This window comes from Arthrobacter sp. zg.Y820 (assembly GCF_030125555.1).
GTDB lineage: Bacteria > Actinomycetota > Actinomycetes > Actinomycetales > Micrococcaceae > Arthrobacter_B.
Genome location: NZ_JASKLX010000012.1, coordinates 57,672 through 173,014, shown reverse-complemented (window position 1 = coordinate 173,014; position 115,343 = coordinate 57,672). Strand labels below are relative to the sequence as shown.

89 protein-coding genes (2 of these 89 cut by a window edge) are annotated in these 115,343 nt (G+C 65.3%); 42 read left to right on the top strand and 47 right to left on the bottom strand.

The window, feature by feature from the left end:
- The 3 genes from QNN99_RS14585 to QNN99_RS14575 form a co-directional block, all read right to left on the bottom strand.
- A protein-coding gene (locus QNN99_RS14585) for a hypothetical protein (RefSeq protein WP_229967351.1) crosses the window boundary here: on the bottom strand, positions 1-71 show its 5' end (the start). 814 nt of this gene lie to the left of the window's left edge; 71 of the gene's 885 nt are visible here — the first part of the coding sequence; its start codon is at positions 69-71; its stop codon lies beyond the left edge, outside the window.
- A gap of 176 nt (positions 72-247) precedes the next feature.
- Complete coding sequence (locus QNN99_RS14580) at positions 248-553, bottom strand: pore-forming ESAT-6 family protein (protein ID WP_229967349.1); 306 nt, start codon at positions 551-553, stop codon at positions 248-250.
- Between the two features lie 84 nt (positions 554-637).
- Positions 638-973 carry a hypothetical protein gene (locus QNN99_RS14575; protein WP_229967570.1) on the bottom strand — a complete coding sequence of 112 codons (336 nt, stop codon included), beginning with the start codon at positions 971-973 and terminating at the stop codon, positions 638-640.
- A 367-nt stretch (positions 974-1,340) separates the two neighbouring features.
- Between QNN99_RS14575 and QNN99_RS14570 the strand changes: the two genes are divergently transcribed.
- Positions 1,341-3,683: an FdhF/YdeP family oxidoreductase gene (locus tag QNN99_RS14570; RefSeq protein ID WP_229967347.1), complete on the top strand. Its 2,343-nt coding sequence runs from the start codon at positions 1,341-1,343 to the stop codon at positions 3,681-3,683.
- Between the two features lie 48 nt (positions 3,684-3,731).
- Here QNN99_RS14570 and QNN99_RS14565 read toward each other — a convergent pair whose 3' ends face one another.
- Positions 3,732-4,049, bottom strand: a complete 318-nt coding sequence (locus tag QNN99_RS14565; RefSeq protein WP_229967345.1) for a DUF6457 domain-containing protein — start codon at positions 4,047-4,049, stop codon at positions 3,732-3,734.
- 163 nt (positions 4,050-4,212) lie between these two features.
- Here QNN99_RS14565 and QNN99_RS14560 point away from each other — a divergent pair, with 163 nt between their 5' ends.
- The 4 genes from QNN99_RS14560 to eccCa are packed head-to-tail and all read left to right on the top strand — an operon-like array spanning position 4,213 to position 11,140.
- On the top strand, positions 4,213-4,590 hold the full coding sequence (locus tag QNN99_RS14560) for a hypothetical protein (RefSeq protein WP_229967344.1): 378 nt from the start codon (positions 4,213-4,215) through the stop codon (positions 4,588-4,590).
- Positions 4,591-4,593: 3 nt separating this feature from the next.
- Entirely contained in the window at positions 4,594-5,931 is a 1,338-nt protein-coding gene (eccD, locus tag QNN99_RS14555; protein WP_229967342.1) for a type VII secretion integral membrane protein EccD, read from the top strand.
- Positions 5,931-7,091, top strand: a complete 1,161-nt coding sequence (locus QNN99_RS14550; RefSeq protein WP_229967340.1) for a CpaE/TadZ family protein — start codon at positions 5,931-5,933, stop codon at positions 7,089-7,091. The genes eccD and QNN99_RS14550 overlap by 1 nt, the downstream gene beginning before the upstream one ends.
- Positions 7,088-11,140, top strand: coding sequence for a type VII secretion protein EccCa (eccCa, locus tag QNN99_RS14545; protein WP_229967338.1), 4,053 nt, complete (start codon positions 7,088-7,090; stop codon positions 11,138-11,140). The genes QNN99_RS14550 and eccCa overlap by 4 nt, the downstream gene beginning before the upstream one ends.
- A 48-nt stretch (positions 11,141-11,188) precedes the next feature.
- On the opposite strand, the gene QNN99_RS14540 is transcribed toward eccCa, so the two are convergent.
- From QNN99_RS14540 to QNN99_RS14515, 6 genes are all read right to left on the bottom strand, one after another.
- The gene (locus QNN99_RS14540; RefSeq protein ID WP_229967336.1) at positions 11,189-11,671 is read right to left on the bottom strand and encodes an RDD family protein; all 483 of its coding nucleotides are present in this window, start codon (positions 11,669-11,671) and stop codon (positions 11,189-11,191) included.
- A 61-nt stretch (positions 11,672-11,732) separates the two neighbouring features.
- Positions 11,733-12,566, bottom strand: a complete 834-nt coding sequence (locus tag QNN99_RS14535; protein ID WP_229967334.1) for a PP2C family protein-serine/threonine phosphatase — start codon at positions 12,564-12,566, stop codon at positions 11,733-11,735.
- Between the two features lie 158 nt (positions 12,567-12,724).
- Positions 12,725-13,951 carry an adenylate/guanylate cyclase domain-containing protein gene (locus QNN99_RS14530; RefSeq protein ID WP_229967332.1) on the bottom strand — a complete coding sequence of 409 codons (1,227 nt, stop codon included), beginning with the start codon at positions 13,949-13,951 and terminating at the stop codon, positions 12,725-12,727.
- Complete coding sequence (locus QNN99_RS14525) at positions 13,944-14,519, bottom strand: PH domain-containing protein (protein ID WP_229967330.1); 576 nt, start codon at positions 14,517-14,519, stop codon at positions 13,944-13,946. Before QNN99_RS14525 ends, QNN99_RS14530 begins: the two co-directional genes overlap by 8 nt.
- Positions 14,516-15,400 (bottom strand): biotin--[acetyl-CoA-carboxylase] ligase, encoded by an 885-nt coding sequence (locus QNN99_RS14520; RefSeq protein ID WP_229967328.1) that lies wholly within the window; start codon positions 15,398-15,400, stop codon positions 14,516-14,518. The genes QNN99_RS14525 and QNN99_RS14520 overlap by 4 nt, the downstream gene beginning before the upstream one ends.
- A 90-nt stretch (positions 15,401-15,490) precedes the next feature.
- Positions 15,491-16,339: an SDR family oxidoreductase gene (locus QNN99_RS14515; protein ID WP_229967326.1), complete on the bottom strand. Its 849-nt coding sequence runs from the start codon at positions 16,337-16,339 to the stop codon at positions 15,491-15,493.
- A gap of 539 nt (positions 16,340-16,878) precedes the next feature.
- Between QNN99_RS14515 and QNN99_RS14510 the strand changes: the two genes are divergently transcribed.
- From QNN99_RS14510 to QNN99_RS14490, 5 genes are all read left to right on the top strand, one after another.
- Positions 16,879-18,474 (top strand): acyl-CoA carboxylase subunit beta, encoded by a 1,596-nt coding sequence (locus tag QNN99_RS14510; RefSeq protein WP_229967324.1) that lies wholly within the window; start codon positions 16,879-16,881, stop codon positions 18,472-18,474.
- Positions 18,471-18,731: an acyl-CoA carboxylase subunit epsilon gene (locus tag QNN99_RS14505; RefSeq protein WP_229967322.1), complete on the top strand. Its 261-nt coding sequence runs from the start codon at positions 18,471-18,473 to the stop codon at positions 18,729-18,731. Before QNN99_RS14510 ends, QNN99_RS14505 begins: the two co-directional genes overlap by 4 nt.
- A gap of 165 nt (positions 18,732-18,896) precedes the next feature.
- Positions 18,897-20,591: a DUF885 domain-containing protein gene (locus QNN99_RS14500; protein ID WP_229967568.1), complete on the top strand. Its 1,695-nt coding sequence runs from the start codon at positions 18,897-18,899 to the stop codon at positions 20,589-20,591.
- 180 nt (positions 20,592-20,771) lie between these two features.
- Positions 20,772-22,313, top strand: coding sequence for a dicarboxylate/amino acid:cation symporter (locus tag QNN99_RS14495; RefSeq protein WP_229967320.1), 1,542 nt, complete (start codon positions 20,772-20,774; stop codon positions 22,311-22,313).
- Positions 22,314-22,471: 158 nt separating this feature from the next.
- On the top strand, positions 22,472-23,107 hold the full coding sequence (locus QNN99_RS14490) for a Maf family protein (RefSeq protein ID WP_229967318.1): 636 nt from the start codon (positions 22,472-22,474) through the stop codon (positions 23,105-23,107).
- Positions 23,108-23,590: 483 nt separating this feature from the next.
- Here QNN99_RS14490 and QNN99_RS14485 read toward each other — a convergent pair whose 3' ends face one another.
- Positions 23,591-24,523: a PDDEXK family nuclease gene (locus QNN99_RS14485; RefSeq protein WP_229967316.1), complete on the bottom strand. Its 933-nt coding sequence runs from the start codon at positions 24,521-24,523 to the stop codon at positions 23,591-23,593.
- A 285-nt stretch (positions 24,524-24,808) separates the two neighbouring features.
- Between QNN99_RS14485 and QNN99_RS14480 the strand changes: the two genes are divergently transcribed.
- Positions 24,809-26,647 carry an acetyl/propionyl/methylcrotonyl-CoA carboxylase subunit alpha gene (locus QNN99_RS14480; protein WP_229967314.1) on the top strand — a complete coding sequence of 613 codons (1,839 nt, stop codon included), beginning with the start codon at positions 24,809-24,811 and terminating at the stop codon, positions 26,645-26,647.
- A gap of 70 nt (positions 26,648-26,717) precedes the next feature.
- On the opposite strand, the gene QNN99_RS14475 is transcribed toward QNN99_RS14480, so the two are convergent.
- Together QNN99_RS14475 and QNN99_RS14470 are read right to left on the bottom strand one after the other, a co-directional pair.
- Positions 26,718-28,133, bottom strand: a complete 1,416-nt coding sequence (locus tag QNN99_RS14475) for an MFS transporter (RefSeq protein ID WP_229967312.1) — start codon at positions 28,131-28,133, stop codon at positions 26,718-26,720.
- A gap of 1,253 nt (positions 28,134-29,386) precedes the next feature.
- The gene (locus tag QNN99_RS14470; protein ID WP_229967310.1) at positions 29,387-30,790 is read right to left on the bottom strand and encodes an NAD(P)H-quinone dehydrogenase; all 1,404 of its coding nucleotides are present in this window, start codon (positions 30,788-30,790) and stop codon (positions 29,387-29,389) included.
- Between the two features lie 131 nt (positions 30,791-30,921).
- Between QNN99_RS14470 and QNN99_RS14465 the strand changes: the two genes are divergently transcribed.
- Together QNN99_RS14465 and QNN99_RS14460 are read left to right on the top strand one after the other, a co-directional pair.
- Positions 30,922-31,722 (top strand): purine-nucleoside phosphorylase, encoded by an 801-nt coding sequence (locus QNN99_RS14465; protein ID WP_229967308.1) that lies wholly within the window; start codon positions 30,922-30,924, stop codon positions 31,720-31,722.
- 42 nt (positions 31,723-31,764) lie between these two features.
- Positions 31,765-33,525 carry a phospho-sugar mutase gene (locus QNN99_RS14460; RefSeq protein ID WP_229967307.1) on the top strand — a complete coding sequence of 587 codons (1,761 nt, stop codon included), beginning with the start codon at positions 31,765-31,767 and terminating at the stop codon, positions 33,523-33,525.
- Between the two features lie 94 nt (positions 33,526-33,619).
- Here QNN99_RS14460 and QNN99_RS14455 read toward each other — a convergent pair whose 3' ends face one another.
- The 3 genes from QNN99_RS14455 to QNN99_RS14445 form a co-directional block, all read right to left on the bottom strand.
- Positions 33,620-35,272 (bottom strand): putative bifunctional diguanylate cyclase/phosphodiesterase, encoded by a 1,653-nt coding sequence (locus QNN99_RS14455; RefSeq protein ID WP_331461789.1) that lies wholly within the window; start codon positions 35,270-35,272, stop codon positions 33,620-33,622.
- 22 nt (positions 35,273-35,294) lie between these two features.
- Positions 35,295-35,759 carry a SpoIIAA family protein gene (locus tag QNN99_RS14450; protein WP_229967305.1) on the bottom strand — a complete coding sequence of 155 codons (465 nt, stop codon included), beginning with the start codon at positions 35,757-35,759 and terminating at the stop codon, positions 35,295-35,297.
- Between the two features lie 119 nt (positions 35,760-35,878).
- On the bottom strand, positions 35,879-36,904 hold the full coding sequence (locus QNN99_RS14445) for a hypothetical protein (RefSeq protein WP_229967303.1): 1,026 nt from the start codon (positions 36,902-36,904) through the stop codon (positions 35,879-35,881).
- Between the two features lie 236 nt (positions 36,905-37,140).
- Between QNN99_RS14445 and QNN99_RS14440 the strand changes: the two genes are divergently transcribed.
- The 4 genes from QNN99_RS14440 (at position 37,141) to QNN99_RS14425 (ending at position 38,639) form a co-directional block, all read left to right on the top strand.
- Positions 37,141-37,278, top strand: a complete 138-nt coding sequence (locus QNN99_RS14440) for a hypothetical protein (protein ID WP_229967301.1) — start codon at positions 37,141-37,143, stop codon at positions 37,276-37,278.
- 111 nt (positions 37,279-37,389) lie between these two features.
- Entirely contained in the window at positions 37,390-38,064 is a 675-nt protein-coding gene (deoC, locus tag QNN99_RS14435; protein ID WP_229967299.1) for a deoxyribose-phosphate aldolase, read from the top strand.
- Positions 38,065-38,102: 38 nt separating this feature from the next.
- Positions 38,103-38,354 carry a hypothetical protein gene (locus QNN99_RS14430; RefSeq protein WP_229967297.1) on the top strand — a complete coding sequence of 84 codons (252 nt, stop codon included), beginning with the start codon at positions 38,103-38,105 and terminating at the stop codon, positions 38,352-38,354.
- 138 nt (positions 38,355-38,492) lie between these two features.
- Positions 38,493-38,639: a hypothetical protein gene (locus tag QNN99_RS14425; protein ID WP_229967295.1), complete on the top strand. Its 147-nt coding sequence runs from the start codon at positions 38,493-38,495 to the stop codon at positions 38,637-38,639.
- Positions 38,640-38,705: 66 nt separating this feature from the next.
- Here the strand turns inward: QNN99_RS14425 and mfd are convergent, their stop codons facing one another.
- Entirely contained in the window at positions 38,706-42,323 is a 3,618-nt protein-coding gene (mfd, locus tag QNN99_RS14420; RefSeq protein ID WP_229967293.1) for a transcription-repair coupling factor, read from the bottom strand.
- A gap of 1,130 nt (positions 42,324-43,453) precedes the next feature.
- Positions 43,454-45,157 (bottom strand): M28 family metallopeptidase, encoded by a 1,704-nt coding sequence (locus QNN99_RS14415; protein ID WP_229967291.1) that lies wholly within the window; start codon positions 45,155-45,157, stop codon positions 43,454-43,456.
- A gap of 308 nt (positions 45,158-45,465) precedes the next feature.
- Between QNN99_RS14415 and QNN99_RS14410 the strand changes: the two genes are divergently transcribed.
- The 4 genes from QNN99_RS14410 (at position 45,466) to nhaA (ending at position 48,540) form a co-directional block, all read left to right on the top strand.
- Positions 45,466-46,194 (top strand): hypothetical protein, encoded by a 729-nt coding sequence (locus QNN99_RS14410; RefSeq protein ID WP_229967289.1) that lies wholly within the window; start codon positions 45,466-45,468, stop codon positions 46,192-46,194.
- A gap of 156 nt (positions 46,195-46,350) precedes the next feature.
- Complete coding sequence (locus QNN99_RS14405) at positions 46,351-46,854, top strand: DUF2505 domain-containing protein (RefSeq protein WP_229967287.1); 504 nt, start codon at positions 46,351-46,353, stop codon at positions 46,852-46,854.
- A gap of 3 nt (positions 46,855-46,857) precedes the next feature.
- Positions 46,858-47,091: an SCO4848 family membrane protein gene (locus QNN99_RS14400; protein ID WP_229967285.1), complete on the top strand. Its 234-nt coding sequence runs from the start codon at positions 46,858-46,860 to the stop codon at positions 47,089-47,091.
- Positions 47,092-47,145: 54 nt separating this feature from the next.
- Entirely contained in the window at positions 47,146-48,540 is a 1,395-nt protein-coding gene (nhaA, locus tag QNN99_RS14395; RefSeq protein WP_229967283.1) for a Na+/H+ antiporter NhaA, read from the top strand.
- 88 nt (positions 48,541-48,628) lie between these two features.
- Here the strand turns inward: nhaA and QNN99_RS14390 are convergent, their stop codons facing one another.
- The 5 genes from QNN99_RS14390 to QNN99_RS14370 form a co-directional block, all read right to left on the bottom strand.
- A complete protein-coding gene (locus QNN99_RS14390) occupies positions 48,629-49,222 on the bottom strand; it encodes a hypothetical protein (RefSeq protein WP_229967281.1) in 594 nt (197 codons plus the stop codon).
- The gene (locus tag QNN99_RS14385) at positions 49,219-50,088 is read right to left on the bottom strand and encodes a hypothetical protein (protein WP_229967280.1); all 870 of its coding nucleotides are present in this window, start codon (positions 50,086-50,088) and stop codon (positions 49,219-49,221) included. Before QNN99_RS14385 ends, QNN99_RS14390 begins: the two co-directional genes overlap by 4 nt.
- A 38-nt stretch (positions 50,089-50,126) precedes the next feature.
- Complete coding sequence (locus QNN99_RS14380; protein WP_229967278.1) at positions 50,127-50,891, bottom strand: signal peptidase I; 765 nt, start codon at positions 50,889-50,891, stop codon at positions 50,127-50,129.
- A gap of 41 nt (positions 50,892-50,932) precedes the next feature.
- The gene (locus QNN99_RS14375) at positions 50,933-51,481 is read right to left on the bottom strand and encodes a hypothetical protein (protein ID WP_229967275.1); all 549 of its coding nucleotides are present in this window, start codon (positions 51,479-51,481) and stop codon (positions 50,933-50,935) included.
- Positions 51,482-51,569: 88 nt separating this feature from the next.
- Positions 51,570-52,145 (bottom strand): alternate-type signal peptide domain-containing protein, encoded by a 576-nt coding sequence (locus QNN99_RS14370; protein ID WP_229967273.1) that lies wholly within the window; start codon positions 52,143-52,145, stop codon positions 51,570-51,572.
- A gap of 294 nt (positions 52,146-52,439) precedes the next feature.
- On the opposite strand from QNN99_RS14370, the gene QNN99_RS14365 reads away from it, so the two are divergent.
- From QNN99_RS14365 to QNN99_RS14340, 6 genes are all read left to right on the top strand, one after another.
- Positions 52,440-53,015, top strand: coding sequence for an arsenate reductase/protein-tyrosine-phosphatase family protein (locus QNN99_RS14365; RefSeq protein ID WP_229967271.1), 576 nt, complete (start codon positions 52,440-52,442; stop codon positions 53,013-53,015).
- Complete coding sequence (locus QNN99_RS14360) at positions 53,012-53,566, top strand: VanZ family protein (RefSeq protein ID WP_229967269.1); 555 nt, start codon at positions 53,012-53,014, stop codon at positions 53,564-53,566. Before QNN99_RS14365 ends, QNN99_RS14360 begins: the two co-directional genes overlap by 4 nt.
- A 245-nt stretch (positions 53,567-53,811) precedes the next feature.
- Positions 53,812-54,174 (top strand): hypothetical protein, encoded by a 363-nt coding sequence (locus tag QNN99_RS14355; protein WP_229967267.1) that lies wholly within the window; start codon positions 53,812-53,814, stop codon positions 54,172-54,174.
- 66 nt (positions 54,175-54,240) lie between these two features.
- Positions 54,241-55,971 carry a sensor histidine kinase gene (locus QNN99_RS14350; protein ID WP_229967265.1) on the top strand — a complete coding sequence of 577 codons (1,731 nt, stop codon included), beginning with the start codon at positions 54,241-54,243 and terminating at the stop codon, positions 55,969-55,971.
- 46 nt (positions 55,972-56,017) lie between these two features.
- Positions 56,018-56,425 carry a YciI family protein gene (locus QNN99_RS14345; RefSeq protein WP_229967263.1) on the top strand — a complete coding sequence of 136 codons (408 nt, stop codon included), beginning with the start codon at positions 56,018-56,020 and terminating at the stop codon, positions 56,423-56,425.
- A gap of 7 nt (positions 56,426-56,432) precedes the next feature.
- Positions 56,433-57,599, top strand: a complete 1,167-nt coding sequence (locus tag QNN99_RS14340; protein WP_229967261.1) for an RNA polymerase sigma factor — start codon at positions 56,433-56,435, stop codon at positions 57,597-57,599.
- Positions 57,600-57,609: 10 nt separating this feature from the next.
- Here QNN99_RS14340 and QNN99_RS14335 read toward each other — a convergent pair whose 3' ends face one another.
- Positions 57,610-58,335 (bottom strand): MBL fold metallo-hydrolase, encoded by a 726-nt coding sequence (locus tag QNN99_RS14335; RefSeq protein ID WP_229967259.1) that lies wholly within the window; start codon positions 58,333-58,335, stop codon positions 57,610-57,612.
- Positions 58,336-58,417: 82 nt separating this feature from the next.
- Complete coding sequence (locus QNN99_RS14330) at positions 58,418-59,257, bottom strand: response regulator transcription factor (protein ID WP_229967257.1); 840 nt, start codon at positions 59,255-59,257, stop codon at positions 58,418-58,420.
- Between the two features lie 118 nt (positions 59,258-59,375).
- On the opposite strand from QNN99_RS14330, the gene QNN99_RS14325 reads away from it, so the two are divergent.
- A complete protein-coding gene (locus QNN99_RS14325; RefSeq protein ID WP_229967255.1) occupies positions 59,376-61,049 on the top strand; it encodes a sensor histidine kinase in 1,674 nt (557 codons plus the stop codon).
- Between the two features lie 64 nt (positions 61,050-61,113).
- Here the strand turns inward: QNN99_RS14325 and QNN99_RS14320 are convergent, their stop codons facing one another.
- Entirely contained in the window at positions 61,114-61,854 is a 741-nt protein-coding gene (locus QNN99_RS14320; protein ID WP_229967253.1) for a 7-cyano-7-deazaguanine synthase, read from the bottom strand.
- A 361-nt stretch (positions 61,855-62,215) separates the two neighbouring features.
- Between QNN99_RS14320 and QNN99_RS14315 the strand changes: the two genes are divergently transcribed.
- The 3 genes from QNN99_RS14315 to QNN99_RS14305 are packed head-to-tail and all read left to right on the top strand — an operon-like array spanning position 62,216 to position 65,323.
- On the top strand, positions 62,216-63,211 hold the full coding sequence (locus QNN99_RS14315) for a glycosyltransferase family 4 protein (RefSeq protein WP_229967251.1): 996 nt from the start codon (positions 62,216-62,218) through the stop codon (positions 63,209-63,211).
- The gene (locus QNN99_RS14310; protein ID WP_229967249.1) at positions 63,198-64,469 is read left to right on the top strand and encodes a lipopolysaccharide biosynthesis protein; all 1,272 of its coding nucleotides are present in this window, start codon (positions 63,198-63,200) and stop codon (positions 64,467-64,469) included. Before QNN99_RS14315 ends, QNN99_RS14310 begins: the two co-directional genes overlap by 14 nt.
- Positions 64,466-65,323 carry an ATP-grasp fold amidoligase family protein gene (locus QNN99_RS14305; RefSeq protein WP_229967247.1) on the top strand — a complete coding sequence of 286 codons (858 nt, stop codon included), beginning with the start codon at positions 64,466-64,468 and terminating at the stop codon, positions 65,321-65,323. Before QNN99_RS14310 ends, QNN99_RS14305 begins: the two co-directional genes overlap by 4 nt.
- A gap of 749 nt (positions 65,324-66,072) precedes the next feature.
- On the opposite strand, the gene QNN99_RS14300 is transcribed toward QNN99_RS14305, so the two are convergent.
- The 3 genes from QNN99_RS14300 to QNN99_RS14290 all read right to left on the bottom strand — a co-directional run bounded on the left by QNN99_RS14300 (position 66,073) and on the right by QNN99_RS14290 (position 70,712).
- Positions 66,073-68,232, bottom strand: a complete 2,160-nt coding sequence (locus QNN99_RS14300; RefSeq protein WP_269439229.1) for an acyltransferase family protein — start codon at positions 68,230-68,232, stop codon at positions 66,073-66,075.
- A 197-nt stretch (positions 68,233-68,429) separates the two neighbouring features.
- On the bottom strand, positions 68,430-69,665 hold the full coding sequence (locus QNN99_RS14295; RefSeq protein WP_229967244.1) for an O-antigen ligase family protein: 1,236 nt from the start codon (positions 69,663-69,665) through the stop codon (positions 68,430-68,432).
- A gap of 96 nt (positions 69,666-69,761) precedes the next feature.
- On the bottom strand, positions 69,762-70,712 hold the full coding sequence (locus tag QNN99_RS14290) for a glycosyltransferase (protein ID WP_229967243.1): 951 nt from the start codon (positions 70,710-70,712) through the stop codon (positions 69,762-69,764).
- Positions 70,713-71,011: 299 nt separating this feature from the next.
- Between QNN99_RS14290 and QNN99_RS14285 the strand changes: the two genes are divergently transcribed.
- The 5 genes from QNN99_RS14285 to QNN99_RS14265 all read left to right on the top strand — a co-directional run bounded on the left by QNN99_RS14285 (position 71,012) and on the right by QNN99_RS14265 (position 78,418).
- Positions 71,012-72,493 carry a tyrosine-protein kinase domain-containing protein gene (locus tag QNN99_RS14285; RefSeq protein ID WP_229967242.1) on the top strand — a complete coding sequence of 494 codons (1,482 nt, stop codon included), beginning with the start codon at positions 71,012-71,014 and terminating at the stop codon, positions 72,491-72,493.
- Between the two features lie 26 nt (positions 72,494-72,519).
- Positions 72,520-73,965 (top strand): sugar transferase, encoded by a 1,446-nt coding sequence (locus tag QNN99_RS14280; protein ID WP_331461788.1) that lies wholly within the window; start codon positions 72,520-72,522, stop codon positions 73,963-73,965.
- Positions 73,966-74,174: 209 nt separating this feature from the next.
- Positions 74,175-75,896 carry a DUF4012 domain-containing protein gene (locus QNN99_RS14275; protein ID WP_229967241.1) on the top strand — a complete coding sequence of 574 codons (1,722 nt, stop codon included), beginning with the start codon at positions 74,175-74,177 and terminating at the stop codon, positions 75,894-75,896.
- Between the two features lie 236 nt (positions 75,897-76,132).
- Positions 76,133-76,729 (top strand): LPXTG cell wall anchor domain-containing protein, encoded by a 597-nt coding sequence (locus QNN99_RS14270; protein ID WP_229967240.1) that lies wholly within the window; start codon positions 76,133-76,135, stop codon positions 76,727-76,729.
- A 375-nt stretch (positions 76,730-77,104) separates the two neighbouring features.
- Positions 77,105-78,418, top strand: coding sequence for a UDP-glucose dehydrogenase family protein (locus QNN99_RS14265; RefSeq protein ID WP_229967239.1), 1,314 nt, complete (start codon positions 77,105-77,107; stop codon positions 78,416-78,418).
- Between the two features lie 501 nt (positions 78,419-78,919).
- On the opposite strand, the gene QNN99_RS14260 is transcribed toward QNN99_RS14265, so the two are convergent.
- The 3 genes from QNN99_RS14260 to QNN99_RS14250 form a co-directional block, all read right to left on the bottom strand.
- The gene (locus QNN99_RS14260; protein ID WP_229967238.1) at positions 78,920-79,819 is read right to left on the bottom strand and encodes a hypothetical protein; all 900 of its coding nucleotides are present in this window, start codon (positions 79,817-79,819) and stop codon (positions 78,920-78,922) included.
- 368 nt (positions 79,820-80,187) lie between these two features.
- Complete coding sequence (sufU, locus tag QNN99_RS14255) at positions 80,188-80,682, bottom strand: Fe-S cluster assembly sulfur transfer protein SufU (RefSeq protein WP_229967237.1); 495 nt, start codon at positions 80,680-80,682, stop codon at positions 80,188-80,190.
- Positions 80,683-81,999, bottom strand: a complete 1,317-nt coding sequence (locus QNN99_RS14250; protein ID WP_229967236.1) for a cysteine desulfurase — start codon at positions 81,997-81,999, stop codon at positions 80,683-80,685. It abuts the gene before it with no gap.
- Between the two features lie 278 nt (positions 82,000-82,277).
- Between QNN99_RS14250 and QNN99_RS14245 the strand changes: the two genes are divergently transcribed.
- Positions 82,278-84,527 carry a LamG-like jellyroll fold domain-containing protein gene (locus tag QNN99_RS14245; RefSeq protein ID WP_229967235.1) on the top strand — a complete coding sequence of 750 codons (2,250 nt, stop codon included), beginning with the start codon at positions 82,278-82,280 and terminating at the stop codon, positions 84,525-84,527.
- Positions 84,528-85,028, top strand: coding sequence for a VanZ family protein (locus QNN99_RS14240; RefSeq protein WP_229967234.1), 501 nt, complete (start codon positions 84,528-84,530; stop codon positions 85,026-85,028).
- A gap of 46 nt (positions 85,029-85,074) precedes the next feature.
- On the opposite strand, the gene QNN99_RS14235 is transcribed toward QNN99_RS14240, so the two are convergent.
- Together QNN99_RS14235 and QNN99_RS14230 are read right to left on the bottom strand one after the other, a co-directional pair.
- Positions 85,075-86,556, bottom strand: coding sequence for a glycerophosphodiester phosphodiesterase (locus QNN99_RS14235; protein WP_229967233.1), 1,482 nt, complete (start codon positions 86,554-86,556; stop codon positions 85,075-85,077).
- Positions 86,553-87,005: an FAD synthase family protein gene (locus tag QNN99_RS14230; RefSeq protein ID WP_229967232.1), complete on the bottom strand. Its 453-nt coding sequence runs from the start codon at positions 87,003-87,005 to the stop codon at positions 86,553-86,555. The genes QNN99_RS14235 and QNN99_RS14230 overlap by 4 nt, the downstream gene beginning before the upstream one ends.
- Positions 87,006-87,252: 247 nt before the next feature.
- On the opposite strand from QNN99_RS14230, the gene QNN99_RS14225 reads away from it, so the two are divergent.
- From QNN99_RS14225 to QNN99_RS14215, 3 genes are all read left to right on the top strand, one after another.
- Entirely contained in the window at positions 87,253-90,336 is a 3,084-nt protein-coding gene (locus QNN99_RS14225; protein ID WP_229967231.1) for a CBM96 family carbohydrate-binding protein, read from the top strand.
- 63 nt (positions 90,337-90,399) lie between these two features.
- A complete protein-coding gene (locus QNN99_RS14220; protein WP_229967230.1) occupies positions 90,400-91,149 on the top strand; it encodes a hypothetical protein in 750 nt (249 codons plus the stop codon).
- A gap of 62 nt (positions 91,150-91,211) precedes the next feature.
- Positions 91,212-92,669, top strand: a complete 1,458-nt coding sequence (locus tag QNN99_RS14215; protein ID WP_331461787.1) for a tyrosine-protein kinase domain-containing protein — start codon at positions 91,212-91,214, stop codon at positions 92,667-92,669.
- A 105-nt stretch (positions 92,670-92,774) separates the two neighbouring features.
- Here the strand turns inward: QNN99_RS14215 and QNN99_RS14210 are convergent, their stop codons facing one another.
- From QNN99_RS14210 to QNN99_RS14190, 5 genes are read right to left on the bottom strand one after another with little or no spacing between them, the layout of a single operon-like run.
- The gene (locus QNN99_RS14210) at positions 92,775-94,010 is read right to left on the bottom strand and encodes an MATE family efflux transporter (protein WP_229967229.1); all 1,236 of its coding nucleotides are present in this window, start codon (positions 94,008-94,010) and stop codon (positions 92,775-92,777) included.
- The gene (locus QNN99_RS14205; RefSeq protein ID WP_229967227.1) at positions 94,011-94,835 is read right to left on the bottom strand and encodes a CDP-alcohol phosphatidyltransferase family protein; all 825 of its coding nucleotides are present in this window, start codon (positions 94,833-94,835) and stop codon (positions 94,011-94,013) included.
- Positions 94,832-96,301: an O-antigen polymerase gene (locus tag QNN99_RS14200; RefSeq protein ID WP_229967224.1), complete on the bottom strand. Its 1,470-nt coding sequence runs from the start codon at positions 96,299-96,301 to the stop codon at positions 94,832-94,834. Before QNN99_RS14200 ends, QNN99_RS14205 begins: the two co-directional genes overlap by 4 nt.
- Complete coding sequence (locus QNN99_RS14195) at positions 96,298-97,515, bottom strand: glycosyltransferase family 4 protein (protein ID WP_229967221.1); 1,218 nt, start codon at positions 97,513-97,515, stop codon at positions 96,298-96,300. The genes QNN99_RS14200 and QNN99_RS14195 overlap by 4 nt, the downstream gene beginning before the upstream one ends.
- A complete protein-coding gene (locus tag QNN99_RS14190) occupies positions 97,508-98,344 on the bottom strand; it encodes a glycosyltransferase family 2 protein (protein WP_229967220.1) in 837 nt (278 codons plus the stop codon). Before QNN99_RS14190 ends, QNN99_RS14195 begins: the two co-directional genes overlap by 8 nt.
- A 102-nt stretch (positions 98,345-98,446) precedes the next feature.
- On the opposite strand from QNN99_RS14190, the gene QNN99_RS14185 reads away from it, so the two are divergent.
- Positions 98,447-99,226, top strand: coding sequence for an SGNH/GDSL hydrolase family protein (locus QNN99_RS14185; protein ID WP_229967218.1), 780 nt, complete (start codon positions 98,447-98,449; stop codon positions 99,224-99,226).
- A 20-nt stretch (positions 99,227-99,246) separates the two neighbouring features.
- Here the strand turns inward: QNN99_RS14185 and QNN99_RS14180 are convergent, their stop codons facing one another.
- From QNN99_RS14180 to QNN99_RS14145, 8 genes are all read right to left on the bottom strand, one after another.
- Positions 99,247-99,921 (bottom strand): LbetaH domain-containing protein, encoded by a 675-nt coding sequence (locus tag QNN99_RS14180; protein ID WP_229967216.1) that lies wholly within the window; start codon positions 99,919-99,921, stop codon positions 99,247-99,249.
- Entirely contained in the window at positions 99,921-101,219 is a 1,299-nt protein-coding gene (locus QNN99_RS14175; RefSeq protein ID WP_229967215.1) for a glycosyltransferase family 4 protein, read from the bottom strand. The genes QNN99_RS14180 and QNN99_RS14175 overlap by 1 nt, the downstream gene beginning before the upstream one ends.
- 2 nt (positions 101,220-101,221) lie before the next feature.
- Positions 101,222-102,193 carry an NAD-dependent epimerase/dehydratase family protein gene (locus QNN99_RS14170; protein ID WP_229967213.1) on the bottom strand — a complete coding sequence of 324 codons (972 nt, stop codon included), beginning with the start codon at positions 102,191-102,193 and terminating at the stop codon, positions 101,222-101,224.
- Positions 102,194-102,242: 49 nt separating this feature from the next.
- Positions 102,243-103,778 (bottom strand): sugar transferase, encoded by a 1,536-nt coding sequence (locus tag QNN99_RS14165; protein ID WP_229967211.1) that lies wholly within the window; start codon positions 103,776-103,778, stop codon positions 102,243-102,245.
- A gap of 470 nt (positions 103,779-104,248) precedes the next feature.
- Positions 104,249-107,017, bottom strand: a complete 2,769-nt coding sequence (locus QNN99_RS14160; RefSeq protein ID WP_229967209.1) for a LuxR family transcriptional regulator — start codon at positions 107,015-107,017, stop codon at positions 104,249-104,251.
- Entirely contained in the window at positions 107,014-109,869 is a 2,856-nt protein-coding gene (locus QNN99_RS14155; RefSeq protein WP_229967207.1) for a helix-turn-helix transcriptional regulator, read from the bottom strand. The genes QNN99_RS14160 and QNN99_RS14155 overlap by 4 nt, the downstream gene beginning before the upstream one ends.
- A gap of 369 nt (positions 109,870-110,238) precedes the next feature.
- Positions 110,239-112,959, bottom strand: a complete 2,721-nt coding sequence (locus QNN99_RS14150) for an AAA family ATPase (protein ID WP_229967205.1) — start codon at positions 112,957-112,959, stop codon at positions 110,239-110,241.
- A gap of 340 nt (positions 112,960-113,299) precedes the next feature.
- A protein-coding gene (locus tag QNN99_RS14145) for a LuxR C-terminal-related transcriptional regulator (protein WP_229967203.1) crosses the window boundary here: on the bottom strand, positions 113,300-115,343 show its 3' portion. 653 nt of this gene lie beyond the right edge of the window; 2,044 of the gene's 2,697 nt are visible here — the last part of the coding sequence; the start codon falls outside the window, past its right edge; the stop codon is at positions 113,300-113,302.

Sequence of the window (115,343 nt, the reverse complement as noted above, 5' to 3'; positions counted from 1 at the left end):
ACAGTGTCCCGATTGCCCTCCACAAGCAGCTTGACCTGCTCGGGACTCAACGCCTTTTGTAAAACTGTCATGCTCGCCCTCCCAACGCCGCGAATACAAAGTCCCGCGGCGAGACATCTTCTTTGCGCAATCCACCGGGAAACTGTTGTCCCTGAATATGTCGAGACTAGTCCAGACTCCCTGGTCCCCCTTTCAGAGGGCTGGGAAACAGTGCTCCCGGTGACTCGCCAACTCGGCGTCTCCGGAGTCAGCCGATGTTCTGCACCGCGCCCCTGGCCCGGGCGCCGGCGCTGGACGCCGTCTGGTCGTTCAGGTTCAAGGTTTGCTTCACCAGCGCGATGATGTTCCGGGTCTCATTGGCGGCGTTGCGGAAGCGGTTTTCCACGGCCTGGTAATCCTCCGACACCCCGTCGGCCTGAAAATCGGACATGGCGGCATTCACCGACTTTTCCCGCTCGCCGATCAGCGACTCAAGACGACCCACAATGGACTGGATATCGCCCTGCACTGCTGAAGAAATGTCGGTGTCGTAGCTCAAACGGTCCTGGGACATGGTTGAACCTTTCAAAGTTGGTCAGAAATCAGAAGTAACGGAGAGCAACAAAAAGCGGAAGAAATGCAGGGAATCCGGCGACGATCAGCGCGAGGAACCGAAGCGGGCAGCATCAAAACTTGCGGCTCCCTGCTGCTGCTGGGCATTGTCGGCACTTTCCTGGTCACCCATGTGGAAGGAGCGGTCCATTTCGGCCTGTCCCATCAGGATGGCCGCCAGGGATCCGTTCAGTTCATTGGCCACCTCGTCGGTGCGGGCCTTGAACTCGTCGAACTTCACCCGGCCGGAACCGTTGAACTTGCCCTCGAGCGGAGCCACGGCTTCCACCAGTGCACGCACCAACTGGCCCAGGTCCTGATTGGAGGACCCCGTTTGCTGCGTCAGCGTTCCCAGCGTCTGTGAACCCATATCAAATTTCATCACTGCCCACCTTCAGCGCGTGCGCGCCCTCGTCCGGCTTGGTCTTCGGCGCCGTAGGGTGCTTCCCTGCGGGGCTCCCTGCGGAGGCCCGCCCGGCTGCCGATGGCCCCATCCAACGCGGCCGGTCCGGGAAACGCCATGCGGGGCACGACACTTGTGGATAACTGCAGTGCGGCCCCGTCCGGACGGGCCCGGAGGAGGGCCGGCCGGTGCCGGCCTGCCGGACCGGCAGCGCCTTTCACGGCGCGCGGCGTGAACCTTGCTATGAGGTGCGTCACCTGCTAGGCCTGTTCCTACGGGTGTGGCAGCCGGTCCGGGACGCTCCGGGCGCCCGGGCGGCCGACGGCGGAGCGAAGGGAAGTGCGCAGTGGTACGGAAGGAACCCCGCGTTGAAAACGTGGATGAAAAGGACATAGAGGTCAAGCCGCCCAAGGAGTGGGCTGCGGGTTTGCCCGGCGTCTACAACTCCCTGAAGCCGGCGATTCAGCACATGGGCGTCAAACGGACGCTGGAAGCCACCTTTAAGATGAACCAGAAGGACGGCTTTGACTGTCCCAGCTGCGCCTGGCCGGATCCGAACCACCGCAGCAAATTCGAGTACTGCGAAGAAGGCGTCAAGGCGGTCACCTGGGAGGCCGCGCCCGTGGTCATCTCCTCGGAGTTCTGGGCCGAGCACAGTGTCAGCGAACTTCGCGACCGCACCGAATACTGGCTGGGCATGCAGGGCCGACTGACCGAACCGGTCTACAAACCGGCCGGAGCAGACCACTACCATCCGGTCAGCTGGGACGAGGCCTTCCGCATCGTCGCGGACAAGCTCAACAGCCTGGACTCTCCGCATGAGGCCGCGTTCTACACCAGCGGCCGCACCTCCAACGAGGCTGCCTTCCTCTACCAGCTCATGGTGCGCGGCTTCGGCACCAACAACCTGCCGGACTGCTCCAACATGTGCCATGAGTCCTCGGGCTGGGCCATGGGCCAGACCATCGGCATTGGGAAGGCCACAGTCACCTATGACGACTTCGGCAAAGCGGACCTCATCATCCTGATGGGCCAGAACCCGGGGACAAACCATCCACGGATGCTGACCGCCCTTGAGGGCTGCAAGCGCAACGGCGGCAGCATCGTCGCCGTCAATCCGCTCCCCGAAGCCGGCATGCGGCGGTATAAAAACCCGCAAAAGGTCCGCGGCGTCGCCGGCAAGGGAACCGAGCTCGCCGACCAGTTCCTGCAGATCCGCCTCGGGGGCGACATGGCCCTGCTGCAGGCCATTTCCAAGCGCGTCCTGGAGGCCGAGGACCGGAACCCCGGCACCGTCCTGGACCATGACTTCTTGGAGAAGCACTGCGAGGGCCTGGACGACCTCAGAGAGCACCTGGTCCACCTCGATGACCAGACGGTGGTGGAGGCCACCGGCCTGCCCATTGAGGAAATCAACGAGCTCGCCGACCGGTACCTGCAGGCCGACAAGGTCATCATCTGCTGGGCCATGGGCATCACCCAGCAGAAGAAGGCAGTTCCCACGATCAAGGAAATGATCAACCTGCTGCTGCTGCGCGGAAACATCGGCAAGCCGGGTGCCGGCGCGGCGCCCATCCGCGGGCACAGCAACGTCCAGGGCGACCGGACCATGGGCATCTGGGAACAAATGCCCCCGGCCTTCCTCGATGCCCTCGGCAAGGAATTCAGTTTCGATCCGCCCCGCGATCACGGCACCGACGCCGTCGAAACCTTCTACGGCATGCAGGACGGGCGCATCAAGGTCTTCGTGGCACTCGGCGGAAACCTCATCTCGGCGATCTCCGACACCCAGTTCGCCGAGGCGGCGATGCAGAAGACCGAGATGACGGTACAGATTTCGATCAAGCTCAACCGCTCCCATCTCATCACCGGGCAGGAGGCGCTGATCCTGCCCACCAAGGGCCGCACGGAGATCGACGTCCAGGAGAGCGGACCGCAGTTTGTCTCGGTCGAGGACACGGTCTGCGTGGTTCATCCCTCGCGCGGAAATCTGGAGCCGGTGGGCGAGAACCTGCTCTCCGAGCCGGCCATTGTCTCGCGGCTCGGCGCACTCATCGTCGGGAACAAAATCGATGCCGATTGGGCGGAATACGAGAAAAACTACGACCTCATCCGCGACCACATCGGCCGCGTCGTCGAGGGGTGCGACAACTACAACGAGCGGATCCGGCAGGACGGCGGCTTTGTGCTGCCCAACGGCCCCCGGGACTCGCGCACCTTCCGCACGCCGACCGGCAAAGCGATCCTCACGGTCAACGATCTGGAGGCCGTGGAGCGCCCCGAGGGCACCCTGATCCTGCAGTCGCTGCGCTCCCACGACCAGTGGAACACCACTATTTACGGGCACAACGACCGCTATCGGGGCATCCGCGGCGGCCGGCACGTGCTGTTCATGAACGCTGAAGACATCACGGAACTGGGCCTCAAGGACGGCCAGTACGTGGACATTCACGGCGTGCACCACGACAACGCGGAGCGGATCCTGCGGAAGTTCCGCGTGGTCTCCTATCCAACGCCGCGGGGCTGTGTTGCCGCGTACTATCCCGAGGCCAACGTCCTGGTGCCGATGGACCACACCGCAGAGGGCAGCAACACCCCGGTGTCCAAAACGGTACTGGTGCGGGTGGAACCCAACAGCGCCCCGGCCCAGGACCAGGCCGAGGACTTCAAGTCGCGCACCCGCGCCTAACCCTGCGGGACTGCCGGGGCTTCCCGAGCCCCGGCAGTCCGGCTTCCCCTACTGGCCTGAATCCTTCCAGCCCGGCGTGTCCGGACCGTCCAGGCCGGTGGCGGCAACCCGAAAAGCCGTGTCCGCAGCACCGCGGACCGCCTCCTCCGCCTCTTTCCGCCCGCTCGTCTTGGACAGTCCCGCCGCGTACCCCACCACAAACGTGCTGATCAGACCGGCGTTGGGTCCCACCGTCTTGGAGGACTGCTCCGCCAGTTCCACCAGCATCTTGTGGTCCACTTCCAAGTCGAGGATCTGCAGCGCCTGGGTCAGGCGGCGGCTCCAATCGCTCAGAGTGCGCTCTTCGGCGTCAGGGTTGGAACTCATGGCATCTCCTTCGGTGCGGACTGGTGCATCAAGGATTAGCACCGGCCGCTGTTTTGCACAACGCCCCGCCTCCGCTCGCCGCGGCACATGGATTGGCGAAGTTATCCCCAGACCGGAAATACCCGCTGCCGGACGATGCCCGCGGTGCAAGGATGTACGCAACGTGTCCAAGGGCGAGGGGACCTCAATGGCCAGCGACTACGACAATCAACTCATCGAGTCCGTCACCGTGCGCCGGCACCGGCTGCTCACGGCGCTGCTCTTCGGAGACAATCCCAACGAGCGCCGCTGGCTGGACAGCCTGCGGTGGTTCATCCTCAGCGTTGCCGCCGCCGCCGTGATTGCCGCCGTCTGCGTGGGCTACTCCTTCGTCACCAACCTGCTGGCGGAGAACCGCGCCAAGCAGGAACAACAGACCGGTCAGTTACGGCAGATCCTTCCGGCGGACAGACAGCAGGGCTCCTGGCCCGGGCCCGATGCGCGCTGGCCTGATGCGTCCGGGGCCGGGAGCAGTACGCCCCACTACGGGACAGGTGCCTGAGCCATGGCGCACGCCTTCACCCGGGTCACTCTCGTCGGCTCACGGAAGCACGTTGACCTGCTCCTGCCCTCCGACCAGCCCGTTGGTCTGCTCCTCCCGCAGGTCCTGAACCTGCTTGATGACCCGCCGGCCGAGGCGGTTGCGGCGAAGGTGCTGGTGGCGCCCGACGGCACTGAGCTGAATGCCGAAACGTCGCTGAGCCAGGCCCGGGTCCTGGACGGGTCCTCCCTGCTGCTGTGCAACGCCTCCGAAGCCCCTCCCTCCGCCGTCGTGTACGACGTCACGGACCTGGTGGTCAGCGAAAGCGGAGCCGTGGCCGGCCGGTGGAACCGCCGCTGCAAGGATCTCACCGCGGGCCTCTTTGCCGCGGCAGGCCTTTGGGCCGGGTCCGAAATCCTGCTGACCTCGCTGGCACCGGATGCGGCCTGGTGGATGCTCCTTGCCCTGTCCCTGCTCGGGCTGGCCGCCGGAGCCGCCGCCGGGCGTCCGCCCCGCCGCACGGCACTCGGACCGGCGCTGCTCGGCGCGGGCTGGCTCAGCGGGCTGGGCGGAGTTTTCCACCTGTACGACGGCGTACCGGAGCGGCTGCCGACCGCGGCGCTGGTCCTGGCCGGGCTGTCGGTTCTGGCGCTGGCCGCCGTCGGAACCGGGGCTGCCCAGCGGCGGGCCTGGTTCAGCGGAGCCGCAACGCTCGCCCTGGCCGCCGGACTGTGGACTGCCGCCGGCGCCGTCACGGGCGACGCCGTGGGCACCGCTGCCCTGGCGACGCTGGCGAGCATCCTGCTGCTGGGCCTGCTGCCCAAGCTCGCCCTCGGCTCGTCCGGTCTTGCCACGCTGGATGATCAGCGGGCCAAGGGCGGCTCGATCACCCGCACCGACGCCGTGGCTGCCGTGGCCGCTGCCCACCGGAGCCTGACCCTGGGAACAGCCATCACGGCGCTGTCCATTGCGCCTGGGCTGTGGCTGCTCGGCACTGATCCCAACCGCCAGCACTGGACGCTTCCCCTGCTGCTGGCACTGACGCTGGCCGTGTTCCTGCGCACCCGGTCCTTTCCGCTCGCGCCGCAGCGGACAGCGCTTTACCTGGCCGTCGCCGTCGGCCTCTGCGCGGGGGCGCTGGCCGCGCTGCGTTTTGTCCCCGATCAGCCGTGGGCAGTGGGACTGGGGGTTCTGGGCACCGCGGCCGCCGCCGCCGTATCGCTGACCGCCACGTTTCCCGACCATACGCAGGCCCGTTTCCGCCTGCTGGCCAAGCGCGCGGAGACGGGGGCCATCCTGGTTTCGGTGCCGCTGGCTGCCGGACTTTTCGGTGTGTTCGGCCAGCTGCTGGGAAGCTTCTGATGAACGGCATCTTCGAACCCCAACCGCAGCCCGAGCGCTTCGGCGATCCCGCCCGCCCCTCCGGTGACGGCTTCGAGTCGCCGCCGCAGCGGCTGCGCCGGGTGCTGCGGACCCGGCCTGCCGAATCCGCCCTGCACCGGATCCTGGCGGGCTCGGCCGATCTTTTCCGCGGTGACGATTATCCGCAGCGGTTGGCGGACGCAGCCGCCGGCAGCCAGCGTGCCGTCACCACGGGGCGCCGGATCGCCGTGGTGGGAACCCGCGGCGGTGCGGGCAGAACGACGGCGGCCGCCCTGCTGGCGCGGATCTACGCCGCAATGCGTGCCGACGTCGTTGCCGCCCTCGACCTCGCTCCGGCGGCCGGAACACTCGGGCTGCGGCTCGGCGTTCCGTACGCACCGCCGCTGGAGGCCGCCGCCGCCCGGCTGGAAGCCGGCACTCCTGATTCACTGCGCGGACTCGCAGCCCTCCTGACCGTCGCCGAGCCGGCCAACCTGCTGGTCACCGGCCGCCGGCGGGCCTCCGGTCCGTGGATGCCCGCCGGCCAAGGGTTATCCGACGACGCCGTCTGGACTCCCGCCGGCCCGCAGGCGCCGCCCGTGTGGACCCCTTCCGTCGGTGCGCCCGCTTTCACGGGTCCCGCCGGCGCTGCAAGTCCCACGGCGGCTGCAGGTCCCGCCGGGGCCGCCCGGCTTTCCCGGGTGATCTCCCGCTACTGCCCTGTCACCATTTTTGACTGCGGCCCCGGCCTCACGGACCCGGCCGCGCTGTGGGCAGTGGAGCACTCCCATCTGGCCGTCTTCGTGGCGCCGGCCAGTGTTGCCGGCCTGGAGGACGCCGTCGAGTACTCCCGGGCCTGGCGGCACACACCCGCCCTGGCTGCCGTTCCCCTGCTCGTGCTGGTGGTTCAGTCCTCACCCGACAGGGTTTTCACCGCGTCCCGGGAGGCCCGCCGGCTGCGCCGCGCCGGGATCGATGCCCTGCATTTGGGCCGCGACCGGCACCTGGCTGCAGGCGTTGAAGTTCTCCCGTCCCTGCTCTCCCGCCGCACCCGCCTCGAGGCCGTGTCCATCGCCTCCCGGGTTCTGGCCGCTGCCGCGTCCGGAACCGGAGTTCCGCCCGCCGCGGAGCTGGCACCCGAACGGAACGCCTACGTATGAGCACCCGGATCCTGCACCGTCCCGCGCGCACCACCGCTCCCGCACGGACCATCGAGGCCTTTTCACTGGATGCCCCGCCGCCCATCGAGGGCGGCAGGACCGGCATGAACATGATGTCCCTCGTTCCGCTGCTGGGCGCCGGGGTGTCGATGACGGTCATGATGCTCTTCCGCGGGTCTCCGCTGGCTGCCGTGGGGGCGCTGATGATGGTTGTCACGATCATCGCGTCGGTGATCATGATGCTCAGCCAGCGCGGCCGGCAGGGCAAGCAGCGCCGGGAACAGCGGGAAAACTATCTGGAGTATCTGGAACGCTCCCGTGCCGAGCTGCGCGCCGATGAACAGGCCGCGCTGGCCGTCGCCCGGGCCGCCAGCCCTCCGCCGAACGCCCTGTTCGACATCCTCCGGGACACCCGGCGGATCTGGGAGCGGCGCCGCTCCAACGAGGATTTCCTGCACGTGCGGATCGGCACCGGCTTCCGGCGCAACCGCGAGGTCACCATCATGAGCACCGGATCGGCGCTGGCCCAGACCGACACCTTCATGACCACGGAACTGGAAATCCTCAAGCGCCGGTACGAGTCCAGCCCGGAGCTGCCGCTGACGGTGCCGCTGGACTGCGCCGGCAACGTCTCAGTGGTGGGTTCCCGCCGGTTCGTGGCTGCCGTGGCCCGGCTGCTGCTCATTGAAGGCGCGGCCTTCCACTCCCCCGAAGACCTCCACCTGGCCCTGGTCCTGCCGGAGGAGCGGCGGAACGACTGGGAATGGGCCACCTGGCTGCCGCACCTGGCGGATCAGAAGAGCACCCACGCCACGGGGCCGGTCCGCCGGCTCGCACCCACCGTTGATGCCCTGGCCGAAGTCCTCGCCGAAGATCTGCACCACCGCTCCTCGCTCGCCGCCGAATCCCGCAAGAACTTCCTGCGCGGCGGCGTCGGCACCGCGCTCCCCCGGCTGCTGGTGGTCAACGACTCCTACGGCGCGCTTCCGGCGGAACTGCAGCTGCCGGACCAGCAGGCCTCCGCCGCCTCGCTGGGCATCACGACCGTCTTCCTCGTCGCCGACCGGCAGCAGGAACCTGGCGAGGTGGCGGTGCGCATCAGCGAGGATTCCGGCGGACCGGACGGGACCTTCATCCTGGAAAACTACCGCGACGATCCGGTGAATCCCGCCGTCGAACGCGGAAGCCTGGACCTCCTCCCGGTGCCGCTTGCCGAGGCGCTGGCGCGGGAGCTGGCGCCGCTGCGCCTGTCGCCGGACTCGTTCGAGCATGACACCGCCGAAACTGCCCAGGGGTTCCTGGAAATGCTGGGCCTTTCGGCGGACCTGGACGCGGCCGACATCCGCCGGCTGTGGAAACCCCGCGGCGAAGTCGACTTCCTTCGGGTGCCGCTGGGCCCGGACGACCGCGGCCGGCCGGCCCTGCTGGACCTCAAGGAATCGGCGCAGTTCGGCCACGGGCCGCACGGCCTGTGCGTGGGCGCCACCGGCTCCGGCAAATCCGAAATGCTGCGCAGCATGGTCGTGGGACTGTTGGCCACCCACTCCCCCGAGGTCCTGGCCATGGTGCTGGTGGACTACAAGGGCGGCGCCACCTTCGCTCCCTTTGCCGGCGCACCGCAGGTCGCCGGGGTCATCACCAACCTGTCCGACGACGTCAGCCTGATCGAGCGCGTCTATGCCAGCCTCTCCGGCGAAATCCAGCGGCGGCAGGAAGTCCTGAAGGCGGCCGGCAACCTCGCCAACATCACCGACTACCAGCTGCACCGGCAGGAGCTGAAGGCCCAGGGCATCGAACTGGCACCCCTGCCGCACCTGGTGGTGATCATCGACGAATTCGGTGAACTGCTGACCGCCCGCCCGGACTTCATTGAACTGTTCCTCTCCATCGGCCGCATCGGCCGCTCCATCGGGGTGCACCTGCTGCTCTCCAGCCAGCGGATCGAGGGCGGCAAGCTGCGCGGCCTGGACACCTACCTCTCCTACCGGATCGGCCTGCGCACCCTCTCCGAGGCCGAATCACGCACGGTGCTGGACACCCCCGATGCCTTCCATCTGCCGCCGGTGCCGGGCTTCGGCTACCTGAAGGTGGACACCACCACCTACACCCGGTTCAAGGCCGGGTACGTGTCCGGCCCGCTGGAGGCCGCCCGGCACGATGGCGGGCCGGCCGAGGCGGACGACCAGCCGCAGGTCCTGCAGGTGCCGCGCTACGCCGCCTCCCTCGCGGCAGCACCGGGAACCGGGGGCGCGGGAACCGGGGGCGCGGGAACCGGGACCGCCGGCGCTGCCGCTGCGCCGTCGTCGACGTCGTCCTCCAAGCGCACCACCGGACCGACGGTCCTTTCCACGCTGATGGACACCCTGGCCACGTTCCCGCGTGCCGTCGACCCGATCTGGCTGCCGCCGCTGCCCCGCGGAATCGCGTTGGACCGCGCCGCCGGCGGCCTCTCCGGCGAGAAGGGGCTGCGGCTGGCCAGCGGCGGATCGCTGCGTGTTCCGGTGGGGCTGCTGGACGACCCGGCCAAGCAGTGGCAAGGCATTTGGGAGCTGGACCTTGCCGCGAACGGCGGCAACGCGGCGATCGTGGGCGGGCCCCAGACCGGCAAGAGCACCGCTCTGCGCACCATCGTGGCGTCGCTCTCGCTGACCCACAGCCCGGCCGAGGTGGGCATTTATGCGATCGACCTGCTCGGCAGCAGCCTGGTGCCGCTCGAAGGCCTTCCCCATGTGGGCGGGGTGGCGGTGCGCACCAACCGGGAAGTTGTCCGCCGCACCGTGGATGAGTTGCTGGCGATGCTGGCCCACCGCGAGCATGTGTTCGAGAAGCATCAGGTGGATTCGCTGCCGACCCTGCGCCGCCGCTGCGCGAAGGGGGACATTCCCGAGCTGCCCAGCGCCGACATTGTGCTGGTCCTGGACGGTTACGGACAGCTCAGCGATGAATTCGAGGAGATTGAAAAAGCCGTCCACGCACTGATCAGCCGCGGCGCCGGCTACGGCATCCACATCATCGTCACCTGCTCCCGGACGAACGAGATCCGGATCTCGCAGCAGAGCTTCTTCGGCAACCGGATCGAACTCCGGCTCGCCGATCCGGGCGAATCCGCACACGGACGCAAGCTCGCCGAGGCGGTCAGCACTGACAGCCCGGGCCGGTCCCTGACGGACCGCAAGCTGCAGGGCCATTTTGCCCTGCCGCGGCTGGATTCGGACCCCGATGACGGTTCCGCGACCCAGGGCCTGCGGGAGCTGGTGGCCGCGGTTGCCGCGTCGACCAGGGAGCGCGCCATGCAGGTCCGGGTCCTGCCGGGGCTGGTCTCCGCCGAGACGGCCCTTACCCCCGACGCGGCGGCCGCCGTTCCGCTGGGGCTCCGGGAGACCGACCTGGGCACGGAAACCCTGGACCTGCACAGCCGGGAACGGCACCTGCTGATCATGGGCGACGACGGCTCCGGCAAGACCAACGTCATGCGATCGGTCGTCCGCCGGCTCATCGCACAGCATCGGCCGGAGGACATTGTCTTTGCGGTCTTCGATCCGCGCCGCAGCCTGACCGGCGAGGTCCCCACCGAATCCCTGGGCGGCTACGCCACCAGTGCCGCCCTGGCTGACCAGCTCGCCGCGGCCGTCGCCGGGGAACTGGAAAAACGGACCACCGCCGCTCCGGCCGAGCTGGCCGGCCTGCCGCGCATCGTGCTGGTGATTGACGACTACGACGTCCTGACCGCCGGCGGCTCCTCACCGCTGAGCCGGCTGACCCCGTTCCTGCCGCTGGCACCGGAAATCGGGTTGCATGCCGTTCTGTCGCGGCGGGTGCGCGGCGCGAGCCGGGGCATGTACGAACCGTTCTTTACGGCCCTGCGGGATTCCGGCAGCGCGGCCCTGATTCTCTCCGGCGACCGCGGGGAGGGCACCCTGATCAACGGCGTTCGGGCCCGCACGCTGCCGCCCGGGCGCGCCCAGCTGATCCAGCCCGGCAAACCGGTCCAGGTGCTGCAGCTGTTTTTCAACGACGATGAGAGCCGGATCCTGAGCGGCACCGGGTGAGCGCCGCCGTCGCCGGCCTGGCCCGGGATCCAGCCGGTTGCCGCCGGCCTAGCCCGGGATCCAGCCGGGTCCGTCGGCGGGCGCGGCCGGCCGCAGCCCGCCCGTGGCCAGCGGGTTCCGGCCCGCCCTGACATCCACCACCAGGGTGTGTGCCGCCTTGTCGTGCCAGCCCTGGCGCCGGTCATTGGCATCCCAGACGCTGGAGACCAGCAGCACCGGCGGGCCGACCACGGTGGCTGCCGACAGGCCCAGCAGCATCCCGCGCAGGAAAATGCCGAGCAGCCCGGGTGAATGTCCGGCTTCGTCGGTGGTGCGGATGCCCAGGGCCAGGTTGCCCGGCGTCTTGCCGCTGCCGGCTTCCCACCACCACAGCCACACACAGTAGGCGACGGCAACGGAGGCCGCAGCCGGGACCCAGCGCCCGCTGCCAAGCAGCGCCGCTCCGGTGAGCAGGACCGGGGCAGCGTCGATGACCTTGGCCGCCAGCCGCTGCCGGGCCGTTGCGTTGACCACGTGGGGATGGGCTGCCATGCCGGCCTGTCCTAGCGGAAGCTGACGCGGCGTCTACCGGCCGGGGCCGCCGGTGCCACGGTCACGACTCGGTGTTTCCCGCGGCAGGTTGGGGATCCGCTCCGCCGGGAAGGGTCACGGCCGCCGGGACGCTGCGCTCGACGGAACCTTCGACGTCGATCACCAGGACGGTGATGTTGTCGCGGCCGCCGGACCGCAGCGCTGCCTGCACCATGGAAGCGCAGGCGTCCTGCGGATTGCTGACGGAGGCCAGGATCTGCTGCAGCTGCCCGTCGCTCACCTCGCCAGTCAGGCCGTCGGAGCACACCAGCAGGCGGTCGCCGGGTTCCACCGGGATCAGCCAGTAGTCGGCATCCGTATCACTGCCCGTGCCCAGCGCCCGGGTAACCACGTGGCGGCGCGGATGGACCAGGGCTTCATCCGGCGTAATTTGGCCCATGTCCACCAGTTCCTGGACCTCGCTGTGATCCACGGTGATCTGCTCCAGCAGCCCGTTGGTCAGCCGGTAGGTCCGGGAATCCCCCACATTGAAAACCAGCCAGCAGGGTTTGCCCGCGTCCCGGACGAGGACGGCGCCGGTCAGCGTGGTGCCGGCACGGCCATCTGTCGCTTCCCGGATCCTGGCATCGGCTTCGCGGAGCAGCTTCTGGACTTCGGCGGCGGCGACCTCGGGCAGATGCTCGCCGACAAACGGCGCCTCGCCCAGGGTGCGGACGCAAATGCTGCTCGCCACTTCGCCTGCTTCGTGGCCTCCCATGCCGTCGGCGACGGCGAAGATCGGGTCCGCGGCGATCAGCGAATCCTCGTTCTGGTCCCGGCGCAGTCCGCGGTCAGAGGCATAGCCAAAGACTGCACGGAGTTCCAAGCCCGGGGATGTCGTTTCGTCGAAGTTCATTCACGCCCTATCCGGAAGCTGTCCGCTGTGGTGGTCCACAGTAGTGACACATATTACGCATTCTTATGCTTACCCTAGCGGAATGCTCGGGCCCGCCGCCCGAAGCGCTCCGGCAAGCGTCCGTGCCGCTGCACCGGGCAGGCAGGTAGTCCGGCCGGTCAATCGAGAATCAGTCCCGACCCGGTGCCGCGGGCGAGGGTCACGGGGTGGATTTCGCCGAATCCGCGCACGTTGCGGGGCTGATGCGGGATCAGCACAAACCGGTCGTTGTTCCGCAGGGCTGCGGCGGTCGAGGCGTCCGTCAGGACGGTGCCGGGTTCAGCGAGCGAGGTCAGCCGGGAGGCCAGATTGACGGTGGGCCCGTAGATGTCGCCCAGCCGGGAGAGCACCCGCCCCCAGACCAGGGACACGCGCGCCGCCGGCAGCAGGTCGTCCTCCGTGAAGGCCTTGGCCAGGGCCAGCGAGATTTCCGCCCCGGCTTCCGGTGTTTCCGCGTTGAACAGCACCTCGTCGCCGATGGTCTTCACCAGCCGGCCGCCGCCCACGGAGATGATCTCGGCGCACTTGTGCTCAAAGCGCTGGACCATGTGGGCCAGGGTTTTCTCATTCATCTGCCGCGACAGGGAGGTGTAGGACACCAGATCGGCAAAGCCGACGGCGCGGGCCAGGGGCAGCGGGTTGTCGTCGGACGCGGAGCCGTCATGGCTGGCCAGACCGGCTTCGGCGCGCAGCGCCAACCGCTGCACGGCTGAGTTCATCTGCCGTTTCCAGGCGTACACCAGCGTCTTTTCCAGCGGTTCGATCAGGGCCGGAAGTGCTGCCACCAGCGCCTTGCGGGCCTCGGCGTCGGGAATTCCGCGCTGGACCACCATTTCCTCGACCAGCGCTTCAATCTGCCAGACCACCATGCGGTCGGTCATCTGGCCGATCGAGCGCATGATCGAGATGGCGGCTTCCTCGGTCAGCTGCTCGTCGCGGACCAGTTCGATCACGGTGGTCAGCGCCTCGCGGTCCTGCTCGGTGAAGAACACCGCGTCGTCGTCGAGGTTGGGAAATCCCATCGCCCGCCAGAGCTTGCGGGCCGAGAGCAGGGACACGCCCGCTTCGGCGGCAGCTTCGCGCCGCTTGAGGGTACGCGGGCCGCCGATCAGCTGGGCCTCCAGCTTGCGCACGTCCTCGCGGTCGATGGCGGCGGAACCGGCATCGGCCGGTGCGCCGGTGGAACCGGAGCCCGCGCGCCCGGAACCGGCACGCCCGTTCCCGGTGTTGGCGTCGGCGTCGGAGTTGGCGTCGGCGGCTCGGGGCCGGGGAGGAACGGCTGGCATGGACAGGGTCATCGGCTCGGGATCCGCTGCCGGTTCGGCGTCGCGGCCTTCCTCACTCATTGCCCCTCCCTTCGTAGTCGTAGTCCCCATCTCCTTCCATATCTACACCATCGAACATGGCGGTCATCGGCAACTGGTCTATGGCGGCCAACACGATGGCCTTGAACTTGTGGACCTCGGGCACGTGTTCGTAGTGCACCACCCGGTCATAGCCAACGTCCACCGCCAGCGTCCCGGAACGCTGCATCCGCTCCGTAACGGTCTGCCAGGCCTCGAGCTGAAAGACCGAGGCCAGCGGCAATTCGCGTTCCCGCCGGCGCAGCACTCCCTGCCGGTGGATGAGGCGCCGGTTGGTGACGATGTACCGTGCAAACGCCCACCGCAGCACCGGCGGCAGGCAGAACCGCGCCAGCAGCACCAGGGAAACGACGACGACGGCGGGCTGCAGGTATCCGCGCCAATCCGCCACCTGCCCGGGCAGGGAATCACGGTCCAGATAGCCGTAACCGAACCCGGCGGCAGCGCACACCAGGACGGCCAGGACAACGGGCCAGACCAGCTGGCGGGCATGCGGCCTGCTGGCCACGATAATCCGCTCCCCCGGCGCGAGTTTCAGCCTGATGTTCACGCCTGCACGGCGCGCAGGTGCACCACGTCGCCGGCGACGACCGCATGCCGCTCGCCGAGTTCGTCCACCAGGACCAGCGAACCGTATGAGTCGAGGGCCACGGCTCGTCCCGTGAGGGATTTTCCGCCGGGCAGGTCTGCGCGGACCTCCTGGCCCAGGGTCGCCATCCGGGCACTGATCTTCTCGACCAGCGAGGTGCCGTCGGCCCACGCCCGGGAGGCATCGCCGTCGACCGCGCAAAAGTCCCGGTACTTGGCAGCCAGCTCGCGCAGATAATCCTCAAGGAGAATGTTGCGGTCGGTGGTGGAGGAGTACTCCATCAGCAGCGACGTGGCCGTGGGAACCGGCAGATCCTCGTCGGTCAGGGAGACGTTCATGCCCGCGCCCACGACGACGGCGGGTGGGGCGCCGCTGGAATCCATCACCAGCTGGGCCAGGACGCCGGCGAGCTTGCGCCCATCGACCATGACGTCGTTCGGCCACTTCAGGCGGGCCTCGACGCCGGTGCGGGCGGCGACGGATTCCGACAAGGCCAGGGCAGCCAGCAGCGACAACCAGCCGTAGGACTGGGTGGGCAGCGGCCGGCCGGCGGCATTGACCGGCCGGAGCAGGACGCTGACGAACAGCGACGAGCGCGGCGGGGCAACCCAGGTCCGGCCCAGCCGTCCCTTGCCGGCGGTCTGCATCTCGGCGGTCAGGACGGTCAGGTCCGGAGCATCTGCCGGGCGAAGCCGCGCCTGGTCAGCCAGATCGGTGTTGGTGGAGCCGGTTTCGGCCACGACATCCAGCCGGGGCAGGGGTCCCTGCGGCGCCACGAGCGCGGCTCGGAGACGCTCCTGGTCAAGCCCTGGTCTTTCCATGCTGGAGTAACGCGAATGCATGCTTCCGATCTTACGCGGGGTGCACGACATTCCTGCCTGCCGGCGCCGCCGGCCGGGTCCCGCGGCCCCGGCCAGCGCCCCTTGTCCTGCCTAGAGGAAGAAGTCCTGCATCAGCTTGTCCTCGGGCGCGCCAAGCGAGTAGGGACGGAAGTCAGTGATTCCCTCTTCACGCAGCACCTGCTCGTCGGTGTAGAAATTGCCGGTGGCCTCATGGCTGGGGCGTGTCAGGATGGCGTGTGCGGCGTCGGCCATGATGTCCGAATTGCGGGAGGCCGCCGCCATTTTCTCGCCGCCAAGGTTGCGGATGGCAGCGGTGTCGATGGCGGTGACCGGCCACAGCGAGTTCACGGCGACGCCGTCGTCCTTGAGTTCCGCGGCGAGTCCGAGCGTCGTCAGGGACATTCCGTACTTGGCCATCGTGTACGCCAGGTAGGACCCGGCCCACTTCGGATCCAGGTTCAGGGGCGGGGAAAGCGTGAGGATGTGTGGGTTCGCGGACTGGCGCAGGGCGTCCAGGGAGAACTTGGAGAGCATGAAGGTGCCGCGGACGTTGATGTCGGCCATCAGGTCGTAGCTCTTCATGGTGACGTCGTCGGTGTTCCGCAGGTCGATGGCGGAGGCATTGTTGACCACGATGTCGATGCCCCCGAAATGCGCCACGGTTTCCGCGACGGCCCGGGCGACGTCGTCGTCGTTGCGAACATCGCCGATGATCGGCAGGGCCTTGCCTCCGGCGGCCTCCAGCTGTTCGGCTGCCGTGTACACGGTGCCCTGCAGCTTGGGATGGGGCTCGGCGGTCTTGGCCATGATGGCGATGTTGGCGCCGTCGGCCGCAGCGCGCAGAGCGATGGCCAGGCCGATGCCGCGGCTGCCGCCGGACATCAGGATGGTGCGGCCGGCGAGCGAACGGGGTCCGGAATCAGGTGTGAGAGAAGTCATGGAAACAGGCTAATACATGTCCGCCGCTTATGTTACTGGTCAGTAACATCGGGCGTGCTCGGGGTTCTGCTGCCAGGGTTTGCTGCCATACCGGAATTCTGCTGCCGTTCCGGGATTCTCCTGCCGGTCCGGGAAATCCCTGCCGGTCCGCGGCGGCAGCAGATTCCCAAACCGGGCGATTCCTCCCGAAACGGCTTGAATCCGCCCATTGGATCACCGGGGCCGATCCTTCGTGCAGATAACGCAGCCAAAACCGCCCCGGCGACATCCTTCGTGCAGATAACGCAGTCAAAAGCGGCACATGGGCTGCCGGGACAACCTGATCTGCACGAGAGATTCCGCGGGAGGACCTGATCTGCACGAGAGATTGAACCGCACCCGATCCAAGCACCGACCAAGCACATCAGCACGAAATTGTAGGATCCCTACACCGGGACTACGCCGGCGCCCTCACTAGACTGGACAAGTCGCCGTACGCTTTGTGCCTTTCCTACTTAACGGCAGCGACCGCCCCATCCACTCAGCATTCCGGAGACCAGATGAGCATCGACCAGGACCTTGACCTGCAGACCACAGCCGGCAAGATCGCTGAGTACCGCCGCCGCCAGGCGCAGGCCGAGATGCCTTCCGGCCCGGCCGCCGTCGAGAAGCAGCATGCCCGCGGCAAGCACACCGCCCGCGAGCGCATCGAGATGCTCGTGGACGCCGGCTCCTTTGTCGAGCTGGACGCCCTGGCCGTGCACCGCTCCACCGCGTTCGGCATGGAAAAGAAGAAGCCGCTGGGCGACGGCCTGGTCTCCGGGTACGCCACCGTCGACGGCCGCCCGATCGCCGTCTACAGCCAGGACTTCTCCGTGTACGGCGGTTCCCTGAGCCAGGTCAACGGCGAGAAGATCGTCAAGGTCCAGGAACACGCCCTGCGCAACGGCTGCCCCGTCGTCGGCATCCTGGACGGCGGCGGCGCCCGCATCCAGGAGGGCGTGGCCTCGCTGGCCATGTTCGCCGACATCTTCCGCAACAACGTCCACGCCTCCGGAGTGGTCCCGCAGATCTCCCTGATCATGGGCCCGTCCGCCGGCGGCGCCGCCTACTCCCCCGCCCTGACCGACTATGTGGTGATGGTGGACAAGACCAGCCACATGTTCATCACCGGACCCGACGTCATCAAGACCGTCACCGGCGAGGACGTGGACATGGAAACCCTCGGCGGCGCCCGGCAGCACAACACCAACACCGGCACCTCCACGTACCTGGCCTCCGACGAGGAGGACGCCATCGAGTTCGTCCGCGAGCTCCTGGACTTCCTGCCTTCCAACAACCTGGCCGAGGCGCCGCTGGCCGCCTTCTCGCAGGAGATGGAACTGAACGACGGCGACCTCGCCCTGGACGAGCTCATTCCGGACTCCGCCAACCAGCCCTACGACATGCGCGCCGTCATTGAGCAGGTGCTCGACGACGGCCACTTCCTGGAGATGCAGGCCCTCTACGCGCCGAACATCATGATCGGCTACGGCCGGGTCGAGGGCCACACCGTGGGCATCGTCGCCAACCAGCCGATGCAGTTCGCCGGCACCCTGGACATCGCCGCCTCCGAGAAGGCCGCCCGCTTTGTCCGCAACTGCGACGCCTTCAACGTTCCCATCCTCACCTTCGTGGATGTTCCGGGCTTCCTGCCGGGCACCGACCAGGAATTCCAGGGCATCATCCGCCGCGGCGCCAAGCTGCTCTATGCCTACGCCGAGGCCACCGTGCCCAAGCTGACCGTGATCACCCGCAAGGCGTACGGCGGCGCGTACATCGTGATGGGCTCGAAGAAGCTCGGCGCGGACCTGAACCTGGCCTGGCCCACCGCGCAGATCGGCGTCATGGGCGCCCAGGGCGCGGTGAACATCCTCTACCGCGGCCAGCTCAAGGCAGCGGCCGACGCCGGGGAAAGCGTTGAGCAGGCACGCGCCGACTACATCGCGCAGTATGAAGAGGAACTGCTCAACCCCTACCAGGCCGCCCAGCTCGGCTACGTCGACGCCGTCGTCGCCCCCTCGGAAACCCGCCTGCAGCTGATCCGCGGGCTGCGCGCCCTGCGCGACAAGCGCGCTTCGCTGCCCGCCAAGAAGCACGGAAACATGCCGCTGTGACGGCCTGGGACCTGCCGGATCCGTGGAGCCGGACGCCGGAGCAGGCTGTGCCGCAGCCGCCGCTGTTTTCCGTCCTGGGCGGCAATCCGTCGGCCGAGGAGCTGGCGGCGCTGACCGCCGTCGTCATGGGGCTGAACGCCGACGGCGGTGCCCCGCGCACCACGCCGGAGTCCGCGCGCCGGACCTGGAACCGGCGGCGGATGCTGAGCCTGGCGCCCAAGCCCGGACCCGGCTCGTGGCGGCGCAGCTTCCGCTAGCGCCGGACCAGCCCCGGAACCCGAATCGGCACCCCAATCGGAACCGGAAAAGCGCAGGATAGGCCCCCGAGCCGCACATTACGTGCGGCCACCGGGAAAAGTTGGTGATGGCGGCGTTGCCGCTAGGCTACCCCTGTGACCCACGAGACTCCTTCATCAGATCCCATGCCCTTCGCCGGCGCGCAGAACCGCCAGCCGACCGCCATCGACGCCGTTGCCGATGCCTTCACCGAGACTCTGCTGCAGCTGGATCCGTCCCTCGCCACCTCCCTGGGCATCCCGGGGCATGAAACGGAGTATGCCGATTATTCCCCCGCCGGCCTGGAATCGGGAGCCGAGGCCATCCGGGAGACGCTGGAACGGCTGGACGGACTGCTGCCGGCCGACGACGTCGACCGCGTCACGCTCGATGCCATGCACGAGCGCCTGGGCCTGGAACTGGAAATCCACGAGTCCGGCTGGAACCTCTCGAACCTGAACAACATCGCCTCGCCCGCCCAGGAGATCCGCTCCATCTTCGACCTGATGCCCACCGAAACGGTGGAGGACTGGCAGCACATCTCCGGCCGGCTGCACAACGTTGCCGACGCCGTCTCGGGCTACATCTCTTCCCTGCGCGCCGGCAAGGAGCGCGGCCTGCTGCCGGCCCGCCGCCAGGTGAAGATCGTCATGGAACAGGCCGCCAAGTACGCCGAGGACGGCGGCTTTTTTGACGACTACGCCTCGAATGCGGCACTGCCCGACGGCGGCTCCCTCTCCGACAGCCTGAGCACCGAGCTGCGCGCCGGCGCCGAATCCGCCCGTGCCGCCTACCGCGGGCTGGCCGCGGTCCTGGAAAATGAACTGCTGCCCGTCGCTCCCGAGAAGGACGCCGTCGGCCGCGAACGCTACGCCCTGATGTCGCGCCGGTTCCTGGGTTCCGCGGTGAACCTGGAAGAGACCTACGCCTGGGGCGTTGAGGAACTGGACCGCATCATCGCCGAGCAGGAAGCCGTCGCCGAGCAGATCCGGCCCGGCGCCGGCGTCGAGGAGGCCATGGCGCTCCTGGACGAGGATTCGGAGCGGCAGCTGCACGGCACCGCCGAGCTGCAGGCCTGGATGCAGGGCCTGGCCGACCGCGCCGTCGCCGACCTGGCGGGCACCCACTTCGAGATCAACGGGCCGATGCGGCAGATCGAGTGCATGATCGCCCCCACCCAGGAAGGCGGCATCTACTACACCGGTCCCAGCGACGACTTCAGCCGCCCGGGCCGCATGTGGTGGTCGGTCCCCGCCGGCGAGGACACCTTCACCACATGGAAGGAAACCACCACCGTCTACCACGAGGGCGTCCCGGGCCACCATCTGCAGATTGCGACGGCGACGGCCGCCCGCGGGCTGCTGAACAACTGGCGCCGCAACATCTGCTGGGTCTCCGGGCACGGTGAAGGCTGGGCGCTGTACGCCGAGCGGCTGATGGACGAACTGGGCTACCTCAGCGATCCCGGGGACAAGATGGGCATGCTCGACGCCCAGCGCATGCGGGCCGCCCGCGTGGTCTTCGACATCGGCGTCCATCTGGAACTGGAGGTACCCGAACGCTGGGGCTCCGGCACCTGGACGGCCGAGAAGGGCTACGAATTCCTGCGGCAGAACATTGCCATCTCCGAGGGGCAGCTGAACTTCGAGTTCACCCGTTACCTGGGCTGGCCGGGACAGGCACCGGCCTACAAGCTGGGCCAGCGGCTCTGGGAGCAGATCCGGGACGAGGTCCGCAGCCGCGAGGGAGAGAACTTCGACCAGAAGGACTTCCACACCCGCGCCCTCGCCCTGGGGTCGGTCGGGCTGGACACGCTGCGCCGCGCCCTGCTGGACGCGTAGCGGCAGCTGCCCCGGCGACATTCCTCACACGCTTGACCGAGATAACCCCCGGATGCGGCAATACTGCGCCGCATTCCGGGGGTTTTGGCCTTTTACGGCGCAGAATACCCAGCAGGCTTTCCGTAACATTTCGCAATGGGCAATCTTCTCTGCTAAGCACCGGCGACTACTATCTTCAACGTGACTTCACAGACTTCCTCCCCCCAGACTTCCGCCGGCCGCAGGCTGCCCCGGTGGGTTACTTCCTTCGGACCGCAGATCATCGCCGCCCTGTTTGTGGGCCTGCTGCTGGGCCTGCTGGCCAAGGAGATGGGCCCGGTTGGCGAGGACGAGCCCAACTGGCTGACCACCACGCTGAACACCATCGGCACGAGCTACGTCTCGCTGCTGAAGGCCGCCGTGGTCCCCCTGATCTTCACCGCCGTCGTCAGCTCCATCGCCAACCTGCGCGAGGTCTCCAACGCCGCACGCCTGGCCTGGCAGACGCTGCTGTGGTTCGCGATCACCGCGCTGATTGCCGTGACGATCGGCATCCTGCTGGGCGTGATCCTGCAGCCCGGCGCCAATGCCGACGCCGCGCCGCCCGCCGACTATGAAGGCAGCACCGGCAGCTGGATGGGCTTCCTGACCGGCCTGATTCCGGCGAACTTCATGGGCCTGACCGCTTCTTCCACCGCCGTGGACCCGAGCACCGTCACCACCGCCCTGAACTTCAATGTCCTCCAGGTGCTCGTGATCGCGATCGCCGTCGGCATTGCCGCCCTGAAGGTGGGTGCGCCCGCCGCGCCGTTCCTGGCCCTGAACGCCTCCGCCCTGGCCGTCATCCAGAAGGTCCTCTGGTGGATCATCCGCCTGGCTCCGCTGGGCACCGTGGGCCTGATCGGCCGCGCCGTCGCCACCTACGGCTGGGACACCATCGGCTCGCTGGGCATGTTCGTGGTGGCCGTGTACGTCGGCCTGGCCCTGGTCCTCTTCGTGGTCTACCCCGTGCTGATCAAGGCCCACGGCCTGTCCGTGAAGCAGTGGTTCTCCGGCGCCTGGCCGGCCATCCAGCTCGGCTTCGTCTCGCGCTCCTCGGTGGGCACCCTGCCGCTGACGCAGCGCGTGACCGAGCGCAACATGGGCGTGCCGCGCGCCTACGCCTCCTTCGCTGTGCCGCTGGGTGCCACCACAAAAATGGACGGCTGCGCCTCGATCTACCCGGCGATTGCCGCGATCTTCGTGGCGCAGTTCTTCGGCATTGATCTGGGCTTCACCGACTACCTGCTGATTGCCCTGGTCTCGGTGCTCGGTTCGGCCGCCACGGCCGGCACCACCGGCGCCGTGGTCATGCTGACCCTGACGCTGTCCACGCTGGGTCTGCCTCTGGCCGGCGTCGGCCTGATGCTGGCCGTCGACCCCATCCTGGACATGGGCCGCACCGCCATCAACGTGGCCGGACAGACCGTGATCCCGACGATCGTCGCCAAGCGCAACGGCATGCTGGACACCGCAATGTACAACGCCAAGCGCAACGGCGATCCGTTCGCCGACGACTCCACCGAGGTCGAGGTCCCGGTGCTGGTTCCGGCCGGCGCTTCGGGTGTGGCCGCTTCGGGTGCCGCTGCGGGTGTCGCTGCTGCGGACGGAACGTCTGCTGCGGGCATCTCCCTGCCGGGTGCCGGGGCTGCGTGCGCAACCGGCCCGGCGCCGTCGTCGGCTTCCGCTGCCGACAAGCGCTGATCCATCGCTTCCAGAAGGCCGCTCCGGATATCCGGGGCGGCCTTCGTGCTGTCCCGGGGCTGTCTTCGGGCTGTCCCGGCCGCTTGCCGGGCCGGGCGGCGCTTACCGGGCCGGGCGGCGCTTACCGGGCCGGGCGGCCCGCCGACTAGGCTGGAGGGGTGACTGACCTGAACCTGATCCTTGCTTCCGCTTCCCCCGCCCGCACCAAGCTGCTGACCAACGCCGGCATTTCCCATTCCGTGCTCGTGTCCGACGTCGACGAAGACGCCGTCACCGCCCGCTACGGCCTGACCGACCCGCACGACACCGCCCTGCTGCTGGCCCGGGCGAAGGCCGAAGCCATTGCCGCACTGCCCGAGGCCGACGGCTCCCTGGTGATCGGCTGCGATTCCGTCTTCGAGTTCGACGGCGAAGCGCACGGCAAGCCCTGGGAGCCCGAGGTCGCCCGCGAACGCATCCGGCGGATGAGCGGCAACATGGGCGTGCTGCACACCGGCCACTGGCTGGTCGATTGCCGCGACACCGACGACGACGGCGGTTCGGGTGCGACGCTCGGCGCCGTCAGTTCCGCGTCGGTTTACTTTGCGAAGCTGACCGACGAGGAAATCGACGCGTACGTCGCCACCGGCGAGCCGCTGCAGGTGGCGGGTTCCTTCACCATCGATTCACTGGGCGGGGCGTTCATCGAGAAGGTCGACGGTGATCCGCACGCCGTGATCGGGCTGTCCGTGTCGATGCTTCGAGAGCTGCTCGCCAGCGCCGGCGTGAAGATCACTGACCTCTGGGACCGGTAGGCCCTTCCCGCCTCGGGTCGGTCCGGGCCGGGCACCGCGTCCGGGCACCGAGAGTGCAGATCTGGCGAATTAGCATCGTCCCCCGTGTGCCGAGAGTGCAACTCTGCAGGGTAAGACACGAGATTGCCCGCCATATCTGCGCTCTCCGAATCACGGCTTCAGCTGAAACCCGCCATAGCTGCACACTTACGGAGCCCCGCACACCTAGAGTGCAGCTCTGGCGGGTAACCGCCGACGCGGGTCGGACCGGGCGTCCGAGAGTGCAGATCTGGCGAATTAGCATCGTCCACCATGCGCCGAGAGTGCAGCTCTGCAGGGTAAGACACGAGATTGCCCGCCATATCTGCGCTCTCGAATCACGGCTCCAGCCGAAACCCGCCATAGCTGCACACTCACGGACCTCCGCACACCGAGAGTGCAGCTATGCAGGGTTAGCATCGTCCACGTACGGCGCTCGGCACTCGAGAGTGCAGCTCTGCACCCTCACGGTTGATACCCGCCCTGGACCAGCGCATGACGCACCTTCCCCACGACCCATGAGGGACCCTGCGCCATGTCATAGCTGTTCAGCTTGACCTGGCGCCAGCCCAGTTCAGCGGTGCGCGCGTCCCGCCCGTTGTCCCTGCTCTGTTGTCCGGGGTCCAGGTGATGCGCTCCGTCGTATTCGATGCAGGTGCGGTACTCCCGGCAGCCAAGGTCCACCCACACGGCGGGATTTCCAGCGGCGTCCGCAATCAACGTGTTCGGCGTAAATTCCGGCAATCCTGCCCTGTGAAGCTCGAGCCGCACCCTCGTCTCCTGCGGTGAATCCACGCCGACCCGCATCAGTTCGATCGCAGACCGAAGGTTGCGCAGTCCCCGGGCTCCCGCTTTGGCCTCTGCATAGGGCCGGAGATCCTTCAGGGGCACCTGCGCAATCCGCCGCGTTCCAAAGTTCCGATGGTGTTCACTGATCATCCAATCTCCCATGACGACCAGATCATCTGTTGGCAGCTGGGCGGCGAGATCAAGCAGGGTCCGGGGCAGAGAGGTCACAGGCAGCGACGACACCATGGTCAACTCCCCCGGATCCAGCTCCAAGCGATGCCCAGCGACGTATTTGCGGCGAGGCATGGCAAGCCCCCGGTCCCGGCTGAGGTGAATAACCGGTTCCTGTTGCAGGCCGTATGGCAGCGGGATTCCGTGCAGCCGCGCCGCGGTGACATGGGAGAAAAACACCCCTGGCAACAACTCCGCATATGGCCGGCAGCGTTCCACCAGTTCCAGGTCCGCTCCTCGTCGCACCCGAATCTCCCGGCTCGGTGTCAGCAGATCCTGCGCCCGGAGCCTTGACCGGGAAAGGCCCAGACTCCGGGCCTGCGCGATTGTGAAGGACTGATCCGTCAGGTCTTCGGGAAGCGGCAGAGGACGGCGCATACTCCATTACTTAACAGTCCTGCCGTCCCTCGTCCCTGTTATCCACAACAGCGGCTTTTCTCCACAGACGACGCTTCCGCCTTGCACAGCCAGCGCGGACGACGACGGCGGCCTCGCTTGAACGCGGGCCCCGCCCAACGAAGCCCACGCCACCCTCACACACGCCACCCTTGTAGGGTCCCCACAACGAAACGCCCCGTACCACGCAGAAACAGCACGCATTATGGCCGGAAACCACAAAACCGCGCTAGGCTCCGAAGAGATCAAAAGGAGCCAGTGCATTCAATGAGCCAGTTCAACCCCGCGCCCGCCGGCGATCCACAGAACACCAAGAGCATCACGAAAGTCCTGATCGCCAACCGCGGCGAAATCGCCGTCCGCGTCATCCGGGCCGCCCGCGACGAAGGCCTGGCCTCCGTCGCCGTCTACGCCGATCCGGACCGTGACGCCCTGCATGTCCGCCTCGCCGACGAGGCCTACTCGCTGGGCGGCAGCACCGCTGCGGAGTCCTACCTGGACATGGGCAAGATCCTCGACGCCGCCCGCAAGTCCGGCGCCGACGCCATCCACCCCGGCTACGGCTTCCTCTCCGAGAACGCCGAGTTTGCCCAGCGCGTCATCGACGCCGGCCTCACCTGGATCGGCCCCTCCCCGCACGCCATTTCCCAGCTCGGCGACAAGGTCCAGGCCCGCCACATCGCGGCCAAGGTCGGCGCCCCGCTGGTTCCCGGCACCGCCGATCCGGTGAAGAACGCCCAGGAAGTCCTGGACTTCGCCGACGCGCACGGCCTGCCGCTGGCCATCAAGGCTGCCTTCGGCGGCGGCGGCCGCGGCATCAAGGTCGCCCGCACCCGCTCGGAAATTCCGGAGATGTTCGACTCCGCCGTCCGCGAGGCCACAGCCGCCTTCGGCCGCGGCGAGTGCTTCATCGAGCGCTTCCTGGATGCCCCGCGGCACGTCGAGACCCAGTGCCTCGCCGACGCGCACGGCAACGTCGTCGTCGTCTCCACCCGCGACTGCTCGCTGCAGCGCCGCAACCAGAAGCTTGTGGAGGAGGCTCCGGCGCCGTTCCTCACGGAGGACCAGAACCAGCGTCTGTACGCCGCGTCCAAGGCCATCCTGCGCGAGGCCGGCTATCAGGGCGCCGGCACGTGCGAGTTCCTGGTCGGCACCGACGGCACCATCTCCTTCCTGGAGGTCAACACCCGGCTGCAGGTCGAGCATCCCGTGTCAGAGGAAGTGACCGGCCTGGACCTGGTCCGCGAGCAGTTCCGGCTGGCCCGCGGCGAGGAGCTCGGCTACGGCGATCCGGAGATCCGCGGCCACTCGATCGAGTTCCGCATCAACGGCGAAGATCCGGGGCGCAGCTTCATGCCCGCTCCCGGCACGGTCAGCACCTTCAAGCTGCCCTCCGGTCCCGGCATCCGCGTCGATTCCGGCATCGAGGCCGGCGAAACCGTGGGCGGGAACTTCGATTCCATGCTCGCGAAGCTGATCGTCACCGGCGCCACCCGCGAACAGGCGCTGCAGCGCGCCCGCCGCGCCCTGGCCGAAATGGAAATCACCGGCATGCCCACGGTGCTGCCGTTCCACGCCGCGGTCGTCGCGCACCCCGATTTCGCCCCCGCGGCCGGCCCGTTCAAGGTCCACACCCGCTGGATCGAGACCCAGTTCATCAACAAGATCCCGGCCTGGTCCGGCGAACAGGGCTCACGGCACGACGACGACGGCGGCGCCCGCCAGCGCGTCACCGTCGAGGTGGGCGGCAAGCGGCTCGACGTCGTGCTGCCGGCCGGTCTCGGCGGCGCCGGCATCGGGTCCAACGGAGCCGGCGGCCGGACTGCCGGCGCCAACGGGAAGACCCGCAAGTCCTCCCGCACCCGCGGCGGGACCAATCCGGCAGCCACCGGCGATGACCTGACGTCCCCGATGCAGGGCACCATCGTGAAGGTGGCCGTGCAGGAAGGTGCTGTGGTCGCCGAGGGCGATCTCGTCGTCGTACTCGAAGCCATGAAAATGGAGCAGCCGCTCACCGCGCACAAGGCCGGCACCGTGTCCGGACTCAGCGCCGTTCCCGGCGCGACGGTTTCCGCCGGCGCCGCGATTTGTTCGATCCTGGACTAGCGTACGACGCAGCAACGCCAAAACGGCCCGGCCCCCCTGCATGGGGACCGGGCCGTTGGCGTCTGGAAGCTTAGTTGCTGGAGTGGTTGGTGTAGTCGACGTCCTTGGTGTCCTTGGTGACGTACAGCGCGATCAGCGTCAGCACCGCCATCGCGGACAGGTAGATGCCCACCAGCCACGGGCTGCCGTCGGCGGCCTGCCACAGCGCCACCGCGATGAACGGGGCCACGGCCGCGCCCAGGATCGAGGAGACGTTGTAGGCGATCGCCGAGCCGGTGTAGCGCACGTTGGTCGGGAACAGCTCCGGCAGCATGGCGCCCATCGGCCCGAAGGTCAGGCCCATCAGGGTGAAGCCCAGGATCAGCAGGGCCATGACGCCCGCGGTGCCGCCGCCGAGCAGCGGAGAGAACGTGAAGCCGAAGAGGAAGATGCCGGTGGTAACCACCAGCAGCGTCTTGCGGCGGCCGAACTTCTCGGCCAGCGGGCCGGAGACGAGCGTGAAGATACCGAAGAACACGACACCGATGATGAGCATGATCAGGAAGTCGTTGCGGGCATAGCCCAGGCCGGCGGCGAACGTTTCCGGGTCGAAGGCCTTACCTGTCTTCTCGGCGGCGGCACGGGCAGCTTCCTCGCTCTTGGCGGCGGTGCCGTAGGAGAGCGTGAAGGTGGTCATCAGGTAGAACAGCACGTAGGTGGCCAGCATGATGAACGTGCCGGCAATCATCTGGCGCCAGCTGTACTTGAACGCGCGGCTCAGCGGCATCTTGCTCACTTCACCGGAATCGACGACCTTCTGGAAGGCCGGGGTCTCCACCAGTTTCAGCCGGACATACAGGCCGATGATCACCATGACGGCGCTGGCCAGGAACGGAATGCGCCAGCCCCAGGAATCGAACTGCTCGTTGGTGAGCTGGAAGCTAAGCAGCAGGAACAGGCCGTTGGCCAAGATGAAGCCGATCGGCGCGCCCAGCTGCGGGAAGGTTCCCCAGATGGCGCGCTTGTTGGCCGGCGCGTTTTCCGTTGCCAGCAGCGCCGCACCCGACCATTCCCCGCCGAGGGCCAGGCCCTGGGCGAAGCGCAGGACCACCAGCAGTGCCGGACCCAGGATGGTCCAGCCCGGCGTCAGGGCCGTGGGGAGGCAACCGATCAGGAAGGTTGCGATTCCCATGGTCAGCAGCGAGGCCACCAGGGTTCCCTTGCGGCCGACCTTGTCGCCGAAGTGCCCGAACACGATCGAGCCCAGCGGGCGGGCAATGAAGGCCACGCCGAAGACGGCGAAGGAGCTCAGCAGTGCCGTGACGCCCTCGGCGTTCGGAAAGAACAGCCGCGGAAACACGAGGACTGCGGCGGTGGCGTAGACGTAGAAGTCGTAGAACTCGATGGACGTGCCAACGAGGCTGGCAATAATCACCCGGCCCTTCGAGTTTGTCTTGGCCGGCGCCGGTGCCGGCGTGGGCTCCGTGGAGGGATTCTTAGTAGACATTGGCAGTCTTTCGCAGGTGGAAGTGAGGTTCTCGATAATGGTAGGGGCGCCATCCCACCATCCGGACATTGTGTCCAGCATGTGGACAGGCCTCTCGATTCCCCGCAACCAACGGCCGACGACGGCGGGGCCTTGCGCAGCTGCGCCCGGCCGGCCTGCGCCTGCGCCTGCCTGTCGGGTTCTTGTGCCTGAATCTGCGGGTCGATCTGGGCGCTCGGGCATCTATCGTGCAGATAACGGTGTCTCCCGGTCCTCGCCCGAATCTCTCGTGCAGATGACGGGATCAAACGGGCTGATTCCGTCCCCTAGAGCCCCTGATCTGCACGAAGGATCCGTCCAGGCCCCTGATCTGCACTATGGATCCGCCCAAGGCCCCTGATCTGCACGAAGGATCCGCCGAAGGCCCTAGATCTGCACGAAGGATCCGCCGAAGGCCCCTCGCGCGTACAAAACGCCATCCCTCGTACAGATAATGCGCTCTCCCGGTCCTCGTCCGAATCTCTCGTGCAGATAATGCTCCATAAATGGCTCAACTCAATGAAAGGAGGCCCTGATCTGCACGAGAGATTCCGTCTGAGTGCATTATCTGCACGAAGGATGCTCACTACCGCTGCGGGACCCCGGCCACACGCGCCCACCTACCGAATGCGCAGCCCGTGCCTCCCGTCTGGCACGGAGTGGTGAGATCAGCCGGTCCGCTCCCCCGGCCCGGGTGCCTACAGGCACCCAGAGTGCAGCTATGGCGGGTATCAGCGCGCTCCGGTCGACCACACGAACTCGAGAGCGCAGCTATGGCGGGTATCAGCGCGCGTATGTCGCCAGATCTGCGCTCTCGAGGCACTCAAGTCGCCAGAGCTGCGCTCTCGATAAGTCCAAGTCGCCAGACCTGCACACTCGAGGGTCTTTTGCTCGGCGGGACTCCCCAGATGGTCGATGGTGAAGGACGTGGCACTTCAAGCCGCCCAGCGCCAGGCATGATCCCCTTGCCGCACGGTCTCAGCCACGAGGAGCCCCACATTCGGCCCGTGGGAAGGGCAGGAGTGCCGCCCTCGCCCCGCTGAAGGGGCCTTAGCTCCACCCTCGGGGGGGGGGCGAACCCTCAAACCGCCCGAGAGACCCCGAAACGGCCCGAGAGAGCCAGAAAGAGGCCACAAAAAGCCCGCACCCGGAGCGGAACGCCAGACAAGCAGCATTCCGCCCCGGACGCGGGCCGGATGAAGGAATCCGGGCAAGCGGCCCGGGAGAAGCAAAACCTACATATGCACGTGCAGGCGGCGGGCGGCCTCGGAAATCGAACCGGTCAACGACGGGTACACGGTGAACGTGTTCGCCAGGTCATCGACGTGCAGCTTCTGCGTCACGGCAATGGCGATCGGGAAGATCAGCTCCGAGGCGCGCGGCCCCACCACGACGCCGCCGATCACGGTGCCGGAGCCCTTGCGCGAAATGATCTTCACGAAGCCCTCCTTGATCTCCATCATCTTGGCGCGCGCGTTGGTGTGCAGCGAGAGCTTGATGACGTCGCCCTGGTAGCGGCCGTCGGCGATGTCCTGCTCGGTCACCCCCACCGACGCGATTTCCGGCGAGGTGAAGATGTTCGAGGCGACGTTCTTGAGCTTCAGCGGCTTCACGCCGTCGCCCATCAGGTGCGCAATCGCGATCCGGCCCTGCATGGCGGCCACCGAGGCCAGGTTGAAGACTCCGGTGCAGTCGCCCGCGGCGTACACGCTCGGGGCGGTGGTGCGGGAGACGCCGTCGACCCTGATCTGGCCGCGCTCGTCGAGCGCCACCCCTGCCTCCTCCAGCCCGATGTCCGCAGTGTTGGGGATCGCGCCCACCGCCACGAGGCAGTGGCTGCCCTCAACGATGCGGCCGTCCTCGAGCGTCACCAGCACGCCGTCGCCGGTGTTCTTCACGCTTTCGGCCCGCGAGCGGTTCAGCACCGTCATGCCGCGGGCCTGGAACACGTCCTCCAGTACCACGGCGGCATCGGCGTCCTCGCCCGGCAGCACGCGGTCGCGGCTGGAGATCAGCGTGACCTTGGTGCCCAGGCCGTTGTAGGCGGAGGCAAACTCGGCGCCGGTGACGCCGGACCCGATCACGATCAGGTGTTCGGGGATTTCGGTGAGGTTGTACACCTGCTTCCAGGTGAAGATGCGTTCGCCGTCGGGCATCGAGGTCTCGAGTTCGCGCGGGCGGGCGCCCACCGAAATCAGCAGGGCTTCGGCCTCAATCGTCTCGGTGCCGTTTTGCGTGACGACCTCGATGGTCTTGTGGTCCAGCAGCCGGCCCTCGCCGATTTTCACCTTCACGCCGACCCGCTCGAGGGTGCGGCGGATGTCGTTGGACTGTTCCTTGGCCAGGGCCAGGAGCCGGTTGTTGACCATCTTCAGGTCGGCAACGGCGGGCTGGCCGTTGTCGCCGAAGTCCACGCCCAGCGATGAGGCGGAGGAGAAGCGGGTCATCACGTCGGCGGTGGCAATCAGGGTCTTGGAGGGAACGACGTCGGTCAGCACGGCTGACCCGCCCATCCCGTCGCGTTCCACGATGGTGACGTCGGCACCGAGGGACGCGGCCACCATTGCGGCTTCGTATCCTCCGGGGCCGCCGCCGAGGATGGCAATCTTGCGGGCAGTAAAATCAAGTTGGGTCGTCACAGTTGTCCATTCTGTCCCATCCCTGCCCGCTGCTCAAACGGCGGCCCAAACGCCGGGGCAGCAGCCCCGCCCAGACCTCCGGGAGCCGGCATGCTCCTGCAGAGCGGGCGAACTCGCGGTAGGTTGGATTAGTGAACAACGATCCCTTTGAATTAGCCCAGCAGGCCGCCAAGTACATTGCCGAGAAAACCGGTGTGCCCAGCCATGACATTGCCCTGGTCCTCGGCAGCGGCTGGGGCGAGGCCGCCGACCTGATCGGCGAGACCACAGCCACCCTGAACGCCAGCGACATCCCCGGCTTCTCCGCCCCCGCGGTGCAGGGCCATGTGGGCACCATCCGCTCCGTGCTGACGACCTCGGGCAAGCGCGCCCTGGTCCTGGGCGCCCGGACGCATTACTACGAGGGCAAGGGCGTGCGCGCCGTCGTCCACGGCGTGCGCACCGCAGCGGCGGCCGGCGCCAAGGTCATGGTCCTGACCAACGGCTGCGGCGGGCTGAACCCGGACTGGAAGCCGGGCACCCCGGTGCTGATCAGCGACCACCTGAACCTCACGGCCGCGTCGCCGCTGGAAGGTGCCACGTTTGTGGACCTCACCGACCTGTACTCCTCCCGCCTGCGGGACCTGGCCCGCACCGTGGACCCGACCCTGGATGAAGGCGTTTACGCGCAGTTCACCGGCCCGCACTACGAAACCCCGGCCGAGGTCCGCTACGCCAAGACCATCGGCGCGGACCTGGTGGGCATGTCCACCGCGCTGGAGGCCATCGCCGCCCGGCATGCCGGAATGGAGGTGTTCGGCATTTCCCTGGTGACCAACCTGGCCGCCGGCATCAGCGCCGAGCCGCTGAGCCACGCCGAGGTCCTGGAGTCCGGAGCCGCAGCAGGCCCCCGGATCTCCCGCCTGCTGGCTGACATCATCGGCAAGCTCTAGCCAGCTGCCGCTCCCCCTATCTTCGATTCGTAGGTACTACCCATGACGCTGAACCCCACCGAGCTTGATGAGCTCGTGACCACCGCCCAGAGCTGGGCCGATGAAGACCCCGACCCGGCCACCGCCGCTGAACTGCGGGCACTGATCGCTTCGGCGCAGTCCGAAGGCGCCACGGCCGCCGCTGCCGAGGCAGAGCTGGAAGACCGCTTCACCGGCACGCTGGAGTTCGGCACGGCCGGCCTGCGGGCCGCGCTCGGCGCCGGTCCGCGCCGGATGAACCGCGTGGTGGTCCGCCGCACCGCGGCCGGCATCGCCTCTTTCCTGCAGGACACTTCCGGCGACAAGTACACCCCCAGCGCCGTCATCGGCTACGACGCCCGGCACAAGTCCCGGGCCTTCGCACTGGAGACCGCTGCGGTCTTCAGCGCCGCGGGCATCGAGACCTTCCTGCTTCCCTGCACGCTCCCGACGCCGGTGCTTGCCTATGCGGTCCGCGCACTGGACACCGACGCCGGCGTGATGGTCACCGCCAGCCACAATCCGGCCGCGGACAACGGCTACAAGGTCTATCTGGGCGGGCGCACGGTGAAGGGCCCGGGCAAGGGCGCGCAGATCGTCGCCCCGTACGACGCCGAGATCGCCGCGCGCATCGACTACACCGTGCCGCTGGCCAGCATCGACACGGCGCCGGAGGGCTGGACGGACGTTTCCGAATCCATCGTCGCCGACTACATCAACGCGGTGGGCCGGCTGGCGGCGCGCGACCACCTGCCGGAGCGCGACCTGAAGATTGTCCTCACCTCGCTGCACGGCGTGGGCGGGGACACCATGAAGTCGGTGCTGAAGGATGCCGGCTTCCGCAAGGTCATTCCGGTGGCGGCGCAGGCGAAGCCGGATCCGGACTTCCCCACCGTCGCCTTCCCCAACCCGGAGGAACCCGGCGCGCTGGATCTGGCGCTGGAGACCGCCGTCGAGCACGACGCCGATCTCGTCATCGCCAACGATCCCGACGCCGACCGCGTGGCGGTGGCCGCGAAGAATCCGGCCGACGGACAGTGGCGGATGCTGCGCGGCGATGAAGTCGGCGCGCTGCTGGGCCGGCATTTGGCCCGCCGCATCGGGTCCGGGCACTGGAAGGTCCGCGGCGAGAAGGCCAAGACCGGCATCGTGTTCGCCAACTCGATCGTGTCCTCCCGGCTGCTCGCCCGGGTTGCCGAAGCCGCCGGTTTCGCGCATGTGGAAACCCTCACCGGCTTCAAGTGGATTTCCCGCGTGCCGCACCTGACCTACGGCTATGAAGAAGCGCTGGGTTACTGCGTGGCTCCGGGCCTGGTCCGCGACAAGGACGGCATTTCCGCCGGCCTGCTGGTGGCCGAGATGGCCGCCACGCTGAAGGCCGGCGGGCGCACCCTCTTTGACGAACTCGACGACCTGGCGGTGCAGCACGGCCTGCACCTGACGGACCAGCTCTCCGTCCGGGTCTCCGATCTGGGGTTGCTGGGCGAAATGATGGCCCGGCTGCGCTCGGAGCCGCCGGTGTCCTTCGGCGGCTCCGCGGTGCAGAGCGCCGTGGACCTGTCCCAGGGCAGCGGCGAGCTGCCGCCCACGGACGGGCTGAAGTACCTGACCCGGGACAACACCCGGGTGATCATCCGCCCCTCGGGCACCGAGCCGAAGCTCAAGTGCTACCTCGAGGTCATTGTTCCGGTGGACTCCGCTGCCGATCTGCCCGCCGCACGCGAGCAGGGACGCGCCCGCCTCGATGCGGTGCTCGCCGATGTGAACGCGGCGCTGGGCCTGTAAGCCCGAACCCCGGTGAACGGGGATTGAACGCCGATTGAACGCCGATCAGGACCGGTTCCCCGCGGAGCCGGTCCTGATCTGTCTGCGGATGCTGTTACGAGGGCAGGGCTGCGCCGCTGTCCGGCAGCGCTGCGCCGGTGTCCGGCAGGACGACGGCGGCCTCCGGAAGAACGACGGCGGCCTCGGGCAGGGTGCGCCCCTCCCGCAGCAGCGTGGCCACCTGCTCGGCGGGAAGCGGCCGGCTGAAGTAGTAGCCCTGCCCGCTGCAGCACCCCATTTTGTGCAGCTGCTTGGCCTGTGCCGCGGTTTCGATGCCCTCAAACACTGCTTCCATGCCGGCGGCGCGGATCAGGTTGTGCACGGCGGCCACGAACCGCAGCTGGCCGTCGTCGTCGTCAATGTCTTCAATCAGCGACCTGTCCACCTTCACCGTGTCCACCGGCAGCCGGCGCAGGTAGCTGATGGAGGAATAGCCGGTGCCGAAGTCGTCGATCTCCAGCCCGACGCCCAGCGCCTGCAGGGACTTCAGCGAGTAGGTTTCCACCTCTCCCCCGGCGATAAACGCGCTTTCGGTGATTTCCAGGATCAACGACGACGCCGGCATTCCGGTCTCGCGCAGCGCCCGGCGCACGTAGTCCACCAGGTCCATGCTCTGCAGCTCGGACGCTGCCAGGTTGACCCGTACCTGGAACTGGTCCTCCGGGCGCAGCAGGGCGCACCAGCCGGCCAGCTGCTCAAGGGCGGTTCGCAGCACCCAGCGGCCGATGCCCACAATCAGTCCGGTGTCCTCGGCCAGCGGAATGAAGGAGTCGGGCATGATCAGGCCGCGGGTGGGATGATGCCAGCGCACCAGGGCCTCCACGCCCTGCAGCTTGCCGGTTTCCAGCTCCACCACCGGCTGGTAGACCAGCTGCAGCTCTCCGCGGGTGACGGCGTGCCGCAGTTCACCGGCCAGATCCCGGCGCAGCTGCCGGCTGTACAGCATCACCGGTTCGAAGAACTTGATCCGCTGGTGCACGTCGTCCTTGGCCGCGTACATGGCGGTGTCGGCCCGCAGCAGGATGTCGCTGCCGGCTTCATCGGGCACAGCCAGGTGGATGCCGATGCTGGCGCGGGGCCAGACATCCAGATCGTCCAGCTGGATCCGCAGTTTCAGGGCCTCCATGATCCTGGTGGCCGCGTTGCGGGACTGCTGCGCCGTTGAAACGGGCAGCAGCACGGCGAATTCGTCACCGCCCAAGCGGGCGACGGCGCTCTCGGCTCCCGCCGCCCCGACCAGGCGGGTGGCAATCTTCATCAGGACGAGGTCGCCGGCATGATGACCGAAACTGTCATTGATGTCCTTGAACCCGTCCAGGTCGATCATCAGCACTGCCGGCCCCAGGCCGCCCTCGGGGCGGGCCTGAACCGCGTTGTCGAGCGCCTGGCGGAGCGAGGACCGGTTCCCCACGCCGGTGAGGGGATCGGTCATGGCCATGTGCTGCATTTGTTCGTGGGCTTCGCGCAGCTCCTGGGTGCGGGTTTCCACGCGATCCTCGAAGTCGGCGTAGACCTCGCTCAGTTCGCCGGCGAGCAGGTTGATGCCGGTGATGACCGCGTCCACCTGGTCCCGCGCCTTCGACGTCGGAATGTAGGTGCTCAGGTCTCCGGACGCCATCCGGATGATGCCCTCGACCACCTGGCTCAGCCGGTCGTCGTCGAGCTCCGGGTGGGGCTCAGGCGCTGGATCAGGCGCTGGATCAGGCACTGCGGAGGACCGGGCAGAAGGGTCAGGCAACAGCATGCTTTCTCTTCAGCCAGGCCAGGGCCTCCGCTTCGGTGGAGAAATACCGGGTGGGGCAGGGCTGGACGTTGCCGCCCAGCAGGAAGTTGGCGATCACCCGGTCCACGGGCGAGACGCCAAGTACGGCTACGGCTTCAAGTGACCCGGCGTTGCCGAAGACGGTACGCGCGCCTCGGGTCAGTGCTTCAACGCCGGTCAGGACCAGGAGCATCGGTATCTTGTTGGAACCGGCCAAGCGGTCCACTTCTTCGGCTGCCGTTGCGGCCATGGCCCCGGTGACCACTCCTCCGGGCGGCAGCGTCAGGACAAGGTGGCCTTCCGGTGCGACGACGACGTCCGGTGCGGCTGCGGGGTTGATCTCGAGAAGGTCACCGGTATCTGGGGCCGCATTAAAGCTTTCCGGCTCTCTGGAGGTGGATATATCGCTTTCCTTATAGTCCTGCTGTGTCATGCTTCCCCCCGGTAGCGTCACGACTTTCTGCGCACTGACTCCGCCGTGTCGTTCCGCGCCGATCTCAGAATTTACTTATAGTTTGCCGGCCTGCAACTCCTATGCCGGGACGTCTCCGCTTAGGACCCGTTGATGCTTTCAATAACTCGTTTGGCTTCAGAAGCCATTCGGCGGGAACCATGAATTATGAATACCTTCTCGGAATGGGCCGCTGCTTCCAGTGCTTCATCATTCCGCCCAAGCTCACGCAATGCAAGAGCTGCAACGTATTCCACCTCGGCAAGAGAGTGTTCGGGAAGCAGGTCTCGATGTTCGAGAATTTCTCCCAACCTTTCCGCGGATTCCTCGGCTTTGCCTGTGAGAAGGAGCCAGTGGGCCCGCGCCATGGATATCTCAAGTTCCTGAAAGGCACTGCCGCCTGTGACGGAATTTGCCAGTTCGGCACGTTCAATACATTCCAGCGTCTCCGAGTCTGCAATGCCCGCCGCGAGGCGAACGAGGGCCGAGCCCTTGTTGAACTGAGCCCAAGTATTCACATCGTTGCCTGGTGCGAGGTTTTCGGCTGCCAATGAGTGGTAGTAGGCCCCGTTCTCGGGGTCGTCCGCCAAGAAGGCCACGTTACCCACTGCCCAATAGGCCTTCCCCGCGGTTTCTTGGTCACTCTCTTCATGCGCAAGTTTCGCCATCTCTTGCGCATACGTCCATGCCTCGTCCTCTTGTCCGCTCTCTGCCAGAGCGGCGACCAGGCTATGGAGCATTTCGATTTCGCCTATACCGTCGTCCGTCCCAGCACCACCCAGGGCTGCAACTTCCTGAGCCAAGACCAGCGATTCCCCGACTTGGCCTAGGATCTGCAGGGCCCGGGAGTACAGAGCTTTTGTGCGCGCCAGCATCCTTCGATCCCCTTGAACAGCGGGATGCTCGGAAAGTTCCTTGGCGCTTGCGGCAAACTCTTGCATGTCTCCCAGCTCAAGCTGGCACTCTGCAAGCAGCAAACTCATTCGCCAGTAGCCGATGGAATCTGACTTGACCAAGGCCTTCTCCGCAGCAACGGCTGCGTACTCCTGAGCAGCTTTGTATTCCCGGCGTTCCCAATGCTGGCGGGCCCGGTATTCATTCAGTATCTGGTCGACGGAGTTGTCCACGGCACCTTACTTCATGCTTGTCTGCGGGTGTATCGGATTCACACTACTCCAGGTCCTGCTGGAACGTTGCTTGATCCCGAACAGCGCCGGTCATGCGCAGGGAAAATGGATTCGAGATGCACGGCACGGATGGCGATTCAAACAACATACGGAATTTTGGGTCAAAATCATGGTTTTATCAGTATTGTTTGTGCTGTCTCTGTTGTTCCGTTCCATTACCACTTTGGAGAAGTTAAATGAAGAAACTTGGATCCGCTTTACTTCTTGCCGCGACCATCGCCGTTGTCGGTGGCGCAGCGCCTGCTGCTGCCGCCACATTGAGCTCAGCACCTGCTGTTGTCGAGCCGTCGGGCAAGTGGCCGGTTATTCTCTAGCCAGTAACACAAACGCTTATGGTCGGGACCGGGTCACAAACACGGCTCCGACCATAAGTTGTTCCCGCGCCCAGACAGCACCCCCCACCGTTGCATGGCAAGATAGTGGGCATGTCTACACCCATTGCGTCCTTCATTGACCACACGCTCCTCAAGCCCGAGGCCAGCCGCGACGACATCCTGAAAGTCTGCGCCGAAGCCGCCGAGTACGGGTTCAAGTCCGTCTGTGTGAACCCGCTGTGGGTAGGCACCGTCCGCAATGCCCTCAAGGGCAGCGGCGTGCTGACCTGCTCCGTGATCGGTTTCCCGCTGGGCGCGACCACCACCGAGGTCAAGGTCTTCGAAGCCCGGGGCGCTCTGCAGGACGGCGCCGATGAGATCGACATGGTCATCGACATCGCAGCCGCCCGCCGCCACGACTACGACGCCCTGGTCCGCGACATCGCCGCCGTTGCCGACGAAGTCCATACCGGCGACGGCATCCTGAAGGTCATCATCGAAACATCGCTGCTCACCGACGAGCAGAAGGTCCTCGCCTGCCAGGCGGCCGTCGAAGCCGGCGCCGATTTCGTGAAAACCTCCACCGGATTCAACGGCGGCGGAGCCACGGTGGAGGACGTCGCACTGATGCGCAAGACGGTCGGCCCGGACCTTGGTGTGAAGGCCTCCGGCGGAGTCCGCTCGCGCGAAGACGCCCAGGCAATGATCGACGCCGGAGCCACGCGTATCGGGGCAAGCTCCGGTATCGCTATTGTTAAGGGTGGGAACGCCGCGTCGGACTACTGATCCGCCGGCTACTAAAACTTTTTGAAACGGAGAACACCATGGCAGGAACACGGTCCAAGCAGCCCACGCACTCGGGTGAAGGGCACCTTGTCAGCAACCTCGTCACCTTTGTCATCTTCCTGGCAATCTTCCTGGTCGGGCTCTACTCCCTGACCTGGCTGTCCCTGGACAACGTCTGGCCGATGGCCATCTGCCTGGGCCTGGCCACCCTGGCCTACTTCGTTCCGTTCATGATGGGACGCTCGGACAGCGCCGAGGTTCTGGCCGAGGGCCGCGTACCCAGCAAGTAACAGCACAAGCCAGCATCCTCGTCCACGCAACCCCACGTCAGGGTTGCGTGGACGAGTGCTTTAACGAGTAGTTTTCGGCGCGAAGGCGCGTAGTGACTACGCTGAGCGCACGATGCCGGCCCGTTCTATATTCGAGCCATGAGCATCACTATGACACGCCGCGAATGGCGCCAGGACCGGGCACGCCAGCAGCGCATCGTCCACATCGGATACGGAATCGTGGTCGCCACAGCTCTGATGTCTGTGGCCGTCTTCATCGTTGCCCTGACCAACGGCGGCCACTGACCGACCGCCAGTGACCGGACGCCAGCCGGACGCCCGGCGACAGGGCGCCGGGCATCCGGCACGCGGCTAGTCCTTGAACACCGCGTCCACGACCTTCTGCGCCCAGGCCAGGATCTCGGCGTCGACCAGGTCCCGCCCGCCGATCCGCGCGGTCTTGGGCTTGGGCACCAGCACCGCGTTCAGCGCCGGCTTCACCTGGGCGCCCGGGAACAGCCGCTGCAGGCGCATGGTCCGCGATTCGGGCAGGTCCGCCGGGGCGAACTTGATGAAGTTCCCCTGCAGCGCCACGTCCGTCAGTCCGGCCTCGCGGGCGTTGACCCGGAACTGGGCCACCTCGATCAGGTTCTGCACGGCCTGCGGCGGCTCGCCGTAGCGGTCCACCAGTTCCGCCAGCACCTCGTCGATCGCCTCGTGGGTGAGAGCTGAGGCCAGCTTGCGGTAGGCCTCCAGGCGCAGCCGTTCCCCCGGCACGTAGTCGTGCGGCAGGTGCGCGTTGACCGGAAGCTCGATCTTCATCTCCGCTGCCTTCTCCTCGGCCTCGCCGCGGTAATCCGCCACGGCCTCGCCGACCAGCCGGATGTAGAGGTCAAAGCCGACGCCGGCAATGTGCCCGGACTGTTCCCCGCCGAGCAGGTTGCCGGCCCCGCGGATCTCCAGGTCCTTCATCGCCAGCTGCATGCCGGCGCCGAGCTCGTTGTGAGTGGCCACGGCCTTCAACCGTTCCAGCGCCACCTCGCCCAGCGGCTTCTCCGACGGATACAGGAAGTACGCGTAGGCACGCTCCCGGCCGCGGCCCACGCGGCCGCGCAGCTGGTGCAGCTGGGACAGGCCGAAGTGGTCGGCGCGGTCCACGATCAGCGTGTTGGCGTTGGAAATGTCCAGCCCGGTTTCGATGATGGTGGTGCACACCAGCACGTCAAAGCGCTTTTCCCAGAAGTCCACGATGATCTGCTCAAGCTTGGACTCGCCCATCTGCCCGTGCGCGACGGCGATGCGCGCCTCCGGGACCAGCTCGCGCAGGCGCGCGGCGGTGCCGTCGATCGACGACACCCGGTTGTGCACGAAGAACACCTGCCCCTCGCGCATCAGCTCGCGGCGGATCGCGGCGGACGCCTGCCGGTCCGTGTACGGGCCCACGTAGGTCAGCACCGGATGGCGCTCCTCCGGCGGGGTGGCCAGCGTGGAGGTTTCCCGGATGCCGGTCAGCGACATCTCGAGCGTGCGCGGAATCGGGGTGGCGCTCATCGCCAGGACGTCCACGTTGGTGCGCATCTTCTTCAGCGCTTCCTTGTGCTCGACGCCGAAGCGCTGCTCCTCATCCACGATCACCAGGCCCAGGTCCTTGAACTGGACCTCCTGCGAGAGCAGCCGGTGCGTGCCGATGACCACGTCAACGGACCCGTTCTTCACGCCCTCAATGGTTTCCTTGGCCTGCTTGGAGGTCTGGAACCGGGACAGCGAATCCACCCGGACCGGGAACCCGGAGAAGCGTTCGCCGAAGGTTTCCATGTGCTGCTGGGCCAGCAGCGTGGTGGGCACCAGCACGGCCACCTGCTTGCCGTCCTGCACCGCCTTGAACGCGGCGCGCACAGCGATCTCGGTCTTGCCGTAGCCCACGTCGCCGGAGACCAGCCGGTCCATGGGAACTTCCTTCTCCATGTCCGCCTTGACCTCGTTGATCGTGGTCAGCTGGTCCGGAGTTTCCACATACGGGAACGCCTCCTCCAGCTCGCGTTGCCAGGGGGTGTCCTTCGCGAACGCATGCCCCTTGGACGCCATCCGGGCCGAGTAGAGCCGGATCAGCTCGCCGGCAATCTCCTTGACCGCCTTGCGCGCCCGGGACTTGGTCTTGGCCCAGTCCGAGCCGCCCATCTTGGACAGCACCGGGGTTTCCCCGCCCACGTAGCGGGTGATCTGGTCCAGCTGGTCGGTGGGCACAAACAGCCGGTCGCCGGGGCCGCCGCGCTTCGCCGGCGCGTATTCGAGCACCAGGTACTCGCGCACGGTCTTGCTGGCACCGGCGCCGGTGGCCCGCTGGATGAGCTCCACAAACTTGCCCACGCCGTGCTGCTCGTGCACCACAAAGTCGCCCTCGTGCAGCTGCAGGGGGTCGACGGCGTTGCGCCGCTTCGAGGGCATCTTGCGCATGTCCCGGGTGGAGTAGGCGCTGGCCCGGCCCAGCAGGTCGGCCTCGGTCAGCAGGCCGGTCTTCAGCCCGTCTAAGACATAGCCGCGGCCGGCGCTGGCGGTGGTGATGGAGATGATCCCCGGCACCGGCTCGGTGTCCACCGACTCCGTGAGCGACGCCGGAATGTCGTTGTCCCGGAACAGCTCGGCCAGCCGCGCGGCCGGGCCGGGACCCTCGGTGACGACGACGACGCGCCAGGCGTCGCGGACCCGGGAGCCGATGAACTCCATCATTTCCGCCACGTCGCCCTGGTAACCGCGCGGTTCACGGGCGTTGATGGTCAGGGTGTCGATATCCAGGACGGTTTCGTCGTCGGGGTTGAAGGAGGTGATGGACCACCAGCCCACGGAGTTGGCCAGCGCCGCGGACCGGGTGTCGGTCAGGGACCGGAAGCTGGCGGCCTCCAGATCGGCGCTGATGCCGGCGGACAGATCCAGCGGCGCGGAACCGCCGTCGGACGCCGTGGCCCAGGCGGCGGCGAGGAACTCCTCGTTGGTGGCGGCGAGGTCGTGCGCGCGGGCGCGGACCTTCTCTGGTTCGATCACGACGGAGAGCGATCCGGCGGGCAGCTCGCCCATCAGCGGAACCATCTCATCGACCAGGACCGGGGCCAGGGATTCCATCCCCTCGACGGCGATGCCGCCGGCGATCTTCTCCAGCATGTCGGCGGCCGCGGGCATGGAGCCCTGCAGCTTCGCGGCACGGCTCATCACCGAGGGGGTGATGAGGATTTCGCGGCACGGCGGCGCAAACAGTTCGGTGGGATGCGTGACGTTCGGCCCGGTGAGGGTGCGCTGGTCGGCGACGGCGAACCAGCGCATCGAATCCACCTCGTCGCCGAAGAAGTCGATCCGGATGGGATGGTCCTCGGTGGGCGGAAAGACATCCAGGATGCCGCCGCGGACGGCGAACTCGCCGCGGTGCGAGACCATGTCCACCCGCGCGTAGGCGGCTTCGGAGAGGGCCTTGACGACGGCGTCGAACTGCCGCTCCTCCCCCACTTTCAGGGACACCGGCTGCAGGTCGCCGAGCCCGGCAACGAGCGGCTGCACGACGGCGCGCACCGGGGCCACGATCACGGAGATCGGATGGCCCTCGGGATGGGCGAGCCGGCGCAGCACCGACAGCCGCCGACCCACGGTGTCCGAGCGCGGCGAGAGCCGTTCATGCGGCAGGGTTTCCCAGGACGGAAATTCCTCGATCCCGGCCAGCGGCAGGTAGGAGCGCAGCGCGGCGGCCAGGTCCTCGGCCTCGCGGCCCGTCGCGGTGATGGCCAGCACCACCGGCGGTGCCGTGGCCGCGTTGCCGGTGCCGGCGTCGTCGGCCGCAGCGGCGAGCCCGTCGACCATTTCCGCCAGCAGCGCCGCGCGCATCCCCTGCGGGGCGCCGATCTGCATGTCTTCGCTGCGGCGCTCGGGGGTGCGCGAAGCGAGGGTTCGCACCCGTGCGTAGGACGGGTCTTCGGCCAGTGCGGCGCGCAGTCCGTTCAGACTCATGGGCAGGGGCTCTCCTTGGCTGAGGCGCTGCCGCCGGGTGCGGCGGCAGCTTGGGTGAGGCAAAGCAACGCAAATACCCGAAGTTCACTAGGAACCCCGGGGCTTTTCTTCCAGCCTACCTGCTGGGGTGGGGCACGAAAGGCCTCGTCCGCTGCGGGCTGATGGAGGGCTTCGTCGGGCCGGATCTGCTGTCCGGGCTGCTGGGTTGCCGGGTTGCCGGCTGCCGCGTTGTCGGGTTCCGGGTTGCCGGGTTCCGGGTTGCCGGGTTCCGGGTTGCCGGGTTCCGGGTTGCCGTTCCGGGTTGCCGCGTTTCCGGCTTCCTGGCTGTTGGGTTGCCGGCTTCCGGGCTGCGGGCTGCTGCCGTCTCGGGCATTTCCAGCCGATCCGGGCATACCCTGCCGTTCGGGGCATTTCCAGCCGGTCCGCAGGGGTAAGAAATGCCCCAAACGGTCGATTCTGCCCGAAAAGGAGGATTCTCCACTCCGACCCGGGCAAATCCCTGCCGGTTTGGGATTCTGCTGCCAGTTTGGGATTCTGCTGCCGGTTCGTAGTGGCAGCAGATTCACAAAACGGTCGATTTGTCACAAAACGGAGTGTTTCGCGCAGACCCCGATAACCGCATCTGCCGTCACGGGCCACCTACCCACCTCCCGCTCCGCTTTCCAGCCGTTCCGGGCAAACCCTGCCGTTCCGGCCAAGCCCTGCCGTTTTGGGCAATTCCAGCCGTTCCGGGCAATTCCAGCTGTTCCGGGCAAACCCTGCCGTTCCGGGCAGTTCCAGCCGGTCCGCAGGGGTAAGAAATGCCCCAAACGGTCGATTCCGCCCGCAGGGAGGGTTTGCCACGCCGACCCCGGGCAAATCCCTGCCGGTTTGGGGTTCTGCTGCCAGTTTGGGATTCTGCTGCCGGTTCGCAGGGGCAGCAGAATCCCAAAACGGTCGATCCCGCCCCAAAGGGACGTCGATCCCGCCCGAAAGGGACAGGGTTCCACGCCCCGGACAGCAAGGGAGGCGGAAAGCTCACAGCCGGAGCCCTCCGCCTTCCACCCGGGTTTCTTCACCGTGGCACTACTTCCGCCCGGGCATTACTTCCTCCCGGCGTTACCGCCTCAAGGCATCACTGCCTCAAGGCACTACTTCACCAGGACGTCACCGCGGTACTGCAGCTCCGGTCCGGCCGGAGCCGTCCGCTGCTGGGCATCGACCCCGGCACCGCCGCGCAGATCAGCCTCAGTCCGGGCAAACGTCAGCACCGAGTGCGCCACGGCGTCGGACATCTGGTCCAGCGCTGTCCAGCTGACGTTCCCCAGGTCGTCGCAAGCCTGGTGGTAGCAGGAGTCGTACGCTTCCCCGGCCGTTCCGCCGAACAGCGCCGCTTCCTCCTCCGTCTTGATGTCTTCGGCACCGGAGAACAGGCCGCCGGCGGGAATGCCTGCCGTGATGAACGCCGAGTAGTCCGACCGGCCGCTGAACTCGGTGGGCGCCGACTCCAAGGATTGGGAGGCGAAGTACTCCTCGAACACGCTCTCGATCTCAGCCGACCCCTCGGGACCGGCCAGGTCAAAGGCATCGCCGTCGCCGTCGTACACAAACCGGACAAAGTTCGGTGAGCCCACCATGTCGAAGTTCAGGTTTGCCAGGGTTCCGGCGATCCCCGCTTCGTCGAGCTGGGAGACGTAGTGGTTCGAACCGATCAAGCTATCCTCCTCGCTGCCCCAGAACGCGAAGCGCACCCGGTTCTCCAGCGGATTCTTCTTGGCGTTCTTGGCCAGCTGCACCGCGGTCTCCAGGACGGCGGCGCTGCCACTGCCGTTGTCGTTGATCCCCGGGCCCTCGGCCACGGAGTCCAGGTGGGCGCCGACGACGACGGTGCGCTCCGGATCCCCGGTCCGGGTGTCCGCCAGGACGTTGAAGGAATTGATGACCTGCACCGCCGAGTCCACGGCGATCCGCAGTTCCGCCCCCGGCGTGCCGGCGAGCGCCTCGCCGAGCGCGAAGGTGGCGCTGACAGCGGGAATCGCCGCCTCGGCACCGAGCGTGCCGTTGAGGATACCGGAGCGTTCCTCGGTGTTGCCCTGGTTGAAAAGCACCGCGCCCGCGGCTCCGGCGTCGGCGGCGTTCTGCACCTTGACGGCGAAGTCACACTCCCCGCGCTGGAGCAGCGCAATGTCTCCGGCGGCAAAGCCGATGAAGTCCTCCGGCTCGCACCCTGAGGTGTTGACCCGGTCGCCGGCGAGGTTGATGTCCACGGGGGTGACCGCTGCGGTGACGTCTCCGGCGCCGGAGAATGTCATGGTGGTGAAGTCAGTCCCTGCCGTGTACACGGTGGGAGTGGGCGCGGTTTGTTCCAGCGCTTCGCCGAGCAGCTCGAACTGGCCATAGGTGAACTCCTGCCGCACGGGCCGGTAGCCGGCCCGGCGCAGCTCCGATTCGATGTACTGCGCGGACGCCTCGTAGCCTGGGGTGCCGGCGGCCCGGTTGCCGCCGTTCACATCGGCCGCCTCCTGCAGCTCTTCCAAGTGCTCAAAAACGTTCTTGACGGTGACCTTCGAGCGCAGCTTCGCGCTCTCATCCTTGACCGGTTTTCCGTAACCCGGCTTCCCCGGCTTCCCGTATCCCGGTTTCCCGTACTCCGGCTTCCCCGGTTTCCCCGGCTTCCCGTAGCCCGGCTTCCCCTTTCCGGGATGCTGCCCGGAACCGTATCCCGCGCCGCCGACCCCGGCACCATTAACTTCGGCGGCATCGATCTCGGCGGCGTACACCGGAGCGGCAGTGCCGGCGGCAAGGACAACCGCGGCGGCGAGCGCAGCGCCGCGGAGTGTTCGTTGTGTTTTCATGCTTCCCCTAGGAGTGCGAGTGATGAGCCCCGATCCGGGGCACATGCCGCCGAGGCTAGGGCTCCGCAGGGGCGGCCGGAACCGCAGTCCCCACGCTGGCCGGAACCTGCCCCGAAAAACCGGCAATCCGCCGTCGTACGCGTGACGTGGGCGGTCCGGCCCGCTACGTTGCCAACTTTTCGGGCCACCCCGCCGGCCGGAGGCCCAATGCGCGGGCCCGTTATGGTTTTTCACCGCAGGCCCTGCCACGCTGGAAAGGCACGGGCACACACCACACCGCAGACTCCACGCCACGTAAGGACTGCCCCATGGCACGCAAACTTCTTCTGCTGCTTTCCGCGCTTACCCTCTCGCTGCTGGCCCTATCGGCCTGCAACAACGACAACGAGACCGGAGGCGGCTCGTACTCGTCGGACAATGAAGAGGCCACCTCGTCCCCCAGCCCGGGGTCGGAATCCCCGGATACGGCGGCGGCCTGCGACTCCGCGTCCCCCGGCAGCGCGGCGCAGGAAAGCTGCGAGGCGCAGGGCGTTCCGGGAACCACCCAGAACGCCGAGCGGTGCGGCGCCACCACGCCCAGCCCGATTGCCAGCGGCATCATTCAGGGCACCTTCGGCCCATACTGCGACAATGCGATCGCCAGCACTTACGACACCACGCTGGTGCCCGACGGCGCGGACACCACCGTCACGATCGACTCGACCGACGCCGCCACCACCCTAGAGATGATCGCGCGCGGCTTCAAGGGCAACACGGAGTTCGACGCCACCCTGCATGAACGCCTGTGCGGCGCGTCCCCCGCGGACGCCGGGGAGGAGTACGAAGACCCCCGGAGCGAGGAATCGGATGAGCTGAGCCTGGACTTCACCACGGACGGGACCGGCAACTCCACCGCCAGCGTCACAGTGCCGTGGGTCCTGCCCGACGACGGCATCGGCCGCTCGCTGCTGATCACCCTCGACGACGACGCGACACCGAGCCCGAGTCCTAATGACGACGACGACCGGGCCGTCGCCTGCGTCAGCCTGGAGCGGTGACCTGCTGGAAGTCCGGCCACCCGCGGGAACCCCATTTCGGCGGGAACACCGTTTCGGAGCTGGGGACCGCCGGAGATTAGGATGTTGCTGGGCCGGTGAGCCGTTTGCATCTGCACGCGTGCCGCCGGCAAGACAGCACACCTATCTGGAGGACCCATGGCTTTGAACGCCTCGACCACCCTGCCCCACGACGTCCGCACGGTTACGGACACGTTCGCCAGCGAGGACTTCCTGCGCAGTATCAGCGAGCATGTGGGCGGCGCCCTCGTGTCGGTCAGCGTCGACGGCGACACGACCGGCCCGTTTGTGCTCACCGCCGTGCGCACCCTGCCGACGGACCGGCTGCCGGACATCGCCAAGAAGTTTGTCGGCGCCTCGCTGACTGTGACGCAGACGGAAAAGTGGGCGGCTCCGGCTGCCGACGGCTCCCGCGAGGCGTCGGTGGACCTCTCGGTGGGCGGCGTGCCGCTGAAGGTCAACGCCACGCAGCGCCTGGTCGCCGTCGGCGGCGGCACCCGCGTGGACGTGGACGGCAAGGTCAGCTCCTCGATTCCGTTCCTGGGCGACAAGATTGCCCAGCAGGCTGAACCCATGATCGGCAAGGCCCTGACCCTCCAGGCCGGCCAGGCCGGCAAGTGGATCGAAAGCCGCAAGGCCTGATCCGTGGATAACAGCATTGTCCTGCCCACCGCCCTGGCGGTCATCCTCATCATCGGAGGCTTCTGGAGCCTGATCGTCTGGCCGCCGTACCTGATCGAGGCCTACAAGAGCCCCCGCGCCCGGGACGAAAAGGGCGCCCCCACCCGGTACCTGACCGTGAACCTGATGAAGGCCACCACGTCCATGCTCTTCGGATTGGTCACCATCATTGTTGGTTTCCGGGGGCTCATGGGCTAAACCTGCCCGTCGGTGCCAGAATGCGAATACCCCGTTTCCTGCGGAAGGAGTTCCATGGCACCGGAGCAGCAGAGCCAGCCCGACGACGGCACTCCGGCGCCGCCGCCCGCCAGCGGCAGCACGGTCCTGGGCCGGTCCAGCTATCCGGAAGTCCTGCGCATCCAGGCGATCCTGCGCAAGGAAACGGTCGGCGGCATCCTGCTGCTGATCGCCACGGTGGCGGCGCTCATCTGGGCCAACTCCCCGGCGTCGGGCTCCTATTTCGCCATCCGTGACTTTGAATTCGGCTATGAGCCCTGGCACCTGAAGCTCAGCGTCGGCGAGTGGGCCGCCGACGGGCTGCTGGCCGTCTTCTTCTTCCTGGTGGGGCTGGAGCTGAAGCGCGAGTTCGTCGCCGGCGACCTGCGCCAGTTCAGCAAGGCGATAGTGCCGGTGGCCGCGGCGGCGGGCGGCGTCGTCGTTCCCGCGCTGATCTACGTGGCGGTGAATCTGGTGGCGGGCTCGGACGGGCTGCGTGGCTGGGCCATTCCCACCGCCACCGACATCGCGTTTGCCCTGGCCGTGCTGGCGGTGATCAGCTCGCACCTGCCCTCGGCGCTGCGGATCTTCCTGCTGACCCTGGCCGTGGTCGATGATCTGCTGGCGATCACCATCATCGCGTTCTTCTACACCGAGGACCTGCACCTGCTCTATCTGGCGATCATGCTGGTGCCGCTGGGCCTGTTCCTGTACCTGGCGCAGAGCAAGTCGCGGATTCTCGCCGCCCATCCGGCGTCCGCCTGGCTGATCCTGCTGCCGCTGGGGCTGGTGGTGTGGGCGCTGATGCACGTTTCCGGGGTGCATGCCACGGTGGCCGGGGTGCTGCTGGGCTTCTGCATTCCGGTGCTGCGCCGCGACCCGTACGGCAAGCCCGTGCAGCCGGGACCGGGCAAGCCGGGGCTGGCGGAGATTTTCGAGCACCGGTTCCGGCCGCTGTCCGCCGGTTTCGCGGTGCCGGTGTTTGCGTTCTTTTCCGCCGGCGTCGCGATCGGAGGTTTCAGCGGCCTGGGCTCGGCGCTGGCCGATCCGGTGGCGGTCGGCATTCTGGCCGGGCTGGTGGCCGGCAAGCCGCTGGGCATCCTGGCCACCACCTGGCTGATCACCACCGCCACCAAGGCCCGGCTCGATGCCAGCGTGAAGTGGATCGACCTGCTCGGCATCGGGATCCTGGCCGGCATCGGCTTCACCGTGTCGCTGCTGGTCAACGACCTCAGCTTCGATCCCGGCACCGAGCACAATGACCACGCGAAGGTCGCCATCCTCGCCGCGTCGGTCACCGCTGCGGTGCTGGCCTCCATCCTGCTGCGGATCCGCAACCGGCATTACCGGACTGTGGAGGACGCGGAGTCCCGGGACGCGGACGACGACGGGATTCCGGATGTTTACGAGGACGACGACGGCGGGCGGTAGCGGCTAGGGGCGGAAGTACGGTAACCCGGCTGGGCACGGAGCACTGCCGAACATGCTGCGATGTGTGCCAGCCGAAGGCTGCACGGGCTCAGGAACAGGGATAGTTGGTCCAGAGAGTCGTCGAGTAGAACATCTGCAGTGGTGTACTGACTTCAGACTTGAGGGACCTCGCCACTACATCGTCCCCAATTCGGGTGATACCTCTGCCTTCCGTCACAACAATGGCGGTCCTCATCGTGACTGTTAGTGGAAAACGGGCGGTGAAGGTCGCCCCGAATTCCTCACGAAGCGCTGGCAGGTTGGAGGGTTCCACGCTTGATGACGCCAGCGGAACAGCGTACGAGACCGATTGGCCCCTCGACTGGAAGGTCAGAATGTACTTCGCCTCGGGATCAACACCCGCAGCGGGGCTCCACTCCACTCGGTTGGGCGAAGCTGTGACACAGCGGGCGGCTGACGGAACGGGAAGGGCATAGCCTGTCGTCCCGACAATGCTCACCGCACGGCTCTGACTCCACCACGCGTACGCAGCGGTCCCGCCGAGCCCCAGCACCACTGTCAAAATGAAAGCAATGGCGGCCGTTCGGAAACCCGGCTGGACTCGGAGCCGGGCGAACCAACCCAGCCCAGCTTCGGGCAGATTTTCCTCGGCCGGTGCAGCCCCCACCTGCTTCTTATTCATGCCTGCCTTTTTCGTACACGAAGAACAACTGCGGCGCAGAAAACCACCGACATACCTATCAGGAGCGTACCCGAGAGCGACCGGATGATTGGCTCCACAGTGCTCTGGAAACCAGCAGGTACGATTCCGGCCGGGGGCTGCTGTTGGGGCGGGACAACAGCCTGAGGCTGGCGCACGTAAGCGGGGCGTTCCGGCAGCGCAGCCGGGAAAACGCTGTTGGTGGTTGTTGCAAGACGGGGTCCCGATATCGCGGAAAGAGCCACCAGTTCCGAGGTGGACGCGGCTGTGCCCGTTGGGGCAGGGTTGCCTGGATGTGCTTCCGATTCGGCGGGCGGCTGGATCGGACCGCTCAGAGCAGCACAGGCTTGGCGGGGTGCAGCATCTTTGGATTCCAGGAGGAAAACCACGTCGAAATCAGCCGTGCGGTTCATGGTGTCGTTCGGGGCATCGGCGGAAAGATCGACGACAAGGCTCAGGTTAAGTTGCTCTCCGGATGCAAGGTCCCGCACCTGCGGGACGTCGGTGCAGCTGCCCTGGGAGCCCAAGGCAACCCGGTCCCCGGGGGCCGCTGCCAGTCCGGCCGTCAGGCCCAGCTGCCGGTCGAGCTGTGGGTCGGAACGAACCATGACGGCAGCCGAGGACAGGCGTGCAGGTTCATCGCTGTTGTTGCGAATCCAGATGGTGGCACCAGCCGAGGCCCCAGGTACGTATTGAAACGCTTCCTTGAAGATAGGGCCAGTCATCGTCCGTGAATACGTCACACCGTCGAGACTGAATTCGAGATAGTCATCGGCCGCGAAAGCGCCGGGCGCTCCGGCCAGGGAAACGGCTACAGCAACAGCACCGACGGCCGATGCGCCGATCAATCGCCGGCTCCGTCCCCTCGTGGATGCTGTGGACCGGTTCATGAGACGGTGGCGTGCTTTCGAGTTTCGACACGGTGGCGGGTTGAGGTGTTCTCGCGAGAATGGTCGTGGTCACAGCCGTCACAGTCCGTCAGGATGGGATCGCCGTGCTCGAGGAAATCGGAGCCGCTGTCAGTGGAAGAACCGAAGCTGGGGAAGATTGTGTCGTCGTCGGGTCCCTGCTCGGTCGGGCCTTCCGTGGACCCGCCGTCGTCGTTATTGCGCTTCTTGGCCAGGGCACCGCGGACCAGAGCAACCACTCCGTATCCCATCAGGGCAAAGGCGCCCCATTGGGCAATCGCACCGCGGTCGGAGTTGCCCAGGCCGTTGGCAATGAAGCCGACAAACGGGACCGCGTAGAAGAGCTTTCCCTTGACCTGGATTTCACGCACGGGCAGTTCGTCTTCAACGTCGTTGTTGTCGCCCTTGGTGGTGAAAACCGTTTCTCCACTCTGCTCCGCGCTGATGGCGGTGATGCGGTGGGTGATGACGGCGGGAGAGCCGGATTCAATCTGGTAGGTGATGACGTCGCCGATGCGCAATTCCTCGAAGGGAATGGGCTTGACCACGAGGAAGGTTCCCGGTGCGTACTTCGGGGCCATGGAGCTGGTGAGGACGCTGTAGGTCTGTGAGCCGGTGAGCATCGGAACGACAACCAGGGCGAGGGCAGCCAGGGTTGCGAGGCAAAGCGCGATGTAGCTGACACAGGTGCCGATGAAGCTCAGGGGGCTGGCTTTGACTTCCGCTTTCCTGCGACCGCTCATGGTTCTTCCTGTCCTGTTGATCGTTGGTGCTACTGGGCTGCTCAAACGGGCAGCTGGGCTACTACCAGGGCCGGCTGCATACTGAAGTTCCGCCCCAGGTATTCCGCCGGTGTGGTTCCGCTGAGTTCCGCTTTCAGACAGATTCCCTGCGGGATGCTCTTTGCGAGTATCGGCATTTTCGGGGCCGTTGAATACGAACCGGCTCCCACCAGGTCACAGTTTGTTCCTGCTGTAACTGCTGCTGCTTTGACCGTCAGATGGCCGCCGAAGCCGTTGACCGCGCCCAGGCCGGTCAGGCTGGCCTGAAGCTTCAGCGGGGAATTTGCCGTGACGTTGACGTTGTTCGTGACCTCAAAGTATTTGACAGCCGGCTTGCCGCCGCGTGTGAGCTGCCCGGCCGCAAAATCAATGGGCGTTGTGGTCATGTCCGCACCGTTGATCAGGATGCTGAAGTCCGCTGCCTGGATGGTGCCGGCGTTGGACGGTGCTGCTGCGTTCCACAGTGCGTAGCTTCCCTGGACCGTCATGAGGCCAAGCACCACGGCGGCAAAAATCAGACCGGCCGCTTTCAGTGCTCGAAGACTCTTCACGGAATTCATCTCCAGGGGGAACAGGCTGTGCGCGGAGCGTGTGCACCGCGCACAGCCAGGGGTTAGAACAAGGTGGCGTTAGCCGGTGTTAGTTGGTGGGAGCGGGCGTGGCTGAGGCGGTCGGCGCCGGCAGAACCTGCTGGTCCAGCTTGTAGGAGATGTTCTTGAAGTCGGCCAGCGCCTTGACGCTGCTGCGCAGGTCCGTGTCCTGCTTGAAGGTGAACTTCGCTGAGGCGGTTACCTTCTGGGTGGGCGTTTCCTTGCTCGACTCGATGATGGCGTCCTTCAGGTCTTTACCTGCAGCGTCCTTGACGACCACGTTTTCGACCGTGATGTTCTGGTCCACGAAGGTGCTGGAGGGGATGTTCTGGATGGAGAGTTTGGCCTTCATCAGGTCGCCGACCAGCGTGACGTCCATGGTCTGGCTGTAGGTGAGGACATCACCGGGAACCACCTTGTAGTCCGTGACAGCGTTGGTCGGATCCAGGTCCACCACAGTGCCGTAGGCGTTCTTCCACACACCGGGCTGGGTGGTCAGTTCCAGGTCACCGGCTGCGATCTGACCGGCATTGGCTGCCTGCGTCTGGTTCCAGACTGCCAGGGTTCCGCCGCCGCCGAGCAGCAGTGCAGAGCCGAGACCGATTGCCAGTGCGCCTTTAGCCATCTTGTTCATTGTGTTCCCCTTGTTCGTTGTGCTTGAAACTTTTCGGCCTAGGAAGGTTTTCCTTGCCGCTGGGTATTACTTTGCCGCTCCGTCCTCAAGAAACAACGCCGTCTTCCCGCAGGGTTCTAGCAACGTTTGGCCAAAGCTCAAGGGCCGCACAAGGTAACCTCAACAACAGCGCAATGAGCCGCGGAGTCATCCGAAAAACGGCCGTTCGCGCGCCGAATAGCACGCACAAAGCACCACAAGAGCACCGAACCAGTCTCAAACCAGCACGATCCGAAGCCCGAGGACATGACCACCAACACCCCGTTCCGCATCCTGACCGTCTGCACCGGCAACATCTGCCGCTCCCCCATGGCCGAGCGCCTGCTCCAGGCCGGCTTCGACGCCATGGCCCCCGGAGAGTTCGAGGTGGCGAGCGCCGGCACCGGCGCGCTGGTGGGCTCGGGCATCGAACCGCACGTCGCCGGTTTCGTGAACGTCTTCGGCGGGGACTCCACCAACTTCGCCTCCCGCCAGCTCAGCACCAACATCCTGGCCGGCCAGGACCTCATCCTGGCGCTGAGCCGGGCGCACCGCAGCAAAGTGGTGGAACTAGCGCCCGGTCTGCTGCGCCGCACCTTTACCCTGCGCGAGCTGGCCCGGCTACTGCCCCAGGTGGACGGACAGCACGACGTCGACGCCTCCCAACGCTGGACGGCGGCCCTGTCGCGGGCGCTGCGGCTGCGCTCCGCCAACCCGGTGGGCCCGGAGGAGGACGACGTCGTCGACCCCTACCGCCGCAGCGAAGAGGTGTACCAGCAGATGGTCCACGAGCTCGCCCCCGCCGTGAACACGCTGCTGTCCTGGGAACGCCGGCACCGGTGACGGACAGCCGACCCGCGCCGTTCCCGCCGCCGCCTCCACCGCCTCCGCAGCCCTCGCCGCCGCCCCAGCCCTCGCCGTCGCCGCCGCGCCCGTCCCGCAGAGTCCGGCAGCGCCGGACGCTGGCTGCTCTCTTCCTCCTCTATATAGGGGTGCTGGCGCTGATCGTGTTCTGGCCCTCCCCGGTGGACCAGGGCTCCGCCGGAACGCTCGCGGCCGTGCTGCGCAAGCTGCATGGACTCGGGGTGCCCGGCTGGGTCAATTACTCCTTCGTCGAGAATCAGGCCAATGTCCTGCTCTTTGTGCCCTTTGGCCTGCTCGCCGCCGCCTGGCTGCCCGAACGGCGGATCTGGTGGGCCGCCGCCGGCGGCATCGTGGCCTCCTGCCTGATTGAAGCCACCCAGGCCCTGCTGCTGCCCAACCGCTTCGCCATGATTTACGACGTCACCGCCAACTCGCTCGGCGCTGCCCTGGGCTGCATCGTTGTCTACGCCTGGCGCTCCCGCCGCAGTACCTCCCGCCGAGATGGCAGTAAGTCCTCGTCTGAGCGCTGAGAACTGCGCTTACTGCCATCTCGCGGGGAGGTAAACAGGGAGGTAAATACCGGGACGCAGAATCTTGTCCCGATCTTGCGTTTTCCCGGGGGCAGTTCCTGAGCTAACGCTGGCATTCTCTTAACATCAAGTCCCATCACCCAGCACCGCCGCCTCCAGCGCGGCCCCACCGAGCGGAGGTCCCCCATGGTTCCACTGGCATCCGCGTCCGTCGTCCCGTCGCGGCCGACTCCCGGTTCCCGGCGATGATCGCCACCGCCGAGCACGGCCCCGACCTGATCGCCCGCGAACAGCTGCTCGACCTCACCGATGCCGTGGGCCCGGCCTCGTGCCGCGAGTTTGTCGGCAATTACGTCGCCCTCTGGGAATCCCGCTATGAGCGCCTGCACCGCGCCGTGACGGGGGCCGACGACGCCGCCGCCATGGACGTGGTGCTCAGCATCAAGATCTCCAGCGAGATGGCCGGAGCGATGCGCCTCGCCGCCCTGGCTTCCGCCGCCCAGCAGTGCCTCGTCCGTTCCGGTGCCGTGGACCTCGCTTCCATGCTCGGCGTGATCGCCGCCTGCGGCCGGGAAACCATGGCCTGCCTGCTCGCGTCCCTGGACTAGATCGCAGGCCGGCGCCGGTACCCTGAGGTGACGGCAGTTCGCTTACCAGGGAGAAATTCACCAACGATGTCACGGCTCGCCACACGCGTACTGTCCTCCCTGGGCCTGCAGACGGAGTTCTACGAGCTGTCGCTGAACCAGCGGATCAAGATTGCCCACGGTCCCCTGGTGATCACCGTCATCCTGCTCTGCGCCATCTACGCGTTGCTGCTTCCCGAAGTCCTGCACCGGCCGGCGTTCCAAACCGGCCTCGTGCTGCTGCTCCTGATCACCGTGGCCGCCGCCGTCGTTCCGTGGAACCGCTTCTGGTATCCGACCTACTGGATCCTGCCGCTGATGGACTTCGTGGCCATCGGCTTCCTGTACAACGGCAGTCAGGGCCTGGCCCTCGGCGTTTATCTGCTCTCCGTCTTTCCCGTGTTCTGGATGGCCTGGTCCCGCGTCTCCACTGTGGGCGCCCGCGTGCTGAGCTTCGTCGGGCCGCTCATCATCGTCTGGTATCCGGCCTTTGTCTCAGAGATACCCATCACCGGGCAGCGCCTGGCCGCACCGATCCTGGGACCGCTGGTCACCCTGGCCGTCGCCGTGACCGTCACCCTGGTGCGGCAGGACATGGCCGCCCAGCAGGCGGCACTGGCGCACAAGGACGAGCTGCTGGAAAAAGCGCTGGCCGAGAGCACCGAACGCTCCGAGCTGCTCGACGTCGTCCTGAACGCGATCGACGTCGGCGTGCTGGTGGTCGGCGCCAACGGGTCGGCGGTGCACAAGAATGCCCGGATGCAGGTGCTGGATGACCGCGTCCGGCCCGCCGGCATGAAACACACCCAGGAGCAGGACCTGCTCTTCTTCGGCGCCGACCGCACCACCGCGCTGGCCCCGGACGAGCGGCCGGTCGGCCGGGCGATGAAGGGCGAGTCGTTCCAGGACGTGCTGATCTGGTCCGGTCCCGCCGGCCACCAGATGGCCCTGTCCTGTTCGGCGCGCATCCTGCGCAACGAGAACGGGTTCAACGGCGCCGTCATCACCTTCAACGACATCACCGCCCTGGCCGATGCCCTCCGGGCCAAGGACGATTTTGTTTCCAACGTCTCCCACGAGCTGCGCACTCCGCTGACCTCGATCATCGGGTACCTGGACCTGGCGCAGGCGGAGGCCGAGGACACCGGGCTCACCGGAACCATTCCGCAGGCGCTGGACGTCTCACTGCGCAACAGTGAACGCCTGCTGAGCCTGGTTTCGGACCTGCTGACGGCGGCCTCGGGCAGCGTGGCCCTGGATCCGCGCCCCTTCTCGGTGGATGCGGGGATCAGCGCCGGCCTGCGGTCGGCCTCGCCCCGGGCTGCCGCAGGCGGCGTCGTCCTCGCCGCCGAACATGCGCCGGGGCTGACCGTCCACGGGGATCCGGGACGGCTCGCGCAGGTGATGGACAACCTGCTCTCCAACGCCATCAAGTATTCGCCCGACGGCGGCACCGTCACCGTGCGGGTCTGGACCGAGCCCGGCCGCGCGTTCCTGCAGGTTCAGGACACGGGCATGGGCATGGACGACGCCGACCAGAGGGAGCTGTTCACCAAGTTCTTCCGCACCGGTGCCGTGCGCCGGGCCGGCATTCCGGGCGCGGGCCTGGGCCTGGCCATCACCAAGAACATTGTCGAAGCCCACGGCGGCACCATCTCGCTGTGCAGTGAGCCCGGCCGCGGGTCCACCTTCACCGTCGCGATTCCGCAGCCGCAGCCGCCGGCCGGCACCTTCGCGCCGGATGTCGAGATCGCCAAAACAGCTTCGTCCTTGGAGTGAATGCAGCCACAATGGCTGTGTCGCACCAAACCAAGGAGAAACCGCCATGGCCAAGTACCTATTGCTCAAGCACTACCGCGGCGGCCCGGCAGCGCTCAATGATGCGCCGATGGACCAGTGGACGCCGGAGGAAATCTCCGCCCACATGCAGTACATGCAGGACTTCGCGGACCGGCTGACGGAAACCGGCGAGTACCTCGACGGGCAGGCGTTGTCGCCGGAGGGCACGTTTGTCCGGTACGACGGCGAGGGCCGTCCGCCGGTTACCGACGGTCCGTTCGCGGAGACCAAGGACCTGATCGCCGGGTGGATGGTGCTCGACGTCGACAGCTACGACCGCGCGGTCGAGCTGGCCGGGGAACTGTCCGCGGCTCCGGGTCCGGCGGGCCAGCCGATCTACGAGTGGATCGAGGTCCGGCCCTTCCTCAGCCCGCCGCTGACCGTTACGGAATGAGCCCGTCGTGGCTGACGCCGCCGTCCCGAACGAGGTGCTGCTGCGGGCGCTGATCCCGCAGGTGATCGCCGTCGTCGTCCGCCGCGGAGCCGACTTCGCGGCGGCGGAGGACGCGGTGCAGGAGGCCCTCGTGGAGGCGCTGCGGAAGTGGCCGGAGCAGCCGCCGCGGGATCCGAAGGCGTGGCTGGTCACCGTGGCCTGGCGCAAGTTCCTCGACGCCGTGCGCGCCGAGGACTCGCGCCGGCAGCGCGAGCTGCGGGTGCGGGCCGAGCCCGCCCCCGGGCCGGCCGGAACCGGTGACGACACGCTGCAGCTGTACTTCCTGTGCGCGCATCCCTCGCTCAGTGCGTCCTCGGCGGTGGCGCTCACGCTCCGCGCCGTCGGCGGGCTGACCACACGGCAGATCGCCGCCGCCTATCTGGTGGGAGACGCCACCATGGCGCAGCGGATCAGCCGGGCCAAGCGCCTGCTCGCCGGGCGCCGCTTCGACTCCCCCGGTGACGTGGGCACCGTGCTGCGGGTGCTGTATCTGGTGTTCAACGAGGGCTACTCCGGGGACGTGGATCTGGCCGCCGAAGCCATCCGGCTGACCCGCCGGCTGGCCGCCGGCATCGATCATCCCGAGGTGAGCGGGCTGCTGGCGCTGATGCTGCTCCATGCCGCCCGGCGTTCCGCGCGGACCGGTCCCCGCGGCGCCCTGATTCCGCTGACCGAGCAGGACCGCAGCCGCTGGGACACCGCGCTGATCACCGAGGGCGTGGACGTGCTGCAGCGGGCGCTGGCCCGCGACCGGCTGGGCGAGTATCAGGGGCAGGCAGCGATTGCCGCGCTGCACGCCGACGCCCGCACGGCCGGGGAGACCGACTGGCCGCAGATCGTGGAGTGGTACGACGAGCTGGTGCGGCTCACCGGCAGTCCGGTGGCCCGGCTCAACCGCGCGGTCGCCGTCGGCGAGGCGGACGGGCCGCGCGCCGGGCTGGCGGCCCTGGCCGCGCTGGATCCCGGGCTCCCCCGGCACACCGCCGCGCTGGCGTACCTGACCGAGCGCGACGGCGACCCGGCGGCGGCGGCGCGGCTCTACGCCGCCGCTGCACGTGCGGCGCCGAATGTGCCGGAGCGCGACCATCTGACGCTGCAGGCGGCGCGGCTGAATGCTGAGCTGCGCGGGACCTGACGGCGCGGCGTCAGGTCCCGGCGCCGGCCCCGGCTTGGCGCACTGTCTCCTGGACCGTGCCCGGATTCCCCCGCCACGGTGGACCGTGTCCGGGCAGCACCCAGACGGCGTCGACGTCGGCGAGCCGGCCGAGGGATTCCAGGGCCTGGTCCGGGTCGTCGGTGAAGGGTGCCGGCTGCAGGCCGGTGCGGCCGGTCAGCACATGCCGGGTGGTGAGCGCGTCGCCCACGAAGACGGCGTCGGCTGCCGGCACGTGCACGGCGACGCTGCCCGGTGAGTGGCCCGGCATCGCGATGATCCGCGGTGAGCCGGGCAGCGGCAGCACGTCGCCGTCGGCCACTTCGGTGACCTCGGTGAGGGAGGCGGTGCGCCAGCCTTTTTTGCGCAATCCGTAGGCCAGGAAACCCAGCATGGGGCCGAGCTTTCTTGGCCCCATCGCCGGTTTCGGCTTGTCGCCGCCGCGGGCGCGCTCGGCGTCGGCGGCATGGACGAAGACGGGGACGCCGTACTCGCGGCGCAGCTTCTCAGCGAAACCGATGTGGTCGCTGTCGCCGTGGGTGAGCACCAGGCCGCGGATGTCCCCGGGAGTCCGGCCCATGGTTTTCAGTTCGTCGAGCAGCTCCGGCCAGTGTCCGGGGAGTCCGGCATCGATGACGGTGACGCCGTCGTCGGTGTCGATGAGGTAGGCCGCCACAATGTCATTGCCGATGCGGTGCAGGTGCGGGGCGAGCTTCATCGGAGCTCCTTAGAGGTGAGACGCGGGTTTCCGTCGGGTCTCATCTAAGCGCTGCCGGGTTTCGGCGGCAAGCGTTGCAGGCTTAGCGGGCCGGTGCCAGCCGGTATCCGACGCCGCGGACCGTTTCCACCCAGCGCGGCGAGCGGGAGTCGTCGCCGAGCTTGCGGCGGACGTTGCCCACGTGGACCTCGACGGTGCGTTCGTCGGCTTCGCTGATGAAGCCGCCGGCGTCGTATTCGTCGCCGCGCAGCCGGCGCACCAGGTCGGTTTTGGTGCGGACCCGGCGGCCGCTCTCCAGGACGGCATGGAGCAGTTCAAACTCGGTGCGGGTCAGTTCCACCGCTACGCCGTCAATTTCGGTGGTCCGGGTGCCGAAGTCCAGGCTCAGGCCGTTGTGCTGAAAGTGCCCGGCCTCCTTGGCCTCGGGAACGGCGGGCGCCGCGGCGGCGGGGGCGGTGTCGGTGATGGCCGTCGTCGTCGAAGCAGCGGAACCGACGACAGCCGCTTCCGGGACCGCGGGGTCGGGAGCCATGTCGGCGTTTTCGTCGCTGGTACGGGGGCGGCGCAGCATCGCGGAGATGCGGGCGCGCAGCTCGCGCGGGCGGAAGGGTTTGGTGATGTAGTCGTCGGCGCCGGCCTCCAGACCCATGAGGGTGTCGAGCTCCTCGGCGCGGGCGGTCAGCATGACAATATACGCGTCGGAAAACAGGCGCAGCTGGCGGATCACTTCAAAGCCGTCAATGTCCGGCAGGCCGAGGTCCAGGGTGACCACCGTGGGATTGTGCGTGCGGACTGCTTCCACGCCTTCGGCCCCGTTGGGACTGGTGAATACCTTGAATCCGGACTGCTGCAATACCGCATTTAATAGATCGCGGATATCTTTATCGTCTTCGATGATGACTGCAACGCGTTGTGTATCCATTTTTGGCTGATTTTTCCGTCCTGCGAGACCTTTTGATAACCCGCTCCCCTACGCAGATATACTACAGCCTCCCCCTATAATCACTGCTATAGCTATGAGGATTCCGGGGGTCCCTTTTTTGTCAACATTCGAGCGCCGCGTCTTGGCACTGATGGGTATTCGCCGCGAATTTCATGAATTATCGCTGCGCCTGCGCGTTGCACTGAGCCAATTGCCGCTGCTGCTCACCGTCCTCATCGCACTGCCCCTGGTCGCAGCTGTGAGTCCGCAAACGTTCCGCGAGGATTATTTTCAACTGGGCCTGGTGCTGCTGGCCGCGGCCTCCTCCGCCTGCCTGCTCGTTCCCTGGCAACGGCTGTTCCATCCCGCCTACTGGGTAATTCCCCTGCTGGACTTCGCCGTGATCTGCTGCCTCTATAACGGCGGAAGGACAGCTGTCACCGGTTTAAGCCTGCTGTGCGTGTATCCGGTGTTTTGGCTGGCGTGGTCAGGCACCTCGCGCTGGATCGCCGGGCTGCTGAGTTTTTCCGGCACCCTGCTGGTGGTGTGGGCGCCGCTGGTTGCCGCCGGCCAAACCTCGCTCAGGGATTTGGCCAGCCCGATGCTGATTCCGTTTGTCATGCTGGGGATCTTTTGCACCGTTGTGGTGGTGGAGCAGGACACCACCGCTCAGCACACGAGGCTGCTCGCCGCCGAGAACAGCTTGCAGGGCAGCCTGCAGGAAAGCAGGGTTCACTCGCAGCTGCTCAACGGCGTGCTGGAAACCGTCGATGTCGGCGTCATGGCCCTGGACGCCACGGGCCGGACCATTCTGATGAACAGCCGGCAGCGGATCAACCATGCCCTGGCGGGTCTGGGCGGCGACAGGGATCCGGGCGGCGGTGCCCTGATCTTTGGACTGGACCAGGTCACGAAGTTACCCCATGCCCAGCGCCCGACCCAGCGAGCGATGCGGGAAGAGTCCTTCTCCGACGTCATCGTCTGGGTGGGAACCGGCAAAAGCCAACGTGCGCTGGCCGTCTGCGCCCGCGCACTGCGCGATCACGGCACGTTTGCCGGGTCGGTGCTCGCCTACAGCGACGTCACCGACGTGGTCAATGCGCTGAACGCAAAGGAGGACTTTGTCTCCAGCGTCTCGCACGAGCTGCGCACTCCCCTGACCTCGATCATCGGCTACCTCGACCTCGCGCTCGACGACGCTGACGAGCAGCAACTGAAAGGTCCCGTCCGCACCGGCCTGCTGGTGGCCCAGCGCAACGCCGAGCGGCTGCTCACTCTGGTCTCGGATCTGCTGACCACGGCCTCGGGCATCATCGCCCTGACGGAGGCCGACGCCGATCTTGCCGAGCTGGTGCACACGAGCCTGGACTCCGCGGCAACGCGGGCCGAGGTTGCCGGCATCCGGCTGCTTTGCGACGTTCCCGATTCCTTGCCGGTGCGGGTGGATTCCGGCCGAATCCTGCAGGTGCTGGACAACCTGCTCTCCAACGCCATCAAGTACTCCCCCGACGGCGGAAAAGTCACCGTCCGAGCCTGGGCCGAGCCGGGCACGGTGGTGCTGGAGGTCGCGGACAACGGCATGGGCATGAGCCCGGACGATCAGCTGGAGGTCTTCACCAAGTTCTTCCGCACCGGTCAGGTCAAAAAGGCCGCCATCCCCGGCGTGGGCCTCGGACTGGTGATCACCAAGTCCATTGTGGAGGCCCACAGCGGGAAGATTTCCTTCGAGTCGGAGTTGGGTGTGGGGACGGCGTTTCGGGTGGAGCTGCCGCTGAGCAATTCTCCCCCGTAACTAGCGGCCCTGCCAGCGGACAACATACGGGGACCGGGATCTTGTGACGCACCGTGCAATGAACTCAGCGGGTAAAAGCCAAGCGGCCTTTCCAAATTACTTTCTGTGCCAGAAATTCGAGTCGGCGAACTGCGGTTGCCTTCGGTACCCGCCAACCGAATCCCTCTTCTCGCGCATGCTCACACGGAGCACACCAGCCACAGGCCTTGCCAGAAAGGGTCGGACAGTGACAGAACCATGTTTCATTCAACACATCCAGGAAACCGTACTCACGGGCGTTCGCCATCATGTCAGCCTTCGTCATGTCCAAAATTGGGAAAAAGAACCTCTCGAAGAGCCGAAGGGGCTCATCGCCGACATCTTGGCCGAGCGTATAAAGGCCCGGGCCTTCTACCGGAACGATATAGTCCATAAGCATTTTCGTCGGCCGATCATCAGCCTTTAGCCCGAGCTCGAACTCCACATTTTCAGCCGACGCCAGGCGGGCAAGCCATTCATACTGCTTGCCGAGGTACCCGCGGGCAAACAACGTGTCGTATTTTTCCGTAATCGTGGAATCTGTGGGAATGTCCTTCCTTCGACGGACTACTAGGGGCCCAAGCAGTTCCCCAGCTTCGGAGTCCTTGCTCGCGATGAGTTCTCGTAACCCAGCTAGTGTGCGAAGCTCTACTGCCGTTGATCGACGGTTCTCATCCATCACATACCACGGCGAGACTGGAATCCGCTGTTTCAAGACCAGATCTGCAATACGGTAGGTAGAGTCCCAGCCCGAAGTCCAAAGCGTGTTGACGGGAGACTGTTCCATGTAAACCTCATGTCTACTAAATCGAGCGTGTACTACTACTCATAAGACAGTATCAACAGGACCACTGAAATCCTTTTTCAGTGCACGATCGCAAGTGTTACAGGGTGGTTTCACACGCTTCGAGAACGAAAATCTGACCGGCTATTTGGTGTGCTGAGGATGCTGGCTCTAAGCTGGGATACGGGATGAATAGTGGAGTTTCTTCTGCCGTCCTATACGCCTGCGGAATTACGATGAGTGGCGACGTCTGACGGCAGGGCGGATGACCTCCCGGATGCGGTGCCAATGCCAGGGAGAAGAGAACTTGAAAGTCTTAATAGTTGGTGACCCTCCCGGGTCTGCGGGCGGCATAGCCCAAGTTATGACGCTGATAAGGGCTTGGTGTGAGGAGCAGGGCGAGATTGAAACCAGATTTCTGAATCCGCTCGGCAAGGACGCCTCAACTGGGCGACTAAATGTCGGTTCCTTCTTCAAAACCATGTCATGGATGGCATTCGGCCACCCGGACGTGGTCCATTTGAACACCGCTTCTCGCGGGAGCACGTATCGCAACATAATAATTGCTGGCGTCGCGCGGGGACTTGGTATTCCATATGTGATACATCTTCATGGTGGCGGCTACCCAGGTTTTATTAGCTCACTGAGCCATCGTCGGGCACGACTAGTTCGTTTATATTTCCAGGGCTCATCCAGAGTGATCGCTCTGACTCCTAGCTGGAGCCACTTTGTTATGGAAATCCTTGGTGTCAGTTCAGAGCAGATTTCGGTGATCCCGAACGGAACAGCGAAGCCCAATATCGATGGAACCGGCTCCTCCCGCAAGTCACTAATTCCTACATTCGTTTATGCTGGGAGATTGAGCGTACCAAAAGGTGTACCGGAGCTTATGAGGGCATTCCAAGAGTTATCCAAATCGTCTGAAGCCAAGCTCATCGTCATAGGCGGCTCTGCCGACAACGAAGTAGAGGCTCTATTGAACGATGCCCCACCTAATGTTATCCAATTGGGTTGGCTGACTAACAGTGAAACGCTTACCACGATGTCAGAGGCATGGGCGGTTGTTCTACCGTCACACTTCGAGAACATGCCGCTGACGGTCTTGGAAGCTATGTCTGTTTCGACGGCGGTTATAGCCACTGACGTCGGCGGAATTCCCGAGGTAGTTCGGGAAGGAATCGACGGGCACCTGGTGCCACCAAGAGATGCAGGAGCCCTAGCCAAGACGATGCTTGCCCTTTGTGATTTCGAGAAAGCCCTGAAACTCGGTTCGAATGGACGAACCAATTGGAGTAAAAGTTATTCGAGCGATCGCATGGCAAAAGCAATAACTGAACTGTGGCGCCATGAGACTAAATAGCGTCTTTACTCGTGGCATAGGAGTACTCATCGTGCGAGTTTCCGGTGCGGCTCTTCAGCTGGTATTAGTTGCACTTGCCGTTGCACTCTTCCCTATTGGTGACGTAGGGCAGAACGCAATTCTCTGGAGCGCCGCGGTCATCGCAAGAGTCGGTGGGACATTAGGCCTCGACCTTTACATCCTCCGCGAGCTACCGTCCCTATGGGACAAATCGCAACCAGAATTTGGTCTTCGGTGTAAGAGTATTGTCCTGAGCCTAGTCAAAATATTACTTCCCTTAATCTTAGTGGCCCTCAGTGGCGGGCTTTGGTTAGCACATTTTGAAAAGTTGGAGCGCGACCTGGCTATAGCGCTGCCTGTGGTGCTGCTTGCTTCGGCCGTACAGCGCCTTTGGTCCTGCCAGCTCCGTGCACGGGGCCAACTGATGCTGGGGCAGACTCTCGACGCCATTGCATTACCCCTTCTCGCGATCGTCTTCCTGCTCACGACCTGGGCATGGGCGCCACATTTATTCATCGTTGGACAGTGCACATCCATCGTTATGATTTCGATTGTCATGTTCTTCATCTTGCGTCGCGATTGGCGACACCCTGGAAAGTTGCGCACTCTGACATCGAAGGAGTGGAAGGACGTCGCTCCGCTGGGCGTTGGATCCGGCCTGAGCGTCTTGGCTTCTCGTGCGCCAATAATGTTCGTAGGCGCCTCATCAATCTCCCAAGCGGCGTCCTTCGAAATAGGCCAGAGGGTTCATTCGGCTGCGACCTTGGCGTCAGCATCCGCGACAGCAGTACTCTTTCCCCGCGTCAAAGGACTGATAGACCGAGGCCAAACAAAACAGCTATTGCGCGAACTTGCATCGTCTGCAGTTCTCGGGCTAATTCCTGCGCTTCTCATATTGGCTGGTCTTCTCGTTATTGGAGCCGATAGAGCCGATTCATTGTTGGGAAATGAGTATTCAGGCGCGTGGGCCACAGCGGTAATTCTTAGCATTGCGGCGTGCATTAATGCCATAACAGGTTTGTGCCACGGAGTCTTAGCAATGGCTAACTCAACTAGGTCCTTTTGGATGATTGCAGCCACTCAAGCTGCCATCACTTTTGTTTACGGAATCTTTTTCTTCGACGGGCAAGCCGAGCATATGGCTATTTTTGTTCTTTCCGCAGAACTTGCCCGGGGTATAGTTCTCGCCATCATAACCAGTCGCTTGTTCAGAACAACTGCACAAGTGTCACCCAAAATACTTGAGGAAGTCGTATGATTAAAAAAGTTGCAAGACAAACCTTTTACCAAGCCCTGAGATTCTTTCCGATCCCGGTGAAGAGAAGGCTTATCTATTTCCGCGCATACGGCCGCCTTCCGAACCTTCGGATGCCGGTTTTGTTTTCTGAAAAAATTAACTGGAGAATAGTGTTCGATCGACGTGATTCCATTGCCTTCACGTGCGATAAGGTCAAAATGAAGGAGTACGTTTCTTCTATTGGTACGTCTGTTCTGATACCTAAAACACTGTGGCACGGACGCGACCTCGCTGAGCTTGATCAGCATGACGTCAGCGTTCCTTGGATCTTGAAGCCAAATCATAGTAGCGGCCAGGTAATTATTGGCCGAGAAGTAGCGCTAGATGTCCCCGACATAAAACGAAGGACCAAGGGATGGCTGAAGGACTTCAATTACAGTGTTCTCGGCGAGTGGGCATACTGTCATGCAGATAAAAAGTATATTCTTGAAGAGATGATCGGCGATGGTTCATCCCCCCTTCCGGACTACAAGTTTTACGTGTTCGATGGAAAGGTAAAATTGATTCACGTCGATATCAACCGTTTCGGCAGCCCAACCCGCCGCATGTACTCCCCAGATTGGGAACCGCTTCTCTATCACAACAGCATTCCCTTGGGGCCTATCGAGACTCGCCCCTCGAACCTTGACGAGATGATCAAGATAGCATCCGAGATTGCTTCTGGTTATGATTTTATGCGCGTGGATCTCTACCGACACGCTGGGGACATTTGGTTTGGTGAGATGACTCCTTATCCTGCCGGGGGCGCAAAGCCTTATCGTCCTAAAGAAATAGACAAGATTCTGGGCGACTTTTGGACCTTGCCCTCGGTATGACGTCGGCATCCCTCCTGCCCTAATTAAAACCACACGGTTGCTGAGCGTGCGCTGAGCGTGCTAGGGAGCTTCGACCGGCACGTTCAGCTTCCTCTGCGAATAGAGACATCTGGGTCTATGCGCAGGGCAGCGGACAGGATAATCGCTTCTAGTAGGCACACCGTGGCTGTCTTAGAACAGCCCAGGCCGGCTTTCATGATGTCCCATTGACGGGCTCTGGTTCTGACGTTCGTGGCCAAAGCGTTTGCCCGGCCGACCGGCCGTGGCATGGTCTGGGTACGAAGCCCGAGCATGCGGTGAGGGCAATGACTTTGTCCTCAGGACGGCCGGACCAAGTGGACGCGAAGTGCGGTATGGGATGATGGCCCACCGTCTCCGCTCCGCAGGGCTGCTGATCCGCCAAACAGCGGTTCAGCCGAAGCCACCCAGACCTGACGCTCGCTACCGGTATCTACTGGCCAGTTTTCGCTCTGTACCGGTGATCACCGAAGCACCCAGGACTCCGAGTCGCGGTCACCGGATAGACAATGAGTTTCGTCAGGCACACTCGCTGTCTAGTGGGGATCACAGTGGCATGGGCTTGATGGTTTCCCCTAGCCCTTACGATCCTCACCTGTATCTGCCCGGAGACACGGCGATTTGCACTTTTGCTAGCCAATCGCGACGCCCTCAAATGCTACGCGTAGACCGGCACCACGCTGCATGCCATGGATAAGCGCCTTTGACCCGTTACACCACACAGTCGACACTCACTTCCCGCCTACTGAAGCCGGCATTAGCTCACGCAAAGCGGGTGCGATCATCTCGCCGTACTCAATAGTTATATGCGCTCTGTCAGATTTCGTTGCCACACCTCCGGCGAATGCTGGGCAAGCACGATCAACACAGTACAGAGAGCGGCTATCTATGAAGGCCCAATTATTCGCCGTCGCCATTCGAGACTCAGAACTAAATGTCTCCGACCATGAACTCGGAATAGAAGAAACGCAATCCGAGGGAGAACCTACCCGGTTATAACATTCCTTCGGATCTTTATCAGAGGGAGGAGCAGCTACGAATATAATATTGTCCACGTCAGTAGTCAAGGAAGTTGCAGCCTCTCGAACTGTGTCTGACCACTGACTAGGCGACATGGGAGCGTCTGCCCCTAGTTTTGTCCTCGGGGCGTAGCTATTTGCGATAAAAACAGCCTCGGGCTTCAAATCATGAACTGTTCGAACACTTTCCTCGTTACGTTCAGCGCAACCCTCCGTGATAGCAGGGTCTGGATTGTCAACAACAACGGAAGAAAAAGAGCACCCATACATGCCGTAGCTGATAACTTTCCAGTCGTTGCCGAGCGCTTTCTGAATAGGATTCGCCATCGTCAGGGCTATAGAGTCACCCATCACGATCGCTACGTGTGAAGCATCGACAGGGCCTAGAAAGCAGTCTTCCAGACTTATTGGGCCAGGATCGCCACAGGAGGCTATCGGACTTGGTGCCTGAGCTGAGTTGATCGCTTCGTCCATGGTCGGTTCCAATATGGGCCAAGAATCTGCCTGTAAAGCGGTTGAGAGCTCTGCCTGCAAAGCCGATATGCCTGCTGGTAACTCCTCCTCAACGCGGGCCTCACTAATCGCGGTTCTTGGAACAAAATGATTGTCCGAAGCGGAAACTACATGTGGTGGAAATACAAGTACGAAAGTCACGAGTGCAACTGTGAGAACACAGATAAATCCAAACACAGAGTGCACGAAATTTTTACTCATAGTGGATGGATGCTGAAGGACGCCAATGCAACGCTTCCGCCAGTTTGGTTTCCGCAAAGGGTCCTCGACCAGATGATAACAGGAGACAGCGCAAAACAACATAAGGACTATACTCAGCGCGTAATAGGTACTCCCCTCGTCCAAAATCTGCAACATAAAGACGATTACTGGAAAGTGCCAAAGGTATAGAGAGAAGGATATATTACCGAGGTAGCCGCTTACCCTGTTAGTAAAGACAAAAAGACCGCTATGAGGCACGCTCCCGGTACCAGCTGCGATCAGCACCGCCGTGCAGACTACAGGAAATAAGGCAGCTGGTGCCGGAAAGGAACTTGCCGAGCTAATAACAAAAACCGAAAGCAACAGGCCAAGAGCTGCGGACCGAGCTAGGGGCGTTCGGTACTTATGCGGGATGTTAGCAAGTTGTGGCATGAGCACAGCCAGAAAAGCACCGACACCAAGCTCCCAGGCACGCGAGAGGGTTGAAAAATATGCGATGCCCGGACTCGACTGAGTCTCGTGTAAGGCCCACGCGAATGACAACGCCGACAGCAACACAATGGAGGTACCGACCACCAGACGCACGGAGCGGGGGTTTCGCCTCCGATCACCCCGGAGAAAGACAAAAAACGAAGCAACCATGATCCATGGCCAAACAAAATAGAACTGTTCCTCGACGGACAACGACCAGTAATGCTGCAGGGGGGAAACGGGCCCATCTGCCTGGAAATAATCTGTCCCAGCGAAAGCAAAACGCCAATTTGCTGAAAACAAGGCCGCCCAGAAGCCGTCAATAAGCGTTTCGGCCGAACGGCTCGCGTTAAAGATCAGCTTGGCTGCAATAACAGTGACTATTAACACGAGTAAGGATGCAGGCAAGATCCTCTTGATACGGCGGAGATAAAAGTCTTTCAACGAGATCCGGCCGGTGGACTCATACTGACGAATCAGTTGACCCGTAATCAGGAAACCTGATACTACAAAAAAAATATCAACACCGATAAAGCCGCCGGCCGGCCACTGTAATAGATGGTCCAAGATAACGACAACGACCGCAAACGCTCGGAGACCCTGAATGTCCGGCCGGAAGGATGGACTCGTCAGTACATTATGGGACTGATGGGGCTTATGCCTGCGAACAACTGCAAAATGGGACATATCTTCCAAACGGTTGAGGCAAACCAAATAACAGATTCGCACCGGGGCGGTGCCAGCAAACTTCCAAAACGGTGGACATTGTTACAAAAAGTACGGGCAAAATAACAACTGTGTGGTCACGGTTGCGGCGGAGCCTAAGCGTTCGCCTACGTTTATCCTAGCCGCCCAATAAATTCGTAGTTCTGAGATGGTTTGAGTCAAGCTATGACTTGATTCTGTCCTGTTTCGCGACCAGGACTATCAATCCTGTCGCCGTGTCTCGTGGCACAGTAGATAGCGAATCCCCAGACCATAGCAACTGTCGGTCGGTCCAGTACGACATTGCTCAGTACCATGCCAGCCAGAATGGCCAACAAGACCGCTCGACCCACGTTATTTATGGTCCGATAAACAAAACAGAAGTAACACACGACAGTTACAACTCCGAGGAGTCCAAACTCCATCAAGATGGTCATTGCATCCGAGTGGGCGCTCTTCTCGCTCCACCACCAAAGGGAAGTAGTGCGATAGTCGCTGTACGCGCCACCTCCGATAGCCTTCGTTACTATGTCGCTTTGAATGAATATCTCAATACGTTCCAACCACGCAGCTAGACGACCAGACCCAAGCGAACCGACTCCTAATGACTCGACGTCACCACCCTCCACCTGTGTACTGTCGCGCCAGGCTGCACCTAAAGGAAGTAATATCGCTGCAACGAGACCAATCCATTTCAAGCTTATGTTGTAGTGCTCAAAAGTCCTAGCAGCAAAGAAAATAGCCAGCATAAGTAGAGCAGTCGTAACACCATAACCAATTATAAGGATTGTCCCGACAATGCAGAGAGGGATTCTAACCTTCATTCGCCATGGGGAGCACCAGAGGATTATTACTAAGGCAACCATGGTAAGAGATGAACTATGAACAGCGGTCTCACCCGCGAAGAATGGGGTAAACCTGACTACCCCTGAATAGCTGAGGGGACCAGCCGTCAAAGCAACAAATGCGGCGTAGGCCACAATTACAGCCGCACCAATTGCCACGGTCGCGCGGCAATCCGGGACTCGCGCAAATGAAAAAACGCCCAATGCACTTAGAGAGATACAATACCGTACCAGGGCGCCTGTTTCTCCGGCAGACCCTGCGAAATATAGGATAGCGCTAATGCTGAGTAGGACGCCAATAAGAACAGACAGCACTGCAGCGAATTTCATCTGAAAGAGGGCGACAAAGAAGACAAGTCCACCAAAGAACGCCGAGGTTCCTAGAGAAAGCACGCTAGCCAAGGATGAAGAATTGTTATAAGAAGCGATATATGCGCATAGGCTCCCCCAGAGGGACAGAAGCAAAAGCGTACTTAAGGCGTCCGGCTTCCCCTCAGGCTCGTTCACCAGTGTCAAACCGTCACTGAATTGGAGCTTGCTCCTACTACTCGTACGTTTATTCAGGGTCATCTTGATCCAGTCGCTTTATACTAGTCCGGCCGATGCGGAAAAACCTAAGGGGTGAGAGGTGGATCACCGCGAGCAACCGTGGGGTACAACTCGCCTTTAGAAACTGTCCGACGGGACTCGTCCAGACGCGGTAGCGAAAGCCATAGCAGCCTCCAACGTGCTCGTCGAAGGAATTTCAAGGTTCAACTCATGCGCCAGGCCTCTCCGAGTTAGCTCGCGAGTGATCTGTTCCTGGTGGTCGTCGACGTGTTCGCCGAACTTCTTCAATCTGGTGACCATCACGGGAGTCTTGCCTAAGTCCATGATCCGCATCGCTGAGCCGACGCCTGAATGCGTTATAACGACATCAGAGCACTCAACCTGTGTGTCGAACTGGGTGGCGTCCATCATTTCCGTCGCAAATCCACGAACATCGGTTCGATTAGTAGCACCAAGCTGCCAGACGATCTCATGCTGACCAAAGGCACTTTCAATGGCGTCAACGGCGCGATCGAAACGGTACGGCCTTATAGTTCCTAGGGTTACAAAAATTTTTAGCGTTTCTTTTGCGGGAATAGTTTTTGGAGTCAATGAGTAATCGTCCAGGACAGAAGGGCCCAATTTCCAACGCTTTCCCGCCCAACCAGCATGTTGCGTATATACCCGCGTCCCCGGAATTTGCGCAACTATTTTTCCTGAGAGGGATGGTCCGTCGAATCTCGATACGCTCTCAAGATAGTATCGACGCATACCAATCTTTGCAGCAGCAAGCATAGCCGGAACCGCTATTGCTGCACCTGTGCTGAATATCATGTCGTAATTGCCGCCCGCAAATGCATGCTTTAGCGGGGTCATGGCTTGGGCCGAAGCACGCCAATCTCGGGAAGCTATATAGGGCAAATAAAGTACGTTTTTTTCGTCTTGCAACAACGACTTTGATTGCTCATTTTCGAAAGTGACCCAGAGGGGGTCTGTAGCTATGTCAAGTTGAGGAGCCAAACGGTGCAACTGCGCCAGATGTCCTCCCGTAGAGGCCGCCAGCACGGCACGAGCCCTTTTTTTCCCCACGAACGCTGTCCCCTAACTGTTGGCCACAACTGGCCGAAGAATCCACTATAGGCGACACAGGCAAACATTCTCAAAAGCCAACGAAGATGGCCGGCTCTGGAGTCGCCTCAGATGCATCCTTGTCTCAATACTTTGTCCGTCGATGAGACAAACGAGGATCAAGTTTCTGCGAACTCTCAGCCTGACGATTAGGTTGGATCAGCAGCCTAGCCTAATCTAGCGTAGTCGATAGGTTGAAACGGGACGGTTTTCCTCGACGCAGCCTCACACTTTCGTAGCCTTGAAAGGTATAAGGAACTTTGGAAATACGCGAATACCTAAGGATACTGCGACGGAGCTGGCTGCTAGTTGTCGCGTCCGTTCTGATCGCAGTACTGATTGCAGCAGTGGCATCCCTCATTGCCAAACCTACTTACACTGCAACGACACAGCTTTTCGTATCCATACAGAACTCCGGCAGCGTCAGCGAGCTGCAGCAAGGGAACACTTTCACCCAGGCTCGTGTGCAGTCATATGTGAAGACCGCCGAGACTCCTGCGGTTCTCCAGCCCGTGATCGACAGTTTGGGCTTGGAGTCCACTCCTTCTGAACTCGCTTCTCAGGTCAGCGCCACTGCAGACCTAAATACCGTCCTCATCACAGTATCTGCATCAGCTCCGTCGCCAGTCGAAGCCGCTGCGTTGGCCCAGGCTGTTGGTGAGAGCTTGGTTGAAGTTGTCGTGGACTTGGAAGGATCAGGGCAGGGTGGACCTTCGCCGGTTAAGCTGTCTGTTATTACTCCTGCAACTGCGCCCTCTGAGCCATCTAGCCCCAATGTAAACCTGAATCTAGCCGTTGGTGCATTACTAGGCCTAGTGATTGGCTTAGGGATTGCCTTGCTCCGTTCTGTTTTGGACCAACGGGTACGGAATGAAGCCGATTTACGTAAGGTCACTCAAAAGCCCCTCCTTGGCGGTATCACCTATGATCCGGAGGCCAGCACGAGGCCCTTGCTTACGCACGTGCCTGCTCAAAGTCCTCGCGCAGAGTCCTTCCGTCAAATCCGCACAAATCTGCAGTTTGCTAATGTAAGTCGTAAGACCAGAACAGTACTAGTTACATCCTCATTGCCGGGAGAAGGCAAAAGCACTACAGCCACGAACCTTGCCATTGCGCTCGCTGAAGCTGGCGAGTCAGTCCTCCTGGTCGATGCAGATCTCCGCCGGCCGCGGGTCGACGAATACTTGGGGCTCGAACGAGGTGCGGGCCTGACTACTGCGCTTATCGGGCAAGCCAATGTGGACGACCTCCTTCAGCCATGGGGCGATGACGGATTGTTTGTCCTTACTGCTGGTCAAATTCCTCCCAATCCAAGTGAACTGCTCGGCTCTCGGGCCATGAAGGAGCTGCTCCTCCACCTGGAGTCGACGTTTGATGCCGTAATTATCGATGCCTCGCCCCTGCTGCCGGTCACAGATTCTGCTGTGCTTGCCCAGCAAGTTGGCGGCGTGGTTCTGGTCGTTGGGTCCGGCAAAGTCAAAAACGCAGAAATCCAGAAATCGATTGCTGCTTTGGATCTAGTAGACAGCGATATCCTCGGCGTGGTTTTCAATCTATTACCCACTAGCGGACCAGATTCGTATGGATATAGTTACTACTCCTACGCTTCCATGGAACCTGAAGTTAGTTCACTGCCCGGTTCCCGTAGAAATAGTCGGCGGAAAATAGCAGCCGATCCGAAACCGCGTCGAACAAATGGACCATCGGACACACAGCACAGTCTCTCTGGAAGTCTCGGCTGACAAGGATAGGAGCCTCGAGGAGAACTGTGGAAGATAACAGAGTCAGCACTGCCTGGCGGAGGAGGTATAACCGCCGGCTAGCCGTAATCGATGCACTTGTTATTCTCTGGGCGACAACCGGAGCAGTAATTTTGCGTTTTGGCACGACTACAGAGGACGTAGTGAGCATCGATGGTCAACCCTATATAGCTCTCTCGATCGCTCTGACTGCAGCCTGGTGGGCGATGCTTGGTATGTGGGGAAGCCGAGACCCGAAAATTATGGGTTATGGCACGGAGGAGTTCAAGCGCCTATTTAGTGCTTCCTTTTGGCTTTTTGGCCTCATAGCGCTATTTTCTTACAGCTTTCAACTTGATACGGCGAGAGGCTACATTGGCGTCGCGCTGCCGGCCGGAGTTCTCGGCCTGCTGGCCGGACGCACGCTAGTTCGCCGCCTACTCCGCATCGAACGGAAGCAGGGCAGGAGCACTGCAACTGTCCTCGTTATTGGTGGCCCAACGAGCGTTGAGCACCTAGTACGGTCGTTGCAAAGTCAGCCAATGGCCGGTTATCTACCGGTCGCAACCTACTTACCTCTGGCGAGCCCTGGAACAATTATTGATCCTGCCTTGGGGCTACCTACGTTGGGATATGGAAGTTCGATTGAAGAGTTAACACAGACTATCCGAGCCTCGGCTCCCGACGCTGTGGCGCTGTCCTCAGGAGTTCCGCTCGCACCCCGGACCATCAGGGAACTGGGATGGGCTCTCGCTGATCTCGACATTCGTATGATCATGGCCCCTGCCCTTACCGACGTTGCCGGACCACGGATTCATACACAGCCGTTGGCTGGCTTACCACTTATTCATGTTTCAACGCCCAACCTTGGTGGCTGGCAGCGCCTCACGAAACGAGTGTTTGATATCGCGGGGGCCTTATTCCTTATTCTTTTGAGTTCTCCGCTCCTTGTCCTTACTGCCCTTCTTATACGTCTAGATAACCCAGGACCCGTGCTCTTTAAGCAAGTACGTGTTGGAGCGTCAAGCGATAATTTTTGGATGCTTAAGTTTAGATCAATGGTTGTGGATGCTGAAGATCAGCTGCGGGACCTGAAGCGCCATAGTGAAGGTAATGGTGTGATGTTTAAGATGAAGGCAGACCCTAGGGTTACACGTGTTGGAAAGTTTATTCGGAGATACAGCATCGACGAGCTTCCTCAATTGTTTAATGTTTTAGGCGGAACCATGAGCCTTGTTGGCCCCCGCCCCCCGCTGCCCTCCGAGGTAGAGACTTACGAGATATACATGCGCCGCCGTTTACTCGTGCGCCCCGGGCTAACGGGTCTGTGGCAGGTGAGCGGGAGGTCGCTGCTCTCTTGGGAAGACACGGTTCGTCTAGACCTGTACTACGTAGAAAACTGGTCGTTAGCTGGAGATATTGCGATTCTCCTCAAAACGTTCAGAGCCGTGGTATCTCGCCACGGTGCCTACTAATCCGGGCGCCATGCCCTCTCACTGCTCCCAAAGGCTGAATGATGCTACCCACTGATGAGGGGTTCTCAAAGTACGGCTCTTCGCCATCCGCCGTAAACCATGAAAGGCCCCCTGCCCAACAACGGCGGCGCCTGAATCCCACTCTGGTCAAGATAGGGCTGGGGCTCCTCTCAGTGGTTGGGCTGACTGCAGTCGCTGGTGGAGTGCTCGTGCACCAGGCATTGGACGTGCGGAGCCGACTTGACGAGGCCCTAGCCTTAGTCCCTCAGCTGCGCTTCGAGCTTGAAGAGGGAAAACAAGACGAAGCGCGAGGAACTTTCGAACAGATTCAGAAACATGCAGCAAATGCGCGGTCCACAACCACTACTCCGCTGTGGACAGCTGGAGCAGCCACACCCTTCATCGGGCCAAATTTTCATGCCGTAAGAGAGGCTGCAGTCTCCGCCGATGACATTGTGACGCGTGCTGGTGCCCCTTTACTGGGAATCTACGGCTCGTTAAACTCGCAGACTCTGTCACCAGAAAATGGTCAAATCGATGTAGTTCGGCTTCAAGATGCAGCTCCAAGCATCTCGGCGGCTGCGCAGACGGTCAAACTGTCCCATGCCCGCCTGGCTGCCGTCGATCTGTCCGAGCTCTTGGAACAAGTCGCCGACCCGATACGGTCAGCGACCGACGAGCTCTATGCTGCCAGTGACGCTCTCGAAGCGGCGTCATCCGCGGCACAGCTACTTCCTGAGATGCTCGGTGCAAGTGGCCCCCGAAATTATCTCCTATTGGTACAGAACAGTGCAGAGGTGAGAGCCACAGGAGGCATTCCTGGGGCTCTAGCAACTCTGAGGACGGAAAACGGCCGGATTAGCCTAAGCGAGCAAAGCAGTGCCGTGGCCCTGGGCAGCTTTTCACCTTCACTTGACGTCGATTTGGAGCAGGAAAAGCTCTATACCGCGCGCCTTGGCACCCAGATGCAGAACGTAAATTTGACGCCTGATTTCCCCACGGCCGCTGCAACGGCGAAGACAATGTGGGAACAACGACACCAGGGGCAAGTTATTGATGGGGTACTTGCCCTCGATCCCGTGGTCCTGGCACACCTCTTAGAATCTACGGGCCCCGTGGCCTTGAGTGATCCAAGCGTCCTTCAACTCGTCAAGGGAACTTCCCTTCCCACATCTCTTTCTGGGCAGAACGTCATCCCAACTCTCTTGTCGGATGTCTACCGCGAGATCGTGGATCCCGTGGAACAAGACGCATACTTCGCAGCAGTGGCTGGAAGTGTCTTTGATGCATTTAGCGACGGTCAGGGAGACGGCGATCAGCTGCTAAAGGCGCTCACGCGTAGTGTTCAGGAGCACCGGCTCTATCTCTGGTCCAGCCACACAGATGAGCAGAAAATTGTCGCCTCGACGCCATTGGCCGGTTCTGTGATGGGAGCGGAGGGCGGTGGCGCGACTTTCGGCGTCTACTTCAACGATGCCACGGGCGCAAAAATGGACTACTACGCGACTCGCACCGTCCGACTTCTGGAGGCGTGCGAATCTGGGGACTACAGTCGATATACGGCCCGCGTTAACATCGCCAACAATGCACCAAAAGATGCGGCATCCATCCTCCCTGACTACGTCACTGGTGGCGGAACCTACGGTGTCGAACCCGGTCGAATACAGACAAATTACGTTGTCTATGGTCCCGCCCAGTCGTTCGTTGAGACAGCAACTGTGAACGGGCAGACTGTACCCGTTGGTTCGGGTAAGCATGGACAGCGACCAGTCGGAACAGTCAGCCTCGAACTGGCTCCTGGTGAAACTGCGGAATTGGATGTGGTGTTTTCTCGAGTCATTCAGGACTCCGAGCCACGACTCCAAGTGACACCCGGGCTTGAGCCTCTCGAAAATGTAGTACTGCCACCCCTGAGTACCGGGTGCGACTAATTGCGAGCCGCAGGTTTTATATCACATCCCGCTTGGAACTCCATCAAGGACCTGTTACCGTAAAGAGCGCTTCGACTGGAAAAAGTAGTGGCCGAAGATCTGTATCCGGAGTGCTGGGGAGGGCTTCGGAAAGAGTTGTAGATTTTGAAGTTTGAATCATTTGCCATTGGGGGTCTCAGTGGCAACGGTTAATTATTACCAAGACAGTCTTTTATCAATCGCATGGGGAGTCTCATATGAAAAAAACCGCATCCGCCCTCGTCTTGGCCGGATCCTTGGCCTTCTTCGGTGCTGGCGCCGCTAATGCCGTCGATCGTTATCCCGCGCCCGAACCTGCCGGTGTCAGCGACGCGACTGTAACTCCCGGCGCAACAGTCGCTTTCAGCGGATCAGGTTTCACCCCCGGTGAAGCCATCAGCGTTACTGTTGACTACTCCAATGCCCCTGTTGTTGTTCCCGGAACTGGTGTCAATGGACTGATCATCCTCGCAGAAGTAGTGAACACATTCACAACCAGTGCTGACGCCAGTGGCAACTTCACCACGAATGTGACGCTCGGTGAAGCAGGCACCTACACGCTGACTGCCACAGGCCTGGAGTCGGGCCGCGTGTCCACTGCTGTCGTTTCAGTTGATCCGGCGTTTGCCGGCGACGGCAGCGGATCCGACGACGGATCCGGCGACGGCTCGAGCAACGGCGGATCCGAAGCTGGCGACGACAACCTGGCTAACACCGGCGCTGACTCCGCCATGCTACTCTGGGGCGCCGCGGGCGTCCTAGCACTCGGTGCCGGTGTAGCTTCCGTAGCGGTTGCTCGCCGCAAGAATGCCTAATTCTTAGCGCGAAACAAAGGAGGGAGGATGGTAACCGGACGGTTTCCATCCTCCCTCCTTTTGGCGAACTCAAGCCGTCCCCATAGCGTCACACAATCAGGGCTGCCCTGCCACGGCTACTGTTAAGACGGCCAAAATTGCTAGGCAAGCATACGTCGAAAGCTCTCTCTTGCTTCGGCGACTCCGCTGTCGACGCCATTCCCCACTCGGCTCAGTCATGACCTAGACGCTTGCCCCGGGGATATTGTTTACAAAAAAGTAGTTATTACCTATCTCTGCATGGCGCTTACGCATCGGTTGTGGCCAAGGACCTTGGCAACTGCTTGAAGGCGATAAGATTTCATGGTTATTTGCTAGAAATTATTTAGGGGAAACGTGCGTATTTCTGTCATCGGTTGCGGTTATCTCGGAGCCGTACATGCTGCCTCCATGGCGAAGCTTGGACACGACGTCATCGGTATTGACGTCGATAAAGCCAAAATCAATGAGCTGGCGTCCGGTCGCGCGCCCTTCTTTGAGCCGGGTCTGCCCGAGCTCCTCGCTGAATCGGCTGCATCGGGTCGCCTGACGTTCAGCACCGACATGGCGGAGGCTGCTGGTGCAGATGTGCACTTTGTCTGCGTCGGGACACCGCAGCGCAAGGGGGAATTCGCAGCAGACCTCCGCTATGTTGACGCCGCGTTCGCAGCGCTGGCTCCCTATTTGAAGCCCGGCAATGTCGTGGTCGGAAAGTCCACCGTCCCGGTGGGTACCGCTGCACGCCTCGCCGAGGATCTTCAGGAGACAGCTGCAGAGGCCATCCTTGTCTGGAACCCCGAGTTCCTTCGCGAAGGCCACGCAGTTCAAGACACGCTGACGCCGGACCGCTTCGTGTACGGCGTCCCGAGCGGGGACGCTGGGACGGCTGCCGTGGCCGCCCTGGACGAGGTCTACTACACTCCCCTTTCCGCTGGTACACCCCGCCTCGTGGTGGACTACGCTACTGCCGAGCTCGTCAAGACGGCGGCCAATTCCTTCCTGGCGACCAAGATCAGCTTCATCAACGCCATGGCTGACATCTGTGATGCCGCGGGCGCAGACGTCACGCTCCTGGCCGACGCTATTGGCATGGACGACCGCATCGGCCGCAAGTTCCTCAACGCCGGAGTGGGATTCGGCGGCGGCTGCCTGCCCAAGGACATCCGCGCCTTTATGGCACGCGCCGGTGAGCTGGGCGCAGACCAGGCGCTGACATTCCTGCGCGAAGTGGACACCATCAACATGCGCCGCCGCACCCGCGTCGTTGAAATGACACGTGACATTTGCGGCGGTTCGCTGCTGGGCAAGCGCATTACCATTTTGGGTGCGGCGTTCAAGCCCGACAGCGACGACGTCCGCGACTCCCCCGCGCTCAGTGCCGCGGCCCAGATGCAACTGCACGGCGCCACAGTGACTGTAACTGATCCTGAAGCCCTGCAGAACGCCAAGGGTCGTTTCCCCGAACTCAATTATGACCCGATCACTGAGAACGCCATCGAACGCGCCCACGCCCTGGTTCTCCTCACCGAATGGAAGGAATATCGGGCTTTGGACCCCAAGACGATCGGAGCGCTGGTAACGGATAAGAACATCATCGACGGCCGCAACGTCCTGGATCCCAATTCCTGGCGCGAAGCTGGATGGAACTTTAAGGGCATGGGTCGCCCATAACACCACGGCCTTTCCATGGGCTAGCCAAAGTGCTGCAGGGACCGGATGATCCGTCCCTGCAGCACTTTTTTTGATTCAGTTCCGAGGTGCTGGTTCAACCGCCTCCTGAACTGCTACTATCATGACGCACGCCCACATTTTGGGTGAGGCGGTCTCATTTTGACAACAAAACCGTCTTGTTAACCAACAATTCCTGGGGGAATTTCTTGCTTTCAGCAGCGTCAGTCTCTGCACTTCCTATTTTTAGTGTTTTTGCCAGCACCGGCATGATCATTTGGGCCGCCGTCGGTTTAGTGGGCCTCCTCAGCGGGATGGTGACCGTCCGGATGGCCCGGCGCCGTCACCAGCCCGTTGAACCTGTCGCCAACAAGACGCCGGTTGACACCGCAGCACAGCCTTCAGCCTTGGGGAACGCCAGCCCGGTCTCCGCGGACAACGTTATGCAAGCGGCCTAAACCCTCACAGAGGAAACCGGGCTGGCGACGGGCACCGCTTTCAGCCCTACGGCGTGCGAACCGCCGGCGCCGGGTTACGGGATCTGATGGCTTCCTCCGTTCTGGCGGTTTCCTCCTTGTTCCAGACACCGGTGGCCAGTTCAATGACCAGAAGGTGTGGGTCAAACCCGGGCAGCAGGAACTGGAACTCGATCGCGTAGCCGGGGCGCAGGTCCAGCCGGGCCGCGGTGTCCAAATCTGCCAGGCTTCCAGTCCACGCGGCAACGGCCAGCCGGATCCGTTCCCGTTTCTCCACGGCCGACAGCGGCTCCGCGGGTTCGTCCAGCTCCACACCCTCCGCGTCGAAGGAACCAGAGGGATCCACCGTGTAGGTGATCTCCGGGTCGTCGTGTCGGCCGCCGATCTCCAGGGAAAGTCCGGACAGCGGCGAAGACCCCGCCTCGCCCATCTGCTGCTCCTCCCACCAGGAAATCAGCAGCCGGCCGATGGACAGGGCATCCTCACGTGCCACTCCCAGCACTGTGCAGCGTCCGTTGAGCCCGCCCATGAGGACCGATTGATCCGGGAGGCGGGCAATAAGGGAGTCGTGGGTTCGCACCAGGACCTGCAGCCATTCCCGGTCCCGCTTTTCCCCGGACACCGCCAGACGGGAGTGTCCCGCACCGGGGGCCTCCGATCCGGCGATCTGCAGGTTCAGGGTGTCGTTTGGCCCCAGCGCGTCGATCTGATGCGACAGCCGGCTGATGACGGCGGACAACTGGCTGCGACTGCCCAGGGTCCTGACCGTGTACGTGTTGGCTGCCAGGCCGCTCATGAAGAAGGGTCCGGTCCAGCTGTCGGCCGAGACCTCCGCGCCGGGCAGAGCGGCGGCCGCTCCTGCGACCCAGGCATCCACTTCGGCTGCGGCTTTGTCCCTGGCGGCGCGCTTGCCCCCGAAGAGCCCCATCAGATCAGGTCCAGGCTGAGTGCTTTTTCCATCCGGCCAGCCTACTGGCGGCACCGTCGCGGGCTGCGGAGAAACACGGTCCCGAGGCTGTCTTCTTGCCCGGCCCCGGGATCAGCGTCATCTGTAGAGAGCCGCTGCCACCACCACGGCCGTAACCGCCGCCAGCAGAGCCAAGCCGATGTAAGTGATCCAATCGCGACGGGTACGACGGTAGCGCGTCCGGCGCCATTCTCTTGCGGGGGCAGGTGTGTCCATGCATTCGAACGTATGACCACAACTCATTCCGCGGAACGGTATTGGATACTCGTCTGTTCCCCGAAATTACTTGCTCGGCAGCAAGATTTGGACTATGGCTTGACCCTGCAGGCCTAGTTCGCCGCGAGCAGCGCTTCCTCGAGCGCGACCCAGGCGAGCATGGCGCACTTGACCCGCGCCGGATAGCGGGAGACGCCGGAGAACGCGGCGGCGTCGCCGAGCACCTCTTCATCAGCCTCCACGGTGCCGCGGGAACGCATCACCTCGCGGAAGTTATCCACCAGCGCCATGATCTCGTCCCGGGACAGCCCGGCGGCCAGATCGGTGAGTACGGAGGCCGACGCCATCGAAATGGAACAGCCCTGCCCCTCCCAGCTGATGCCCTGCACGGAGGTGATGCCGGCCCCAACGCCGGCGGCACCGGCCGCGGAGGTTCCGGCGTCGGTCATCACCGCGCGCAGCGTGATCTCATCGCCGCAGGTGGGATTCAGCTGGTGGCTCTCCCCCGACTTCAGCCCCGCCGGCACCTCCGCCAGGCCGGCGCCGTGCCGGGCCTTGGCATGGTCCAGGATGATCTGCTGGTACAGCTGCTGCAGCTCGGCGCTCATTTACTTCACTCCAAAAAACGGACGGACGCCGGCCACCGCGTTCAGGAACGCGTCGACGTCGTCGGTGGTGTTGTACAGATAGGTGCTGGCGCGGGTGGTGGAGATCAGGCCCAGGCGGCGGTGCAGCGGCTGCGCGCAGTGGTGCCCCACGCGCACGGCAATGCCCGCATCATCCAGGAACTGGCCCACGTCGTGCGAGTGGACGCCGTCGACGTCGAACGCCGCCAGCCCGATCCGCTCCACGCCGGCGCGCGGGCCGAGCACCCGGATGCCCTCGATCGCTTCCAGCCCGGCCACCAGCCGCTCACCCAGTGTGGCCTCCCAGGCGTGGATGCGGTCCATCCCGGTTTCCTGCAGGTAATCCACCGCGGTGCCCAGGGCCATGGCCTGCGAAATGCGCTGCGTGCCGGCCTCAAAGCGCTGCGGGGACGGCAGGTAGTCGGCCTGCTCCATGGTCACCGTGGTGATCATCGATCCGCCGGTCAGGAACGGCGGCATCGCGTCCAGCAGTTCGGCCTTGCCGTAGAGCACGCCGATGCCGGTGGGGCCGAGCATCTTGTGCCCGGAGAACGCGGCGAAATCCACGTCCAGCGCCTTCACGTCCACCGGCAGGTGCGGCACCGACTGGCAGGCATCGAGCACGACGAGCGCCCCCGCGTTGTGCGCGAGGCGCACCAGGGTTTCCACCGGGTTGATGGTGCCGAGCACGTTGGAGGCGTGCGTGAACGCCACGATTTTGGTGCGCCCGGTGATCAGCCGCTCGGCCTCCTCCAGCCGCAGCGCGCCGTCGTCGTCCACCGGAATGAACCGCAGCGTCGCTCCGGTGCGCGCGGCCAGTTCCTGCCAGGGAATCAGGTTGGCGTGGTGCTCCATTTCGGTGACCACAATCTCGTCGCCCGCGCCGAGCGCGAAGCGGCGGGCGGCCTCTCCCCCGCGGCCGGCGGCGGCGTTGGAGAAGGAGTAGGCGATCAGGTTGATCGCCTCGGTGGCGTTGGACGTCCAGACGATCTCGTTGGGCCGGGCGTTCACGAAGCCGGCGACCTTGGCGCGGGCATCCTCGTACACGTCGGTCGCGGCCACGGCGAGGGTGTGCGCGCCGCGGTGCACCGCCGAGTTGCGCTGTTCGTAGAACTCCTGTTCGGCTTCGATCACGCTGAGCGGGTTCTGCGAGGTGGCGCCCGAGTCCAGGTACACCAGCGGATGGCCGTTGACCTGCTGGTGCAGGATCGGGAAGTCGTTGCGGATGCGCAGGACCTCGGCGTTGTCCAGGGGCCCGGTCAGGGGCTTGAGCGTTTCGGGGGTGGAAACCACAGGCACTGGAAAAACTCCTTGGCTGGCCGGTCGGGTGCGCACGTGATCTGCATCAATACGCAACATAAGTCTGTGCTAATCATCCCACTGCACGGCCGCGAGCGCACCTGAGCCGCACCTTAGTTGGGCGGGCTGCGAGCGCCGTACGCAGGTTTGCCGCCGGCAGGTAGGTAAGCCGGCGAAAACGGGTATTCCGTACCGGTTACCCCGCCCGACGCGGACGTTAGGTTGCATAGCGGGTGCGCCCCGCCGGGCGCTTTGGCGGAATGAAAGCCGGGTTCGAAATGTTCAGAAAAGTCGCCGCCGTCCTGAGCGGGGTTGTCCTCGCCGCCGCATCCCTGATCGGGTTCGCTCCGCCCGCGGCTGCGCTCTCCCCCGGCGTGGCATTCTCCGCCACCAATCTGCCCACGTGGCAAACCAACGGAATTGTCTGGACCATGGCCGAGTCCAACGGGGTGGTGTACGCCGGCGGAACCTTCACTGCCATCCGCCCGCCCGGGACCGCAGCCGGCGCCGCCGGATCAAGGAGCGCAGTGAACTTTGCCGCGTTCGACGCCTACACCGGCAACCCCACCAGCTGCTCACTGTCAGTGACCGGAGGCAGCGCCACCGTGCGGGCCTTGGACGTCTCCCCCGACGGGCGCACGCTGTACATCGGAGGCAGCTTCGGCACGGTCAACGGCGTGGCCACCACCCGCATTGCCGCGATCAACCTGCCCGGCTGCACCGTCAACACCAACTTCAAACCCGCAGCCGTCTCCTCCACCGTGCGCGCCATCGAGGCCACGGCCTCAGCCGTCTACTTCGGCGGAGATTTTAGGACCGTCGGAACGGCGGCCCGCAACCGGCTGGCAGCAGTCAGTGCCACCGGATCGCTGCAGGCGTGGGCGCCGTCGGCGGATCAGCCGGTGCGGGCCCTGCACGTCCCCGCCGGCAAGAGCACGGTGCTCGCCGGCGGCGACTTCCTCACCATGAACGGCGCCGACTCCAAGGCCCTGGCTGTGCTGAACAACACCACCGGCGCCAACGTCCGCACCTATCCCAACTTCTTCATTCCGCGCACCTCCACGGTGAAGTCCATCGACTCCGACGGCACCAGCTTCTACATCGGCAACGAGGGCACCGGCGGCGGCGTGTTCGACGGCCGCGCGCGGCTGGACCTGACCACCTACAACCAGGTCTGGCGGGACACCTGCCTGGGCGCCACGCAGGCGGTGAGCGTGTACAGCCAGACGCTGTACTCCGCGCATCACGCACACGACTGCTCCAGCATGAACTCCTTTCCCGACGGACCGCGCGTGCACCTGAGCGCACAGAGCATCACCAGCCCCTCCCCCATGCACCAGTGGAACCCGGTCACCAATGACGGCCAGGGCGAAGGGATCGGCCCGCGGGCCCTGGCCCACACCACGGCCGGAAGCGGCAGGGACGTCCTGTGGACCGGCGGAGAATTCACCACCGTCAACGGCAGCGGGCAGCAGAGCCTGACCCGCTTCGGACCGGCATCGTCCAGCACCGCCGGCCCGGGCACCCCGAAGTTTGTCAGCGCCGAGTCCCGGGCCTCCGGCCAGAACACCATCCGCTGGCAGTCCACCTCGGACCCCGACGATTCCGAGCTCACCTACCGGGTCTACCGCAACGGTTCCACCACCCCGCTGGCGGCCGTCAATTCGTCGTCGCGCTGGTGGGACCTGCCGCAGGCCTCCTTCACCGACACCACTGCGGTGCCGGGCACTGCCTACACCTACCGGGTGCAGGCCACGGATCCCAGCGGACGCAGCGGCCCGCTGTCCGCGCAGGTTCAGGTCACCACGGCGACGTCGGCTGCCCCCTATCCGGCGCTGGTGCGGGCCGACGGCGCCACCACCTACTGGCGGCTGGGCGACTCCCTGGCGGCGGCGGCCGATTCCTCCAACGGCAACAAGATGGGCCTGCCCAACCTCGGGGCGAAACTCTCGGGATCCGCCGGAGCCCTGCGCAGCGACAGCAACCGCGCGGCCAGCTTTGACGGCGTCGACGACATGATCTTCGGTCAGCAGCGCGTCAGCGCCCCGACGGTGTTCAGCGCCGAGGCCTGGTTCAAGACGGACACCACCACCGGCGGGAAGATCCTGGGCTTCGGCAACGCCCAGCCCCGCCGCAACGGAAGCTTGCTCGGCTACAGCAGCGTCTATGACCGGCACGTCTACATGAGCAACGCCGGCAAGCTCGTGTTCGGCACCTGGTCCGGCACGAGGGTGGTGGTGACCTCGCCCGCCAGTTACAACGACAACGCCTGGCACCACGTGGTGGCGACCCAGGGCCCGGGCGGCATGGTGCTCTATGTCGACGGCGTGAGGGTTGCCTCCAATACCGTGTCCGCCAACACCGTCTCCCTGGGATCCTGGCGGATCGGCGGGGACTCGATCCCGTCCACCTGGCCGAATGCTCCGACCAGCCGCCACTTCAAGGGCTCCATTGACGAGTTCGCCGTGTACCCGACGGCGCTGACCGCCGCGCAGGTTGCCGCCCACAACCAGCAGGGCCGCCGGTAATTGGCGCCGGTACGGGACGGCTCCGCCCGGCGTGCCGCGCTGTGGACCGCTGCCAGCGGGGTGCTGGCAGTGATGGCGGCGATCCTGCTCTGGCCCGCGCCGGTGGACCGGCCGCTGTACGGCACCCTGCTGCGGTTACTCCACCGGTTGCAGGACCATGGGCTGCCGGGCTGGGTGGACTACGCAATGCTGGAATCCGCCGCCAACGTGCTCCTGTTTATTCCGCTGGGTGCGCTGGTCGCGGCGTTGCTGCCGCCGCGCCGCTGGTGGTTCGCGCTGCTGCTGTGCGCCGGATTCGCCGCGGGGATGGAGGGCTTTCAGGATGTGTACCTCCCGCACCGGCAGGGCAACGCGCAGGATGTCCTGCTCAATGCCGGCGGAGCCCTGCTGGGGCTGGCGCTGACCGCAGCCGGGCGGGGGCAGCGCTCCCTGCGCCGCCGCCGTCGTCGTCCACCGGCAGCGAGTCGTCGTTCACCGGAAGCGATCCGCGTACCGCAGTAGAGGGGTCAGCGAACCGTAACCGTCAGCGCAATGCCGTCAGCGCAAGCTAGACAACCTTCACCTTGCGGAACTCCACCGGGTAATCATCCGAATAGTTGCGGGCCAGGCTGAAGTAGCCGCCGCGGTACTTGCGGTTCGAGGTGATGCCCGCCCAGCCGGCACCGTCCAGACGGGAAAACCGGACACTGTCAGGGGCGATATCAATCTTGAACGACATCCACTCGCCGGCTTTCACCGGCGCCGTGTCCACAGCGCTCAGCCGCAGCCCGCCGGGTTCGCCCGGACTGCGCAACAGCAGTGTCATTTCCCCGGTGGGCCGGACCACCAAGTGGTAGCCGCCCACGTCGCTGGGAATCAGCACCCGGTAGGGGCGGTCGTCCTCCTGGCCGAACGCCATGCCGGCGTGCAGGGTGTCATCGTCCGGCAGGGCCACCGGCCAGCGCATGTCGAAGTGGATGCTGTAGATTTCCCGGCGCACCGGGCATAGCGAACCCATCCGGTAACTGCTGTTGGCTGCGGCGGACATGAGCAGGGTGCCGCCGGCGAGCTTCAGTTCCGGCTGGAGATTCCAGCCCTGTCCAACCATCCACGGCAGGTCGCCGGGAGCCCGGATCCCCTCGCCAAAGCTGTCGGCGGTTGCCACGGGCTCATCGGTGGCCAGGTACGGAAGGTTGGCGCACATCACCCCGGACACGCCCAGCGCCAGCAGCCGGTCCCGCAGCTCGCGGGTGTGTGCCTCCCAGCAAATGACGGGCTTGCCGATGGCCACCACGTCCGCGATTTCGGCGTCGGAGGCCGAATGGTGCACGCCCAGGTAGGTGAACTGCCCGGCCAGCTTGGGCACAAGGTCCAGCTGCTCCGCCGTGAAGTAGCCCCAGCTGGCGTATCCGCGCTTGGTCGCCGCATCGATCTGCGCCGCCTCCGCCGACTGTTTCCAGATCAAATGGCTGCGCGACTCCGGATAGGTGTCCATCAGATCCAGCAGCGCACGGGTGTTAGTGCCCTGCTTGTCCTCGATGAAAATGACGTGGGAGGCGGCGAAGGCATCCAGGACGTCCTTGAGCAGGGGGATCTTTTCCGTGCCCGCCTTCGGGCCCAGCCAGGCCCGGGCGTCAACCACGAGCTCGGACAGCTGGGCGTAGGTGGAATCCTTGATCATCAGCATGCGGCCGGTGGTGCGTTTGGTGTTCAGGTCATGGTGGCAGACCAGCTTCCCGTCCGAGGTGGCGCTGACGGACACTTCCAACGCCACGGCGCCGGCGTTGACCGCACCGCGGTACGCGGCCATGGTGTGCTCGGGCCAGTTGTCCCACGATCCGCGGTGCGCCACCAGGAACGGTGCGGCCGCCAGCATCGATTCGATGGTGTGGACCGGAGCGGGCTCGGGCGTGCCGGACCCGTCGGAGGCATCAGCGTCAGCGCGGTTGTCGCAGGCAGTCAGGACAAGCCCGGCGGCGCCCAGGGCCAGCACTTCACGCCGGGACAGTCCCCGGGCCGGCCGCTGCGCGGAACGGTGCGGAGCGTTCATGCGTTCAGGGCTGTGTCCCCGGCCCGCCCGCCGTCCAAAAGGGTCAGGGCCCGGCGCAGGACGGTGGAGGACGTGGTGACCGTGTAGGGGAAATACACGACTTCCACTCCGATCTGCGCCATGTTCCGCTCCAGGCGGTCGCCCTTCTCGGTGCCCCGCCAGTCATCACCCTTGAAAAAGACGTTGAAGCCCACCTCACGCCAGGTGTCCGCCTTGTTCAGGTGCTCATCCACCACCACGTCATCAACAAAGCGGACGCTGCGCACAATCTCCAGCCGCTCAGCCAGCGGCACCACGGGGGTGGTGCCCTTGAGCCGCTGCGTCATTTCGGTGGAAGCAACGCCGGCAATCAGATAGTCACACTGGCTGCGGGCATGCTTCAGCAAATTCAGGTGGCCGATATGGAAAAGGTCATAAACCCCCGAGGCATAGCCGATCCGAACTGCCATTATGAACAACCCCCAGTTGTGGTCCGTTAAATCTCTTTTCATTTTCAACGCATATTTCCGGGCCCGTAAAGCAAATTCAGCACAATCACGTAGGGCCCGGAAAAACACGAGTAGAGGGAGTGCCGGCCCGAGTATTCAGCGCCTCAACTCGAGTAAAGGCCACCGTGGGACACGCAGTGGGCTGCGGCTACGCTTCCATTCAGTTTCGGGCCGCGGGCCCGTCCCCATTTCATGAGGCGGTAAAGCCGTGCACAAAAAAATTGCGGCAATATGTTCGGTTGCGGCTGTTGCAGCAGCAACCCTGATTGGCGTTGCCGCTCCGGCAAGCGCCTTGTCCCCCGGCGTGGCCTTCTCCGCCGTCGCCCTGCCCACCTGGCAAACCAACGGCATTGCCTGGGCCATGGCCGAGGCCGACGGCGTGATGTACGTGGGCGGCACCTTCACCCAGGTGCGCCCCCCGGGCACCGCGGCCGGCAACAGCCAGTCCCGGGCGGCCGTCAATTTCGCCGCCTTTGACGCCTCCACCGGCACGCCCACCTCCTGCGCCCTGTCCTTCAGCGGTGGAACCGGTGCCACTGTCCGGGCCATGGACGTGTCTCCCGACGGCCGCAAGCTGTACGTCGGCGGCAATTTCACCACGGTCAACGGCGTCACCGCGAACCGGCTGGCAGCCATCAACCTGCCCGGCTGCACCGTGGACACCACCTTCCGGCCCGGCACGGTGAACAGCACGGTGCGGACCATCGCCGCCACCGCCAACGCCGTCTACTTCGGCGGTGACTTCACCACCGTCAACGGCACCTCCCGCAGCCGGTTCGCTGCAGTGGGCCCCACGGGCAGCCTGCTTCCCTGGGCCCCGGTGGCCGACGGCGTCGGCCGCGCCCTGGACGTGCCGGCCGGCCGCAACGTGGTCCTGATCTCCGGTGATTTCAGCAACGTCAACGGCACTCCGTCACGGGCCATGGCCGTGGTGGACAACGGCGCCGGTGCGAATGTGCGCACCTATCCGGCAGCCGAATATGTGCCCGCCTCCGCCGTGGTCAAGGACGTCACCAGCGACGGCACCAGTTTCTACATCGCCGGTGAAGGCATGGGCGGCCGCTCCTTCGACGGACGGGCCAGGCTGTCCCTGGACAACAACTACGAGCAGATCTGGAAGGACACCTGCCAGGGCGCCACGCAGGCGGTGCTGCCGTACAAGGATGTGCTCTACTCCGGGCACCACGTACACGACTGCTCCGCCATGGGCGGCTTTGCCGACGGCACCCGCAAGCACCTCTCCGCGCAGGACATCGACAATCCGTACCCGTTCCTCGGCTGGAGTCCCGACACCAATGACGGCACCGGCGAAGGCCTGGGCCCGCGGGCTCTGGAAATCACCAGTACCGGCCGCGATGACGTCCTGTGGGTGGCCGGTGAATTCACCACCACCAACGGCACCGCCCAGCAGGGCCTGACCCGCTTCGGTCCCGGACCGGCGTCGGCCGCGCCCGGCACCCCGGCCAACGTCAGCGCCGTGAGCTTTGCAGCCGGCCAGAACCAGGTCCGCTGGACCCAGAGCGTGGACAACGACGACTCAGCGCTCACCTACAGTGTTTACCGCAACGGCAGCAGCACTGCCCTGGGCACCGTGACCGGAAACTCCACCTGGTTCAGCACCCCGCAGCTGTCCTTCACCGACACCACCGCCACCCCCGGAACGGCCTACACCTACCGGGTCCGGGCCAGCGACGGTACCAGCACCAGCGCGCTTTCCGGCCAGGTCTCGGTCACCACTGCCGCAGCCACACAGCCCTACCCGGCCGCCGTGCTCGGCGACGGCGCATCCACTTACTGGCGCCTGGACGACAGCACCGCCAAGGCTCCGGCCGACAGTTCACCGGGCAACAACCGGGGCGTCACCTTCGGCGGCCCGCTGCTGGCCGGCACCGCAGGGGCCGTTCCCGGCAGCACCGCAGCCGTCTTTGACGGCGTCGATGACCAGGTTTCCGGCCAGCAGCGGTATTCCGCTCCGACCACCTACAGCGCCGAGGCCTGGTTCAAGACGGACTCCGTGCAGGGCGGAAAGATCTTCGGCTTCGCTTCCGGCCAGCCCGACCGCCACGGCACGCGCAACTCCAGCGGCACCGTTGACCGACACCTGTACATGACCACCGGCGGCACCCTTGCCTTCGGTGTGCTGGATGCCGCCAACACACCCGTTGCCGTCACCACTGCGCAGGCCTACAACGACAACGCCTGGCACCACGCCGTTGCCACCCAGACGGCCTCCGGCTTCACGCTCTACGTTGACGGCAACGCCGTGGGCAGCAGCCAGACACCGGCGGCGCAGACCTACACCGGCTCCTGGCGGGTGGGCGGAGACAGCCTGAACAACTGGCCGGGACGGCCCACCAGCAACTATCTGGCCGGGTCCATCGATGAGTTCTCCGCCTACCCCTCGGCCCTCAGTGCCTCGCAGGTGGCCCGGCACTTCACTGCCGGCGGGGGAACTCCCGGCCAGCCGGAGCCGGCGCCCGACACCGCCGCGCCGGCTGCGGTGACCGGCGCCGCGGCCGCCGTCAGCAACAGCACCGCGACGCTGAGCTGGCAGGCTGCCACCGACAATGTGGGCGTCACCGGATACCGGGTGTACCGGTCGGTGGAGGAGGGCTTCACGCCGTCGGCCGCCAATCTGCTGACCACCACGGGCGGTTCCGTCCTCTCCGTCAGCGACGCGGATCTGGCCCCGGGCACCTACTACTACCGGGTGGCGGCCGTCGATGCCGCCGGCAACGCCGGGGCGGCTTCCGCCCAGGTGAACGCCACGGTGGCCGGCGCACCGCCGGTTGAGCCGGTCACGCTGTCCCTGTCCCCCACCGCCGACACCTACGTCAACCAGGGCGCTCCCAACGGAGTTCACGGCTCAGCGGTGTCCATGGCCTCGCGCGGCTCGCTGGCCTACACCTCGTACCTGCGGTTCGCCCCCGGCACCACAGTGCCGGCGGGGATGCGGCTGACGTCGGCCACGCTGCGGGTCTACACCACGTCCGAATCCTTCAGCAACTCCACTGACCCGCATTCGGTGCAGCCGGTCACGGGCAGCTGGACGGAAGCGGCCACCACCTACAACACCCGGCCGGCGCTGGGCACCTCGGTGCTGGGCAGCATTTCGCCGACGGCCACCAACACCGCCTACACGGTGGACCTGGACCCGGCCGCCGTGTCGGCCATGTTGTCCGGATCCATTGATCTGGGCATTACCAGCGCCGGAACCGACAACGCCTGGTTCCACACCAAGGAAGCGTCCTCCACCCGCCGTCCGGTCCTGACCCTGGTCTTCGGCCCCTAGCCTCCGCCCCTGAGGAGGGGCGGCAACGTTCTGCACGTTCACAACCGAAAGAAAGCGCACTCCATGAATACTGGTCTCAAACGATCGGCCCTGGGACTGCTGCTGTTGCCGCTGCTGGGTGCGGCAACAGGATGCAGTTCCTCAGACCCTTCTCCCGAAGCGGCTCCGCCGTCAGCATCGTCCTCCTCTTCCGCCTCCCGCACGCCGACGCCGTCCGCCGCTCCGGGAACCGCAGGGACCTCCGCCCCGGCTGCCGGCGCATCTGAAAGCCCGGCGGGGGAAGACACGGGGGAAGGCGCGACGGCGGCACCGGAATCGGTGGTGCAGTCCCCCCAGCCGGCGCCGGAACCCACCTTCGAGCCCACGCAGGAGCAATACCTGCAGGACAAGGTTCCGGAAGGCACTGATCCCAACGCCGTGCTGCAGGTGGGCCAGGAACGCTGCGACCAGCTGCTCAGCGCCAAGGCCGTGGACGCCGAGTCGGTGCTCAGCGAGCTGATCATGAGCCCGGCCCAGGACACCGCCGATGCGATCGCCGCCCTCTGCCCCGAGCTCCTGCCCGAGCTGGAGGCGGCCGGACGGGGTTTCCCGGACGGCATCTTCTCGGTCGGCGGGGCCGCTCCGCATGCCGAGGAGCCCTCGATTGAACCGGGAACCTACCATGCCTACGGGCTGCCCGAGGGCTGCTCCCTTCTTGTTTATGCCGGCTCCGGGGAACTGCTCGGGTCTCATGACGGGTCCGCGCCGGTGACCATCGGCGCTGACGCTGCACGCGTGGAATCGGAACAGTGCTATTCATGGTTCCGTTCATGATTTCCGGGTCCAGCTTCTTTTTCTGCTCAATTCATCTGCCTATCCAAGGGAAGGGGTAACCAATGGATATGCGCGAACAAATACTGATCCTTCGCCGCAATTGGATGCTCATAGTCTCATTTGCACTCATCGGCCTTATTACCGCGGGCGTCATTTCTGTTCTTATGCCCAAAACCTATACCGCAACCAGCAGCCTGTTCGTCTCCACGCAGAACGGCGAAACCACCGTCGAACTCCAGCAGGGCAGCGCTTTTTCGCTGAACCGGGTGCAGTCCTACGTGGAACTGGTGACCAAGCCGCAGGTCCTGAATCCCGTCATCGACAGCCTCGAGCTGGATATGTCGCCGCAGGAGCTGGCCACCAAGATCAAACCGACCACTTCCCGCAACACCGTCCTCATCGACATTGAGGTGGCTGACTCCTCCGCCCAGCGCGCCGCTGACATCGCCAACGGCGTGGTGGCCAGCCTGATTTCCTCCGTGGCTGATCTGGAGCGGCCCACCAACGGACTGCCGTCTCCGATGCGGCTCACGTCGGTGGACACCGCCGAACCGCCGTCGGCTGCTTCCAGCCCGAAGATACCGCTGAACCTGGCACTGGGACTGTTGTATGGTCTCGCCCTCGGGCTGGTGGTGGCGATTCTCCGCCATGTCCTGGACCGGCACGTGCGCACCGAGGCTGATCTGCGCAAGTCCACCCCGCTGCCCCTGCTCGGCGGGATTACCGAATCCACGGCGCCGCGGCAAACCAGCCGGCCGACGATTCTCGGCGGCTCCGGAACCGATGCCTTCCGCCAGCTGCGGACCAATCTGGAGTTTGTCGCCGTCAGCCAGCAGATGAAGTCCCTGGTGGTGACGTCATCGCAGGCCGGTGAGGGCAAGAGCACCGTGGCGCTGAACCTGGCGCTGAGCATCGCCCAAAGCGGACAGCGGGTCATCTTGGTTGACGCCGATCTCCGGCTTCCGTCGGTGGCCAACGCCACCGGACTGGAAGGCGGCGTCGGCCTGACCACCGTGCTGATTGGCCGCACCACCCTGGCCGAAGCCACCCAGCACTGGGGCTCCGGCGGCCTGTCGGTGCTGACCTCCGGACCGCTGCCGCCCAATCCCACCGAGCTGCTCGGATCCGAGACCATGCAGAACCTGATCGAGGAACTGGAAGCCGAGTACGACATGGTTATTCTGGACGCTCCTCCGGTGCTGCCGGTGGCCGATGCACCGATCCTGACGCGCCACACCGACGGCATCCTGCTGGTGGTCGGAGCCACCCGGGTCAGCCAGCACAACCTCTCCAAGGCGGTTGAGCAGCTGAGCCTGGTGAACGCCAACGTTGTGGGCGTGGTCCTCAACCGCATTCCGCGCACCGGCCCCGACGCCAACACCGCCTACCTCTCCGACTACGGCGTCACGCCGCTGCCGGTGGTGCGGGACAACGACGGCGGCGCCGCCTCTCCGGTGGCCGAAGCCGAAGCCGCCATTGTCCGGGACAGCGAGGACACCCGGGCACTGAGCAAGAGATAACGTCTCCCCGCAGCGGCGGGGGTTTCACCGAAGACGCAAAAGCCTTCCGGATGGTGTGCAGCTTGCCAAGGCACACCATCCGGAAGGCTTTTTGTTTGCCCGGGGCTACTCCACCGGTTCGAGTGCGGTTGCCGCAGCCCTTGCGGAACGGCTGCGGCCGGCACGGACGGCCAGCAGGCCGCAGACCGCTGCCACGGCCACGGCGCCGGTGAATCCCCAGGCCGACGCCGCCGCCGATCCGCCCAGCGCCAGGGCCAGCGGCAGCGCGAGCGTCAGCGCCGCGAGGACGCCGCGCATCAGGGTCGACAGCCGGTTGGCCTGAGCGGCCCGGAAGTAGGCCAAAAGAACCGTGTAGGGCACCATCGCCAGGTACTGCACCGCGTACGGCCAGCGCAGCTCCGAGGCGTTGTGCCAGGTCTCGCCCAGGACAAACTCGCCGGCGGACGCCGGCAGCAGCAGCACGGCTGCGCCCCACCCCAGGGACAGGACCAGCACAATGCCAAACGTCTCGACCAGCCTGCTGCGGAACGCTGCGGTTCCCCGGGTCCGGACAAGCTCGGGGATCACGGCCGTCTTGATGGCGCCGAACACGGTGTTCAACGGCGAGAAGAGCAGCTGCGCCGCGCGAAGCGCCCCCACGCCCGCCGCGCCGAGCGGAAACACCAGAAAATACAGGACGGCGAAGGTGGAAGCGTTGAGGGTGGCAAATTCGGCAAGATAGCGGAAGGCAAAGTCCCGGTTCAGGACCAGCCAGCGGATCCCGGAGGGAACGGCCGGAACGCTCCGGGCCAGGAGCAACCCCACCGCCAGCGCCACGGCGGCACCGATCCCCCACCAGACCAGGACCATCCACAGCTCGCCGCCGGACCGGGCGGTCAGCAGCATGGCGGTAATGGATCCCACGGCCCAGATGCCGTCAATCAAAAGCGCCCGTGCCGGACGTCCCTGGCAGATGAACAGGTACCTGAGGCTGTCCTGCAGCAGCACAAACGGCGACACCGCGGCCATGACCAGCCAGAGGCGGGCATTTTCGGGACCCGAGAGGACCGCCCCGGCCAGCAGCAGCAGGATCGTGGGCACTGCCACCAGCGCGGTGGCGCCCAGGCTCGCTGATGCCACCTGCCGGGTCAGGGTGCCGGTTTGGGAATAGCGCACCAGGAGTGTCTCGCCCACCAGGGCCCGCTGCCCGCCCAGAAACAGCAGCAGGCCGGCGTAGGCCAGGGAGAACTGGCCGAAATCCGCGGCGGTGGCCACGTTGGCCGCTACAGCCACCGCCACAAAGTTCGAGACGCTGGAAACGCCTTGGTCCGCGAAGGTGACCAGCCGGCGGAATCCGCCCACCTAACCCAGCGCCAGGAGCTCGGAGCGCCACTTCGGCAGGAAGGCCGCACACATCAGCACGTGTGCTGCCGCCAGCACCAGGTAGGCGACCAGGAACACCTGCGGCCAGGGCAGCAGCAGAAACGCCAGGCAGGTCATGCCGTAGTCCACCGGCAGGGTCAGCACCGACCGCCGCAGCAGGCGCCGGTTGTTGGCCCGCTCGGCGGCTGCCCCCGGCTGTGCGCCGGGCGCCGACGCCGATGACGCCGACGCCGATGACGCCGACACCGGCGCTTCCGGTGCGGCCAACGCCTTGGCGTTCTTCCGCAGCTGGTCCAGCAGCGCGCCGCCAAAGAAGATGCAGGAGCTGGACAGCAGGAACAGTCCGCAGGCTGCGGCCAGGAGGATGTGGTCGTAGTCGGTGGTGCGGGCGAGGAAGCAGAAGGCGGCAATGTGCATCACGGTGATGCGGCCGTTGTCCAGGGCATGGTCGAGCCACTCCCCGAAGGCGGAACTGGCGCCCTGCAGGCGGGCCAGCTGTCCGTCGGCCGAGTCCAGGATGTAGCCCAGGGCCAGGAGGACACCGACCAAAGCCGATGAAAGGTTCGCCGAAGCTCCGAAGGCAAGCCACACGAGCGAGCCGTAGGTCAGCACCGCGCCGGCCAGGGTGACGTGGTTGGGCGTCAGGCCGCTGTGGCGCAGCGCTGCCGCCACGGCACGGCCGGCGGGCCGGTTGACGTACAGCAGATACAGCGGCACGCCCTTGCGGGTTTTCTGCGCCTGCTTGAGCTGGTTGAAGGACTCTTGGAAGGTGGCTCGGGGTGTTTGCGGCAGGGTCTGACTCATGGCTGCAGCCTTTCTCGGCGGTTTGTCACAGCGGTCAGGATCAGGACTGAAAGTACCAGGATCATCAACCGGCCCATGGACTGCAGCAGCGACCCGCGCAGCAGAATGAACAGGTATCCGGCGAAGATGGAAATGCCCAGGTATCCGACCGAACCCTTGCTCAGGATTTCGGCCCGGAATCCGGAGTCCAGCCGCCGGGCCAGCAGGCCCAGTGCGGCGAACACCAGGATCAGGCCCGGCAGCCCGAAGTTGATCCAGGCTTCGGCCCACAGGGGCGCCGACAGGTTGACGTTGATGCTGTTCATCCACTGGCCCACCTCGACGCCGGTGTCCAGCGGTTTGTCGGGCCAGATGACGCGGGGTACCCAGAAGAGCACCGGGCCCAGGGCCTGCATCCCCCACGACAAACCGTGGTCCGCGGTGTAGGCCAGGGTGTTGGCGAACATCGTGAATTGGTCGTAGTCCTTGGTGGCGATGGTGATCCACACGGACTCGCTGCTGAGCGGCGCACCCGTTCCGGCCGCCCGCCGGGTAATGTCGGACAGCGGAAAAATGACGATGGATGCGATCACCCCGCCGGCCACCGCCGCGTTGAACATTCCCTTCCGGCCGCGGATCAGGGGCAGCAGCAGGCCAAAGACCACTGCCAGCGTCCAGTACCGGGAATTGGAGACGGGGTTGTTGACCACAATGTTCATCACCGCCAGCGCAGCCACCAGGAGGCCGTCCACCGCTGCCAGGGCAACGTCCCGGGTGCGCCAGACGTGCAGGTAAAAGATCAGCGCCGTCAGGCAGCCAACCGAACCGGCAGCGGAAATGATGGCGCGCAGGGCCTGCCCGCTGTCGGGACTGATCTCATCCAGTGCCTGGCTGGTTTCCTGACGGCTGAGGAAAAACACCGACAGACCGCCCACCTGGATGATGTACACCAGGGCCGCCACCACGGCAGCCACCGAGAAGATCCGCAGCACGTCCATGCTGCGCAGCGTCCGGAAGCGCAGCTGCGGTGAGGCACCGCCCCGCCGGCGCAGCTTCAGATGATAGGCCACGTCAAAGCAGACACATCCCAGCAGCGTGAGCAGGCTGGCCATGGTCAGCTCGCGGTCGCCGACCTGAATGGCCAGGGCCGTGGAACGGCCGGTGGCCAGCTGGGCCAGCGGTGCCAGGCCCATGCCGGTGTAGACGAAAATCCAAAACACCCCGGCGACGGGCCGGATGTCGCCTTGCCACAGCAGCAGCGCAAGCTTCACGGAGGCATAGAGCGCCACGGCGTACCGGATCAGGAAGTCGCTGTTGCTGAAGAGGATGGCGCTGGCGCCGCGGACCTCCAGCGGAAAGACCACAGCGAACAGCAGAAAGGCCACCAGTGCGACGGCGGTGCGGACTCCGGTGCGCTGTTCGGCTCCGCGGCCGTTGTACGGGACCGGCAGGGGCGGGGTCAGCGGAGGCACCTGTTTCGTGCTCATGACCGGGCTCCCTGCCGGACGGTTTCGGCGGGCGCGGCCGCTGCCGCCGCTCCCATGGCCTCCAGGTAAAGCCCGCGGAGATCCTCGGCCAGACGCTGGGCGGACCACAGCCGCCGGTGCAGCAGGCGTGCGTTCGATCCCAGTTCAGCCCGCCGGCCCGAATCGGCGCCCAGTTTCAGCATGGCCTCACAGAAAGCCTCGGCCGTTGGCTCCGGCAGCACGGCGGCATCCGCTTCATAGAGGTCGGCCGCGAGTCCGCATTCGGACGTCACGATCAGCGGTGTTCCTGCGGCGGCTGCCTCGATCACTGACATTGGATACGGCTCCTTTAGCGCTGGCAACACATATGCCGTGCATTCTGCCATGGCGCTTTGCACCTGCGCAGGAGACAGCTCCCCCGGCAGCTCGAAACGTTCGGCGTGCGCGGACGCGGCGATCAGGGCGCGGACGCGAGCGGTCTCCCCCTGGTCCGGTCCGGCAAGAATGAAGCGGGCGTCCAGTCCACGGTCAAGCGCGTCCAACGCTGCCTGGACGAACACTGCCGGCTGCTTGCGGGCGGCCAGCCGGGCAGCGAACAGGAACACCTGCGGCTCCGGATCCGCCCAGGCGCTCCCGGACTCGGCGGTGGCATTAACCACGCGGCGCATCCGGGCCGGATCAACGCCCAGATGCTGCAGGCCGCGTTCCTCGTCCTCGGTCAGCGTCAGCCAGAGCCGCGGAATGCGCACCAGCCGGCGTGTGATGACGGCGTCGTACATTCGGACGGGCAACGAGCGCGACGGCGCCAGCATGCCGTGGGACTGTGCAATCACCGGGGTGTTCCCCCGGCCGAGCAGCAGGGTGGCCGCTGTGGTGATGAAGTCGCGGCACAGATGAACCTGGACCACATCCGCCGACGCGGCGCCGGCCGCCACATAGCGGGGCAGGCGCAGGCTCACCAGCCCGCGCAGACGTGCCCCGGGGAACGGCCGCCGGACCCGGAACAGCCGAACCGGGCCCGGTCCGCCGGCGGTTTCCGCTGCAGCCGGGACCGCGCCCAGCCAGCCGCCCACGAGTTCGGTGTGTTCGCCGATGCCTGTCAGGGCAGCGCTTTGGGTCCGGGCAACGGCCCAGACACCGCCGGCCGCGGCTCCGGGGCCGGCCAACCCGCCGACCTGCAGGATTCGAAGGCCGCGGCGCTCTGCGCCCGCGGGGTTCGCGCCGGTGTTATCCATGGGCGGGCACCTGCTCGGCGGCGGCCTGCGCGCGCTGCATTTCCCGGCTCTTCAGCCCGATCTGCCAGTAGTACATGGACAGCGCCAGGGCGTAGTCAAAGCCGGCCCTGCGGTCCAGGAACCCTCTGCGCAGTACGTAGCTGTAGAGAAAAAAGACCAGGGGTTTCAGCGGAAGGGCATCGAACCGGCGCCCCTGCCCGCTCTTGGACTCGCGGACGGTGCCTCGGATGTCGGGATGGGTGCGGATGAAGGCTTCCCAGTCGGAATAGCGGTTGTGCCGGTCGAACCAGGTCCGGACCGGATCCACGTCGTTGTGGACCAGCTTCGCGGTGGTCCTGCCCACCGGTCCGCGCGGTTCCGGCTGGTAGTGCGCCTCCACTTCACCCATGCCCGGCAGATGGAGCAGGTCGATGTTGCGGAAGGAGTTCATTCCGCGCCGCAGGAACGAGCGCTTCACCACGCGGTGACCATGCTGCAGCCCCACTCCGGCAAAGTGGTAGGCCACCGGCAGGTCAAACGCCACCCGGATTTCGGCGGGGTCCTCGGCAATGGCCCGGAGTTCGCGGGCCAGCTCCGGTGTGGGGAACTCGTCAGCGTCCAGCATCAGCAGCCACTCGTTGCGGGTGTCCACTTCGGTGAGCTGCCACTGCTTCTTCTGCGGAAACTTGCCGTCCCAGGTGAAGTTGATGACCGTGGCACCGGCCTCCTTGGCCAGTTCCGCGGTGCGGTCAGTGCTGTTGGAATCAACAACAATTACCTCATCAAATTCCTCGAGAGCAGCCAGGCAGCCGGCAATTCCCCTTTCCTCGTTTTTTGTTTGCACCAACACAGATACAGGTATTTTATTCACGTACTTTCCCCCCTGAAGCAAGTATTTTTATTGTTTTGAATAAGCGTTCATCCTACGAGACCGCTCGGTTATCATTTAGGAATGTCAACTCGACGCGATGATCGCCGAACCTCCTATTCCAGCCGCCGCCGGTGGCCCAAGATCCTTGGATTTTTGGGCCTTCTCCTGGCCGCCGGGCTGCTGACCTTTTACGCAATGTCCCAGTCGACGGAGGCGAGCGGCGCTCCGCAGCCGTCGGGCACCACGCCGGCCGTGGGAAAAAAGGTGCCGCAAATCGACATCCTGGGCGACTCTTACGTTGGCGGCTCGTCCGAGGGCGGCAACGGAGCCGAGAACTGGACCAAAGTAGTGGGCTCGCGTTTTTACGATCAGGGCGCCCGGGTGGAGCTCAACGTCATGGCCCAGCCCGGCTCGGGCTATCTGGCCCGCGGCAGCACCGATTTGGTCTTTCGTGAAGCCGCCACGCTCCGCCTCCGCCCCACCGCCGATGTGGTGGTGGTGTTCGGCAGCCGCAACGACGGCCGGCAGACGAAGGAGGCCATGTACAACGCAGCGACGTCCCTCTACTCGGACATCCATGACATTGCTCCGCAGGCCAGGCTGGTGGTGGTCGGGCCCATCTGGGTCAACGGAGCCGTGCCCAGCTTCATCACTGCCAACAACGCAGAGATGAAGCAGGCGGCGGCCGACGAAGGCATCCTCTACATTGACGCCCTCGCCGAGGGCTGGCTTGCCGACGCCGATGAAGGACTCATCGGCGCCGACGGCATCCACCCCACCGACGAGGGCCATGCCTACCTGGCCTCGAAGATCTTCCCGGTCCTCGAGGAGATGGTCCAGGAGACCGTTCCCGCCGAGTAAGTGCGGCTGCCTGGTGAAGCTCATGCCCGCTCCCCCGGACGGGCTTCACCGGCAGCTGTTTCCGGAGCAAACCTGTAGCCCAGTTCCGCGGGCGGCACCGCAGCGCCAAACACGCGGTTGGCGCCCACCTCGCCCTTGACCAGCGTCATGGGCTGCACGACGGCCGACTCCCCGATAAGGGATCCGCCGAGGACCATGCAGCGGGACGTGATCCAGGCACCGTCCGCAATCCGGATGGGGCTGGTGACCAGCCCCATGTCGCTGCGCACCCGGTGGCTGCCGGTGGTCAGGAACGTCTCCTGGGAAATCACGACGTCGGCGCCCACATAAACGTGGTCCTGGTTGTGGAACCAGACGCCTTCACCGATCCAGGTACGCGCCCCGACATGCAGCTTCCACGGTGACTTGACCCGGGTCCGCGGACGGAAGATCACCCCGTCGGCGATCTCCGCGCCAAAGGCCCGCAGCACTGCCACGCGCAGGCGCGAACTGATCTGCCACGGGTTGGTGACGAAGACCAGTTCACACGCCGACCACAGGTACACCACCGCCCGCGGCCGGCCCCACGCCTCACCCGCACCCGGTGCCCGGGAAAGGTCAATCACCGGAGGACGACGGCGCCGCGGCGCACCGCCGTCGTCCTGCGGCGCCGGCCCGGTCTCCGGTGCCTGCCCGTCCGGCTGGTGCTTGAGCATCACGACACCTTTCGCAGGAAGCCACGCGGCGCGGCGGCGTGAGCGGGGCGGAGCCGGGGCAAGGTGTCCAGGTCAGCGGGCTCGGGAAGTCCGGGAGCCGCGCGCCGAAGCGCCGCTTCGAAGCGGTCGGTGATGGGTCCGATGCCGAACCTGCTCTCCGCCAGCTCCCGTCCCTTTGCGCCCGCGGCAAGGACCGCAGCCGGATCCCCGTGCAGCCGGCGCAGCCATCCCACGCCCCCGGCAACTCCGAAGTCGGTGGGCGGGCCGACAAACCCGTCCGCAGACCGAATGTCCGCCGCGGCCGGGTTGTCATCGGGCATCAGCCCAAGGATCGGGCGGCCCGCGGCCAGCGAGGACAGCACCTTGCTGGGAATCGAGAAGCGGGAAGCACCGGGTTCCAGGATGGTTACCAACACGTCAGCGGAGCCCAGCATGTCCGGCAGCTCTGCCGCCGGCTGGAACGGCAGCAGCGTGACCGGAAGCTCCGGTTCACGGCCGACGTCCTCCCGCAGCATCTCGATCCCGTCCCCTTCCGAGGCCACGACCAGCCGTGCAGGCAGGCCCGCAGCCAGCGCCGACCGCAGCAGCCCGGCCAGCAGCAGCGGATTGTGCTTGCGGCCCAGGGTTCCTGCGTACAGCAGCCGCAGTTCCGGCCCGGCCGGCAGATGCCGCGCCGACCAGGCGTTTTCCCGCGGACGCGGTGTGATCTCATCCAGCGGCGCCCAGTTGGGGATGACTGTGACGTGGTCCGTGGCCAGACCCCAGAGCCGGTACGCCTGGCGGAACTCCTCACCGATCGCCACCACCTGCGTGGCTGAGCGCACCACCTTCGCCTCCATGCGGCGTACCAGGGCACGGCCGGCGAAGGCCGCCGGCCCGGGCAGCCGCCGGCTGAGCTCCTCGGAAATGGCGTTGCTGAAGAGGTCCTGGTGCCAGAGCAGCCAGGGCTGCTTCCGGCGGGCGGCTGCCCGCCGGAAATCGGCCAGGGTGAACAGCGGCACGTTGCAGGCCACGATGCAGTCCGGGGCGGTGGCCCGGATGTGCTTCTGCCAGGCCACCGCATAGGACCGTTCGAACCGGATCCGGCCCATGGCGCTGTATTTCTGGAACGGCGTGTCCGCGGTGAGCGGAGAAAAGGTCAGCCGGTCCGAATCCGCCGCCGTCCGTTCCAGCGTTCCCTTTCCGCTGCCGTACTGCGTCGAGTACACATGGTCCACAAAGTGCCCGCGGGCCGCCAGCTCGCGGGACAGCTCGGCCTGGAAGGGATGACCGGAGAAATCATGCATTTGGATGCGCACGGCTACACCCTTTGCGCCTTGACCTGGTCCTGGATCCAGGCGTAGGTCCGCTCCAGGCCGTCATACAGGGAGATGGACGGTTCCCAGCCGTAGGTGTCCCGGAACAGCGTGTTGTCGCTGTTCCGGCCGCGCACGCCCTGCGGGGCGTCCAGCTTGTACTTGCGGTTGACCACCGTGCCGGAGATCTTCTCCAGCAGGTCCGCCATCTGGTTGATGGACACCAGCTCAGCCGATCCCAGGTTCACCGGTTCGGCGGAGTCGCCGTTCATGATTTCCAGGATGCCGCGGACGCAGTCGTCGATGTACATGAAGCTGCGGGTCTGTTCGCCGTCGCCCCAGATTTCCACGTCCAGCTCTCCGGTCAGCGAAGCGTGGGCGAACTTGCGGCACAGTGCCGCCGGCGCCTTCTCCCGGCCGCCCTCCCAGGTGCCTTCCGGGCCGTACACGTTGTGGAAGCGGGCCACCCGGGTCTGCAGGCCGTAGTCCTCCTGGAAGTGCCGGCACATGCGTTCGGTGAACAGCTTCTCCCAGCCGTAGCCGTCCTCGGGCTGGGCCGGATAGGCGTCTTCCTCCCGCAGCGCCACGACGTCGGCGTTCGTCTGGTGGTCGGCCGCATAGACGCACGCCGAGCTGCTGTAGAAGAACCGTTCCGCTCCGGCGTCGCGGGCTGCCACGAGCATGTGCGTGCTGGTCAGGACGGTGAGCATGCACAGGGCTTTGTTGTTCTCAATGAACCCCATGCCGCCCATGTCCGCGGCGAGGTTGTACACATCCTGCATTCCGCGGCTGACCTCGTGCGCCGTCTCCAGAAGGGAGCAGTCCCCCTGGATGTTTTCAGCGCCCTCGGAAATCTGGTACCACTCGTCCAGGGGCTTGCAGTCCACTGCCCGCACCTCGTGGCCGTCGCTGAGCAGCCGGGCAACGAGGTGGCCGCCGATGAATCCGCCGGCGCCGGTAACTAGGGATTTTTTCATGGTTTCCGCTTTCTTTGTGATGAGACCAGCCGAAGCCGGAAGGGACGGGCTAGTAGGCGCCCACTGGCCGGCGGAGCATTTGCACCGTGCGCCAGAGAATGATGAGGTCGCCGGCGAGCGACCAGTTTTCGACGTAGTACAGGTCCAGCCGTACGCCGTCCTTCCAGTTGAGTTCCGACCGCCCGTTGATCTGCCACATGCCGGTCAGGCCGGGCTTGATGTAGAGGCGGCGGTGCACCTGGCCGCCGTACTGCGCCACTTCACGCGGCAGCGGCGGCCGGGGGCCCACCAGGGACATGTGCCCCAGGAAGACGTTCCAGAGCTGCGGCAGCTCATCCAGCGAGTACTTCCGCATCCAGCGGCCCACCGAGGTGACACGCGGGTCATGCTGCATCTTGAAGAGCACTCCGGAGCCTTCGTTGCGGTCCAGCAGGCCGGCCAGGTCATCCTCGGCCGTCTGCACCATGGAGCGGAACTTGAGCATCTCGAAGGGTTCGCCGCCGCGGCCCACCCGTTCCTGGCGGAAAATCACCGGGCCCGGGCTGTCCCGCCGGATCAGCACCGCGAGGACCGCGAAGACCGGAATCAGTGCCACCAGCGCGCCGCCGGAAAGCAGCATGTCCAGTCCGCGCTTGAGCATGTGCCTGCCGCCCGCGTACTGCGGCAGCTCCACGTGCATCAGGGGCAGGCCCTCTACGGGACGGGCGTGGATCCGGGGTCCTGCCACGTTGGTCAGGCCGGTGGTCAGGATGAGCTGGGTGGCGGATTCCTCCAGCTGCCAGCCCAGCTTCTGCACGTAGGAACTGCCGCCCTTCATGCGGCCGGCGACGATGACGGCGTCGGCCCGCAGCTGGCGCACGGCTCCCACCACGGTGTCGCGGTCCGCCACGACGGGAATCCGCTTCCCGTTGACGCACAGCTCCTTGTCGCCGGGGGTGGTGAGCGCAGCGCCGATGACCCGGTAGGCGGAGCCGTCCCTGCGCTGGATTTGATTGGCCACGTAGCGGACATCCTTGGGCTTGCCCAGGATGATGACCTTGGAGAGGTACCGGCCCTTCCTCCGCTGCCCCGCCAGCCACTGGCGCAGCAGGAACCGGAAGATCAGGAGACCGCCCAGCCCGATCGGAAACGCCAGCGCGAAGTAGCCGCGGGCAATATCCACTTGGAGGGCCAGGCAGAACACCGCGATGAGCCCCATCACCACCACTGTGGCGCTGGTGACGCGCCGGTATTCATCGGCTCCGGTGCCGACAATCCGCGCATCGCGGGTCCGGTAGATGGCCAGCGACACCGCCCAGGCGGCCCAGATGCCGGCGGAGACGGCGATGTAGGGAATGTTCAGGTTTCCACCGCCGGACATGTACTGCGTTTCCACTCCGAACCGCGTCAGATGAGCCACCGCCACGGCAGAGGTCACCACTGCCAGATCAAAGGCCAGCAGGATTTTGCGGTAGCGGTTGGTCTCCCGCACGCTGTCACTGGCCAGCCGCCGCCGCACGGGCGTGAAGCTTTTGTAGTCGGGGAAAGTGAAGGGAACGGGCAGCGTCAGATCGAGCCGGGCTGGGGCATCTTTGACTTCGGTCATCAGGGACCCTCCCTATGATTTGGAGGCTTCCGAAGGGGCCGACGACGGCTGGGGGGAAGCCTTGGTCTCAAGAGGCTTCGACGCCGTCGACCCCGGTCGGGGGGCCGGCGCCTGGGGCGCCGGATGACTGGCTGCGAAGCGGGCCGTGGTTTGCGCCGGATAATTCCGTTCTGGGAATACCGCACAAACCTGCATTTGGAACCCGCTTTAGTTCGCAACAATCAATCAACAAAAACGACATTAGAAGCGGCGGCAAAGTGCAGCACGAGTAATGCGTACTCGACTCCCCGACCCGACTTCTCCCTTTGCGGGAGATTTACCTGCCACTACTTGGAGCCGCCCCTTTTGCAGTGCTCCGGCACGCAAAAAAACCGGCCCAAACGTTGAGTCAACGTTTGGGCCGGTCTTCATCAAACCGGGGCCCACTGTGCCGCCGGGCCGGCTCCATAGCTTGCCGGCCGGGCTGCCCGTCAGTGGCGGGCCGACGAGCTGGCCCCCGGCTCCAGCGCCAGGTAGGCCGCTTCGAGGTCGGCCCGCCGGCTGATCCCCAACTTCACGTAGATCCGGTAGACATGGCCCTCCACCGTCCGCTGCGAGAGGGTGAAATGAGCCGCCACGTCCTTGGTGCTGGCGCCGGAGAGCAGCAGCTCGACGATCTCATGCTCACGCCGCGTCAGCCGGACCAGGTGGAGGGACGGACTCAGATACGACACGGTGACTCCGGCGAGCTCCCCGCGACGCCGGCGCAGCTGCTGGATCAGGGCGCGTTGCCGGCGCAGATTGCCGTGCTCGCCGTAAAAGCGGATGGCGTGGCCGATGCTCTCCACCGCAATCAGGTACTTCCGATGCCGGACGGCTTCGTCGGCGGCTGCCACCATGCGGTCCGGGCTTCCGGACGTTATGGCGCCCGCGTAGGCGTGCAGGGCCTGCGCTGCCCCTCCCTCGCAGGCCGCGCTGACCTCCAGCATCCGGGGAGCCTGGCGAAGGTCGCCCACGGCCAGGCACAGCTCGAGGATGTCCATTTCGGCCGCCAGGAATCCCTCGGCGCGCGCCTGCTCGGCGATCTCGGCCAGCTGCTGAACGCTGCCGTCGGATTCAGACGACACCAGGGCCGCAGCAGCGTAGGCCTGACCCACCAGCCACAGCGGCCGCGGGCCGGAGCAACTGAGGCTGCGGAGCTCCTTGGCGTAGCGGGCCGTCTGGTTCTGGTCCCCGACCACCGTGGACGCGTAGCCGGCCAGTCCCAGGGCGTAGGGCAGGAGCATTTGCGGGTCGGACACCCTGAGGGCTTCCACGGCCGGATGCAGGCGTTCCAGGCCTTCCCGCAGCCTGCCCTGGTGAATCTCCACCGCGCCCTCAAAAACCCCCATGGTGCCGCCGTATGTGATCAGGTGATGCGCTGGGCCCTCCAGGACTGCCTCCAGGAGCTGCTCGAGGTCAGCAAAACGGCCCCCGTGCAGCAACCCCTGCGCGTGACGCACCAGTGCTCCTCCGCACGCGGCATTGAGGGGTCCGCCGTGGCGCCCGATAAGTTCAAGGGCGGCACCGGAATGCTCCAGGGCGCTGCTGATCCCGCCCGCCGACACCAGCAGTTCGGCCAGCAGACAGTGGAACGCCACGGCCCACCGGGGATCTGCGCCGGAGTCCGCCGGCATCCGGTGGACGGCCGGGCCGGTAAGCCGGGCCAGTGCGGCAGGGTAGTTTCCGTCCACCATCAGGGCCATGGTGCGCAGCAGTTCAACCCCTGCGGCAGCCGCTTCGGGAAGTTCTCCGCTGCCCCCGTTTCGGGCGGAAAGTTCTTCGGACGCGGCGCACCACGCATCGGCGAGATCAGTCATCTCGGCTCCGGATTTCCCGGAGCGGAAATACAGGTGGGCCGTCGCCAGCACCGCACGTTCCAGGGTTTCCTGGTCCGCCGCCAGGGTTGGTTGTCCGGGTTCCAGAATGCCTTCCAGCAGGACATGTGCGCGGGCCAAATCACCGGCCTGAACACTGGCGGAAGCCGTTTCCACCCGCGCCGAAAGCAGGTGCCGGTCGCTGCGCACGGCGGCTCCGAAACGGACCGCCAGCGCAGGCCGGGCGGCGTCGTTGGCCATTCTTGCGGCTCGAACCAGCTCCTCGTCCGTCACCGTGTCACCGCAGTCCAGACCCCATTCCATGCGGCGGAGCCAGCCCGCGTCATCCGCGGGGAACGTTGCCCCGCGCGCCTGTTCGCTGTCCAGCGCGCTGAGCACCCGAGCCCGAAGGGCAGCGCTGCGGACAGCGGGTACCAGGGACCGGATGACTTCGGCGTGCAGCGGCTGAGGCAGGCCGAGCAGTTCGGCCCGTCCCGTACCGGGCTGCAGGGCGCCGTCAGCCAGCAGGGCGTGGACCGGGGCGGGCCCGCTGACGGCGGAGAGGACGGAACGGGGCAGCAGCTGCGCCAATGCCAGGGTTTCCAGTACTTCACGCTCCGCGGGTGTCCGGCTCGCAAGCTGTCCCTTGACCAGGTCCACCACTGAGGCGTCCATGCCGTCGGGCTCGCTGCGCAGGAACCAGGCACCGTTGCCTTCGGCCAGCTGGCCGTGCCGGCGGGACTGGGCGAGCAGCGCCTTCAGGAACTGCGGATTGCCCCCGGATGCCGCGCCGAGCAGTGCCGAGGTGGCCCTCAGCACCGGACCGCCGAGGACCCCCTGGCACACTTCGTGAACCGCTTCCGCCGACAGCGGACCAAGATCAATGCGGGCCAGCAAACCGTCGCGGGCCAGCGAGAGGAGTTCGTGGATATGGTGTGCGCGGGGACGCGTCAGCACCAGCAGCCGCAGCTCGCCGGACATCGCCAGCTGCGTCAGGATGTGGCAGCTCGCCTCGTCCAGGTACTGGGCATCATCAATCACCAGCAGCGGCTGCGGGCTGCCCGTCTCGGTGAGCCGGCGGAAGTAGCGGCGGATCGTGCGCAGGACCGCCAGCGGCGACTCCATGTCCTCGGGGCCGGCAGCTTCAAGGTAGGGCGACAGCACACCGTACGGCATGCGGGACAGGACGGGGCTCCCGTGGATGAACGAAGCGCTCACGATGCCGTCCAGCCGTTCCAGCACGTGGTCGGCGAGCGCCGATTTGCCCATGCCCCCGGCTCCGATAATCACGGCGCCGCGCAGTCCGGGTTCAAGCAGCCGGGCGGTGATCTCCTGCACTTCCTTGTCCCGGCCGAGCAACAGGGCGGGCTTACTGCGCTCGCCGGTACCGGTGCTGCCCATCATTTTCGTTCCCCTGACTTGTCGGCGATGATCTTGGCCAGCTCCCGCCGGCTCCCCACATGGAGCTTGGAATACACCTGGTACAGGTGTCCTTCCACGGTCCGCACCGAGATGTTCAGCTCAGCGGCGATGGCCTTGTTACTTGTCCCGGCGGCAGCCATCCGGGCGATCGACCGTTCCCGCGACGTCAGCGCGCTGAGGTAATCACCTGCGGAGTCCGTTCCCTCGACGGCTCCCGGGGTTGCAGTGCCGCGCCGGCTGCGGTGGATGAACCGCACCGTGGCCCGGTCCCCCGCACCCGATGCCACCGCCAACGCGCGTTCGGACGCTTCCCGGGCGAACAGCACCTGGCCGTTGGCCTCCGCCATTTCCGCCGCCTGGATCAACAGCTGGGCATCAAAGCTGCCGGCCCCCTTGGCATAGGTCTCACAAATCCTGGCAAACGGTCCCTGCTGATGGGCTGCCACCGAGAGGACCCGGTCCAAGTTCTCCAGGTCTCCCAGCCGGACGGCGCTGAGCAGGGAGAGCAGTTCGTAGGAGTACGCACCGCGCCGGTGGTCATGGGCAGCCAGATCGATGAAGCGCCGGGCCGCCGTTTGCGGAGACCTCGTGGTGCGGGCGCCGGCGGAACCGCCACCCCCGGAACCTGTGCCGGCGGCATACGGGACGGAACCGGCCAGGGCTGCGTCGGCGAGGGCGGCAAAGTGCCGGGCGCCGCGGCGCACCGACCAGGGGCCGCCGTCGGCTGCCTTGGCGCCCAGCTTCAGGTACATCTCCGCTCCCAAGCGGTCCGTCTGCAGCGCATGGCAGTAGGCCGCGGCCGCCGCGGCGAGCGGGATCATCGATTCCGGGCCTCCGAGCCGAAGCTGCGCGACGGCGGGAACCAGGCAGCGCAACGCCTGCTCCGGATCCCCGGCAAAGGCGTGCAGCAGCCCCTCGCCCAGTTCGCCGAACATCCCGGGGAACAGGGTGGGCTGCCCGTGCGCCTGCTGCTGGGCCAGGAGCCGGGTGGCGTCCTGCAGGGCGCCGATAGCCAGGTAGACGTGGATGATCCGCGCAAACGACGAGCTCCTGTCGCCGGGGCTGACGTCCGGCTCCGCCAGGAGCCGCTCAACCTCCTGGGCCAGCTCGACGGCGTCATCCTGCCGGTCCGTCATCCCCAGCGCCTCACACAGCCAGGAACCGATCAGCACCCGGAATCCCTTGTCCCGCCCCGACGCACCGGCGTGCACCGGAGCCAGATAGGCGGCATTCTCCAGGAACCGCCCGTGGGTCGAGTTGCACTCCGCCCTGGCCAGGATCATGCCGCGGTCCAGCACGGCGGTGTCCGCCCTGCTGATCGTCCCCGCCGCAGCGAGTTCCGCCACCCGTTGTTCGGCCTGCCGCAGCAGCTCGTCATGCTTTTTCGCGGCGCCGGCAGGCAGGGCTCCGGCCGGAAGTCCACCGGACAGGGCCCCTGTGGCGGCCATGCACAGCACCCGGTTTTCCGCGAGCAGCAGCCGCACCTCCTCCAGCGGCGTGGCCTCCTGCCCGCGGTTTCGGTAGCCGCTGAGCGCTGCCATGGCCGCGCCGTATTCGCCCAGTGTCATCCGGGCGGCCACCAGCTCCAACACGGCTTCAGCGCTCCGCCCAAAATCCACCCGGGCGGAAAGGAAGCGGATGGCGCCCGCCGGATCGCCCGCCTCGTTGGCAGCGCGGGCGGCCGCCACTGCCGCGCCGGGAGTCAACGACTCGCCGCCGTCCAGGCGCCACAGCGCCAGGCTCGCCGGATCCAGCACGCCCGCCGCCGGATCGACGTCGTCGCTCTCCGGTGTCCCCTTGGCACCTGCCGCACCGTTCTCCTGCGGTGACACCGCAACGGCGGACCGCAGCCGGTGCAGGAGCCGCCTGCGCTCGGTGGCATCAAGGGAGAGGCGGACGGCGCCCGCCAGCACCGCATCCCGGATCCGCACACGCGGAACACTCTGCCGGTCGACGGCGAGGATCCCCTGTTCCTGGAGCGTGTCCACTTCTCCGGGTTCCACGTCGTGCAGGGCCGCGGCCAGCGGCATTGAGTCCGCCAGCGCCACGGTGCGCACCAGCGCCGTCTGCCGCTCGGTCAGCGACGCCAGCCGTCCCAGGACGACCTCGGCCACGCGCCCCGCCGGTGCGGGTTGGTTCAGTTCCAACACCCAGACCGCTCCGGAGCGGCGCAACCGGCCGGAATCGCGGTAGTCCTGGCAGGCCAGGGTCAGCAGGTGCGGGTTGCCGCCGGTAAACCGCTGCAGATCCGCAACGGCGGCACCGGAGACGGGAGCATCAAGTTCGGCCGCCAACAGCTCGGCGGTTTCCGCCAGGTCCAGGGGCTCCAGGTCCACCCGGGAAAGGATGCCTTCGCGCCACAGGCCGGTGAACTCCGCCGGCGCCTTGCTGAAGTCACGGAAGCAGGCCAGCAGCCCCGCCGTCCGGCTCAGGACCATCTGGCTGAGGGCCATGGCGGAGAACTCGTCCAGGTCTTCTCCGTTGTCCACGGCCAGCAGGACGGCGCGGCCCTGGGCACGCTCCTGGATCAGGCGGGTCAGTCCGCGCAGGATCAGCACCGGGTGCGAGGAGACGTCCGGTTCCAGTTCCGACAGGAGAAAGGTCAGGGCGCCAAAGGGGGTGCGCCCGGAGAAGGCTGATCCGCGCACATGGACCACGTAGGTGTCCGAGCTGCAGTGCCGCAGCACGTGGTGGATCAGGGCGGTCTTGCCGCTGCCCGGCTCACCCACGAGGATGCAGCCGGCTCCCCCGCCGGCGGCCAGCCGATCAAGGATGGTCGCGGTCACCGCGGCCCGGCCGACAAAGCGCGGCGGAGCTGCCTGGTCTTCCCGCATGGTGTCTTCCCGGGGCGCACCGTCGGGCCGGGGAAGCTGCGCAAAGGAAGCCGGTCCGGCTGTGTCTGGTGCCGGACCGGAGGAATGACGAACATAGGACTGGTGAATGCTGTTGTGCACGGTGAGACCCAATTCTGCCGGCGGCCCTGACCTCGCGGAGTTCCCGCAGGGCAAGGCTCGTGTTCAATGTCTGCCGCAAGAGTAGGAGCCCCTCAGAGTAGGAACACGAGTAGCACTCACCAGCGGCACGGACGCACTACTCAGGTTTCGTTCCGTTTCCGTGCGGAAATTACTCGGTTAGGACGTATCGGATTACCCGGTCCTAGGTGCCGGAGCGGCTTTGCGCGTGCAGGCGGCCAGCGGAGCTGATCATTCCCGCTTCGTCAGTACGTTCTGCAGATCGGTCCTGCCCACAACGTGCAGCCGGGCGAATACGCGGCCCAGGTGCCAGTCCACGGTCCGCGCCGACAGGTGGAACCGCCGACCCAGATCGGCACTGGTTTCACCTGCTGCGGCCCGCAGCGCCAGATCCCGCTCGAAGTCTCCCAGCTGCGACAGCCCGTGCTCGACACTGTTTCTCGGCGACAGTGTCCGAAAGGACCGATACTCCAGCTGCCGCGCCCGCCGCAGCAGCGCCCGGTTGCTGCCGCCGTCGGCCAGCTCGCGGGCGGCCTGCGCAGCGGCGTGGCCCAGGAGGCTGTTCCGCTGCCTTAGCGCCGCTTCAGCGGCCATGATCAGGGCCGGAACGTCGTCGTTCAACAGGCCGGCTGCAAGGTGGGCGTACATGTCGGCCGGCGCTCCGTCCGCGGCGTCGGCCGCCGCGGCAAGATCCTGCGCGGCCGCCCGGTGCCCGCTGACCGCCGCCGCCGAGAACCCGAGGAGTGCGCTCGGGACGTCCCCGGCCTTCAGCGCGTCCGAGGCAAAGAGATAAAGCTCATCCGCTGCCGCTGGCGGTGAGTAAGCCCGCGACGCCAGCAGTCGGAAGTACCGCTGGGCTGATTCGGTGCCGGGATCGGTGTGATCGTGAGCTTCCGGGGGCGATTGCAGGTCCGCAGCACTGCCTGTCTCCCGCTTGAGCAGGCCGCAGTAGGCTGCAGCTGCGGCGGCGAGGGGCAGCATGCCATCCGGATCATGGGATTCAAGCTGCGCCAGCGCCGGCTGGAGAAACTCCAGTGCCACATCGCAGCGCCCGGCGTAGGCGTGCACCAGCCCCAGGGGAAGTTCAGTGCCGGTGGGCGTGCACAGCCCGGAGCTGTTTCCGGGATCCGCAGCTGCGGAGGTCATGGCTTGCGCAGCCCCCAGCTCACCGCACTGAATCAGCAGGAAAAAGAGGTGGTGGAACAGCTGCTCCCGGGTGCGGACGTCGGCCTGGATGCCGGCCGCCAGTCTGTTTCGCACCTGGCCCGCCAGCGATGCCGCTTCAGCAAACCGGCCGGCGGCAGCACTCTGCTGGGCGCAGCGGATTCCGGCCCACAGCCGGCGGGCCGCCGGCACGGCCGGATCGGCGAAGTCGTCGGCCAGGGACGCCGGCATTTTGCTGAACCGGCCGGCAAGGGACAGGAGCTCGGCCCGCGCCAGCGTGACCTCCAGCGTGGGACCGGGCTGCGCCCCCGTGTCTTCGGGCAGCAGCCGTTCGGCCCGTTCCAGCAGCAGCTCCGGATTGTCCCAGCAACCCGGCGTGCGGGCCGCCGCAAGGGCACGGCCGATCAGGAGCCTCAGGCGCAGTTCCGCCGGCGCATCGTCCGGGTTGCCGGCGCGCCCGGTTTCCGCTGCGGCAAGAACCCGATGCGCCTGCGTGTGCTTGCCCTCGGCCCTCAGCGCATCCGCTTCCTCCAGCAGAACGGCAAGGGGCCGCGGGGCGACGACGGCACGCGCATACCGCAGTGCCGCGTCGGTGTCACCCGTTTCGTTGGCCCAGCGCGCGGCAGCGAGGGCGCTCGGCCCCTCCGGTGCGATTCCCACGGAGAGGGACCAGTCGGCCAAACCGGCGGCGGTGGCTGCCGTGAGGGCGGTCAAATCAACAACCCGCGTCATCTCGGACCACAGGTCCCGGCTGCGGCCGAAGGGAATCCTGGCCGCGATCGTGGCCGGCTGGAGATGCCAGGCCAGCCGGACGGGCTGGCCATGTCCCCCATTGATGGTGACCACCGATCCTTCTTCGAGGGAGTCCAGGGTGTGGGCGGGGACGAGCTGCAGGACAGTTGCCAGCGGCAGTTCGCGGCAGAGGGCCAGTATTTCCACCGCGCGCCGTTCCTCGCCGGTGAAGCGGCGCAGCACCGCTTCCACGCGTTCCAGCAGCTCACCCGTGTGCACGGGCGGGCCGACCCAGGTCCAAAAGCCGCGCCGGTGCACCAGGGACTTGGCCGCGATGTGGTCCCGGCAGAGCAGCGAGGCCAGCAGGGGATTTCCCCTGCTCTGCTGCCACAGCATCTGCCGCGCCCTGGTGGTCAGCGGTCCGCCGGCGGTCTTGGCCAGCAGTTCCCCGGTCCGCACCGGGTCAAGGGGTGCCAGGTCGAGCCGCTTCAAGGATCCGTCCGTCCACAGCCGGACATATTCCTGATGGCACCGGATCAGGTCACCGCAGATCAGCAGGAGGGCCACGGTTCCCCGCCGGCAGAGCTCCGAGGTCACCAGCACAGCCAGTTCATCGATCTCCTCGGCGTTGTCGATCACCATGATGATCCGCCGTCCGGCCGCCTGCCGGAGCAGCAGGGCTTCCAGTGCACGCAGCACCTGGACCGGGTTGGCGAGTTCCGCCGCGGGCAGATCACTGAGCAGCCAGGCCAACGCGCCGTATGGTGTCTGGGCCGAGAGGTTGCTGCCGCGCAGTTGTACCTGGAATCCGCCGTAGCGTTCCGCGGCTTCCCGGGCGAGGGTGGTTTTGCCAATGCCCGGCGCGCCCAGGATGACCGCCCCGCGGCCGTCGAGCGAAGCCGTGACCACGCCGCGCGCGGCATCGCGCGCATCACTGAGGAGCTGCCGCTGCACCGGTGCGGTTGCCCGTTCCGGGTTCGGAGAAACAGCCGGCGCCGCGCTGCTGCGGGCGTCTGCAGGCCCGGTGGGCGGGCTGGGATGTTGAAGCGTACTCATCGGGGACCTTAATGATTAGCCGAGCGCGTCGCGCGGCTGGCGGGTCACAGCCGGCTTCTTCCCGAGACCTTGCTACCCCCGGCAGGAACCAGCCCGCCAAGGATCATCCTCACCCTAAGGTTTTCCGCCGGGAGTCCGCACGGGTACCGGATACCCGATCCGCTGCCACCCGGGTGCGTGGATTTACCTTGAGCCGGCCCCGCCGGTACTGGTCCCGCGCCGAGGCGGGCGCCGTCGTCGTTCCTGCGCCGAGGCGAGCCGTCGTCGTCTTTCACGCGCCGAGGCGGGCGCCGTCGTCGTTCCCGGGCCGAGGCAAGCCGCCGTCGTCGTGCGGGCGCCGTCAGTCTTCGCTGTTGCGGGCCAGGAGCTCCGGCTTCAGGTCTTCTCTGCGGCTGATCCCAAGTTTTTCGAAGGTCCGGTAGATGTGTCCCTCCACCGTGCGAACCGAGAGGAAGAGCCGCTCGGCGATTTCAGCGTTGCGGCAACCCTGCATGACCAAAGCGGCGACGTCGTGTTCCCGGCGGGTCAGCAGGGGAACCCCCGCCTTCTGTTTCTGGCGCGCCGGGAGACCGTTTTTCTTGTTGAGTTCGCGCTGCACCCGTTTGAGCAGTGCCCGGTCGCCGCCGGCCCGGGCGAGGCGGAGGGCTTCCTCGGTGCACCGTTTGGCCAGGCGCTCCCAGCCCGGCTCCACCGGATCCGATCCCAGCCGCAGCAGCTCTTCGGCATCCTCGTCCAGGACGGCCCGGGCGAAGCGTCCGATCACCTCCGCCTGCGGACCTTCAAACTCTTCCGAGATCTTTCTCAGCCGGCTCATCCCGTCCAGGTCACCGAACGACAGGGCCAAGGTCCGCAGCTCCAGTTCAGCAGCCACGAACCCCGCGTGTTCGGCCTCAGCGGCCAGCTCCCCCAGCTCTTTCGGCGGTTCCCGTTCACCGGACATCACGGCCCTGGCCGCAGCCGCGTAACCGTGCGCCAGCAGCCACGACGCGGCGGCCCCCCGGCGGCTGAGGACCTTGATCTCAGCCAGCAGTCCCTCCGCTGCGGCGGCGCGGCCCTCGCCCGCGGCAATCAAGGCTCCCAGGCCGAGGGCAATCGGGAGCATGCCCTCGGAATCATGTGTCCGAAGCCCCTCGATCGCCGCGGACAGATGGGTCAAAGCTGCAGCGGAGTCGTCGTTCCGCAGGTTCAGGACCGCGAGCCCAAGGTCAGCCGTCCCGCCCACATGGACGAGTGCGCCGAAGATTCCGCTCACGCCCTGGCGCAGGGTCGCGTGCAGTTCCTCCCACTCCCCCAGCCACAGAAGCACGTCCACGTGCCGGTGCAGCACAAACAGCGAGTAGGAGAGGAAACGGTGCCCGCCGCGATCCAGGATAACCATGGCATCGCGGGAGAGAATCCCGGCTGCCCGGGCGCGGCCGGTGGCGATGAGAATCTCGGCCAGAAGCGCCTCAGCGACGAGGATGGCTTCGTCGTCGCCGGCCCTGCGCGCGTCAGCGAGGATCTCCTCGAGTTCTGCCTCCGCCGGGTGGAAGCTGCCGGCGGTAACCCTGCCCTTCAGCGCGAGCAGCCGGCCGCCGCGGCGCGAAGAGCTGATGTCCGCGATCAGCTCGGCGTCCGCGGTTTCGCTGTCCGCGCTGCGTTCAATGCGGTCGACGCCGGCCAGCCACTCCGCGGCGATGGCGGCCAGTCCTGAGGGATCCCCGTGGTTGTACAGATGCACCTGGACCCGGATCAGCACCGCCATCTTGAGCGTGGTCAGGTCAGATGCAACCGCCGTCACGCCGTCGACCAGTTCCCGTGCCGAGTCCAGGTGCCCGTCCTGAAAACAGGCCCGGGCCGCCTGCACCCGCGCCGCCAAGGCGTGGTCCGGCCCCTTGACGGCACCGGCTGTTCGAAGGGCCGCGGGGCTGTCAAAGACGTTGTTGGCCCGGTACGCGGCCGCCACCAGGTCCGCGTCGCTGACTTCCGCCCCGCAGTCCAACGACCAGCACACCCAACGCAGCAGGTTGTCCGATTCGCGCTCGGAGGGATCGGTGACGGTGAGCAGCCGCTGGCGCAGGCGGGCACTTCGGGCGGCCGGAACCAACCGGCGCACCACCTCGCCGTAGACCGGGTGCATGGGCCGCAGGAGCCGGCCCCGGCCAGCGGAGATCTTCACCAGCTTTGCTTCGGTCAGTGAATCCACGGCCCGGTGCAGCCCGAGTTCAAACGCTGTTGCGGCAGGCAGCGGCTCCGCCAGGGCAATAATCTCAAGGGCCTCGTGTTCCTCCTTGCTCAGACCCGCCAGCTGGGCCCTGAGCAGATCGCCCAACCGTCCCTCCGGCGGCAGCATCTGGTCTTGCAGAAGCCACACTTCGTTGCGGAGCACCAGGCTGCCCATCCGC

What these genes read in the sequence shown, in the direction of transcription:
- QNN99_RS14580 (WP_229967349.1), bottom strand. Translation starts at nt 553, where the DNA reads ATGTCCCAGGACCGTTTGAGCTACGACACCGACATTTCTTCAGCAGTG.
- QNN99_RS14575 (WP_229967570.1), bottom strand. Translation starts at nt 973, where the DNA reads ATGAAATTTGATATGGGTTCACAGACGCTGGGAACGCTGACGCAGCAA.
- QNN99_RS14565 (WP_229967345.1), bottom strand. Translation starts at nt 4,049, where the DNA reads ATGAGTTCCAACCCTGACGCCGAAGAGCGCACTCTGAGCGATTGGAGC.
- eccD (WP_229967342.1), top strand. Translation starts at nt 4,594, where the DNA reads ATGGCGCACGCCTTCACCCGGGTCACTCTCGTCGGCTCACGGAAGCAC.
- QNN99_RS14550 (WP_229967340.1), top strand. Translation starts at nt 5,931, where the DNA reads ATGAACGGCATCTTCGAACCCCAACCGCAGCCCGAGCGCTTCGGCGAT.
- eccCa (WP_229967338.1), top strand. Translation starts at nt 7,088, where the DNA reads ATGAGCACCCGGATCCTGCACCGTCCCGCGCGCACCACCGCTCCCGCA.
- QNN99_RS14540 (WP_229967336.1), bottom strand. Translation starts at nt 11,671, where the DNA reads ATGGCAGCCCATCCCCACGTGGTCAACGCAACGGCCCGGCAGCGGCTG.
- QNN99_RS14535 (WP_229967334.1), bottom strand. Translation starts at nt 12,566, where the DNA reads ATGAACTTCGACGAAACGACATCCCCGGGCTTGGAACTCCGTGCAGTC.
- QNN99_RS14530 (WP_229967332.1), bottom strand. Translation starts at nt 13,951, where the DNA reads ATGAGTGAGGAAGGCCGCGACGCCGAACCGGCAGCGGATCCCGAGCCG.
- QNN99_RS14520 (WP_229967328.1), bottom strand. Translation starts at nt 15,400, where the DNA reads ATGCATTCGCGTTACTCCAGCATGGAAAGACCAGGGCTTGACCAGGAG.
- QNN99_RS14515 (WP_229967326.1), bottom strand. Translation starts at nt 16,339, where the DNA reads ATGACTTCTCTCACACCTGATTCCGGACCCCGTTCGCTCGCCGGCCGC.
- QNN99_RS14510 (WP_229967324.1), top strand. Translation starts at nt 16,879, where the DNA reads ATGAGCATCGACCAGGACCTTGACCTGCAGACCACAGCCGGCAAGATC.
- QNN99_RS14500 (WP_229967568.1), top strand. Translation starts at nt 18,897, where the DNA reads ATGCCCTTCGCCGGCGCGCAGAACCGCCAGCCGACCGCCATCGACGCC.
- QNN99_RS14485 (WP_229967316.1), bottom strand. Translation starts at nt 24,523, where the DNA reads ATGCGCCGTCCTCTGCCGCTTCCCGAAGACCTGACGGATCAGTCCTTC.
- QNN99_RS14480 (WP_229967314.1), top strand. Translation starts at nt 24,809, where the DNA reads ATGAGCCAGTTCAACCCCGCGCCCGCCGGCGATCCACAGAACACCAAG.
- QNN99_RS14475 (WP_229967312.1), bottom strand. Translation starts at nt 28,133, where the DNA reads ATGTCTACTAAGAATCCCTCCACGGAGCCCACGCCGGCACCGGCGCCG.
- QNN99_RS14460 (WP_229967307.1), top strand. Translation starts at nt 31,765, where the DNA reads ATGACGCTGAACCCCACCGAGCTTGATGAGCTCGTGACCACCGCCCAG.
- QNN99_RS14450 (WP_229967305.1), bottom strand. Translation starts at nt 35,759, where the DNA reads ATGACACAGCAGGACTATAAGGAAAGCGATATATCCACCTCCAGAGAG.
- QNN99_RS14440 (WP_229967301.1), top strand. Translation starts at nt 37,141, where the DNA reads ATGAAGAAACTTGGATCCGCTTTACTTCTTGCCGCGACCATCGCCGTT.
- deoC (WP_229967299.1), top strand. Translation starts at nt 37,390, where the DNA reads ATGTCTACACCCATTGCGTCCTTCATTGACCACACGCTCCTCAAGCCC.
- QNN99_RS14430 (WP_229967297.1), top strand. Translation starts at nt 38,103, where the DNA reads ATGGCAGGAACACGGTCCAAGCAGCCCACGCACTCGGGTGAAGGGCAC.
- QNN99_RS14425 (WP_229967295.1), top strand. Translation starts at nt 38,493, where the DNA reads ATGAGCATCACTATGACACGCCGCGAATGGCGCCAGGACCGGGCACGC.
- mfd (WP_229967293.1), bottom strand. Translation starts at nt 42,323, where the DNA reads ATGAGTCTGAACGGACTGCGCGCCGCACTGGCCGAAGACCCGTCCTAC.
- QNN99_RS14415 (WP_229967291.1), bottom strand. Translation starts at nt 45,157, where the DNA reads ATGAAAACACAACGAACACTCCGCGGCGCTGCGCTCGCCGCCGCGGTT.
- QNN99_RS14410 (WP_229967289.1), top strand. Translation starts at nt 45,466, where the DNA reads ATGGCACGCAAACTTCTTCTGCTGCTTTCCGCGCTTACCCTCTCGCTG.
- QNN99_RS14405 (WP_229967287.1), top strand. Translation starts at nt 46,351, where the DNA reads ATGGCTTTGAACGCCTCGACCACCCTGCCCCACGACGTCCGCACGGTT.
- nhaA (WP_229967283.1), top strand. Translation starts at nt 47,146, where the DNA reads ATGGCACCGGAGCAGCAGAGCCAGCCCGACGACGGCACTCCGGCGCCG.
- QNN99_RS14390 (WP_229967281.1), bottom strand. Translation starts at nt 49,222, where the DNA reads ATGAATAAGAAGCAGGTGGGGGCTGCACCGGCCGAGGAAAATCTGCCC.
- QNN99_RS14380 (WP_229967278.1), bottom strand. Translation starts at nt 50,891, where the DNA reads ATGAGCGGTCGCAGGAAAGCGGAAGTCAAAGCCAGCCCCCTGAGCTTC.
- QNN99_RS14370 (WP_229967273.1), bottom strand. Translation starts at nt 52,145, where the DNA reads ATGGCTAAAGGCGCACTGGCAATCGGTCTCGGCTCTGCACTGCTGCTC.
- QNN99_RS14365 (WP_229967271.1), top strand. Translation starts at nt 52,440, where the DNA reads ATGACCACCAACACCCCGTTCCGCATCCTGACCGTCTGCACCGGCAAC.
- QNN99_RS14355 (WP_229967267.1), top strand. Translation starts at nt 53,812, where the DNA reads ATGATCGCCACCGCCGAGCACGGCCCCGACCTGATCGCCCGCGAACAG.
- QNN99_RS14350 (WP_229967265.1), top strand. Translation starts at nt 54,241, where the DNA reads ATGTCACGGCTCGCCACACGCGTACTGTCCTCCCTGGGCCTGCAGACG.
- QNN99_RS14345 (WP_229967263.1), top strand. Translation starts at nt 56,018, where the DNA reads ATGGCCAAGTACCTATTGCTCAAGCACTACCGCGGCGGCCCGGCAGCG.
- QNN99_RS14335 (WP_229967259.1), bottom strand. Translation starts at nt 58,335, where the DNA reads ATGAAGCTCGCCCCGCACCTGCACCGCATCGGCAATGACATTGTGGCG.
- QNN99_RS14330 (WP_229967257.1), bottom strand. Translation starts at nt 59,257, where the DNA reads ATGGATACACAACGCGTTGCAGTCATCATCGAAGACGATAAAGATATC.
- QNN99_RS14320 (WP_229967253.1), bottom strand. Translation starts at nt 61,854, where the DNA reads ATGGAACAGTCTCCCGTCAACACGCTTTGGACTTCGGGCTGGGACTCT.
- QNN99_RS14315 (WP_229967251.1), top strand. Translation starts at nt 62,216, where the DNA reads ATGACGCTGATAAGGGCTTGGTGTGAGGAGCAGGGCGAGATTGAAACC.
- QNN99_RS14310 (WP_229967249.1), top strand. Translation starts at nt 63,198, where the DNA reads ATGAGACTAAATAGCGTCTTTACTCGTGGCATAGGAGTACTCATCGTG.
- QNN99_RS14305 (WP_229967247.1), top strand. Translation starts at nt 64,466, where the DNA reads ATGATTAAAAAAGTTGCAAGACAAACCTTTTACCAAGCCCTGAGATTC.
- QNN99_RS14300 (WP_269439229.1), bottom strand. Translation starts at nt 68,232, where the DNA reads ATGTCCCATTTTGCAGTTGTTCGCAGGCATAAGCCCCATCAGTCCCAT.
- QNN99_RS14295 (WP_229967244.1), bottom strand. Translation starts at nt 69,665, where the DNA reads ATGACCCTGAATAAACGTACGAGTAGTAGGAGCAAGCTCCAATTCAGT.
- QNN99_RS14270 (WP_229967240.1), top strand. Translation starts at nt 76,133, where the DNA reads ATGAAAAAAACCGCATCCGCCCTCGTCTTGGCCGGATCCTTGGCCTTC.
- QNN99_RS14260 (WP_229967238.1), bottom strand. Translation starts at nt 79,819, where the DNA reads ATGGGGCTCTTCGGGGGCAAGCGCGCCGCCAGGGACAAAGCCGCAGCC.
- sufU (WP_229967237.1), bottom strand. Translation starts at nt 80,682, where the DNA reads ATGAGCGCCGAGCTGCAGCAGCTGTACCAGCAGATCATCCTGGACCAT.
- QNN99_RS14245 (WP_229967235.1), top strand. Translation starts at nt 82,278, where the DNA reads ATGTTCAGAAAAGTCGCCGCCGTCCTGAGCGGGGTTGTCCTCGCCGCC.
- QNN99_RS14235 (WP_229967233.1), bottom strand. Translation starts at nt 86,556, where the DNA reads ATGAACGCTCCGCACCGTTCCGCGCAGCGGCCGGCCCGGGGACTGTCC.
- QNN99_RS14230 (WP_229967232.1), bottom strand. Translation starts at nt 87,005, where the DNA reads ATGGCAGTTCGGATCGGCTATGCCTCGGGGGTTTATGACCTTTTCCAT.
- QNN99_RS14220 (WP_229967230.1), top strand. Translation starts at nt 90,400, where the DNA reads ATGAATACTGGTCTCAAACGATCGGCCCTGGGACTGCTGCTGTTGCCG.
- QNN99_RS14215 (WP_331461787.1), top strand. Translation starts at nt 91,212, where the DNA reads ATGGATATGCGCGAACAAATACTGATCCTTCGCCGCAATTGGATGCTC.
- QNN99_RS14205 (WP_229967227.1), bottom strand. Translation starts at nt 94,835, where the DNA reads ATGAGTCAGACCCTGCCGCAAACACCCCGAGCCACCTTCCAAGAGTCC.
- QNN99_RS14200 (WP_229967224.1), bottom strand. Translation starts at nt 96,301, where the DNA reads ATGAGCACGAAACAGGTGCCTCCGCTGACCCCGCCCCTGCCGGTCCCG.
- QNN99_RS14195 (WP_229967221.1), bottom strand. Translation starts at nt 97,515, where the DNA reads ATGGATAACACCGGCGCGAACCCCGCGGGCGCAGAGCGCCGCGGCCTT.
- QNN99_RS14185 (WP_229967218.1), top strand. Translation starts at nt 98,447, where the DNA reads ATGTCAACTCGACGCGATGATCGCCGAACCTCCTATTCCAGCCGCCGC.
- QNN99_RS14180 (WP_229967216.1), bottom strand. Translation starts at nt 99,921, where the DNA reads ATGCTCAAGCACCAGCCGGACGGGCAGGCACCGGAGACCGGGCCGGCG.
- QNN99_RS14170 (WP_229967213.1), bottom strand. Translation starts at nt 102,193, where the DNA reads ATGAAAAAATCCCTAGTTACCGGCGCCGGCGGATTCATCGGCGGCCAC.
- QNN99_RS14165 (WP_229967211.1), bottom strand. Translation starts at nt 103,778, where the DNA reads ATGACCGAAGTCAAAGATGCCCCAGCCCGGCTCGATCTGACGCTGCCC.
- QNN99_RS14160 (WP_229967209.1), bottom strand. Translation starts at nt 107,017, where the DNA reads ATGATGGGCAGCACCGGTACCGGCGAGCGCAGTAAGCCCGCCCTGTTG.
- QNN99_RS14155 (WP_229967207.1), bottom strand. Translation starts at nt 109,869, where the DNA reads ATGCGGGAAGACCAGGCAGCTCCGCCGCGCTTTGTCGGCCGGGCCGCG.
- QNN99_RS14150 (WP_229967205.1), bottom strand. Translation starts at nt 112,959, where the DNA reads ATGAGTACGCTTCAACATCCCAGCCCGCCCACCGGGCCTGCAGACGCC.